Source organism: Rhodanobacter sp. B2A1Ga4 (assembly GCF_018101315.1).
GTDB lineage: Bacteria > Pseudomonadota > Gammaproteobacteria > Xanthomonadales > Rhodanobacteraceae > Rhodanobacter > Rhodanobacter thiooxydans_A.
In genome coordinates this window covers 284216-397363 of sequence record NZ_JADBJR010000003.1, presented here as the reverse complement: position 1 = coordinate 397363, position 113148 = coordinate 284216, and the positions used below count along the sequence as shown (strand labels likewise).

Here is a 113148-nt window from a genome sequence, read left to right as displayed (position 1 = left end):
GGCATCCTGCGCTCGGTGCGCTTCGGCGCGTCCGACGCACACGCCAAGGCGAACATGGTGCGCTTCAACTTCTTCAAGCAGCAGGGTGCGTTCAGCCGCGATGAAAAGACCGGCCGCTATCGCGTCGACTTCGACAAGATGACCGCGGCGATGAACGCGCTATCGGCCAAACTGCTGACCATCCAGGGCGACGGCGACTACGACGCCGCGAAACAGCTCACCGACCAGATGGGCGCCGTCGACGCCGAGCTGGCCGGCGACCTGAAGCGGCTCGACCAGGCGCACATCCCGGTCGACATCCGCTTCGAGCAGGGGCTCGACGTGCTGGGGTTGAAGCAGCCCTGAGGTGCGTGCGTCAGGTCGCCGCGTCGATCCACGCGGCGACCTCGGCCGGGTGTTCGAGGTGCAGGTGGTGGCCGCCATCGAGATGGCTGACACGGATGTTCGCCACGCACTCGGCGCGGGCCTGCATCGGTGCGCCGGGCAGGTAGGGCGTGGCCGGTTGCGCCAGCAGCAGCGCGGTGGGTGCCGTGATGCCGCGCAGCAGCGCGTGAACCTGCGTTTCGGCCAGGCGCACGGCGCTGGGGCGGGTCAGCCGCGGGTCGCTGCGCCAGCGCCAGCCGCCATCGGTTTCGGCCAGGCCACGCTCGACGATCGGCTGCGCCAGTTCGGCGGGCAGGCCGCTGGCCATGCTGCGTGCGGCGACCGCCTGGGCGACATCGCGGAATATCCGCAGTGGCTTGCGGCTGGCGCCGTGTGGCGCCAGCGCATCGCGGAAACGCTGCAGCGTGTGCGAGCCGTCGTCGCCGAGCGGGCCGAGGCCCTCGATCAGGAGCAGGCGCTCGATCCGCTCGGGCGCGGCGGTGGCGACCAGCGCGGCGATGCCCGCGCCCAGCGAGTGGCCGAGCAAGGTGTAGCGATCCAGCTGAAGCACGTCGGCGGCGGCCAGCACGGCCTGCACGTAGTCGACGTAGTGGTAGCTGGCGCCGGCGGCGGGATGGCCGGAGTGGCCGTGGCCGGGCAGGTCCAGCGCGATTACCTGCCAGCGTGTGGCCAGCAGCGGCGCCAGCCGGGCGAAGCTGCCGGCGTTGTCGAGCCAGCCGTGCAGCGCCAGCAACGGCGGCAGCGTCTCATCGCCCCAGACCTGTGCGGCCAATGGCAGGTGCGGCAGCGCGATGCGGCGCTCGGCGGGCTGCGTCACGCGGCGGCTTCCGGCCAGCCGCCCAGGTGCCGGCGCACCAGCGCGGCGAGGCTGTTCACCTGTTCGGCGCTGTCGTTCAATGCGGGGATGTAGCGCAGCGTCTCGCCGCCGGCGGCGATGAAGAAGTCGCGGTTCTGCATCGCGATCTCCTCCAGCGTCTCCAGGCAGTCCACCGCGAAGCCGGGGCAGGCCACGTCGAGCCTCTTCACGCCGTCGGCGGCCAGCTGGCGCACGGTGGCGTCGGTGTACGGCTGAAGCCAGCGTTCGCGGCCGACCCGCGACTGGAAGCTGACAACCATCTCATCCTCGCCCAGCCGCAGCCGCTCGCGCAGCAGTTGTGCGGTGCGCCGGCATTGTTCCGCGTAGGGATCGCCGAGTCGCACGTAGCGCTCGGGGATGCCGTGGAACGACAGCAGCAGTTTCTCGCCGCGGCCGTGCGCCGCCCACCAGCGCTCGATGCCGGCAGCCAGCGCGTCGATGTGGCCGGGCTCGTCGTGGTAGTCGTTGATGATGCGCAGCTCGGGCGGCCAGCGCAGTTGCTTGAAGGCGTCGGCCACCGCGTCGATCACCGAACCGGTGGAGGTGGCCGAATACTGCGGGTACAGCGGCAGCACCAGCAGCCGGCGCACGCCGTCACGCTGCAGCTGTTCGATCGTCTGTGCCACCGACGGCTCGCCGTAGCGCATCGCCAGCGCCACCCGCAGCGTGCCGGGCTGCTGCCGGTCCAGCTCGGCCTGCAGTGCCGCGGCCAGCGCTTCGCTGCCGTAACGCAGCGGCGAGCCGCGTTCGTCCCATATCCGCGCGTAGGCGTGCGCGGAACGTTTCGGCCGCACACGCAGGATCACCCCATGCAGGATCAGCCACCACAGCCAGCGCGGGTAGTCGATCACCCGCGGATCGCCGAGGAATTCGGCCAGGTACGGGCGCACCGCTTGCGCGGTCGGCGCGGTCGGCGTACCCAGGTTGACCAGCAGTACGCCAGCCTGAACGGGCTGAACGGACGCCGCACCGGAATCGTCGGCAACGCCGGTATAGTGGTTGCTGCGTGGCATCGTGACAGTCGTGGCTGCTGGAACCGTGCAGTCTGCCACAAGCCCGGCGCACCGCGTGGCGCCGCGCCCATCCCCCGAACCCGAGTGGAGCTGCCCCATGTTGAAGACATCGCTGCAACGCCTGCTGCTTGCCGGACTGGCCCTGCTGTTGCCGGCGATGGCCGTGCACGCCGAGGATCCGCCGCTGGTGCGTGCCACCAACGCCGTGCGCGTGATGAATGACATCATGCAGGCGCCGGACAAGGCGATCCCGAAGGACCTGCTGCAGAACGCCCGCGCGATCGCGGTGATCCCGGACATGCTCAAGGCCGGCTTCATCTTCGGCGGTCGCCGCGGCGAGGGGCTGATCTCGGTGAAGAGCCCGGACGGCACCTGGTCCAACCCCAGCTTCGTCACCATGACCGGTGGCAGCGTGGGCTTCCAGGTCGGCGTGTCCTCGACTGACGTGATCCTGGTGTTCCGCACCCAGCGCGGCGTGGATTCGATCGTCAACGGCAAGTTCACCCTGGGCGCCGATGCCTCCGCTGCGGCCGGCCCGGTCGGCCGCACCGCCACGGCCTCCACCGACGCGCAGATGAAGGCCGAGATCTACTCCTACTCGCGCAGCCGCGGCCTGTTCGCCGGTGTCGCACTCGACGGTTCGGTGCTGCGCATCGACTATGATGCGAACGCCGCGGTGTACGGCGCCGGCATCACGCCGCGGCGCATCTTCGAGGGTGGCGTCAGCAACGTGCCTACGCCGGTCGTCGACTTTCGCGACCGGCTCGAAGAGTACACTTCGCGCTGATACGGAAAGGCCGGTGCGCGCGGCGCGGCGGGTTTCCGGTTCCATCCGTTTTCGAGGTAATACATGAGCATCTGGCATCTGATAATCCTGCTGGTCGTGGTGGTGGTGATCTTCGGCACCGGCAAGCTGCGCAACATCGGCTCCGATCTCGGCAGCGCCATGCGGGATTTCAAGAAAGGCCTCAACGGTGACGAGGACGAGGCCAGGCGCAAGGAAGAGGCCGAGCGTCTGCGCGCCGATCCGCCGGCCAGCCCCGCCGACAAGGCGACGCAGAGTCAGCGCGACTCCAGCGACTCAAAGTAAGCCGGACGGGTTGCGGCGATGATCGAGATCAGCTTCGGCAAGCTGGTGCTGCTCGCGCTCATCGCGCTGATCGTGCTTGGCCCGGAGAAACTGCCCGGCGCCGCGCGCACTGCCGGCGCCTTGCTGCGGCGCATGCGCAGCGGCTGGGACGACGTGCGCGCCGAGGTGGAGCGCGAGCTGCAGATCGAGGAGATCAAACGCGCCGCGCGCGAGGCCGCGGCGCGGGCGGAGGCGGCGCAGGGTGAGCTGGACGCCACGCTGGCGCAGGTGCGCGACCTGCCGAACGCCGCGTCGGCGGAGCAGGGTGCGGTGACGGCTGCGCCGGTTGCCGCCGCGCCGGAAACAAGCGCCGCGGAGGCGCCTGAGCACGCCACCGGCGACCTGTTCACCGATGCCGCCGCGCCGGTGCGGGAGGAGCTTCCGCATGGCCACGCCTGAACCCGAAGTCGACCTGCAGCAGGGCCTGTTCTCGCACCTGCTGGAACTGCGTTCGCGCCTGCTCAAGGCCAGCGCCACCGTGCTGGTGGTGCTGCTGGCGCTGGTGCCGTTCGCCAACCACTTGTACACCGAGCTGGCCGCACCGCTGGTGGCGCGCCTGCCCGCCGGCGCGCACCTGATTGCCACCGAGGTGGCCAGCCCGTTCGTCACCCCGTTGAAGCTGGCGTTCTACGCGGCGCTGTTCATCAGCATGCCGATGATCCTGTACCAGCTGTGGGCCTTTGTCAGCCCGGGCCTGTACAAGCACGAGAAACGCCTGGCCCGGCCGCTGCTCGCCGCGGCGCTGGTGCTGTTCTACATGGGCTGTGCGTTCGCCTATTTCCTGGTGCTGCCGGCGGCGTTCCGCTTCCTCACCGCGATCACCCCGCAGGGGGTGGAGATGATGACCGACATCACCCACTACCTCGATTTCGTGATGCTGATGTTCTTCGCGTTCGGGCTGTGCTTCGAGGTGCCGGTGGCGGTGGTGATCCTCGCCGCGGTGGGCATCGTCGACCTGGACAAGCTGCGCAGCAGCCGGCGCTATGCCATCGTCGGCGCGTTCGCGATCGCCGCCCTCATCACGCCGCCGGACATCACCTCGATGATCATGCTGGCGGTGCCGATGTGCCTGCTCTACGAACTGGGCATGCTGGCGGTGCGCTGGCTGGTGAAGCCCGGTTCGCTGAAGCCCGACGCGGGCTGAGCGCACTCAGTACAGGTCGATCGGGTCGACATCCAGCGACCAGCGCACCTTGCGCGCCGCCGGCAGCGCGATCAGCGCCAGCTGCCATGAGCGCAGCATGCCGTGCAGCGTGCGACGGCTGCTGGCTTCCAGCAACAACTGGCCGCGATGCCGGCCCGCGCGCAGCGGCATCGGTGCGGGCATCGGTCCGGCGACCTGCCACTGGTCGTTGAGCGGCAGCGCGGCGTGCGCCGCGGCAAGGAACGCGTCGACCTGCTCGCGCTGCGGCGCCTCGGCACGCAACAGCACCTGGTGGCTGTACGGTGGCAGCTGGATCAGCTGGCGTTCGGCCAGCAGCTCGCGTGCGGCGGCGGCATAACCGTGCGCCAGCAGGCTGCGCAGCAGCGGGTGTTCCGGCTGGTGCGTCTGCAGCAGCACGCGGCCGGGCTTGCGCGCGCGGCCGGCGCGGCCGGCCACCTGCACTACCAGTTGCGCCAGCCGTTCGCCGGCGCGGAAGTCGATGCTGTGCAGGCCCTCGTCCACGCCCACGATCGCGACCAGGGTGAGGTTGGGCAGGTCGTGGCCCTTGGCCAGCATCTGCGTGCCGACCAGGATCGCCGGCTGGTCGTCGCGCAGCGTGGCCAGCAATTGCTCGAATGAATCACGGCGGCGGGTGGTCTCGCGGTCGACGCGCAGCACCGGTACTTGTGGGAACTGCGCCAGCAGCGCTTCCTCCAGTCGCTCGGTGCCCTGGCCCTGCGGCTTCAGGTCGCCGGCGCCGCACGTCGGGCAGACGGTGGGCAGGCGTTGGCGATAGTCGCAATGGTGGCAGATCAGCTGGCGCCGGCCCGCGTGCAGGGTCAGCGGGCACTCGCAGCGCGGGCAGGCCGCATGCCAGCCGCAGGCGTGGCACAGCAGCACCGGCGCGTAGCCGCGGCGGTTGCGGAACACCAGCGCCTGCTCGCCGCGCGCCACCGTCTCCGCCACGGCGCCGAGCAGCGCCGGCGACATGCCGTGCTCCAGCCGCTGCGCGCGCATGTCGATGATCTGCACCTGCGGCGGCCGCACCGCACCGGGCCGCGCGCGCAGGTGCAGGGTGCTGTAGCGGCCGGCCGCGGCATTCGCCAGCGATTCCAGCGAGGGCGTGCCCGAGCCCAGCAGCACCGGCACGCCCAGCGCGCGGGCGCGCACCAGGGCCAGGTCGCGGGCGTGGTAGCGGAAACCCTCCTGCTGCTTGTAGGCGCTGTCGTGTTCCTCGTCGACGATGATCAGCCCGGCCTGCGGCAGCGGCGTGAACACCGCCGAGCGCGTGCCCAGGATCACCCGTGCGCTGCCGGCGCGGGCGCGTAGCCAGGCGCGCGCGCGGTCGCCTTCGGACAGGTTGGAGTGCAGCACCTCGACGACCACGCCGAGGCGCTCGCGCAGGCGCCGCACGGTCTGCGGCGCCAGGCCGATCTCCGGCACCAGCAGCAGCGCCTGCTTGCCCTGTGCCAGCACCTGCTCGATCAAGGCCAGGTAGACCTCGGTCTTGCCGCTGCCGGTGACGCCGTCGAGCAGGAAAGGCTGGTAACGGCCGAGGCTGGCGTCGACGGCGGCGACCGCCTGTTGCTGCTCGTCGCTGAGTTGCGGCGCCAGCGTCGGCGGGCGCGGACGAGCGGGCGGCGGTCGTTCGCTGCGCTCGAGCAGGCCGGCGGTGGCCAGCCGGCGTGCCGCGTCGCGCCAGCCGGGCTGGCGTTCGTTCAACTCCTGTGCACTCAACGCGCCGGCCGCCAGCAAGTCCAGCAGGGCCTTGCTGCCGCCACGGCGGCTGCCGGCGTCGTGGGCGCTGTGGCCGGCGCCGGTGAGCGACCAGTATTCGTCGCCGATCGGCGGCAGTGGCTTCGCTTCGCGCAGGGCCAGCGGCAAGGCATTGGCGTAGGCCTCGCCCGGCGCGCCGAGCCAGTAGTCGGCGGCCCAGGCCAGCGTCTGCATCAGCTCGGGGTCGAGCAGCGCGTCGTCGTCGAGCGGGCGCAGCACCTGCTTCAGCCGGCTGCTGCCGACGGCAGCTTCGGCGTCGATCGCCACCACCACGCCGACCAGCTTGTGGCGGCCGAACGGCACCAGCACCCGGCTGCCCACGCCGGCCTCGCCCGCCGCGGGCGGCAGGTAGTCGAACAGGGTGGGCAGGGGTACCGGCAGGGCGACGCGAAGGACGGCGGGCATGGGCTACCTCGTGGCGGCCCAGTGTAACTGCGGCGTCCGCGAGGCCTCAGGTTTCGATAGCTGCGATATCAGGTGAATCGGGCCAGAGGAGTTGCGCGAACTTGCTGCCCGGTTATCGAGGAGTTGCAGGTAAGTCGCTATCCCCGGGAGGTTTTTGCGCTTATCCACAACGGCTGTGGATAAGTCTGTGGATGCAGCGGGGAGGGGCGGGCTCAAAGCGCGTCGTGGCGCCTTTCACGACAGTCTGACGAGGTTTTGTTCACGAAAAAAAATCCTTTTTCTTCAATAGCCTGCAAATGGCATCCGGGCGCAGTTCACATAATTCACAAGCTGGCAGCGGTTGCCTTGACAGGTTCATGACGCTGTGCAAAACCCGTCCTGCCGCCGGCCGGAAAGCGGCCTCAGTGGGCCACCCCAAGCACCAAGGCGACCATCAAGGCGAACATCAGCAGCCAGAAGTAGCACCAGCCGACGAACCAGAATTTCAGCAGGGTCATCGGCCAGCCCTGGTGATAGACACGTTTCTGCATGATCAGGAGGTAGGTCGGGATCCACAGGATCAGCGCGGCCTGCAGCCAGCCCAGCGCATAGCCGGTCCATGCCGCGTGCGGTCGCAGCCAGGTCGACAGCATGCCGGCAAGGGTGATCAGCAGCAGGCTGAGGAACATGAACGCATGGCTGTGCAGGGCCACGATCAGATGCTCCATGTACAGCCGCCGGCGGAATACGTAGAACAGCTTCAGCAGGATCGCGAAGACCGGAATCATCACGAACATGGTCGGTGGCAGTGCGCTGAACACGCCGTTGATCATCCGCTGCTTCGCCTCGGCGCTGGCCGCGGGATCGCCATGCTTGAAGGTGTCCCAGTTCTTCTGGAACTGGCGGCCAAGGGCGGTCAGGCGCGCGTTGGCCACGTCCGGCAGCCAGGCGATCCGGACCGATCCCGATTCGCCCCCGGATGCCTTGCGTTGGGTGTCGCGCGGCCTGGTGTCGCTGGCGGGTCCCACCGTCGCGGCTGCCGGCGGCGCGGCGAGCGAGGCGGCCGACATCGGTGCCGCGCCAAGTGCGGCGAGGCGCTGATTGGCTGCCTGACGCAGTTCCTGTTCGCCAACACGGGCTTGCTCCAGTACGTTCGGCGGCAACACGCCGGTGTTCCGGGCGTTCTGCAGGCCATCCAGTTCGTCCTGCAGCGCCTTGCGCACTTCGGCCGGGCTGGTGGCGGCCTCGATCGCACTGCTGTCCACACTTACCAGTGGATGGCCGTTCGCGGGGAGCTTGTCGGCGAACTGGTCGATGGCCAGGTGAAAGACGAAGAATGACAGCAGGCACAGCACGAACATCAGCCGGAACGGCGCGATGTAGCGCACCCGTCGGCCGGCGAAATATTCCAGGGTGAGGAAGCCGGGCTTCAGCAGCAGCGGCGGCAGCGTGTGCACGATGCGGCTGTCGATGTGCAGCACCGTCTCGACGGTTTCCTCGACCATGTGGTGCATCGGCTTCAGCACGCTGTGGATCGACTGCCCGCACTCATGGCAGAACTCGCCCTGCATTGCGGCGCCGCAGTTGGCGCAGTGCAATCCTTCGTGGCTGGTCAGCTGCTTCATCGCGGTTTCCGTCCGGTGCAGCGGGGGATCTTCGCACAAGGCAGCGGCCGGCCGGGCGTGACCTATGGCTCAGGTAGAATGGCCGGCCCTGGAGTCTGCTTGACCGATGAAACCTTTCCGTCCCGAGCGCGCCCATCTGCGGCACGAGGTGCGCGCTACCGTGCGCCTCGCGTTGCCGTTGATCGCCGCCCAGCTGGCGGCGGTCGGCAGCAACGTGATCGACGCGGTGCTGGCCGGCCACGTCAGTGCGCACGTGCTGGGCGCGGTGGCGGTGGGCGCCAGCATTTGGTCGCTGGCGATCGTCTGCGGCATCGGCATGATGATGGCGGTGCCGCCGTCGGTGGCGCAGCTCGACGGCGCCGGTCGCCGCGGTGAAGTGGGCGCGGTGTTCCACCAGGCGCTGTGGCTGGCGCTGGGCATGGGCGTGCTGCTGTGGTTCGCGGTGCGCCATGCCGGGCCGCTGATCGAGCTGATCGGGGTGACGGCGAGCCTGCGTCACGACGTGCAGCGTTTCCTGCTGGCGATCAGCTGGGGTGCGCCGGCGCTGACCTGCTACTTCGCGCTGCGCGGCCTGTCCGAGGGGCTGTCGCTGACCCGGCCATCGATGTATTTCAGCCTCGGCGGGCTGGTGCTGCTGGTGCCGCTGGGCTACGTGCTGATGTTCGGCAAGCTGGGCATCCCGCCGCAGGGCGCGCATGGCTGCGGCGTGGCCACCGCGATCGTGCTGTGGCTGGAGATGCTGGCATTCGGCGTCTACGTGATCTTCCGGCGCAACTACCGCGGGCTGGGCCTGTTCGAGCGCTTCGAGTGGCCGCATCTGCGCCGGATCGGCCAGCTGGTGCACATCGGCCTGCCGATGGCGGTGACCCTGCTGGCCGAGGCCGGGCTGTTCGTGGCCACCGCGCTGATCATCGCCACGCTGGGCGAGGACGTGATCGCCAGCCACCAGGTGGCGATCAACATCGCCTCGCTGTTCTTCATGATCCCGCTCGGCCTGGCGATGGCGATCACCGTGCGGGTGGGCAACGCGGTGGGCCGCGGCGACGAGCGCGGCGTGCGCTACGCCGGCTTCTGCGGGATCGGCCTGACCCTGCTTACCCAGCTGTTCTCGGCCGCCCTGATGCTGGGCCTGCCGCACTTCATCGCCTCGCTGTACACGCACGAGCCGAAGGTGATCGCGCTGGCCGCGCAGCTGATCATGCTGGCCGGGCTGTTCCAGTTTTCCGACGGCGTCCAGGTCGCGGCCAACGGCGCGTTGCGCGGCTTGAAGGACACCCGCGTGCCGATGGCGATCACCTTGTTCTCGTACTGGGTGGTGGGCATGCCGGTGGGCTGGTGGCTGGCCTTCCACCACGGCATGGGCGCACGCGGGATGTGGATCGGCCTGATCGCGGGCCTGTCCGTGGCGGCGGTCATGCTGTTCACCCGTTTCTGGCGCAGCGCGTGGAAACAGCGCTGGCGCCGCCACCTGCCGATGACCGCACCGGCCTGACCGGCTACGCTGGCCCCGACGCTTCCGGATACCTGCCTACATGACGCTGCCACCACCGCTACTACCCCGCCGCCACGGTTTCTGGGCCTTCCTGCGTACGCTCGGACGCGGCATCAACCTGCTGCGGCTGGTGATCCTCAACCTGGTGTTCTTCGGCGTGCTGGCCGTGCTGCTGTTGCTGCTGACCGCCGGTATCGTCGGCAGCCGGATGGAGCGTGCGGTGCAGGACGACAGCGTGCTGGTGATCAAGCCGCAGGGCCAGCTGGTCGAGCAGTACAGCGTCGAACCGTTGCAGCGCGCACTGGCCGGCCTGTCCGGCGAGCAGCCGAAGCAGGTGCAGCTGCGCGACCTGGTCGATGCGATCGACGCCGCGGCCAAGGACAAGCGGATCAGCCGCATCCTGCTGCTGCCGGACGAGCTGCAGGGCGGCGGCTTTGCCGCGCTGCGCGAGGTCGGCGCGGCGCTGGACCGCTTCCGCGCGGCGGGCAAGCCGGTGGTCGCGTGGGCGGTGAACCTGGACCAGGGCCAGTACTACCTGGCCGCGCATGCCGACCGTCTGCTGGTCGACCCGCAGGGCGGCGTGATGCTCACCGGGCTGGCCAACTACCGGCTGTTCTACAAGGACCTGCTGGACAAGCTCGGCGTCGACGTGCACCTGTTCCGCGTCGGCGAGTTCAAGAGCGCGGCCGAGCCGTACATCCTCGACCACGCCTCGGCCGAGGCAAAGCAGGCCGACAGCTACTGGATGGGCGGCCTGTGGGACGGCTACCTCGCCGAAGTGGCGCAACTGCGCAAGCTGGACCCGGCGGTGCTGCGCGACGACGTCGACAACCTGCCGCAGCACATCGCCAGCACCCAGGGCAACCTGGCGCAGCTGGCGCTGGGCCAGCACCTGGTCGACGGCCTGGCCACCCGCGCCGAGCTGATCGCGATGATGCGCAGGGAAGGCGTGCCGGCCGACAAGAAAGGCCACAGTTTCCGCCAGGTCGACTTCGCCCGTTACGCGGCCGGCGTGCAGCATGCCGACAATGCGTTCGCGCCGGGCGTGGCGATCGTGGTGGCCGAGGGCGAGATTGCCGGCGGCAAGCGCGCGGCCGGTTCGGTTGGCGGCGAATCCACCGCGGCGCTGATCCGCGAGGCGCGCGAGGACCGCAAGACGAAGGCGCTGGTGCTGCGGGTGAACTCGCCCGGCGGCGAGGTGTACGCGGCCGAGCAGATCCGCCGCGAGATCGAACTGACCCGCAGCGCGGGCATCCCGGTGGTGGTGTCGATGGGCGACGTGGCGGCCAGCGGCGGCTACTGGATCGCGATGAACGCGAACCGGATCTATGCCGAGCCGAACACCATCACCGGCTCGATCGGCATCTTCGGCATGTACTACACGGTGCCGAACACGCTGGCCAAGCTCGGCATCCAGAGCGACGGCGTCGGCACCGGGCCGATGGCCGGCGCGTTCGACATCAGCCGCCCGCTCGATCCGAAGGTCGGCACGGTGATCCAGGCGATCATCGACAAGGGCTACCGCGACTTCGTCGGCAACGTGGCCAAGGCGCGCGGCAAGAGCTACGAGGCGATCGACGCGATCGCGCAGGGCAGGGTGTGGACCGGCCAGCAGGCGCTCGAGCGCGGCCTGGTCGACCAGCTCGGCGGGCTGCAGGCCGCCGTCGCCGATGCGGCCGCCCTGGCCAAGCTGGGCCAGGGCTACCCGGTGCGCTACGTGGAGGCGCCGCTGGGCGGCTTCGAGCGCTTCCTGATTGGCCTCAACCAGGGCGCCGGCGTGCACCTGCTGCGGTCGTGGGGCGTGCGCCTGCCGAGCTGGTTCGCTCAACTGCCGGCGCTGGCGCCGGAACTGCAGCTGTTGCGCAACGCGAAGGCCGGCACACCGAACATCTACGCGGACTGTCTGTGCAGCCCGCGCTGAGCCGGTAGCGCCTACTGCGATTGCGCCTCGATCTGCTTGCGCTGTTCCTCGGCCTGCTTGTCGACCGTCTTCTGCACGTCCCTGGCGCGCTGCTCGTCGGCCTTCAGCGCGTCGAACGGCGTGGCGGTGTCGGCTGCCGCCGACTTGGCCTGGGGCTCCGGCGGCTTGCTGGAGCAGGCGCCGAGGGCAAGGATGCAGAGCAGGAGCGGCAGCGGCTTCATGGCAGTTCTCGCGCGGGATCGACCCGCCGAGTGTCCCGCCATGCCCCGCCGCAGGCAAGGCGCCGCCTAGGCGTGGCGTGATCGACGCTTTAAGCTGCGCCCATGAACAGCCGCCTCGATGCCTGGCAACTGCACAGCCACACCGCCCTGGTCACCGGCGCCAGCAAGGGCATCGGCTACGCCACCGCGCGCGAGCTGGCCGGCCTCGGCGCCAACCTGTTGCTGGTGGCGCGCGACGAGGATCATCTCGAACAGGTACGGGTGGAGCTGGCCGATGAATTCGCCGACGTCGAGGTGCTGGCGTTTGGCGCGGACCTGGTCGAGGCGGAGGATCGCCTGGCGGTGTTCGACTGGATCGCCGACCTCGGCGCACCGGTGTCGCTGCTGGTCAACAACGCCGGCGGCAACCAGCCCGGCGCCACGCTGGACTATCGTGAGGACGATTACCGCGCGATCTTCGAGCAGAACCTGTTCTCCGCCTTCGAGATGTGCCGGCTGGCGCATCCGCAGCTGGTGCAGCATGCCAACGCGGCGATCGTCAACGTGGGTTCGGTCTCCGGCATCACCCACGTGCGCACCGGCGCGCCGTACGGCATGAGCAAGGCGGCACTGCACCAGCTCAGCCGCAACCTGGCGGCCGAATGGGCGGTGGACGGCATCCGCGTCAACGCGGTGGCGCCGTGGTACATCCGCACCCAGCGTACCGACCCGGCGCTGGCCGACGCCGACTACCTGGACGAGGTGCTCGAGCGCACCCCGCTCAAGCGCATCGGCGAGCCGGAGGAGGTGGCTGCCGCGATCGCCTTCCTGTGCCTGCCGGCGGCCAGCTACATCACCGGCCAGGTGCTGGCGGTGGACGGCGGCTTCCTCAATTACGGGTTCTGAACAGGCGTCAGAACTCGGCGACGTGTTCCTCGGCGGCAAAACCCAGCGTCACGGCACCTTCGCCCACGTTGACCATGCCGGTGATGCTCATCGGTGCTTCCATCAATTCGACGCCGCATTCCTCGCAGGCCTGGCGCAGCTCGATATAGCCGGGCAGGTGCGACAGCACGGCGAGGTCGCCGCCGTAGCTGACGCAGACCACCGGCACCAGCAGGCCGGCGCGTACCCGCTGCGCGGCGTAGTTGAACAGCACCTCGGCACCATGCTCGAAGCCGCGCACCTTGCCGACCGGGCCGGTTTCGCCGCGGAAGCAGCGCAGCAGCGGCTTGATGTCCAGCGCCGTGCCGACCATCGCACTGAGCAGGCTGACACTGCGATCACCCCGCTTCTTGATGCGGTTGCGCAGGTGGATCAGGTCGCGCGGCAGCATGTAGCCGTAACTGTTGTTGGCGATATGGGTGAGGCGTTCGCGGATCGTGGCGGGCGGCACATCGGCGGCGATCAGCCGTGCCGCTTCGTAAATGGCCGGCGCGGTTCCCGCGAAGACATTGCGGGTGTCGACGACACGCATCATGAACGGGCCGGGGATGGCCGCCTGTTCGCGCACCTGGCGATAGCTCTTGAGGATCGCGAAGCTGGCGCGGTTCACATGTTCGTTGATCGGGCTGCGGGTGGCGGTGATGGTCAGGCAGAACACGCAATCCTGCTCCAGCACGAGTTTTTCGAGGAACAGCTTCTGCACCTCCTCCACCGGGCACGGTTCGGTTTCCGCCGAGTGGCTGCGGCTGCCGAGCCGGCGGTCGATGAAGCGCTGGAGCTCTTCCGGCCGGCGGTCATCCATGAAGGTTTCACTATCCACCTTCACGGTGATCGGCATGATCGAGACGTTGTTCTTCCGCAGGAACTCCTGCGACAAGTCGCAGGATGCATCAATGGCCAGGCCCATTCGCATCACGTTTCCCCCCGTCATGAATGGCAAATCGAACATAACATGCAAAGAGGGACTGTGGCGTCAACCGAAAGTTGCCTGGAGCGAAGCGCCCGGGCAGCCAGTGGGCCGTCCCGCCCGCGACGAACAGCCACTAACATGCAGTGACTACAGACATGGCATCCAGCTGGCGTGGCGTCGCCGGTAACGCGCACGAGTACCATCCCCCATGAAAAGCAAACAGGAAATCGTCTCCAACTGGCTGCCGCGCTATACCGGCACGCCGCTCGAACAATTCGGCGAGCACATCCTGCTGACCAACTTCGGCCACTACGTGGAGCTGTTCGCGCAGTGGCACGGTGTGGAAGTGCAGGGCCGCGACCGGCCGATGCCGAACGCCACCGCCGACGGCATCACCCTGATCAACTTCGGCATGGGCAGCCCCAATGCGGCCACCATGATGGACCTGCTCGGTGCGATCGAGCCGAAGGCGGCGCTGTTCCTGGGCAAGTGCGGCGGCGTGAAGAAGAAGAACCAGCTGGGTGACCTGGTGCTGCCGATCGCGGCGATCCGCGGCGAAGGCACCAGCAACGATTACCTGCCGCCGGAAGTGCCGGCGTTGCCGGCGTTCCAGCTGCAGCGCGCCGTCTCCACCATGATCCGCGACCTCGGCCACGATTACTGGACCGGCACGGTGTACACCACCAACCGGCGCGTGTGGGAACACGACGAGACCTTCAAGGCCTACCTGCGGCGCACCCGCTGCATGGCGGTGGACATGGAAACCGCCACGATCTTCGCCGCCGGCTTCGCCAACCGGATCCCCTGCGGCGCGCTGCTGCTGGTATCGGACCAGCCGATGATCCCGGAAGGCGTGAAGACCGAAGCCAGCGACCGCGCCATCACCTCGCGCTTCGTCGAGGCCCACATCAAGATCGGCATCGAGGCGCTCAAATTGGTGCGCCGCAACGGGCGCAGCGTGAAGCACCTGCGCTTCGAGGCGGACGGGGAGACAGAATAGCCGCGCTCCAGCGGCAAGATCGGCTGGCGGAGGCCGGTCTGCCCCTCCGGTAAGCCAGGCAGCGGCTTGCCAAAACAGCCTGAATCAACCCCGGGCGCAAGTTCATGCAGTATAAAATTTGTTGACAGTATGTAAATGAGGCGTGATAAATAGGCATCAGACCGGACCGGCTGCATCAAGTTCCATGACAGGATTGGCTCTGCCTCGCGCTACCGGGGCAGGGCACTGGCAGTCATGAAAAGGCAGAGATGTGCTGCGTGTCACACGACGTTGTTGCCTGTCGCGGTATCGACCCGGATCGGGAGTTCCGTGAGTCTGAGGTTCATGGGTTTGGGAAGGTTAAGGCCGAGGTTGAGGTTTTGGGCAGGGATTTTCCGGTCCGGGGCAGCAGCCCATCGGAATGTTTTTAATTATTCGGAGGGTGTTTTCATGAAACTTGGGGTCAAGAAACTTTCTTCGGCAGTCCGCCTGGGTCTTTCGCTGGGTGCTGTCATTGCCATGGGTGCGTCAACCACGGCCTTCGCGCAGGATACGACTACGCAGGACACGGCCAGTCAGGCCAACCAGGACAAGGCAAAAACGCTGCAGACCGTCGTGGTCACCGGCTCGCACATCCGCCGCGTGGACCTGGAAACGTCCAACCCGGTCGTGACCATTGACGCCGCGCAGATCAAGGCCACCGGCAAGCTGACGCTGGGCGACATCGTGCAGCAGCTGCCGGCGGTGACCGGCGGCAACATCAACCCGCAGGTCAACAACAGCGGCGGCACCGGCGGCAGCAGCATCGGCTTGCGCGGCTTGGGCAGCCAGCGCACCCTGATCCTGATCGACGGCAAGCGCATCATCAACGGCGATCCGAACTCGATCCCGGCCGACATGATCGAGCGCATCGAAGTGCTAACCGATGGCGCCTCCTCGGTGTATGGCTCCGACGCCATCGGCGGCGTGGTCAACTTCATCCTGAAGAAGGACTACCAGGGCGCGCAGTTCACGGTGAACTACGGTCAGTCCGGCCATGCTGACGGTCGCACGAAGGGTTACACCTTCACGTTCGGCCAGACGTCCGACAAGGGCAGCATCATGGGCGGCGTCGACTACAACAAGACGGAAGCCGTGGAGGCCAAGAACCGCGACTTCTCCAAGAACGCGGTGTCGATCTACGGCAGCAGCCAGACCCCGATCTACAGCTATATCGGTGGCTCCAGCTTCCCGGCCTACGGGCGCATCCAGTTGCCGACCCAGTATCGGGGCACCGGCCCGGGACAGTACAACTGCAAGAACGTGGCGCTGAATCCGGGTGCCAGCGGCCAGAACATCGCCACTGACTACCACTGCTTCACCAATGCCGACAAGTACAACTACGCGACGGTCAACCTGATCCAGACCCCGCAGGAGCGCACCAGCCTGTGGCTGAAGGGCACCTACAACCTGGGCGACCACGTCCAGGCCTACATGGACGCGTACCACAACAAGACCAGCTCGGGCTTCCAGCTCGCCCCGGCGCTGCTGGGCTCGATCTACGGCGCGGTGATCTCGGCCAACAGCTACTACAACCCGTTCGGCCAGGAGTATTCGGGGTCCGGTCTGGACTACCGTGCGCGCCTGGTGTCCGCCGGCAATCGCGCGGCCAACTACGGCACCACCACCGACCAGATCCACACCGGTTTCAAGGGTGACTTCAACCTGCTGAACCACGACTGGAACTGGGACGTGGGCATGAGTTACGGCCACTTCTCGCAGCAGACCATCACCCGCGGTCTGCCCAACCAGGACAAGATCAACGCGGACCTGGGTCCGTCGCATCTGGATGCCACCACCGGCAAGGTGGTTTGCGATTCGGGGGCGGCCGGCTGCACGCCGTTCAACCCGTTCAACCTGTTCGACCCCAACTCGGTCGCCGCCCTGCAGGCGGCAGCCGTGCCGGCGATCAGCAACAACTTCGCGATCGAGCGGGTCTACTCGGCCGATGTCAACGGCGGCCTGTTCGACCTGCCGGCCGGCACCGTGCAGCTGGCCGCGGGCGCTTCCTACCGCAAGGAATACACCCGCTCGGAAATCGATCCGCTGCTGCTGATCGATCCGGCCACCGGCAACTGCACCCTGGGCAGCCAGTGCAGCTCGCCGCTGCGTGGCGGCTACAACGTGAAGGAGGCCTACGCCGAGGTGTTCGTGCCGGTGTTGACCGATCTGCCCTTCGCACAGTCGCTGAACGTCACCATCGGTGACCGCTACTCGAAGTACAGCACCTTCGGCAGCACCAACAACACCAAGTTCGCGGTGGAATACAAGCCGATCGCCGACCTGCTGCTGCGTGGCACGGTGTCCGAGGTGTTCCGTGCGCCGACCATCGGCAACGTCTTCGGCGCGCCGATCAGCGACGCACCGAAGCTCAGCAGCGACCCCTGCGACGGCATCACCACCGCCAATCCGGCCTGCGTGGGCGTGCCGACCGATGGCAGCTTCGTGAACCAGGACGTGGCGCTCGGCCAGCAGATCAAGGGCATTTCCTCCGGCTCGAAGTACGCCGGGTTCCCGCTGGGGCCGGAGAAGGGCAAGTCGTTCGACGTCGGCTTCGTCTACTCGCCGAGCTACGTGCCGGGTCTGTCGTTCAGTGCCGACGTATGGCACATGTACCTGAAGGACACGATCTCCTCGATCGGCGCGCAGACCGTGCTCGACCTCTGCTATGCCGGCATCAGCCAGTACTGCCCGCTGATCACCCGCTTCCCGGCCGGCAGCGCCAACCCCGGCCAGATCGCGCAGATCGTCGAGCCGACCGGCAACCTGGGTCGCACGGACGTGGGCGGTGTCGACTTCTCGGCTCGCTACAAGCTGCCGGAATTCTCGTTCGGCAAGTTCGTGGTGGGCCTGGATGGGACCTACATGTCGCGCTATGACCAGCAGACCGCGCCGGGCACCAGTGCCAACACGGTGTTCCACGACGCTGGCCACTTCATGCCGTTCGGCTCCAGCCAGGCGTCGACCTGCCCGAGCGGTGGCGGCGTGTGCCTGTTCCCGCGCTGGCGCGGCAGCGGCTTCGCGAACTGGAACCTGGGCGACTGGAGTGCTTCCTGGCGCATGCGCTACATCGGCGCGTTCCGCAACGGCTCGAAGAGCCTGTCGCAGGACACGAACCCGGTGCAGGGTCTGCCGGGCGTGGTGCTCAAGTACGGCGCGACGATCTACAACGACGTGTCGGTCGGCTACAACTTCGAGCCGCTCAACACCCGTATCGATCTGGGCGTGAACAACCTGTTCGACAAGCAGCCGCCGTTCCTGTACGCCAACAATACGCTCAATGCCAACACCGATCCGAGCGACTTCGACCTGCAGGGCCGCTACTACTGGGCTCGCGTGACGGTGTCGTTCTGATTGACTGGAAAGCACTGAGTAGCTGAAGCTGACGAGCCGCGCGGGTTACCCGCGCGGCTTTTTCTTTTGGATAGTTGCCCACTCGTGATCAACGACATTCTCAGCGCCCTGCAATCCGGCCGGCCGGCCGAGGCGGAGCGCCTTTCCCGAGCCGCCCTGGCCGAGCGCCCCGACGATCCGGACCTTGCCTTGTTTCTGGCGATCGGCCTGCAGCAGCAGGGCCGTTTGGCCGAGGCGCTGGAGGTTTACGCGGCCTTGGCGCAGAAGCACCCCGACGACTCGCTGCACTGGGGCAATTACGCGACCGCGCTGCGTGAGGCGGGGCGCATACAGGAAGCCGAGGACGCCTACCTGCGTTCGATCGCACTGGCGCCGGACAATGAGGAGCAGCTGACCAACCTGGGCCTGCTGCAGCTCGAACGAAAGGATTATCCGGTCGCCCGCGACACGCTGCTGCGCGCCCTTGCGCTGGATCCCGCGTCGCCGGCGGTGCGCATCCATGCCGCGCGCGCCTGTTCGGCCTGCCGCGACTCGCGCGCGGAGGAGCTGCTCCGTCCCTGGCGCGACTGGACTTCGCTGGACGATCCGCTGCAGCTGGAACTCGCCGACCTGCAACTCGTGCTCGGCGAGGCGAACATCGCGCGCGTGCTGCTGGAGGAACTGCTTGCGCGCACGCCAGGTCATCTCCCGGCACGCCTGCTGCTGGCGGCCGTCTACGAACGTGTCAACGACCTCGACGGCAGCGCGGCCCTGCTTGATCAGGTGGAGCGCAATCATCCGGTACTGGATGTCGAGGCGCAGCTGGAGATCGTCCACCAGCGCGCGAAGCTTGCGTTGCGATGCGGGCAAACCGAACAGGCGCGGCGGCTGCTTGAGCAAGCCGGACCGCGCACACCCGACGATTATGCGCATTTCTTCTCCCTGGCCGAGGCCTGCGACAAGCTGCGCGATTACCCGGGCGCGGCCGCTGCGCTGCACGAGGCGCATGCGCGACAGATCGAGGAGCTGAAGCACAACGCGCCGCGTCGCTTCGATCCCGGTGCACCGGTGCTTCCGGCGGCGGTGGAGCGCATCGGTGTCGAGGAATTCCGGCGCTGGCCCGCGCTGCAGGGTCCGGACAGCGCGAACTCGCCCGTGTTCATCGTGGGCTTCCCGCGCTCGGGAACCACGCTGCTGGAGTTGATGCTCGACGCCCATCCGGCGCTGCAGTCGATGGACGAGCGGCCGTTCTTCACCATCCTTTCCGACCAGCTTGCCGATCACGGCGTCGTGGTGCCGCAGGATCTGCACAAGCTCGACCAGCACGCCTGCGACGAGTTGCGCAAAGGTTACGTGAGCCTGGTCTGCTCGAAGATCCAGCGGCGCTGGAGTGCGCAGCTGGTCGACAAGAATCCGCTGAACATGCTGTGGCTGCCGCTGATCTACCGGCTGTTCCCCGATGCGAAGTTCATCCTCGCGCTGCGTCACCCGTGCGACGTGCTGGTCAGCAACTACATGCAGAATTTTCGTGCGGCCGTGCTGGCGGTGGCGTGCGCCTCGATGGAGAAGCTGGCGACCGCCTACGTGACGGCGATGGAGTGCTGGCTGCACGACGTGGCGCTGTTTCAGCCGAACGTGTTCGTTTCCCGCTACGAGGACCTGGTGGCCGACCCGGCGGCGCAGACGCGGCGCATCGCCGACTTCCTCGGACTGGAAGACGCCACGCCGCTGCTGCATTTCGATCGCCACGCGCGCGACAAGGGCTTCATCGCCACGCCGAGCTACGCGCAGGTCACCCAGCCGGTGAACCGCAAGGGCCTCGATCGCTGGAAGCGCTATCGCGAGGCGCTGGCCCCGGCGCTGCCGATCCTCGACCCGATGCTCCGGCACTGGGGCTATTCGGTTGCGGATGCGGACGAGCCTGCCGGCGCCTGATCGTCAGTCGGCCGGAATCCGCGCGAGTTCAGGCAGCAGCGCGGCATAGGCGCGCCAGCGCTGCACCGATCGGGTGTGCACAGGTTGCCGTGCCTGCCACAGGCTGGCCGTGTTGATGGCGCGTTCCTGCCCGGGCGCTGCGGGCTTCGCGGCATCGGGCAGTCCGAGCCAGTCGGCCAGCGCGTCGACGCAGCCGTCCGGATCGCCGACGAGGTCTTCGTAACGCACTTCGCGCACGGCAGCCGGATACCGCCGCTGCCAGTGCGCCATCAGCCGCCGTGTGCCGTGGATGACGGCAGCCATGTCGGCGAAATCGCAGGCAAAGTCCTGCGTACCCGGATGGAACGATTGCATCCACAGCGAGAGCGCCGTGTCCCGGGCGTTGCGGCGGCAGTGGATCACCCGCGCCTGCGGAAACAGCGCGAGGATCAGATCCACGTGCATGTAGTTGTGCGGCTGCTTGTCGATGTACCAGCGCGCGGGGGCATCGTCCTGCACCAGCTGGGCTGCGTAGGCCGCGGCCGCCGCCGGCATCTGCGCGGCGCGTTCGCGATCCGACGCCATGGCGTCCAGGCGCGCCGCCAGTGTCGGCAGCCAGGGCAGCTCCCCGCGATGCCGCACCGCCGGGTGCCGGGCCAGCTGTTCGGCCAGCAGTGTGCTGCCGGACCTCGGCATGCCCACGATGAAGATGGGCGTCCAGCTGCGGTCTCCATTCGGCTGGACGGGTGGTGCCGGTCGCGCCAGCCGCATCTCCACGCTGCGCCGCCAGGGCTTGCGGTTCCAGGGCTGCCGTTCGCGTGCGATGTGGTTGGCCTCGGCCCAGGCGGCAACGGCGCGGGCGTGTTCGCCGAGATCATCGCAGGCTTTGCCCAGTGCGAAGAGCAGGCCACTGCGGGCATGCGGGCTCAGGTCGTGGCGAGCCAGCTGCTGTTCGAACAGCGCAATATCCGGATGTTGCCGGTCACGGTACCGCTGCAGGCCGGCCAGGCCGAGCGGGACGTGCCATTCCAGCGCCAGCGGACTGCCGGCCAGCGCCGCCTGCTGATGGTGGCGGGCCTCGTCGAAGCGTCCCAGTTGCGAGGCGAGCGCGCCTGCGTGCGCGTGCAGGCGGGGATCGTCGAGGCCGTTGGCGAAGGCGTCCACGCACAGCTGCAGCGCCTCCGCCTGGCGACCACAATCGTCGAGCAGCTCCACCGCGGTGATCCGCTGCTCCACGCTGGCGGTGCCTGCAGTGCATGCGCCGGCCAGCACGTCGCCTGCGGCCACCATCCGGCCCTGGTCGCGCAGCAGGCGTGCCAGCACGAAGGCGGCCGGCAGATGGCCCGGCGTACGCTGCAGGATCCCCCGCAGGCGCCGCTCGGCGCCGGGTCGATCGCCTTGCTGGATCGCGATGCCGGCGAGTGCCAGCGCCAGCTCGTCGGAGTCGGGATGCGCGGCGACGGCCGCTTCCAGCGTGCTCGCTGCCGCCGCCACGTCGCCGCGCAAGACCTGTGCCTGCGCGGCTTGCAGCGCTAGCTGCTCATTCGGAATTACAGGCGTGGTCGGAGTCATCAGCGCTTGCGCGGGCGCGCTCAGGCCTGCCAGGGCGGCAGGCCCAGCGCGGCGCGCAGCGGATCGAGCAGGGTGCCATAGCGCGTGCTGTGCGTGGTGTCGCTGCGCAGCGGCTGGCGTACCTGGTCGGCGCTGGGCGAGCGCACCTCGCGGGCGGTTTCGTGGAAGCGCAGGCACGCGGCGTCGAACGGCAGGTCGCAGAAGGCCAGCAAGGCACGGATGCGGGCTTCCGGATCGACCAGCAGCGCTTCGTAGTCATGCGTCATCACGGCGTGGGGATGACGGCTGACGAGCCGCTGCAGACTGCGGTCGCAGTCGCGCCAGAAACTGGCCAGGTCGCCGAAGTCGCGGGTGTATTCGTTGTTGTCCAGGCGCTGGCGATAGCAGGAGAAGCAGGTTTCCAGTGCGTCGCGACGACAGCCGACGATACGTGCGCCCGGCAGCATGGCGCGGATCGCTTCGGCATAGATCCAGTTGCTCGGCAGCTTGTCGGTGAAGCGTGGACGCCGCTTGCGCCAGTGCGCCGTGCGTTCGAGGTAGCGGCGACCGAGCCGCGACCAGTCGGCCGGTTGCATGTGCGGTACCCAGCGCGGGAACGGCTGCCCGCGCCGACGCGACTCCTCGGCCAGTACCTGCGGCAGGTCGGGCAGCTCGCCGGTGCCTTCCACTTCCGGGTGCGAGGCAAGGATCTGCTCGGTGAGCGTGGAGCCGGATCGCGGCAGGCCGACGATGAAGATCACCTCGCGTCCGAGGGTGGGGTCGTCCGCTCCAGCCGGAGGCGGGTCGAAGGCTGCCGCCAGCGCGTCGATCGCCGTTGAGTAGCCGGCGGCGTTCCACTGCTGGCGCTGCCGCGCGATGGTGTTCGCCGTGGCGATCGCCTGCAGCGATTCGGCATGTCGCCCCTGGTCGTCCAGTGCGCGCGCCAGCGCGAACCCGATCGCGATGCGGTCGTCGTCGGTGGCGCGCGGCACCCGCAGGGCGGTGCGCATGGCGGCGATGTCGGCCTCGCTCATGCGGGTGGTCTTGAGGTCGGCCAGTCCCCACCATGCCATGCCGGCCCACGGTCGTTCGGCCAGCACGCGGCGGTATTCGGCGGCGGCGTCGGCTGGCTGTCCGCGCATGCGCAGCATGTCCGCCCGCAGCGCACGTGCGTCGGTGGCGTGCGGATCCAGTTCCACCGCGGTGCGCAGGGCGGCTTCGGCTTCGTCGTTGCGCACGCTGCGGGTCAGCATGACGCCGAGGTTGTACCAGGCCAGCGCCATCTCCGGCTGCAGCCGGCAGGCGGCCTGCAGCGCATCGATGGCGCCGTCGTATTCGCCGGCCTGGCCGAGCAGGGTGGCCAGCGTGTTGAGGTAGACCGGATCGTCCGGCTGGCGGGCGAGCGCCGCCCGCATCAGGGCAATGGCCTCCTGGTGGCGCCCCTGCATGCCCAGGATGCCGGCGTGCAGGCGCTGCACTTCGGGGTGATCGGGCTGGCTGGCGAGCAGCGGCGCCATGCGTGCGGTCGCGACATCGAGACGGCCGTCGTCGAGCGCCCGCGCGACGGCGGAGACGGCCCGTGTCAGGTCAGGGGTGAGGCCATGCAGTCGTGCCGACATCCGGGCTCCGTTGATGTGTGGTGGGCGCGACAGCGCCGCGAACGACTATTATGCCTGCCTGACCACGGTCCGCTTCGTCGCGGGTGGTGGCGGCATGACACAACCCGCGGAGCACCATCGATGAGCGTTCCATCCCTGCCGGAGCCTGCATCATTGCGGGAGACCGTTCGCATGCAACTGCAGCGCGGGCAGATGGCGGCGGCAGAATCCTCTTATCGGCAACTGCTCGAGCACGAGCCCGATGACGCCGATGCGCTGATCTTCCTGGCCGACCGCGAGCTGGCCCAGCGCAACGCGCCGCAGGCCCAGTTGCTGCTGAGCCGGGCCGAGCGGGCGCACCCCGACCATCCCGGCGTGGCCCATCAACTGGGCAGCGTGTACCTCGCCACCGGCGATTTCGAAGCGGCCGCCAGCCACCTGCAGCGGGCCCTGTCGCTGGCGCCGCGCATGTTCCTGGCGCGTTTGCGGCTGGGTATCGCCCTCGAGCAACTGGACCGGTCGGACGAGGCGTTGACCGCCTACTTCATGGCGGTGCGCGGTGCGCAGGAGCAGGGTCGCTGGCTCAGTGACGCGACCACCGCGCCCGGTCTGCGCGATCTGGTGAAGTACGCCATGAGTTACGCCAATGCCGGGCGCAGGCGCCTGTTCGATGCGGCGCTGGAGCCGCTGCGCGAGCGCTATGGGCGCTCCGAGCTGGGCCGGGTGGATCGCGCGCTGGCCATCCATCTCGGGTTGGAGCCGATGCCGTCGATCGATCCGCGCCAGCGTCCGCTGTTCCTCTATTTTCCCGACATACCCAGCCAGCCGTTCTATCCGCGCGAGCGTTTTCCCTGGCACGAGACGCTGGAGGCGGCTGCCGCGGTGGTGCGCGCAGAGCTGCTGGCCGTGCTGGCGGGCGAACAGCCGCTGGAATCCTTCCTCGGCGTGGACGACCCCACACTGGCGCAATCGATGCTGCGTGGATCGGATGGGCACGCCGCCGCATGGGATGCCTACTTCTTCCATCGCCACGGCGACCGCTACGAGGATCATTGCGTCGCCTGCCCGCGCACCAGTGCCCTGCTGGATGCGGTGCCGCTGGTGCGCATCCGCGACCATGCGCCGGAAGCGCTGTTTTCGGTACTGCGCCCGGGCACCCATATCCTGCCGCACCGCGGCGTGACCAATACCCGCCTGGTCACCCACCTGCCGCTGATCGTGCCGTCCGACTGTGCGCTGCGCGTGGGCGGGCAGGTCCACTCCTGGCGTGAGGGGAGTTGCGTCACCTTCGACGACACCTTCGAGCACGAGGCCTGGAACCGCAGCCCGTTCACCCGCGTGGTGCTGATCCTGGACAGCTGGAACCCCGACCTGACCGAGGCGGAGCGGGCGGCGGTTACCGATCTGGTCGAGGCCATCGGCGATTTCAACGCGTCCTGCGAGCTGCCCGCCGATCCCGCGTAATCGGCGTCGCATCGGCTGCAGCGAAAACGGCGCCCCGGGGCGCCGTTTTCCTGTGTCAGCCGGGTAAGCTGCCGCTCAGTAGCGCGGCACGCTGGAATCCACCTCGCTGGCCCACGCGTCCATGCCGCCTTCCACGTTGTGCAGGTTGCTGAAGCCGTGTGCGGCGAAGCGTTCGGCCATGGCGCGGCTGGACATGCCGTGGTGGCAGATGAAGGCCAGCGCGGTGTCCTTCGGCAGGCTGGCCAGGCTCTCGTAGCCTTCCTCTTCCAGCACCCGGGCTTGCGCCAGCGGCGCGGCCTGGGCGCGGCCGGCGGCGGGGCGCACGTCGATCAGGGTGATGTCGTTGGCGGCCAGCCGCTGCTGCAGCTGCTGCACGCTGAGCGACTTGATCTCGACGGCGCCGGGGAACTTCAGGCTCAGGCCCTCGCCCTGCACGGTGGAAACCCAGTCGATCACGACGCCCTTGGCGCGCTGGGCGCTGGCCGGGTCGAAGTGGATCTCCAGCCCGTTCGCCATCGCCACGATGTCGTGCTCGCCGGCCGGTGCCAGTTGGAAGCCGGCGCTGTGGTCGGGGCCGATCTCCAGGTGCAGCGCCACGCCCTGCGCGTTTGCGGTGCCCTGGCGGATCGCCTCGGCGGCGGCGTCGGTGATGGTGATTTCCGGCGGTGTGCGGTCCGGTGCGGCGACGCCGAACAGCTGGTGTAGTTCGCCGCTGCCGTACATCTGGCGGATGATGTCGGCGCCGCCGACCAGTTCGCCTTCCACGTACAGCTGCGGGATGGTCGGCCATTCGCCGTAGGCCTTGATGCCCTCGCGGATCTCCGGATCGTCCAGCACGTTGACCGTGTGGTATTCGGGCAGCAATTCATTGAGCGTGTTGGTGGCCGCGGCGGAGAAGCCGCACATCGGCTGCTGGCGGTTGCCCTTCATGAACAGCACCACGCGGTGGTCCTTGAGCAGGGTTTCGATACGTTCGCGGGTGGTGGCGTCGAGGGACATGGGGAACTCCGGGGAAGAAGGCCAATGATACGCCGTCCGATATGCGGGAGGCCCGCCGACCTTCAAGCCCGCCCGCTTCAGGCTGCGCGGTGCAGTTCCCCCAGGTCGTGCCGGCGCGTGCCCAGCGGCGCCAGCGCCCGTACCGCGGCGGGCGAGGGCCACACCAGTTCGCGGCTGGCGCGGCCCAGCGCGGTGGCCTGCTCGCTCCAGTGGATCAGTTCCATCGCGCCGGTGTGATCCTCGACCAGCGCGGTGCAATGCTCGACCCAGTCGCCGTCGTTGAGGTAGATCACGCCGTCCAGCTCGCGCACGTGGCCGAAGTGGATGTGCCCGCAGATATGCCCGTCGAAGCCGCGTTCGCGCGCGTCGGCGGCCACGCGCTGCTCGTACGCGCGGATGTACGTCAGCGCCCTGCCGATGTGCGACTTGAGGATGATCGACAGCGGCAGATAGGGCAGCCGCAGCCGTCGCCGCAGCCTATACAGACCGCGATTGCTCCAGCAGATGAGTCGATGCATCGCCTCGCCGAGCTGCAGCATCCAGCGGCGGCCGACCTGCTCGGGATCGAATTCGTCACCGTGGCTGACCCGGTAGCGGCGACCGTCGGCGCCCATGTGCACCGCGTCCAGCGCGATGCGCACGCCACCGAAGTTCTGTCCGTGCAGTCCGCGCATCGGCGCGTCGTGGTTGCCGGGAATGTAGACCACCTCGACGCCGCGGCGCGCCAGTTCCAGCACTTCGGCGATCACCGCGCTGTGTTCGGCATGCCACCAGTGGCGTCGGGACAGCGCCTCCAGGTCGACGATGTCGCCGACCAGGTAGAGCTTCTCGCAGCGCAGCTGGCGCAGGAAGTCGAGCAGGTAGGCGGCCTTGCAGTCCGGCGTGCCCAGATGCACATCGGAGATGAAGGCGCTGCGGCAATGGAAGCTGGTCATGGCACGGTCCCCGCTGGTGGCCCGGGGCGCCAGTGTGCGATCGCCACGTCACCGTGCGATGGCGGACAGGTTGCAGCGCGGTTGCGGTGAATTTCTAGGTGCGCAGCGCGGCGTGGACTGACGGTTCGATCGCCGCCGCCCACAAGGCGTACTGCGCCGCCGAGGGATGCAGGCCGTCGTCGGCGAGCAGCTCGGGATGCTGGCGCGAGATGCCGGTGATGTCGACGAAACGGATGCCCGCGCGGCTGCTCGCGTCGCTGGCGATCGCGTTGTAGCTGTCCAGCTCGGCGGCGATCAGCCTGTGGTCGCGGCCCTGCTCCCGGGCGAAGCGGGTGACGCCCCAGTCGGGGATCGACACCACCACCACGCGCGCGGCACGTGCGCCGGCCAGCGTGATCGCGCGTGCCAGCAGGCTGGTGAACTCGTTGCGGTAGTCGTCGGCCGGGCGGCCGCGGTACTGGTTGTTCACACCGATCTGCAGCGTCACCAGGTCGTACGGCGGCGCCAGCGGCGCGGCGTCCATGCCCTGTGCCAGTTCGTCGGTGGTCCAGCCGGTGACGGCGACGATCTGCGGCTCGTCGATCGGCGTGCCGGCCTGGCGCAGGCGCTGCGCCAGCACGGCCGGCCAGCGCTCGTGCGCGGCCACCGCCTCGCCGATGGTGTAGGAGTCGCCCAGGGCGAGCCAGCTCGGCACGGCTTGGCTCAGGCTACTGCAGTGGCGGATGGCGACTGCTCGCGTGCCATCCGCGCCAGTACCCGCTCGATCCGCACGAACACCTCGCGCAGTTGCGCCGGCGGCGGCAGCAGGGTCAGCCGGAAGTGACGGCTGCGCGGCACGTTGAAGCTGCTGCCGGGCACCACCAGCACCGATTCCTCCTCCAGCAGGCGCAACGCGAAGGCCTCGTCGTCGAAGCTGGCGAGGCGGTCGGCCCGCACCTGCGGGAACGCGTACAGCGCGCCATCCGGGACCACCAGTTCCAGGTAGTCGCTGGCGGCGACGCCTTCCAGCACGACCCGGCGCGCCTCGTGCAGGCGTCCGCCGGGGGCGGTCAGTGCGCCGATCGTCGGCGCATCCTGCAGCGCCGGCAGCACCGCCCACTGCGCGGTGACGTTCGCGCACAGGCGCAACGCGGCCAGCAGCTGCAGCGCATCGCGATAGGCCGCGCTGCGCGCGGGGTCGCCGGACAGGCTCACCCAGCCGATCCGGTAACCGCAGGCGCGATGCACCTTGGACAGGCCGCCGAAGCTGAGGCAGGGCACCTCGCCGGCCACGTCGGCCAGCGGCTGGAAGCTGGCGCCGTCGTACAGGATCTCGTCGTAGATCTCGTCGGACAGCAACAGCAGGCGGTGCCTTGCCGCGATCGTCACCAGCCGTTCCAGCAGCGCGCGCGGATAGACCGCGCCGGTGGGGTTGTTCGGGTTGATCAGCACCAGCGCGCGGGTGCGCGGGGTGATCAGCGCCTCGATCTCGTCGGGGTCGGGCAGGTGGCCGTGGCGGGCGAGGCAGCGGTAGTAGCGTGGCTGGCCGCCGTTGAGGATGGTGGCGGCGCTCCACAACGGGTAGTCGGGGCTGGGCAGCAGCACCTCGTCGCCGGCCTGCAGCAAGGCGCGCAGCGACAGGTCGATCAGCTCGCTGACGCCGTTGCCGATGAAGATGCGCTCGGCATCGACGCCCCGGGCACCGCGCGCGCGCTGCTGTGCGGCGATCGCCTCGCGGGCGAGTTCCAGGCCCTGTTCGTGGCCGTAGGCCTCGCTCTCGTGCAGGTGGCCGGCGATCGCCTCGCGCAGGTGTGCCGGCACTGCGAAACCGTAGCGGCCGGGATTGCCGATGTTGAGCTTGATGATGTCGAGGCCGGCAGCCTCCAGCTCGCGTGCGCGTCGGGTCAGCGCGCCGCGGATTTCGTAGCGCACGTCCGCCAGGTGCGCACTGGGTGTGATCGAGGCCAACGCCGGTGTCCTTTGCATGTTGGAGGTGAGATCGACAGGCGGCCACGCCGCCGGTGGCTTGATCCTAGCAGCGTGGTGCAGTGCAGCGCGAGCACCATTTGGGCCGCTTCCCGGTTCATCGTCGGGCAATCTCCGGGCAGGGCATAATCGCCGCACCGTGCTGACCGATCTTCCCCATGAGTGATCCCGAAACGATCGAACGCCTGCGCCGCATCGGCTGGCGCGGCGATGCGCTGCCCGGCGCCGGCCTGCGTCTGGCACGGGTAGTGGCCCAGCACCGCGCCGGCTACGAGCTGCACGACGGCGAAACACTGTTCGGCGCGCAGCCGGACGGGCGTTTCCTCAAGCGCGGCCTTGACCCTGCCGCGCGGCCGGTGGTCGGCGACTTCGTCGAGGTCGCAACCGGCCACCCCCCACATATCGTCAACGTGCTGCCACGGCGCACCGTGCTGTCGCGCGCGGCCGCCGGCGAGCGCTACGAGCGCCAGCTGATCGCCACCAACATCGACTACGTGCTGGTGCTGACCGGACTGGATGGCGACTTCAACCCGGCGCGGATCGAGCGCTATCTGTCGCTGACCGAGGATTCCGGCGCACGGCCGGTGGTGCTGCTGAGCAAGCTGGATACACGCGAGGACGCTGCGGCGCAGCTCGACGCCTTGCGCGCACGATTGCCCGCGGGCACGCCGATCCATGCGCTGAACGGCAAGGACCCGGCCAGCGTGGCGTCCCTGGCGGCCTACCTGCAGCCGGGCGACAGTGCGGTGCTGGTCGGCTCTTCCGGCGCCGGCAAATCCACGCTGACCAACACCCTGCTCGGCACGGCGCGCATGGCCACCGCCGAAGTGCGCAGTCATGACAGCCGCGGCCGCCACACCACCACCCATCGCGCCCTGCTGCAGCTGCCCTCGGGCGGCTGTCTGATCGACACCCCCGGCATGCGCGAGCTGAAGCTGACCGGGGAGGAGAACCTGGACCTGTTCGCCGACATCGAGGTGCTGGCCGAGCAATGCCGTTTCGCCGACTGCGGCCACGGCAGCGAGCCCGGTTGCGCGGTGCAGGTGGCGCTGGACAGCGGCGAGCTGGCGCCCGGGCGCTGGCGCAATTTCCTCAAGCTGCACGACGAGCGCGAGGAGCAGGCGGCGACGCTGGAGGCGCGCCTGCGCCGCCAACGGGGCGGCCGGCCGATCGCACGGCCGCACGGCCATCGCGGGCAGCGCGAGCGGGAGTGAGCCGGCTCGCGGACGACGCGCACCAAAGCATCTAGTATCGCGGCATTGTCGTAGCGGAGCGCAGGCATGCGTCGGTTGTCTTTCTCCTATCCCGGTCAGCGTGCGGGCACCGCTTCGTCACGCGGAGCCGGGAGATGAATATGCCGGACGGCAGCATCGCGCCCGAGCTGCGGCACTACGCCGCACTCGACCAGCGCCTGCTGGCGGCGGTGCGTGGCATCCGCATCCTGCCCACGGTGGCGTGGCCGGCGTCGCTGGAAAGCCGCATGATCGAGGCCTACGACAAGGGCCGCTTCGCCTTGCCGGAGGTGAGCTACACGCGGCCGGACCTGTCCGCGGCGCGCGCCGAGCTGGCGGCGATCGAGGCAGCCGTGGGCGAGGGTGCGCAGGTCGACCCGCTGGGCGACTATCTGCGCCGCACCGCCGAATCCTGGCGCATCGCCGCCGAGATGCTGGAGTCGGTCGGCAGCGCCGGCGTCACTGCGCCGTCGATCGCGCTGTATGGACGGCCGGACGACATCATCCCCGGCAGCCAGCGCAGCAACCTCGATGCGGCGCGCTACTTCGTCGAGCTGTCCGACGAACTGGGCGCGGACCTGCTGGCCGACGACAGCTGCGTGGACGTGCCGGCCGACGTGCTGCGCGGCGACCTGGCCGCCACCCTGGACGACTTCTTCGGCGCCGGTACCATCAATGTCGAGGTCGATCCCGAGCTGACCGCGAAGGCGGCCGCCGGCGCCACCCGCATCCGCCTGCGCGGCGGTGCCAGCTTCAGCGAATACGACCGTCACCAGCTGCTGGCGCACGAGGCGTTCGTGCATTCGCTGACCGCACTGAACGGCCGCCGGCAACCGCTGCTGGCCTCGCTGGCGCGCACTTCTCCGCGGGTCACCGCCACCCAGGAAGGTCTGGCGGTGTTCGCCGAGCTGATGTCCGGCGCGATCGACATCACCCGGCTCAAGCGCATCAGCCTGCGCATCCTGGCGATCGACATGGCGCTGGGCGGCGCCGACTTCGTCGAGGTGTTCAAGTACTTCAGCGCCTGCGGCCAGAGCACGGCGGACAGTTTCCACTCGGCCCAGCGCGTGTTCCGCGGCGTGCCGCTGGGTGGCGGTGCGGCATTCGCCAAGGACAATGTGTACCTCTCCGGCCTGCTCACCGTGCACACGTTTTTCCGCTGGGCGCTGAAGAAACGCCGGATGGACCTGCTGCGCCACCTGTTCGCCGGCAAGCTGACCCTGCATGACGTGATCGCGCTGCAGCCGCACTTCGCCTCCGGCGCGATCCTGCCGCCGCACTGGCTGCCGCCGTGGATGCAGCATGTGCACGGACTGGCCGGCAAGCTGGCGTTCTCGGTCTTCATCAACGGCATCCACATGAACCGGGTGCAGGGCGACGAACTGCTGGCGAGTGTCTAGGGCCGCCGTTCCGGGCCGGCGCAGGCCGCCCCGGTGCTAACATCACGGGATGTCGTCCGCTACGGCCGACGACTTCCCTTCATCGACCAAATGCACCTCATGAGCCTCCCCGAAGAACTGCGCCTTGCTGCCCTCGAGTACCACCGCCTGCCGCGCCCCGGCAAGATCAAGGTCACCCCGACCACCTCGCTGCTGACCCAGCGCGACCTGTCGCTGGCCTATTCGCCCGGCGTCGCCGCGGCCTGCGACGCGATCGTCGAGGATCCGACCACGGCGGCCGAATACACCGCGCGTTCCAACCTGGTCGCGGTGATCACCAACGGCACCGCTGTGCTGGGCCTGGGCAACATCGGGCCGCTGGCGGCCAAGCCGGTGATGGAAGGCAAGGGCGTGCTGTTCCAGAAGTTCGCCGGCATCGACGTGTTCGACATCGAGATCGCCGAGAACGACCCGGACAAGCTGGTCGACATCATCGCCAGCCTGGAGCCGACCTTCGGCGGCATCAACCTGGAGGACATCAAGGCGCCCGAGTGTTTCATCGTCGAGCGCAAGCTGCGCGAGCGGATGAAGATCCCGGTATTCCACGACGACCAGCACGGCACCTCGATCATCGTCGGTGCGGCGCTGCTCAACGCGCTGATCGTGGTCGGCAAGAAGATCGGGGACATCCGCGTGGCCACCACCGGCGCCGGCGCGGCGGGCATCTCCTGCCTGGACATGCTGGTGGCGCTGGGCGTGAAGCCCGAGCACATCCTGGCGTTCGACCGCCATGGCGTGATCCACACCGAACGCACCGACCTGGACCCCGACAAGCAGCGCTACGCGCGCGACACGAAGGCGCGCACGCTGGCCGAGATCGTCGAGGGCGCGGACGTGTTCCTCGGCCTGTCCGCCGGCGGCATCCTGAAGCCGGAGATGGTCGCCACCATGGCCGCGCGGCCGATCATCTTCGCGCTGGCCAACCCGAACCCGGAGATCACCCCGGAAGAGGCCAAGGCGGTGCGGCCGGACTGCATCATGGCCACCGGCCGCTCGGACTACCCGAACCAGGTCAACAACGCGCTGTGCTTCCCCTACCTGTTCCGCGGCGCGCTGGACGTGGGCGCCACGGTGATCAACGAGCCGATGAAGATCGCCTGCGTCAAGGCGATCGCCGCGCTGGCGCGGCGCGAGTCGTCCGATGTCAGCGCGCGCGCCTATGGCGGCAAGCCGCCCAGCTTCGGCGCGGACTACCTGATCCCGCAGCCGTTCGACCCGCGCCTGCTGATCCAGCTGCCGCCGGCGGTGGCGCGGGCGGCGATGGAGTCGGGCGTGGCGACGCGGCCGATCGCGGATTTCGCCGCGTACAACGACCAGCTGACCAGCTTCGTGTTCCGCACCGGGCTGCTGATGAAGCCGGTGTTCGAGCGGGCCAAGTCCGCACCGTGCCGGCTGGTCTACGCCGAGGGTGAGGAAGAGACCGTGCTGCGCGCGGTGCAGGTGGTGGTCGACGAAGGCCTGGTGCGGCCCATCCTGATCGGCCGTCCGGAAGTGATCGAGAAGCGCATCAAGCGCGCCGGCCTGCGCATCCGTCCGGGCGTGGACATCGAGATCTGCAACATCAACTCCGACCCGCGCTTCGACGACTACTGGCGGCACTACCACCGGCTGATGGAACGCCGCGGGGTGACCCCGTCGATGGCCAAGGCGGTGGTGCGTTCGCGTCCCACCGCGATCGCCGCGCTGATGGTCGAGCGTGGCGAGGCGGACGCGATGATCTGCGGCCTGGTCGGGCAGTACCAGGGCAAGCTGCGCTACATCCGCGACATCATCGGGCTGGATGCCGGCGTGGTCGAACCGTCGGCGATGGCCGCGGTGTCCACCGACAAGGGCACCTTCTTCTACCTCGACACCCACGTGCAGGACGATCCCTGCCCGGAACAGATCGCCGAGGCGACCCTGCAGGCGGCGATCCGGCTGAAGCTGTTCGGCATCGTGCCGAAGATCGCGCTGCTGTCCGGCGGCAACTTCGGCAGCCGCGACACCTGCGGTGCCAAGAAGATGCGCAAGGCGCTGGAACTGATCCGCGCCCGCGCGCCGCGGCTGGAGGTGGAGGGCGAGATGCAGGCCGACGTGGCGCTGGTGCCCTCGCTGCGCGAGAAGCTGTTCCCCAACTCGCGGCTGGAGGGCAAGGCGAACGTGTTCGTGTTCCCCAACCTGGACGCGGCCAACATCGCCTACAACATGACCCGCATGCTCTCCGACGGCGTGGTGATCGGGCCGATCCTGATGGGCGTGGCCAAGCCGGCGCACATCCTGATGCCGCAATCGACCGTGCGCCGGGTGGTGAACATGAGCGCGGTGGCCTGCGTCGAGGCGCAGATCCGCGCGCAGAACCGCCAGTCCGGCTGAGCGTTCCGGCCACCCGCGCCGGGGTGGCCGATCCGGCGCCGGCAACCCGCTTGCCGTGCGCCGCCGCATGGAGCCTGCATTGGCGGCCCTCCGGGCCAGCGGCTAGACTTGGACAATGATCCCGCCGTCATCCCCCGGCGGCGGGGTATCCCCCTCAAAGCATGGGCGCTGCAACGGCGCTGCGGAGAATCTTCATGGATCAGCTCGACGACATCCTCAACCAGGACATCGACCCTACTGAAACCCGGGAGTGGATCGACTCGCTCGACGCGGTGATCCATCACGACGGCACCGAGCGCGCGCATTTCCTGCTGGAGCAGATGGTCGACACCACCCGCCGCTCGGGTGGCCACCTGCCGTTCGATCCCACCACCGCCTACGTCAACACCATCGCGCCGGCGAACGAGGCGAAGAGCCCGGGCGACGCGGCGATGGAGTGGCGCATCCGCTCGCTGATCCGCTGGAACGCGATGGCGATGGTGGTGCGCACCAACCGCAAGCCCGGTTCGCTGGGTGGCCACATCGCCAGCTTCGCCTCCAGCGCCACGCTCTACGACGTGGGCTTCAACCACTTCTGGCGCGCGCCCAGCGCGGAGCACCCCGGCGACCTGATCGGCTACCAGGGCCACATCAGCCCCGGCATCTACGCGCGCTCCTTCATCGAGGGCCGCATCAGCGAAGACCGGCTCGACCTGTTCCGCGCCGACGTGATCGGCGGCGAGCGCTCGCTCACCTCCTACCCGCACCCGTGGCTGATGCCCGACTACTGGCAGATGCCCACGGTGTCGATGGGCCTGGGCCCGATCCAGGCGATCTACCAGGCGCAGTTCTTCCGCTACCTGGAAAACCGCGGCCTGATTCCCAAGTCCGACCGCAAGGTGTGGTGCTTCCTCGGCGACGGCGAGGTGGACGAGCCCGAGTCGCTGGGCGCCATCGCGCTGGCTGGCCGCGAGGGGCTGGACAACCTGATCTTCGTGATCAACTGCAACCTGCAGCGCCTGGACGGCCCGGTGCGCGGCAACGGCAAGATCATCCAGGAACTCGAGGGCGTGTTCCGCGGCGCCGGCTGGAACGCGATCAAGGTGATCTGGGGCAGCTACTGGGATCCGCTGCTGGCGCGCGACAAGGACGGCATCCTGCGCAAGCTGATGATGGAAACCGTCGACGGCGAGTACCAGGCGTGCAAGGCGTTCGGCGGCGCGTACACGCGCGAGCACTTCTTCGGCAAGTACCCGCAGACGCGCGAGATGGTCGCCAACCTCAGCGACGACGACATCTGGCGCCTCAACCGCGGCGGTCACGACCCGCACAAGGTCTACGCCGCCTACCACGCCGCGGTGAACACCAAGGGCATGCCCACGGTGATCCTGGCCAAGACGGTGAAGGGTTACGGCATGGGCATCGGCTCGGGCGAGGCGGAGAACCCCACCCACCAGCAGAAGAAGATGACCGGCGATGCGGTGCGCCATTTCCGCGACCGCTTCCAGATCCCGATCAGCGACGACAAGCTCGACAGCGTGCCCTACTACCACCCCGGTGCGAATTCGCCCGAGGTGGAATACATGCAGGAGCGCCGCCGCGCGCTGGGCGGCTTCCTGCCGCAGCGCCGCCGCCGCACCGACGTGCCGTGCAAGGCGCCGGAGCTGTCTGCCTTCGCGCAGATCACCGCCGGCACCGGCGAGCGCGAGATCTCCAACACCATGGCGCTGGTTCGCGGCATGAACCTCTTGCTGCGCGACAAGCAGCTCGGCCCGCGCGTGGTGCCGATCGTGGCCGACGAGGCACGCACCTTCGGCATGGAGGGCATGTTCCGCCAGATCGGCATCTACGCGCCGTTCGGCCAGAAGTACCGCCCGCAGGACGCCGACCAGCTGCTGTACTACCGCGAGGCGCAGGACGGCCAGGTGCTGCAGGAAGGCATTTCCGAGGCCGGCGGCGTGTCGGCGTGGATCGCCGCGGCCACCAGCTACTCGGTGTCCAACCAGCCGATGCTGCCGTTCTTCATTTACTACTCGTTCTTCGGCTTCCGCCGCGTGGGCGACCTGATCTGGGCCGCCGGCGACCAGCGCGCGCGCGGCTTCCTGATCGGCGCCACCGCCGGTGCCAGCTTCCCGGGCGAAGGCCTGCAGCACTCCGACTGCGCCTCGCAGCTGATGGCCGGCACCGTACCCAACTGCCGCGCCTACGACCCCACCTTCTCCTACGAGGTGGCGGTGCTGCTGCATCGCGGCGTGCAGGAGATGTACGAGGAGCAGCAGGACGTCTTCTACTACATCACCACCACCAACGAGAACTACACCCACCCGGACATGCCCGAGGACTGCTACGACGGCATCGTCAAGGGCATGTACCTGTTCCGGGATTCGGGAGCCGGCGCCGCCAAGGGCAAGGGCAAGAACGGCGCGCCGCGCGTGCAGTTGATGGCCGCGGGCGGTTCCGTGCTCGAGGCGGTCGCCGCCGCCGAGCTGCTGGATGCCGACTTCGGCGTGAAGGCCGACGTGTGGTCCTGCCCCAGCTTCAGCGAACTGTCGCGCGACGGCTTCGACTGCGAACGCTGGAATCGCCTGCACCCGGAAGCCAAGGCACCGCGCGTGCCGCACGTGGCGCAGTGCCTGGCCGACCATGACGGCCCGGTGATCGCCGCCAGCGAGTACGTGCGCGGCGTGGTCGATCAGGTGCGTGCGTTCGTGCCCGACGGGCGCTCCTTCACCGCGCTGGGTGCCGACGGCTACGGCCGCTCGGACACCCGCGAGCACCTGCGCGAGTTCTTCGAGATCAGCCGCTACTGGATTGCCCATGCCGCGCTGGCTGCGCTGGCGAAGGAAGGCAAGGTCAACGCCAAGGATGTGGCGCGCGCGATCCGCGAGTACAAGCTCGACCCGGACAAGCCGAACCCGCTGACCGTGTGAGCGATCGGGGCTCGGCGTCAAGGTCAGGGAAAGCCGCCGCGAGGCGGCTTTCCTTTGCGGCTATTCCGACAGCGCGTGCTGGATCGCTTCCAGCCCGTGGCCGCGCGTCTCGATGCCGCTGCGCGCCAGCAGCCAGGCGGCGGCGATCATCGGCAGCGCGATCAGCAACGCGGACAGCATGAAGTGCTCGAACAGGCCGGCCACGCCGATCAGCGCGCCGAGGATGCCGCCGAACTTCGAGCCGCCGGCGATCAGCCCCGCGCCGGTGCTGCGCAGGTGCACCGGGTAGATCTCCGCCGCGTACGGGATCAGCGTGGCGATCACGCCGCTGATGCTCAGCAGCAGGGCCACCGTGCCGGCGATGGTCAGCGTCGTCGAGCGCAGGTTGGCCAGCGCGATCGCGAAGAAGAACAGCAGCGACAGCGCGGTCAGTCCGATGAACAGCACCAGGGTGCGGATGCTGCTCCAGCGCTGGTAGAACCACACCACCAGGACGATGCCGGGCAGCGCCAGGATCGCCGAGCGCGCCAGCAGCGCGGCGCTGGCCTGCGCGTCGATGCCCAGGCTGACCAGGTTGGCCGGCAGCCACAGCAGGAAGCCGAAATTGGCCAGCCCCCAGGCCACCGCGCACACCATCAGCCCCCAGCTGATCGCCGCATGCCTTCCGCGCAGCAGCTGGCGCATGCCGACGCGGGCGGAGGCATGCGGATCGGTCCGCACCGCTTCGCCCGCGGGGTGGACCGGCGGAACCGCCGGTGCCGTCGTGCCCGAGAACCGCTGCAGCACCGCGCGCGCCTGATCCTCCAGGCCGGCCAGCGCGAGGAAGCGCGGCGATTCGGGAATGTAATGGTTGAGCAGGATGATCAGCGCGCCGGTGGGCAGGTTGAGCAGCCACAGCGCGCGCCAGCCGAAGTCGGGTTCGACCAGGGTCGCGGCGCCGGAGGCGAGCAGGTAGCCGGCCGAGGTGCCGACGCCGCCCAGCGCCACCAGCAGCCAGCCGCGGTGCCGGGTCGGGATGGTCTCCGCCATCAGGGTGAAGGTGATCGGCAGCATGCCGCCGGCGGCGGCGCCCATCATGAAGCACATCACCAGGTTCCAGCCGAACGCCGGCATCGCGCCGCAGATCGAGGTGCCCATGAACATCAGCGCCGACAGCAGGATCGTCGCGCGGCGGCCGAACAGGTCGCCGAGGCGACCCCACACCACCGAGCCGATCACGGTGCCGGTCAGCGCCGACAGCGCCAGCAGGCCGGCGGTGGAGGCGCCGATACCGTATTCCGTCGAGACGCCCGGCATCACGAAACCGATCGTGGCCGGCTTCATCACGTCCACCGCCAGCGCGATGGTCAGCACGGTCACCAGCTTCCAGTGCTCGCGGTTGAGCGGCACGTGGTCGGCGGCGTGGAACGGCAGCGGGTCGCGGTCGGGATGCAGCGTGCGGCGCATCTGTTCCAGCCGCGGCATCAGGCCGTAACCGGCAAGCAGTACGCCAAGCGGCACCAATGCCATGCCGACGAGCATGGCGTTGTCCATCGGCATGCCGGCGAGCTGGTAATGCATCGGCGCGGCCATCGCCAGCATCGGCAGGTGCGCCAGCACGCCGGCGACCACCGCAGCGCAGCCGAGCCAGAACGCCGCGGGGTGGTGGAAGGTGAGATCTTTCGAGCGCATGGATCGGCCGGATGGGCGTGCAGGGATCCAGCTTAGCAGCGGCAATCATGGCGTGCGCCGGCGGGGCGGCACGGAGCGTGACCGTACCATGCCCGTTTGGACGGCCAAACAAAACCCGCCGATGGCGGGTCTCGTGGGTGTGTTGGTGCGGCTTGTTGCCGGTGCCGGGTCAGTCGTCGTCGCGGCGGAACGCCTGGCGCAGCAGCAGGAACGCGCCGATGGTGCCGGCGACGATCGCCACGGTCGCCGCCGGATGGCGGTTCACCTGGCGCCGCAACCGGCGATAGTGGTAGTTCGCCTCGTCGGCGAAGTCCTCGGCCGCCCGGCTCAGCTGCCGGCCGTAGGAGCCGCGCCCGCCGAAGCGTTCGTGGATGCGGCGGCGGCCGCGTTCGAGCAGATCCTGCGCACTGCTGCTGGCGCCGTCGGCGTAGTAGCGGGCACGCTCGGTGACATGCTCGGCGGTATCGTGGAGCCGGTGCTCGATATCGTGTTTGCGCATGGGAGTTCTCCTTCGCGTCTGGCCTTGCAGGCTGCCAGCGGTGTCGTGAGCGGGGCGTAAACAGCGGCAGCCTGCGCGCGCTTGCGTTCAGCCAAGCCGGTACTCGCCGCCACGCTGCAGCGCGCGCTGGTACGCCGGCCGGGCATGCATGCGCTGCAGGAAGGCGGACAGCTGCGGATAGCCGGCGTCCAGTCCGTCGCGGGTGGCGAACGCTTCCAGCGGGAAGCTGAGCTGGATGTCGGCGACGCTGAACGCATCGCCGCCGAACCATTCGCTGTCGCCCAGTTCGCCTTCCAGATAATCCAGGTGCAGCTTCAGTTGCGGGTCGACGAAGTTGCGCAGCACCTTGCGCGCTATGCCGCGTGCCACCGGCTTCACGAAGAACGGCGCCGGGGCGTGCTCGACCCGGTTGAATACCAGCTTCAGCAGCAGCGGCGGCATCGCCGAGCCTTCGGCGTAGTGCAGCCAGTAGTTGCAGCGCAGCCGTTGCGGCGTGCCGTGCGCGGGAATCAGCGTGCCGGCCGCGTAGCGGTCGGCCAGGTATTCGATGATCGCGCCGGACTCGGCCAGGGTCAGCTCGCCGTCGGTGATCACCGGTGATTTGCCCAGCGGATGCACCGCGCGCAGTTCGGCGGGTGCCAGCATGGTTTTCGGGTCGCGCTGGTAGCGTTTGATCTCGTACGGCAGGCCGAGTTCTTCGAGCAGCCACAGGATGCGCTGCGAGCGCGAGTTGTTCAGATGATGGACGATGATCATGGGCTGTTCCATGGCGCTTGGTTTGCGGAAGGACTCGGCGGGCGATGTGCTGTCCCGAATCCTGCGGGCTCCCGCCAGGAGGAGGATTCAGTAGATCTCGCCGACGCAGCAGCGCAGGCTGCCGCCGGCCTTCTCGATCTCGTCCAGTTCCACCGTGCCGATCGCGAAGCCGTAGCCGGCCAGCGCTTCGCGCTGCTCGTCGGTGAGCGCGGCGGCGGCGCAGGCGCTCATCCACACGCAGCCGTCGGACAGGGTGATCGCGTTGCCGGCGAAGGCCTGCTTCTGCGCCGGGGTCAGCCAGATCGCGCGATCGCCGCAGGCATGGGCGATCGCCTGCGCTGCGGCCGGGTCGCGGAAGCCGTCGGCGGCGATGATCGCCGCGCGGCTGGCCAGCAGCGCCAGCACCACGTTGGTGTGGTACTCGGTCTCGGCCAGCTCGAAACAGAACGTCAGGCGCAGGCCGAACGCCTTGTGCATCGCCTCGGCGCCGGCCAGGTCGCAGCGCTCGCTGAGGCCGCAGTAACCGACGCCGCGGGCGCGGTCGATGACCAGCGAGCCGGTCAGCTCGGCGACCAGGTCGTCGCAGCCGGACAGGTCGATCTCGTCGTAGCCCAGCACCTCGCCGAAGAACGCCCGGATGTCGGCGCGTTCGGCCTCGCGCCGGCGCACCGGGTGGCGCATGCGGCCGACGATCAGCCGCCCCGGCGCGGTGGCGAACACGTTGTTCGGAAACACCGCATCTGGCGTCGCTGGGTCGCCGGGGAAGGTGATCACCGGCACGTCCGCGCGCAGCGCCTGCGCCAGCGCGCCATGCTGGGCCAGCGCCCTGAGCGGGTCGACCGCCAGGCTCGTGTCCATGTAGCGGTTGTCGCGCGCCGATTCCTCCGCCAGGGCGAATTCGGCCGGCGCCACCAGGAATGCCGCCCGTGCAGTCGCCGCGGCTTCCGGCAGCGGCGCCAGCGTGGCAAATGCTTCGAGGAATTCGGTCGGCGAAGTGGCGATCATGGCGCGGCTTCCTGCGTTGGTGGACATCGGAAATGCCCTCGCAGCATATCCGCTGCCGGTTCGGCCCGCGCAGCGGCTTCCCGGTGAGCTTGCCGACGATGGCAGGTGGCGAACCCCGGGGCAGCCCGGTGCCTCCGTTCAGCTGGCGGACGGGTAAATTGACGCGCGCTTGCCATCTTGCCGACCAGGCTGGCGGCCGATCCCATCTTGCGAGGCAAGTCCCATGGGCAGAGCGGCGGAACGTGTCTACACCGACCCGGCCAGCATCCGGCAGCTCGAATCGCTGGTCCGGGAATTGCCGGCCAATGGCCATGTCGTGCTGCTGCTCAAGGACGGCAGCAGCTGCGACGGCGTGGTCGTCACGCGACCGAACGTGCAGTTGTTTCGCGATGCCGACGAGCACGAAGGAATCAATGCCACGGTGAAACTGGAACGCCCCGACGTGCCGGCGTGGAGTCGGCAGGTCTGGCTCGACCAGATCGCGCGGGTCGAACACGTCGATTCGATCATGGCGAGCGAAAACTGAGCGGGCGAAGCGTTCGACGTGCGCGAGCCCGGTATGTGCCGGACGCGCGACCGCGGACTTCGGGTTCAGGCCAGGTCGTCGGCCAGTCGCGGCGGAAGTGACCGTTGGCCGGGCCGCTGTGACGAATCGCGGCGGGCAGGGGCGAGCCGCGGGACGAGTTGCGTAGAATCCGCCGCATGACCACGACCCGTGGCTACACCTTCTACCAGCGCTGGCGGCGGCCGCTCGAAGTGACCGCCTGGCTGCTGTTCATCGCGTTGAACGCGATCTTTAACAGCATCGACTCGCGCATCGACCATGCCGGTCGCGTGGCGGCGTGGGAGCCGTGGGTGTGGGAATGGAGCAGCGCGCTGGTGATACTGGCGCTGTTGCCGGCGGTGATCGCCGTGGAGCGGCGCTGGCCGATCCGTCTCGACAGCTGGCGGCGCAACCTGCCGCTGCACGTGCTGGCCAGCGTGCCATTCAGCCTGATCCACGTCGGCGGCATGATCGCGTTGCGCACGCTGGCCTATGCCGTCAGCGGCGGGCACTACCGGTTCGGGCCGTGGTGGTTCAATTTCGGCTACGAATACCTCAAGGACATCCGCACCTATTTCGTGATCGTCGGCACGCTGGTGCTGTACCGGCTGTGGTGGCTGCGCCAGCAGGGCGAGGCGAAACTGCTGGCCGCGCCGGACGAGGGTGCGCCGGTGGAACCGGTGGAGCGCCCCGAGCGCTTGCTGGTGCGCAAGCTGGGCAAGGAGTTCCTGCTCAACGCCAGCGAGATCGAGTGGCTGCAGGCCTCGGGCAACTACGTGAACCTGCACGTGCGCGGGCGCGACTATCCGCTGCGCGCGACCATGGCCGGGATCGAGGAGCGGCTCGACCCGGCGCGCTTCGTGCGGGTGCACCGCAGCCATTTCGTCAACCTCGATTACCTGGTCGAGATCGAACCGCTGGAAAGCGGCGACGCACGCCTGCAGATGCGCGACGGCGCGAAGATTCCCTGCAGCCGGCGCTACCGCGCCGCGCTGCGCGAGCGTTTCGGCCAGGCGGACTGAACCGGTGCGGTTGCGTGGTGACCGCGGATCGTTCCAAGCTAGCGGCTTGTTCCCGTCAGGCAGGTCGCCGATGAATCGTATTTTTCTCCGCTACGCCGTGATGGCCTTTTGCGCCACCTGGCTGCTCGCCGGCTGCTCGCCGCAGGGCAGCGCGCCGGCGCCGACCGCAGAGCAGCAGCAGGCCCAGGCGCAGGCGGCCGACGCGGCGCGCAACCTCGACACCTACCGCCAGCTGCTGCGCATCGGCAACGACGAGATGGCGGTGTCGATGGGCAAGGACATCGTCAAGCGTTTCCCCGACAGCGACGCCGCGATGGAAGTGCAGAAGACCCTGCCGGCGATCGAGCAGCGTTACACCGCGGCCAGCGAGAAGAGCCGGCTGGCCGGGCTGTGGCTGTACCAGGTGGCGCCGATGGCCGGCGGCACGCAGTCCACCGCCACCATCGAGAACAGCCTGCCGGCCGGCGGCGAGCGCGTGCGGCTGGTGTTGCGCCGGCACACCGCGTGGGGCCAGAGCGTGTTCCTGTACGGCAGCAAGCCCGGCTTCGTCTGCCGCGGCAATTGCACCCTCGCTGCCACGGTCGACGGCAAGCCGGTGCGGATCAAGGCCTTCGCGCCGTCCACCGGCGAGCCGGCGCTGATGATCCGCGACGACAACGGCTTCATCGCGATGCTGCGCAAGGCGAAGAAGATCAGCATGGACGTCACCCTGGTCGACGGCGAGAAGAAGCAGACGCTGGTCTACGAGGTGGGCGGTTTCGACCCGGCGAAGTGGGTTCCGGTGGGCAAGGGCGGCAAGAAGTAGCCGGTCTGCGCTGGATGGCGTCAACCGAAACGGCGCCCATGCGTCTGGACAGGCAGAGTCTCCATCGAGGACCGCATCATGTCCAAGCCACTCCTCATCGTTGCCGGTGCGCTGATGCTGGGCCTGTCGTGCGTCGGCTGCTCCAGCGTGCCGTACGCCCAGCGCATGAGCGAGCGCCAGGCCGCCTACGCCGCCGCGGCCGGCGCGCCGGTGCGCAGCTTCCGCTTCTTCAGCCTGTACTCGTGGGAGCCGCTCAGCGACACCGAGCTGGCCGTCTACACGCAGCCGAACAAGGCCTGGCTGCTGGACCTCGGCGGCTGCCAGGAGCTGTGCTTCGTCAACAGCATCGGGCTTACCTCCAACCTCGACCAGGTGATGGTAGGCTTCGACAAGGTCCTCACCGGACGGCACAACTTTCCCTGCACCATCACGCAGATCCGCCCGATCGACGTGAAAAGCCTGAAGCTCGCGCAGCAGCAGCAGCGGCAGATCGAGAGCGCGGCGCGCAACGCGGGCAAGCCTGCCGCAGCGCAATGAGGGTCAGTGCAGGAACAGCTTCTCGGTGATCTTCGCCAGCGGCTTTTCCAGCGCGTTCTGCAGGCGCGGCGGCAGGTCCAGCGGCTTGAGCAGCATCTTCACCGTCATCGCCGCCGGGATGTTCCGGCGCAGCAGGCCCTGGGCGCGGTCGCTGATGCGGCGGAACTCGGCTTCGTTGTCCTGGTGCTGCGGGTAGCACTGGTTGAACACGTGGCGCAGCGCGATGTCGCTGTCCTCGTTCTTGATCTCGTTGACCCGGCGCAGCAGCGCGCGGAACACCTGGTAGCGACCGAAGCCCTCGCGCTCGCGGTAAAGTCGGTAGTGCTGGTAGAAATACTTGAAGTGGCGGACTTCGTCGCTCTTGATGTGGTTGGTCAGCTGCTTCAGCACAGGCTCGTCGGTGATCTCGTTGAGCGCGCGGTACAGGCTGGCGGTACCGGTTTCCACCACGCAGCGCGCGGCCAGTTCCAGTCCGCGGCAGGATTCCAGCTGCTCGGCGGTGCACACCGCGCCGTACGCGTTCCAGAACGCGGCGAAGCCCTTGTCCCAGTCGAACTCCGGCCAGACCTTCCTGACATAGGCGGCCAGCGCGCGGCCATGCTGCAGCTCTTCCTGCTCCCAATGCTGGCTGAGCCAGGTCCCCAGTTCCTCGTCGCCGGCGAAATGGTCGACCAGATTGCGCGCGTACAGGTCCGAGCCGCTCTCCACGAAGGACGAGCTGCACAGCAGGAAGAACAGATCCTCGTCATGGCGCACGCGGGCGAGCTCGATGCGCTCGAGGTCGATGCTTTCCAGGGTCCAGGGCAGGGCGGTGGATGGATTCAAGGCGAATGTCCCCGTGCGGCGATGGCGGCGGCCAGTGGCCGTTCGTAGATGACGGCAAGATGACACAGGATACGGCCTGGTCGCGGCGGCGGATTAACGCCGGCCGACTTAGCGCACCACGGTCACCGGCACGTGAGCGCGCGCCAGCACGTTGCCGGACACCGAACCGAGCAGCCAGCGCGCCAGCGCGCCGCGTTCGGTATGGCCGATCACGAGGTGATCCACCTGGTGCTGGTCGATCTGGCTCAACAGCACATCACCGGGACTGCCATAGACCAGCTCGACGTCGACCAGGGTTGCCGCATCCGGCACGATCGCCGTCAACTCATCCAGCAGTTCCTGCACGCGCCGGGTGCCGGAGTCGGCCATCATCAGCGCCGCGGCATCGGCACCGCCTTCCGTCACCTGCAGCACCGACACCACGCGTACCCGCCCGGCGCAGGCGCGAGCCAGGTCGATCGCGAACAGGAACGCGCGACGGGACGCGTCAGAGCCGTCGTAACCGACCAGTGAATACTTGACCATGGTGCTCCTTCGCTTTGCCGGCATCGTCGTGCCGAGTCTATGCAGGGTGCCCGCCGTGCCACAACCTCCGGGCGATGCCGTGCCTGCCGGCGGCAGTCTGCGCGGTGCTTCGTCAGCAGGACATCAAGGCAGAAACCTGAACGGGCAGTCATGCTTCTGCACGCGAATGTCACGCTGTCCTGCACAACCTCCTCTCACCCGCTGCGGCTGCCATCCTGCATCCGCGGCGCATGACGAACCACCCGCGGAAAGCGGAAGGAGACGACGATGATCAAGCGTACATTTGGAATGGCTGCCCTGGTAGTTGCCTGCGCTGGCGCCATGACCGTGCTGCCGTCTGGCAACGCGCAGGCTGCCGAAGCATCGGTGAAATGCGACCTCGTCTACAGCCTGTCCGGCTGGTCGCTGATCTACAAGCATGCCGAAGGCAGCGGCACGGTCACCTGCGACAACGGCCAGCGCGCCAACGTGAAGATCGCCGTGGTTGGCGGCGGCCTCACTGCCGGCAAGTACCACATCGACAATGGCAAGGGCGAGATCAGCAAGGTGCATGGCATCGCCGACGTCTACGGCGACTATGCGCAGGCCGGGGCCGAGGCCGGCGTGGTGAAGAGCGGCACCGTGCAGGTGCTGACCAAGGGCACTACCTCGCTGGCGCTGGCCGGTTCCGGCGAAGGCGTCAACCTGGGCATCTCGGTGGGCAAGTTCACCATCAGCGAGCGCTGATGCCGAGGCACGCATGAAGAAGGAGGGCGCCGCAGGCGCCCTCCTTCTTGGGGACGCGTAAACTGTGGCGGCTGCTTCCAGTTTCTCCCTTCCCCGAACCGGAGTCCGTCATGCGCCGTCTTTCCCGCTTGCTCGTGCTGACCCTGCTGTGTGCCCTGGCCATCCCGGCATTTGCCGCCACCCCGCAAGTCGGCGACAGCGCTCCGGCGTTCCGCCTGCAGGACCAGAACGGCCACTGGCGCACGCCGGCCGATTTCCACGGCCACTGGCTGGTGATGTATTTCTACCCGAAGGATTTCACCCCCGGCTGCACCACCGAGGTATGCACCTTCCGCGATGACATCGCGAAGCTGCGTCAGGCCGGTGCCGAGGTGATCGGGGTGAGCCTGGACGACGTGAAGTCGCACGCCGAATTCGCTGCGAAGTACCACGTGCCGTTCCCGCTGCTGGCCGACGCCGACCGCAGCGTGGCCACTGCCTACGGTGTGCTTGCCTCGCACATCGGCATGCACTACGCCAAACGCACCACCTTCCTGATTGATCCGCAGGGCAGGGTGGCCAAGGTCTACGTGGATGTCGACCCGGAAAAGAACTCGGCCCAGGTGCTGGGCGATCTCGCCGCGTTGAAGGCGGCGCCCTGATGCCGCTGGCGGTGCGCACCGACCCCGCGCCGGCGCGGGGTTTCACGGCCTGGGCGATCGGTGTGTGGATCCTGCTGCTGTTTGCCGCGCTGGGTGCCGTGCAGTATCTGCAGCATGCCGAATACTCCTATCTGGCGGCATCGCTGGTGGTCTTCGCGACCTGCGCCGGCGGCATCTTGCGCCAGGCGTGGGCACGGCCGGTGCTGCAGGTGCTGGCCGTGCTGCTGGCCGTGTGGGCGCTGGTCTCGGGCGCGCTGATGCTGCAGCAATGGGGCGACTTCGACACCGCCAGGCAGCATGCGCAGGCGCAGCCGCAACTGGGCGAGGTGGCGCTGTGGATGATCGCGCGGGCCGAGCGCACCTGGCAGGTCGGCCTGGCGCTCAAGGCCGCCGCCATCCCGCTGCTGCTGGGGCTGGCCTGGCAACTGGGCCGGCCGGCGGTGCGCGCGCAGTTCCGTCCGCGCCCACGTTGAGCGAGCAGTTCAGCGGCGGTTGCGGCAACGTCGGCTATCGCTGAGCGAGTCCATTTCCAGGGAATCTTCATGCGCCTGTCGCGATTGCCGTTCCTGTTCACCCTGCTGCTTGCTGCGCCGTGGCTGCACGCGCAGGACCTGGCGACGACCTGCCACGCCAGCAGCAGCTATGACGTCACCCTGAAACCCGGCAGCCTGCTGTTCGATCGGCCGGCGCCCGCACCGTTCCACGTCGAGCTGCGGCAGGGGGCGCTGCGCACCGACGGTGCCATCGTGAAGCTGAATGCGGAGGACGAGGACCGGCTGGCCCTGTTCGAACGCGACCTGCGCGCACTGGCGCCGCGGGTGCGCACGGTGGCGCGCAACGGCGTGGACATCGCCGCGCAGGCGCTGCGGGCAGAAGCCGACGGCATGGGCCTGGGCGCCGATACGCGGGCCGAATTCAACCGCCGGCTGGATGCGCATGCGGCCGAGTTGAAACGGCGCATCTCGGTCAGCCAGAGCACGCACGACTGGCAGGGTGACGCCGCCAACCAGGCCATGAACCAGATCGCCGGCGACCTGCTGCCGCTGCTGGCGGCCGACCTTGGCCAGCAGGCGATCAACGCGGCGCTGGCCGGCGACCTGCAGGCGGCCGCCAGCCTGCGCGATCGCGCCACCGACCTCGCCACCACGTTGCGCCCGCGCCTGCAGTCGCGCCTGCAGGTGCTGCGTCCGCAGATCGAGGCGCTGTGCCCGTCGATCCAGCGGCTCGCGGCCTTGCAGCAGGGCGTGCGCGGCAGCAACGGGCAGCCGCTGGATCTGCTGCAGGTCCAGCAGTGAGCAGGGCCTGTCGTCAGCTGACTGCCGCACGGTTGGTCGCGTGGTTAATCTCCGGCTAAGTGGGCCGGGGCCAGGATGGCGCACCGATCGACCCCGATCCGCCCGGAGGCGGCCATGCCGCGGCAGTTGCCCGTATCCACCTGCAATACCCTGATCCGGCGCAGCATCGACCTGCGCCAGCTCTATCGCCATGCCGCGGCGGCGTGCGAACCGGGCCTGCGCATGGTGCTGAACGACAACGTGCACACGCTGGACCTGTTGATCGCCGACCTGCAGGCGCAACTGCGTGACCGCGGCGACAGGCCGTGCGAGCACGGCAGCTGGCACGGCACCGTCCACCGGCATCTCGCCGGCTGGCTGGTGCGCACCGCCGCGCGCCACGACAGCGCCTGGATCCGCGTGCTGGCGCATGGCGAGAGTGCCTTGCTGCATGGCTTCGAGCAGGCCATCGCCGCCGCCCCCGCCGAGTCGGTGCTGGTGCTGCGCCGGCAATTGCCGCGTTTGCGCGGCATCCACCTGGACATGCACAGCCTGGCCGGTACCGCGCGCTATTGAACGAAAGTGGCCATGCCCGCGACCGCACATGACATCCTCGATTTCTGGTTTGCCGAAGCGGGCGCCGACCACTGGTTCGCCGCCGATGCCGCGTTCGATGCGCAGATCCGCGAGCGCTTCGGCGAAGCCGTCGAGGCTGCCGCTGACGGCCGGCTGGACGACTGGGCGGGTACGCCATCGGGCTGGCTCGCGCTGTTGATCCTGCTCGACCAGTTCCCGCGCAACCTGTACCGCCACGACCCGCGCGCCTGGGCGACCGACGCCGGCGCGCAGCGCGTGGCGCTGTCGGGGCTGGCTCGTGGTGATGACCGGCAACTGCCCGCCGTGCAGCGCGTGTTCGCCTACCTGCCGCTGGAACATGCCGAGAATCTGGCGTTGCAGCGGCGTTCGGTGGCGTTGTTCGAGGCGTTGTGCGCGGAAGTGCCGACGGCACAGCGCCAACCGTTCGAGGAATTCCTGGACTATGCTCGCCGCCACTGCGAGGTGATCGCGCGCTTCGGCCGCTTTCCCCATCGCAACGCCGCACTCGGTCGGACCGATACGCCGGAAGAAGCGCTCTACTTGGCCCAGCCGGGTGCCGGTTTCTGAGACGCGACGCGATCGGCGGTTCCGGGGTTGCAGTCAGTCCATTCCAGTCAGACCAGGGAGCAGGTCATGCGCATTCGTCTCGTCATCGCGTTGTTCGCGTTCAGTGCCGCTGTGCAGGCGTCCAGCACCCTGCGCGTGGGCAGCCAGGTGCTCACCGCCGGCGACAGCCGCGAGCGGGTGGTCGAGCTGCTGGGCAAGCCCACCTCGAAATCACACGCACGCAAGCCGCGCAGCCATGGCGGCCGTCGCGGCGGCGTGCGCGTGGTGGACAACCACCAGGGCGGCGAGCAGTGGCGCTACCGCCGCGGCGACCACGTCACCGCGGTGACCATCGTCGATGGCCGGGTCAGCGAGATCGAGGATCGCCGGCTCTGAGAGTCCGGTCCGTGCGCGTTGCCGGCGGTCGCGTTGCGTGATTGTCGATACCTCTGCGTGGCAACCTCGGATCCCGGAGTTGCCACTGGATCTACTGCTGTCCAAGCGGTTGGTTCAAGATGGTCGAGAACTCCCGAGGCGCCCCCCAAGCTGGGCGTGGGCAGGCGGAGCGCATCGCTGAAGGCGAGATTAGGTATGCCGTCGCGTAATCAGTTCTGAGCCGGCCAGACCAAACCGGAACGGACAACAACTGATTTCCGTCAATTCTTGCAAGGGAATCATGGTCATCTATAGCGCACGGCGCCACCCAAAGGGGACGGGCGTCGTCGTAACATGCCGCAGAACGTCAGCTCTATGGGTGCCAACCACAAATGCCACTGCCTAGTTGGGCCGAAGTGGAGCGCCAAGTACCCTCACCCGACGGGGCTTGGCACTCTTTCTGCTTGGATTCACGCGAAGCTGTGACGATGGTGACGTGGCCCTTGACACATGCCATAGGTGTGGTAAAGCACCAGCATCAGATGTTACTATTGCCAACTGACCTGGGAAGGCAGGCGCCCTCATATACAGGGCGCCACTTAACATCTAAAGGGGAACCAAAGCATGGTGAAGGATCCTGTGGACGCTCAGCTGAGCGAGCTTGTTCACGAGCTTTGGAGTCAGATTATTGAGTCAATCAACCACGTGGTCGAAGCTGACTCATCGTTTGGCTTCGAAAAATTTGTAGCTCTGGCTAACCCCAGTATCGACCAGATCATCGCGGCCATTCAGCTAGTTGAACCAATTGTTAGTGTCGTGCTGAACAGTTCACAGATTCAAGACGATCCAACCAGAACCATGCAATTGCTTAACTGTCAACAAGCCATACATCTGATCCGACGCACCCATGTGTCGTTGAAAAACGGCGATGAGGCTGAATATCAGGACTGCATTCGAAAACTCCGCAGCCAGAAACAGTGACCACACAGGAGACAAGCAGGAGAACCCTCATGGATACCGCAGGCCTTAAACTCAATTTGCATTCTCTCTACGCACCCAAGAGTCGTGAAGATCTGATCCTGTTGCTCGAGGAAGCATGCGCCGAATTTGCGTACATCAATGCGCATCTCGCCAAGATTATTGAGAGCGGCAAGGTGGCGGAAGCCGCGTAATATCTGGCTAGTGGTTTCAGTAAAAAGCCCCGCTTCGGCGGGGCTTTTCTTTTCAGCTCAACAGCCACCAAGTCAGCGCCGGTGGTCCCAGCACCAGCAGCCAGCGCATGCCGGGCTTGCCTTCCGTGCGGTCGTGCCAGAAGCCATCCTTCGCTAGTGTGGCCCAAGCCGTCACCATGAACACCAGCACCGCGAACGTGGCGCTCACAGAGGAAACGCCGGCGTCTGGCGGTGGTATGTCGTAGCGCTGCAGCATCATCACCCTCCGCACAGATTGCGCTTGATCTTGTTCCGCTCGTAAGACCGCGACGCTTCGGAATCGCCGCCCACGTTTGCGCCGGCCCGCACGCGGTCGCACAAGCTGGATTGGTCCATCGACTGTTCACGCACCGGGGCCCGCTGATCCACCCAGCCATTGCCCGTGAAGTGCTGTCCGCTGGCGGTGAATCCCGTCACATTCACCGGCGCCGCCTGGTTGTACGTCGACGGGCATGGGGTTTTCTGGATCCACGTGCGGCGGCCCGCGGTGCACTGGTACGCCACCGTGGGCGCAGGTGCCACCTCTCTTCCCTGGCCAGCCGTGTTCGCGTAACCGTCGGCCGGCGCCTGGCCCTGCACCACACGCTGCTGCACCACCTGCGGCTCCGTGGCCTGTGGAGATGGTGCGCGCGCCATCGACTCATCGTACTGGCGGTGCTTCAGCTGCGGCTGCTTCGGCGGGCACGGCGTGTTCTGGTACACGTTCACGCCGTTCGTTCCCTTGCAGGTGTAGATGTCGCCCGCATGCGCCCAGCCCGCGCATACCAGCAAGCCGGCGACCAACCACCATCGCATCATCCCCATCTGCTGGCTCCCTTTGCAGTCTGCGGGTAAGCCTACCCCTAAAAATCGCCAGCAGCACGCTGCTTGGCACTGCCAGCAGCAACTGCTCGACACTTTCGAATCCAGCATATGGTGTGGCATGAGGGCGGCCGATGCCGTAGCGATGGCAGTGGCGATAGCGGTGCAGTTGCAAGTGATCCTGCTAGGCTGGCTTCCGGTATTTTGCAGATGACGAGATCATGTTCGATGTTTCCGTTGCACCGGGGGCGACTCGCGCAATGTCCGCCTATACCGACCAGGCGGTGCAGCTAGGGTTGCGCCTGGCCGGCGCGCTGCTGGTATTGCTGGTCGGCATGTGGGTGGCGCGCCGGCTGGCCAATTTCGCGCAGCGCGCGCTGGGCCGGGCCAGTGTCGATTCCACGCTTGGCGGCTTCCTGCGCAACCTGATCTACGGCGTGCTGGTGGTCTTGCTGGTGGTGACCGCGCTGGGCGTGCTGGGTGTGCCGTCGGCGCCGATGGTCGCCGCGCTCGGCACCGCCGGGCTGGCGATCGGGCTGGCCCTGCAGGGTTCGCTCAGCAACCTGGCGTGGGGCGTGCTGCTGGTGGTGTTCCGGCCGTTCCGGGTCGGCGACTACGTCAGTGCCGGCGGCACCGAGGGCACCGTGCAGAGCATCAACCTGATGCATACCCAGCTGCTGCTGCCGGACAACCGCGAGGCGATCCTGCCGAACGCGAAGGTCGGCGGCGACGCCATCATCAACTACAACCGCCGGGGCACGCGGCGCTTCGAGCTGAAGTTCGGCATCGCCTATCGCGACGATGCGGAGCAGGTGATGGCCACGATCATGCAGCTGATGGCGGCGGACCCGCGCATCCTGAAGGATCCGGCTCCCGGCGTGTGGATCGAGGGCCTGAGCGGGCAGACGGTGAACCTGGTGCTGCGCGGCTGGACCCTCGGCAGCGACAACTGGGGCGCGCAGACCGACCTGCTGCACGCGATCAAGCGGCGGATCGACGCGCAACAGATCAGCGTTCCCGTGGTGCCGCGCGAAGTCACCCTGGTGCAGGGCGTGCCGAAGGCCGATTGAAGCTACTGCACCGTCACCGCGCGGCGGTTGTCGCCGGAGACCTTGTCGATCAGTTCGTTGTAGGGATCGATACCGGCCAGCGCGGGCTTGCCGTCGACGGTCACGGTGAGCGTGCTGTCACCGTCGGGCAGCAGGCGTTTTCCCAGGTACAGCGGCTTGCCGTCCTTGCCGTTGCCTGGCGGAGCGGCGAACACGCCGATCTCGATCGGGATGTCCGGCTTCGCTGCGGTTTCCTTGCCGCTGCCGTCGACGTAGACCTTGCCGGCGTGCACCTGCAGGCTCACTTCGTACTTGCCGTTCGGCAGCTTCTTCGCGGTGGCGCCGGTGAGGCGGTTGTCGAACAAGGTGATCTTCCAGAACAACTCGTCCAGCAGCGGCTGCCACTTCGGGTCGAGCGCCTTGCCCAGCGAGGCCATGAATTCCTGCGAAGTGGTGTACGGCGGCTGCTGGAAACCCTTGTCGAGCAGGAACTGCTTCAGCACCGCGTTCAGCATGCCTTCGCCGACGTAGTCCTGCAGCGCGTAGAACACCAGCGAACCTTTCTTGTAATGGATGTACTGCTGGTTCTCGACCTTCGCCAGCGGCTCCTCGGCCAGCTTCTCGGTGGCACGCCCAGCCAGGTAGCCGTCCAGTTCGTACTTCAGGAACTTGTGCATCTGGCCGGCGCCGTATTTCTGCTTCATCACCATCAGCGCGGAGTACTGCGCCAGCGATTCGCTGAGCATGGTCGAGCCCTGCATGTTCGCGCCGACCACCCGGTGCGCCCACCACTGGTGCGCCACTTCGTGAGCGGTGACGTAGTAGGGATAGTCGATCCGGCTCTTGTCGCGCAGGTCGGCGATGAAGCCCAGTGCCTCGGAAAACGCGATGGTGCCGGGGAAGGACTGCGCGAAGCCGTAGTAGTTGGGCACTTCGGCGATGCGCAGCTGGCGGAACTGATAGGGCGTGTAATGCGTGTCGTAGTAAGCCAGCGCGTCCCGCGCGCCCTCGATCATGCGGTCCACGTTCCAGGCGTGGGCGGGGTTGTAGTACACGGCGATGGTGGTGCCGTGGTCGTCCACGCGCTTCACCGCCCAGCGCGCCGACATCCACGCAGCGAAGTTCAGCATCGGGTGCTGCCCGCCGTCATGAAGCGTGGTGTAGTGGAAATGATGCCGGCCGCCGGCGATCCACTCCTTCTGCAGCACGCCGGGCGCCAGCGCGATCTGGTCGGCGGCGGTGGAGATCGTGGTATCGAAGTCGATCCAGTCGGCGTCGTTGCTGATGTAGGTGTTGGCGCGCGCCTTCTGGTCGCCCAGTGGAGGCATGCGCGGCACGTCCAGCGGCAGGCCGTACTTGCGGCGGTCGTTGCGGTCGACGAGCTGGTTCTGCGGCTGGTAGCCGAACTGCGGCAGCACGCCGCTGTTGAAGAACGTGCCGTTGTGGGCGAGGAACTTGCCGTCGGGTTCGTTGGTGAAACCCTTCGGCGCATAGGTGATGTCGAAGTCGAACGGCATCGACGCGCCCGGCGCCAGCGGCGTGCGCAATGTGTAGATGGCGAAGCCGATGCGCTTGTCGTCGCTCACCGTGTCGTGCGGCGCGAAGTCCAGCGAATTCACCGTGAAGTCGGGGTCGAAGTTCACGTACAGCGTGTCGATCGGCGCCGTGGTCCTGTTGAGCAGCGTGTAGTGGCCACGGATCTCCAGCCGGCGCCGGTAGGGGTGGATGTCCACCTCGGTGCGTACCGAGGTGATGCGCGGCTGCGGTGCGTCGAGGTATTTCGCGTACCGCTTCTCGTAGTCGGCGCGCTCGCGTTTTTCCGCGGTGCCGCTGCGATAGTGGTTGAGCACGTTGGTGTTGTAGTAAATCCAGAGGCCGCTGCCCGCGAAGGCCAGCAGCGCCAGCCCCAGCGTGATACGCGACGGTCCGCGGAAGCGCGTGCCTGCCTCGCGCCACCGCTCGCGCCACGACTGCCCGGTGCCGCGCACCCAGAACAGCGCCGCCAGCACCAGCAAGGCGACGGCGCAGCTAGCCCAGTAGAAGTCGAACCACAGCGTGGCCTTGAGGAAATGGCCGAAGCCGTTGAGGTCCGAATACGGCGTGGAGGGCGCGGCGGCGTAGTTGTAGAGGTTGTGCTCCCAGTGCAGCAGAGGGAAGGCGATCTGGCAGACGAACCACAGCACGGTCAGCAGATAGCCGAGGAAGCGGTTGTTGGACATCACCTGCAGGAACAGCGCCAGCACCGCCAGCAGCGCGAGCGGAATCGCCTGCAACGCCAACGTGCCCAGGTACAGGCCTGGCTCGATGTGTGTGTAACCGTGGGCCAGCTGCCAGCCGATGCCGAACACCGCACCGCAGGCGAGGAAAACCACGATCACCGCCAGCAAGGCGCCCAGCTTTGCCGCCAGCGGCACCCAGTCCCGCAGCGGGAACGCGTCGCTGACCTCGGCGCTGCGCTGCATGCGTTCGCGCCAGACCAGCTCGCCGGCGTAGAACATCACGATGACGTACAGCAGCCATTGCAGGGCACCCTGCGATATCTCCAGCACGCTGTGCGTCACCGGCCAGGTGGCGGTGCCGTAGATGCGCCCGGACAGCGCCAGGCTGAAAGCGAGGTTGACCAGGCCGAACACCAGCATCACCAGGAACGGCACGCCGCGCAGCACGCTCCAGGTATCGAACACCAGCAGGTGGCGCAGCTGGACCCATTGCGCGCGCCCGTCGCTTGCCAGCTGCGCCGCCGGCGGCGCCGGCGCGGTGGTGCCGGCGGCGTGGCGCAGGATCGGCGGCTCTGCGCGCCGCGTGCGCCGGCGCCACCGCAGGCCCTCGCGGTCGGTGCGGAACAGCGCGAACGCGGCGCCGGCAAGCACTACCGCGATGCCGGTCCACAGCAGTCGGTTGAACAGCAGCAGGCCGTCCAGCGCCGGCAACTGTCGGTTGAGCTGGTCCGCCGACCAGTAGCGGGTGACGATCTGCAGGGTGCGGTTGCCGAATGGGTCGAGGATCGCGGCCAGTGCGTGGTGGTTGACGTCCTGGGTCAGCAGCCTGGCCACCGAGAGCAACACGATGAAGGCGATCACGCCGATCAGCGTGGCCAGCAGCGAGCGGGTGGCGGTGGCGAGCAGGAACAGCCATGCCGCGATGAACAGCAGGTTCGGCAGCAGCATCACGCCGAACGCCCAGGCGTAGCCGCGCCAGTCCGGTGGCCCCAGCCGCGCCGCCTCGATCCACGGCATGCTGCCACCCGCCGCCAGCCCCAGCGCGCACAGCAGCATGATCGCCACCGTCACCAGGTAGCCCGCTGCGAAGCGCCCGCCGAGATAGGCGCGCTTGCGCACCGGCGTGGTGAACATCAGTTCGGCGGTGCCATGGTCGAAGTCGCGCAGGGCCGCGCCGGCGACGAAGACGGCCACCAGCAGCAGGCACAGCGGCGCGAGGTTGTCGAGCAGCCGCACGATCACCAGCGGCGCATTGCGCAGCACGTTGCCGCTGGCGCCGCCGACGATCACCGCGTCGGTGCTGGCGAACGCGAAGGCCAGCGCGGCGAACACCGCCGCGATGATCCAGAACAGCGGTGCCTTCAGTTGCTGGCGCAGCTCGAAGCGGAGAATTTCGGAAAACATCGGTCGTCCTCGCCGCGCGGTCAGGCGGCTTGCACCGTGGCCTGCGCGCGCAGGCGGCCGAAGTAGACGTCCTCCAGGTCGGGCGCGACGGCTTCGAAGCCTTCTTCCGGCAACGCGTCGGCCAGCACGTGCAGCAGGGTGCGGCCGCCGGCGAGGCGGATGGACAGGATGTTCATGCGGGCGCGGTAGCCGTCCAGTTCGGCCTTGTCGATCGTGCGTCGCCAGACGCGGCCATCCAGCGAGCGGATCGCCTCGGCCGGCTCGCCGCTGAGCAGCACCTGGCCCTGGCCGATGATCGCCATGCGCGAGCACAGGTCGGTGACGTCCTCCACGATGTGGGTGGACAGGATCACCACCACCCGCTCGCCGATCTCGGCCAGCAGGTTGAGGAAGCGGTTGCGTTCCTCCGGGTCGAGCCCGGCGGTGGGTTCGTCCACGATCACCAGCCGCGGGTCGCCGATCAGCGCCTGGGCGATGCCGAAGCGCTGGCGCATGCCGCCGGAGTAGGTGCCGAGCTTGCGCTTGCGCACGTCCCACAGGTTCACCTGGCGCAGCAGCGATTCCACCAGCTCGCGCCGCTCGCCCTTGGCGACGACGCCCTTGAGCACGGCAAAGTGTTCCAGCAGGGCCTCGGCCGACACCTTCGGGTAGACGCCGAATTCCTGCGGCAGGTAGCCGAGCAGGCGCCGGGTGGCCTGTTTGTCGGCCAGCAGGTCCATCCCGCCCAGCTGGATCGTGCCTGCGTCGGGGTCCTGCAGCGTGGCGATGGTACGCATCAGCGAGGACTTGCCGGCGCCGTTGGGGCCGAGCAGGCCGAACATGCCGTTGGGGATGTCCAGCGACACGCCGCGCAGCGCCCGCACGCCGTTGGCGTAGGTCTTCGACAGGTCGCGAATGGTCAGCATGGGGTGTTTTCCTGCGCCGCCATGCGGCTTGGTCATGCGGGTCAGGTTACGGGAAGGGGGCGGCCCGGTGCGTGCGCTCAAGGTCATGCATACGTATGCGCATGGTAAATGGCGCGGCGACCCCACGATCCGGGCGTACGGATCGGCCCTGCCTTCGTTATGATTGAACTCTTGTATGCGGCCGCCATCCCCGAGCGGCACGCCATCGCCGCAGGAGTCACCATGGCCGACCTCAAAGAAGCCCGCGTTCCCGATATCGGCCACGCGGACGTTCCCGTCATCGAAGTGCTGGTCAAGGCCGGCGACCGGGTGGAGAAGGAACAGAGCCTGATCACGCTGGAATCGGACAAGGCGACGATGGAAGTGCCTTCGCCGTTTGCCGGCACGGTGAAGGAAATGAAGCTGAAGGTGGGCGACGAGGTGTCCGAGGGCGCGGTGATCGCGGTCATCGAGGCCGATGGCGCAGCCGCCGAAGCGGTCGCCACCAAGCCTGCCGCAGCGGCCCCAGCCCCAGCTCCGGCAGCTCCCGCACCGGCACCGGCACCCGCCGCAGCGAAGCCCGCGCCGAGCGCCGGCCAGGGCGCGCAGCCGGGCCACGCGCCCGAGGGCGACGTGTCGCCGCAGGCGCGCCCGCCGATGGATGCCAGCATCGTGATGCCCGGCGACGCGCCGTACGCCAGCCCGGCGATCCGTGCCTTCGCACGCGAGCTGGGCGTGGATATCCAGCAGGTCAAGGGCAGCGGCCGCGGCGGTCGTATCCAGCGCGAGGACGTCAGCACCTACGTCAAGCATGCGCTCGCCTCCGGCGCACGGCCGGTGGCCGGCACCGCCGCCTCGGTGGGTGGCCTGAACCTGCTGCCGTGGCCGAAGGTCGACTTCGCCAAGTTCGGCGAGATCGAGGAGAAGCCGCTGTCGCGCATCCAGAAGATCTCCGGCGCGAACCTGGCGCGCAACTGGGCGATGATCCCGCACGTCACCCAGCACGAGGACGCCGACATCACCGAGATGGAGGCATTCCGCAAGAAGCTCGGCGAGGAAAACAAGGACCTGAAAGTTTCGCCACTGGTGTTCCAGATCAAGGCCGTGGTCGCCGCGCTGAAGCAGTTCCCGCAGTTCAACGCCTCGCTCGACGAATCCGGCGAGAAGCTGATCCTGAAGAAGTACTTCCACATCGGCATCGCGGTGGACACGCCCGACGGCCTGGTGGTGCCGGTGATCCGCGATTGCGACAAGAAGGGCCTGCTCGACCTGGCCCGCGACCTCGCCGAGATCTCGAAAAAGGCGCGCGACAAGAAGCTCGGCCCGGCGGAGATGTCGGGCGGCTGCTTCTCGATCAGCTCGCTCGGCGGCATCGGCGGCACCTACTTCACGCCGATCGTCAACGCGCCGGAAGTGGCCATCCTGGGCGTCTCCAAGTCGGTGACCAAGCCGGTGTGGAACGGCAAGGAATTCGCGCCGCGGCTGATCCTGCCGCTGTCGCTGTCGTACGACCACCGGGTGATCGACGGTGCGCTCGCCGCGCGCTTCGCCAGCTTCCTCGCCAACCAGCTCGGCGACATCCGCCGGCTGCTGCTCTGACCGGAGGCGACGACGATGGCGAACACGATCGAGATCAAGGTTCCCGACATCGGCGGCCACGACAACGTGCCGGTGATCGAGGTGCTGGTGAAAGTCGGCGACACGGTGGCGAAGGAACAGGGCCTGGTCACGCTGGAGTCGGACAAGGCGACCATGGAGATTCCTTCCAGCGCTGCCGGCGTGATCAGGGAGTTGAAGCTGAAGGTCGGCGACGAAGTTTCCGAGGGGGCGGTGATTGCGGTGCTGGAGGTTGCTGGTGAGGCTGCTGCGGCACCGGCGGAAGCCGCGAAGCCGGAAGCGCCCAAGGCCGCTGTACCGACGACGGCCGCCGTTCCGGCGGCCACCCCTCCCCAACCCTCCCCTGCCAGCAGGGGAGGGAGTGACGTGGCACCGCAGGCGGCGGCCGGCACCGGCCGCAAGGCCGACATCGAATGCAAGCTGGTCGTGCTCGGCTCCGGCCCCGGCGGCTACAGCGCCGCGTTCCGCGCCGCCGACCTCGGCGTCGACACCGTGCTGGTGGAGCGCTATGCCAGCCTCGGCGGCGTCTGCCTCAACGTGGGCTGCATCCCATCCAAGGCGCTGCTGCATGCCGCGGCGGTGATCGACGAGGCCGCGGCGATGGGCGCGCACGGCGTCACGTTCGGCGCACCGAAGATCGACATCGACAAGCTGCGCAGCTTCAAGAACAAGGTGGTCGGCCAGCTCACCGGCGGCCTTGCCGGCATGGCCAAGGCGCGCAAGGTGCGCACCGTGACGGGCACCGGCATGTTCGTGTCGCCGCACGAAATGGAAGTCCAGACGGCCGAAGGTACGAAGCTGATCCGCTTCGAGCACGCGATCATCGCCGCCGGCTCGCAGTCGGTGAAGCTGCCTGCGTTCCCGTGGGACGACGAGCGCGTGGTGGACTCCACCGGCGCGCTGGAACTGAAGGACGTGCCGAAGAACCTGCTGGTCGTCGGCGGCGGCATCATCGGCCTGGAGATGGCCACGGTGTATTCGGCGCTGGGCAGTGCGGTGACCGTGGTCGAATTCATGGACCAGCTGATTCCCGGCGCCGATGCCGACCTGATCAAGCCGCTGGCCAAGCGCCTGGGCGGCAAGCTCAAGGGCGTGCACCTGAAGACCAAGGTGGTCAGCGCCAAGGCGACCAAGAAGGGTATCGAGGTCGGCTACGAGGGCGACAGCATTCCCGAGACCACGCTGTTCGACCGCGTGCTGGTTGCGGTGGGCCGCTCGCCGAACGGCGGCAAGATCGGCGCGGACAAGGCCGGCGTGGCGGTGACCGAGCGCGGCTTCATCAATGTCGACACGCAGATGCGCACCAACGTGCCGCACATCTACGCCATCGGCGATCTGGTCGGCCAGCCGATGCTGGCGCACAAGGCCACCCACGAGGCGCATGTCGCGGCGCAGGCGGTGGCCGGACAGAAGAGCCACTTCGACGCGCGTGTGATCCCGTCGGTGGCGTACACCGATCCGGAAATTGCCTGGGTCGGCGTGACCGAGCGCGAGGCGAAGGAGAAGGGGCTGAAGGTCGGCGTGGGCAAGTTCCCGTGGGCGGCTTCGGGTCGCGCCATCGGCATCGACCGCACCGAGGGTTTCACCAAGCTGATCTTCGACGAGGAAACCCACCGCATCGTCGGCGCCGGCATCGTTGGCGTGCATGCGGGCGACCTGATCTCCGAACTGGCGTTGGCGATCGAGATGGGCAGCGAAGCCGCCGACATCGCGCTCACCATCCACCCGCATCCGACCCTGGGCGAATCGGTCGGCATGGCGGCCGAAGTCTACGAAGGCACCATCACCGACCTGTACCTGCCGAAGAAGAAGTGATCCGAGTCGCAGGGAAAAAGCCCGGAGCGATCCGGGCTTTTTTGTGGGCGGGTTTCGGGATGGACCCGCCCGCGTCTGCGTTCGGTCCGAGGCAGCTATTGTCCGGCTCCTCCTGAACGTCGATCATGGCGACATCGCCCGCAGGTTGGCGGGCCCATTGACCAGGCAGTGAGTCATCTCATGTCGAAACTTCGCGTCGCGAGCTTTGCCCTTTCCATCGATGGCTATGGCGCCGGACCGGACCAGGATCTCCAGCATCCGCTCGGCATCGGCGGCCCTGCGTTGATGGAGTGGATCTTCCACACCCGCGCATGGTCGAAGATGCACGGCGGCGACGAGGGTGAGACGGGCGTCGACAACGGCATCGTGGAGCAGGGCTTCGCCGGCATCGGCGCCTGGATTCTAGGGCGCAACATGTTCGGGCCGGTCCGCGGCCCGTGGCCGGACGACGGCTGGAAGGGCTGGTGGGGCGACGAGCCGCCGTACCACACCTCCGTCTTCGTGCTGACGCACCATCCGCGCGCACCGCTCAGGATGGCGGGAGGCACCGAGTTCCGCTTCGTCACCGAAGGTATCCACGCCGCGCTGGAGCAGGCGACCGCTGCCGCGGGTGGCCGCGATGTCCGCCTGGGCGGCGGCGTATCCACCATCCGGCAGTATCTGCGCGCGGGCCTGGTCGACGAACTGCATCTCGCCATGCGGCCGGTCCTGCTCGGCTCCGGGGAACATCTGCTGAACGGCCTCGATCTGCCTGCTCTCGGCTACGAATGCACGGGACACGTCGCGGGCGAACGTGCCACCCATGTGTTCCTGAGCAGGCGGGCGTGACCTGTCGGCCCTGCTGGCCGTGCGCCGTCGTGGGGATCGAGCGTCTGGCCGTGGCGAACGATCGGAACCGGCGATAGTGTCGACTCATTGCCGGCGGTGGAACATCCCCATCAGGACGAGGTCGATATGCCATTGAAAGTATGTCTCGCCGGTGCCACCGGTTGGGCCGGGTCCGAACTGGCGCGCGGGATTGCCGCGGCTGCCGATCTTGACTTGGTCGCCGCGGTCTCGCGCCGGCAGGCAGGGCGGTCACTGGGCGAAGTGCTGGGCGAACCGGAGCTTGCCGCGCCGGTCTTTGCCAGCGCCGCCGAGGCGCTGGCACGGCCCTGCGACGTGTTCGTCGAGTACACCCATCCGGACAGTGCCAAGGCGAACGTCCTCGCTGCGCTGGGACACGGCGCGCATGTGGTGATCGGCACCTCGGGCCTCACCGATGCGGATTACGCCGAGATCGATGCGCGGGCACGCGAGCGGCAGCGTGGCGTGCTGGCTTGCGGCAACTTCGCGCTCACCGCGGTGCTGCTGATCAAGTTCGCCGAGATGGCGGCGAAGCTGATCCCGCAGTGGGAGCTGATCGACTACGCCAGCGCGGGCAAGCCGGATGCGCCCAGCGGCACCGTGCGCGAACTGGCCACGCGCATGGGCAAGGTGCGCCAGCCGCAGTTGGAGGTGCCGCTGGAGGAAACCCGCGGCCTGCGCGAGACGCGCGGTGGCACGCTGGCCGGCAGCCAGGTGCACGCGCTGCGCCTGCCGGGTTTCGTGATCGGCGCCGAGGCGATCTTCGGCATGCCCGACCAGACGCTGACGATCCGCCACAACGCCGGCAGCAGTGCGAAGCCCTATGTGGACGGTGCGTTGCTGGCGATTCGCAAGGTGTCGGGCCTGGTCGGCCTGCACCGCGGGCTGGATGCGGTGCTGGAGCTGTAGGGCACCCTGCCACACGACTGCAGGAGTGCTCGTGGCCGTAGCAGCGCCCGCGTCTTGTGCGCAGGCGACTGCTGACTCAGTTCGCCCGTTCTTGAGCGTGCCGTTGCCATTGCCCCAGCAGCCACGACGCGCCGAGGCAGCCGGCCAGCGCCAGCAGCCAGCGAGTGGTCGGTGCATGCGGGGTCGGCAGGATCGTGACGAACGACGGCAGCCAGGCACTGCCGTACATCGCCACCACGACGCCCGTGGCGACGGCCAGGGCGGTAGCCAGCGCCAGCGCCAGCACGAATTCGAACGCGGTACCGGAGGCTGCCTGCCGAGTCGGAACAACGGCGACGCGCCTGGCCAGCTGCTGCGCGAAGTCCGCTGGCAACGCGTCCGGCAGCGGTTCACGCAGGGCGCGTGCGAGCAGCCGGTAGCGCCGGCCGCGCGCGTCGTCGCCGGCGGGGTCGAGCTGCAGGCGCTCGCGCCGCATGGCGCGTTCCTGCGCCAGCCATTCGCGCTCGTGCGCGGCGTCGTCGAAAGGAGGGATGGGATCATCGATATGCTGGTTCATGCTGCAACTCCGGTCCGCGCTTCGAGCGCGCCGCGCAGGCGCAGGCGTGAGCGGAACAAGTGGCTCTTGATGGTGCCGCTGGCCAGTCCGGTGATTCGCGCGATCTCCGGGATGCCGGTTTCTTCGAGGTAGTACAGGGTCAGCAGCGTGCGTTGCAACGGTGGCAGCTGCTCGATCGCCGCGTGCAGGTGCCGCGCGGTTTCCTCGTCGGCGCAGGCGGCTTCCAGGTCGAAGTCGTCGCCGACGTTTTCCACCAGGGCGTAGTCATCGTCGCTACCGTTGTCGATGAGCGGGATGCGCTTGTGCTGCAGGTGGCGCAAGGCGATGGTGTAGGCCACGCGGCCGATCCACGATTTCAGCGCGCTCTCGTAACGGTACTGGTGCAGGCACTGGTGCACGCGCAGGAAGGTGTCCTGGCACAGCTCGCGTGCGTCCTCGGGGTTGCGCACCATGCGCTGGATGATGTGCCAGCAGAGTCCCTGGTACTCGCGCACGAGCCGTTCGAACGCGCCCGGCCGGTTGGCCAGCACGGCGTCGACCAGTTCGCGGTCGGGGCTGCTGCGGATGTCATCCATGAGCAAGGGATACGCGCAGACGGTGGACGGTTGCAAGTGGACGGCTGCAACCGGCGCGGCGGTGGCTGTATCTAACTTTCCGACAGCCACCATCACCAGATCCACTCACCAGGAGAGCACCATGAATTTCGGCGAACTGATCCCGATCAGCCTGTTTGTCTGCATCGCCTATTCGATCAAGGTCTGCGTCGACGCCATGGTGCGCCGGCACATGGTCAACGCGGGCGGCTCGGAGGAGCTGGTGAACTCGCTGCTGCGCGACGAGGAGCAGCGCCGGCGCCATTCCTCGCTGCGCTGGGGCATCGTGCTGGTGGCGCTGGCGGCCGGTTTCGGGCTGATCCAGTGGTACGGCTGGCAGGAAGTCACCCCGGGCATGATCGCCGTGCTGGCCGGCGCGACGGGCCTGGGCAACCTGGCGTTCTTCGCGATCTCGCGGCGGATCGGCTAGATTCACCGGCGGGATACCGCCGCCATGTCGGCACGCCATGAAGTGAGCCGACCGCATGAACGAACAACTGCTGTTCAACCTGGTGGACCTGGCTGGCACGTTCGCGTTCGCGATCAGCGGCGCGACCGCGGCACGGCGCTGCAATCTCGACCTGTTCGGTATCCTGGCGGTCGCCTACATCACCGCCTGCGGCGGCGGCATCGCGCGCGACCTGTGCATCGGCGCGGTCCCGCCGGCGGGCCTCTCCGACTGGCGTTACCTGTTCACCGCGATGGTCGCCGCTTTGCTCACGATCGTGGCGTACCGGTGGGTGGAGCGGCTGACCTACCCGGTGCGTCTGTTCGACGCGATGGGGCTGGGCCTGTTTGCGGTGTACGGTGCGCACAAGGCGCTGCTGTTCGGCCACAACGCTGAAGTGGCGATCCTGCTCGGCATGATCACCGCGATCGGCGGCGGCGTGGCGCGCGACGTGTTGCTGGCGCGCGTGTCGGTGGTGCTGCAGAAGGAGATCTACGCCCTGGCCGCACTGGCCGGTGCCGCGCTGGCGGTGGTCGGCGAACACCTGCACTGGCCCGTGCTGTGGGCGACCTGGTTGCCGATCCTGCTGTGCTTCGCGTTGCGCGTCCTGTCGCTGTACCTCCACTGGAACCTGCCGCGCTTCGGCCTCGGCCGCGCCGACAGCTGACGCCTGCCCGATGGCGTGAGCTTGCGCACGTTCGCACGACGCCTGCACAAACGAAGGGGCCGGATCGCACGATCCGGCCCCTTCATGACACGGGACGCTCAGTGGTGATGATGGTGCTTGGTGTGGCCCTTGGCTGTGTGCTTGCCCTTGTTCTTGTCGTTGGCGACCGGGCTGACGGCCTTGCCGACGTTGGTGTCGTCCGCCTTCGCCTCGTTTGCGGCGGTGGACACGGCGTCGCCGTGCGAGTCGTGGTTCATCGACGCCGACGGCGGGCTCGGCGGGGTGTGGCCACCGCCATGCTGCGGTGCCGCCAGGGCGTACGACAGCGGCAGGGCGAAGGCAGCGGCGATCAGGGCGGCGGTGATGGTCTTGGTCATGGCGTAACCTCGGTTGGGTTGGACCATGCGGCGCATGGTGAAATCACGATAGGGCTGTGCAAGGACGGCAGAATGAACGGCAGATATGCGCAGGAAATTGCGTGAGAACCGCGTCACGCGGGCGGCGTGCCGGCGTCGCGCCACTCGTCCGCGGATGGCGTCAGCCCGCGCCGAACAGGTCTGCCTGCGCCTGGTAGCTGTCGCGGTCGACGAATCCGGCCAGGCCCACGCCGACCAGGCGGTAGCGGCTGTCGGCGGGGCGTTCGATTCGTTCGCGCAACGCGCAGGCGATGTCGGCCAGCTCGCTGGCGGATTGCGGGCGCAGTACCGGCGTGAGGCTGCGGGTGAGGGTATGGAAGTCCGCGGTCTTCAGTTTCAGCACCACGGTGCGCGCGACGCGGGCATGTTCGTGCTGATAGCCGGCCCACGCCTTGTCGGCGAGCCGGCGGATGTGTGGTTCGAGCTCCTCCAGCAGCAGGTCGTGCTCGAAGGTGTCTTCGGCGGAGATCTGCAGGGTGGGGCGCTCCGGCTGCACCGGGTGCTCGTCGATGCCGTGTGCCAGTTCGTGCAGGCGCCGGCCCCAACGACCGAAACGCTGCTCCAGTTCCGCCTGTGCGAATGCGCGCAGTTCGCCCACGGTGCCGATGCCGAGCACCGCCAGTTTCGCTTCCATCACCTTGCCCACGCCGGGCAGGCGGCCGACCGGCAGCGGGGTGAGGAACGCCTCGACCTGCAGCGGGCGCACCACGAACAGGCCGTCGGGCTTGCGGAAATCCGAGGCGATCTTGGCCAGGAACTTGTTCGGCGCCACGCCGGCCGATGCGGTCAGCTGCGTTTCCTCGCGGATCGCCGCGCGGATCGCCTCGGCGACAGCGGTGGCCGAGGGCAGGCCGCTCAGCGTGTGGGTGACGTCGAGGTAGGCCTCGTCCAGCGACAGCGGCTCGATCAGCTCGGTGTGCCGCGCGAAGATTTCGCGGATCTGCCGCGACACCGCTTTGTAGCGCACGAAATCCGGTGGCACGAAGATCAGCTGCGGGCATAGCCGCTCGGCACGGATCGCCGGCATCGCCGAGCGCATGCCGAACACGCGCGCCTCGTAGCTGGCCGCGCACACCACCGAACGTGCGCCGCGCCAGGCCACCGCCACCGGCTTGCCGCGCAGCGACGGGTCGTCGCGTTGCTCCACCGACGCGTAGAACGCGTCCATGTCGACGTGGAGAATCTTGCGTGGGGCGGAGGACAAGCGCGTGGCCGGACCAGTGGGGACCGGGCCATTCTAGCGAGCGGCACGCGTCGCGCCGAACCAAGGTTCAGCGACGTCGACGCCCGCGCCACTCGAACACCGCCAGCGCGGCGCTGGCCAGCACGAACGGCAATGCGGTGTAGGTCAGCCGGTAGCACAGGATCGCGGCGAGCAGGTCGGCGCGCGCCTCGGGCGGAAACGACGCCAGCATGATCGTCTCGAACACGCCCAGCCCGCCCGGTGCATGGCTGACGATGCCGGCCAGCACGGCGGCCACGTAGATCGGCAGGAAATCCACGAACGGCGGCGCGCTCGCCGCCGGCAGCAGCACGTACAGCGCGCCGAGCGCGGCCAGCATCTCCACGCCGCCGACCAGCATCTGCGCGGCGGCGATGCGTGCGCTGGGCAGCGCCAGCGTCAATCGCCCCAGCGCGAGCACGCGCGGGCGTGCCAGCCAGGCGACCAGCGCGGCCAGCAACAGCAGCAGCGCCACGCCCGGCCAGCGGCCCCAGCCCTGCGTGATCGCGGGTTGCCAGCACAGCGCGCCGGTGATCACCACCGCGAAACCCAGCCCCACGCCGAACCCGGCCAGCGCCACGATGCGCGCGATGTCGCCGGCACCCAGCCCGGCGGTGGCGTAGATGCGGTAGCGCAGCGCGGTGCCGGTGATCGCGTGGAAACCCAGCGTGTTCGAGATGCCCTGGGTGACCGCGCCGGCGAACGCGGCCAGCTTCGCCGGGATGCGGTCGCCCACCACGGTGCGCGCGGCCAGCACGTCGAACATCGCCAGCATCGTCAGGCTGAGCAGCGCCGCCCCGGCCGAACACGCGATGCGCCAACCCGGCAACTGCGACCAGGCCGCTGCCACGTCGTGCCAGCTGAGGTGGGTGACGTAGCGATGCAGCAGCCACAGCGCCAGGGCGAACGCCGCCAGCGAGCTCGACCACGACAGCAGGCGCAGCCAGCGCACGGGCGAACCGGCGGGAGCGTGCGGGTCCGCCATGCTCAGCGCGCTTCCGCCAGCGCCGCCGGCGACAGCCGGGCGGCCACGTCCCGTGCCAGTCGCTCGGCGGCGGCCGGGTGTGCGGCCAGGTGCAGGAACGGTTCGATCAGCTCCAGTTCCATCACCAGGAAACGCCCGCCGCTGACCACGCCGTCGACGCGCACGTAGGCGTGGTCGCCATGGCCGATCGCGGCCACCGCCGCCAGCGCGCGGTCGGCCGCGGCCAGGATCGTGGCATCGGGTTGCGCCGGCTCGGCGCTGCCGCCGTACTCGCCCTGCACGCGGTAGTCGCCGGCGGCCGGGCGCTTGATCACCGCATGGCTGAATGCGCCGGCGAAATACAGCAGTGACCATTCACCGTCGCTGACGATCTCCGGCACGAACGGCTGCACCAGGTAGTCGTGGCCGCGCGGCAGTTGCGCCACGGCGTCGGCGAACGCCGCGTCGCCGGCGGTGCCGCGCAGCGTGTGCCAGGCGCTGCCACTGACGCTGGGCTTGATCACCACCGGTTGCCCCGCCATCGCCGCCAGCACGTCGGGCAGCGTGGCGGCACTGGCCAGCCGAGTGGGGATGATCGCCACGCCGTGCTGCGCCAGTTCGAGCAGGTAGCGCTTGTCGCTGTTCCAGCGCAGCAGCGCGCTGTCGTTGATGGTGGGGACGCCCAGCGCATCGAGCCGGTCCAGCCAATGCAGGAACGCCGCGTGGTGCTTGAAGTAGTCCCAGATGGTGCGGATCAGCACCGCGTCGAATGCCGACCAGTCCACCGCCGGGTCGTTCCACACGCAGACCACCGGCTGGATATCCAGCCGCTGCAGCGTAGCGGCCAGGTGTGCGTCGTCAGGCTGGATCGAGGGATGGTCGGCGGAGGTGGCGACGGCGAGCCGGCGAGGAACAGCGTGCGTGGACATGGCGACACCTCCGGTAGTGGAAAGGGCGCCCTTGCACTGGAGTCGCCAGCCGAGCGTGGCGGGCATGGCCCGCTGCAGCACCCCTCGGCGGCGATGGCGCAGCGCGCGTCGCTGCGTCACCAACCGGCACAGTCTTCCGGCGCGGCCGGCGCTTGTCAATTTGCCGGCCGGCAGGGCCGCATGTCGTACGGGACTGGTCGAACCGGCGTCGACAATGGCAAGGTAGCCGGATGCTGACCGAACCCGCCAATGCCTATGCCCGCCGCCTGAACACCTGGGACGCCGCGATGATCGTCATCGGCGGCGTGATCGGGGCAGGCATCTTCCTCACCCCGGCCACGGTGGCGCGCAACACGTCGTCGGGCACGGAGGTGCTGATGCTGTGGGCGATCGGCGGCCTGCTGACCCTGGCCGGCGTGCTGTGCTACGCCGAGCTGGGCGCGCGGCGGCCGCAGGCGGGCGGCATCTACGTCTACCTGCGCGAGGCGTTCGGGCTGCTGCCGGCGTTCCTGTTCGGCTGGACCATGGCGCTGATCAACTACCCCGGCAGCGTCGCCGCGGTGGCCACCATGTTCGCCGAGTATTTCTGCACGGCGGTCGGCCTGCCGCAGCTGTACGTGAAGCCGGCGGCGGTGGGCGCGATCGTGTTCATCGTCGGCGTGAACCTGTTCGGCATCCGTGCCGGCGCGTGGATGCAGAACGTGTTCACGGTGCTGAAGCTGGCGGCGATCGCGCTGCTGGTGGTCGCCGGGCTGGTGCTGGCGCACGGCCACCTCGGTCTGGCGCCGGTGGCGGAGGCCAGCCACCCGGCGTCGCCATGGTCGTTCGTCGGCGCCTTGCTGCCTGTGCTGTTCACTTACGGCGGCTTCCACTACCTCAATGACCTCGCCGGCGAAGTGCGCGACCCGCAGCGCACGTTGCCGCGCGCGCTGGGCCTGGGCATGGCCGGCGTGGTGCTCTGCTACCTGCTGGCCAACTTCGCCTACCTGGCGGGCTTGGGTCACGCCGGCCTCGCCGCCAGCCAGGCACCGGCGGCGGACCTGATGCGCCGGCTGTTCGGTGCACACGGCGCCACCGTGATCGCGGTGGGCATCGCCTGTTCCACCTTCGGCTACTGCAGCATCGCGATCGCCGGCGGCGCGCGCGTGCTGCAGACGATGGGCGCAGACGGCGTGTTCTTCCGCGCCGCGGGCCGCGTCGATGCGCGCACGCGCGCGCCGCAGATCGCGCTGGCCCTGCTCGGCGCCTGGGCGGTGGTGCTGACCCTGTCGGGCAGCTTCAACCAGCTGCTCAACTACACCACGGTCGGCGAGTGGCTGGGCCACGTGTTCGGCATCGGCACGCTGTTCTGGTACCGCAAGCACTTCATCGACGATCCGGCGCCGTACCGGGTGCCATTCTACCCGCTGCTGCCGCTGGTCTTCGTGATCACCGTGTTCGGCGTGATCGTGGCCAGCGCGATCCACGCGCCGGGCGACGCCGGCATGAGCCTGGCGATCATCGCGCTGGGCGTGCCGGTGTACTACGGCTGGCAGCGCTGGGCGCGCCGTCAGCCGGGTTGAGGCATTACGCTCCGTAGGGCGGGCACTGCCCGCCGGCACCCGGCTTCTGGCTTCGTGATGTAGGAGCGGCGGGCGGTGCCCGCCCTACAAAGCCGATTCACGCGAGGATGCCGATGATGAAACGTCATGCATGGATCTGGCTGGGCCTGTGCGGCCTCGGCGTCTGCCACGCCACGACCGCGCCGGGCGTGGCTGACCTGACGGCGCCCGATGCCAGCGTCCGCATCAGCCTCGACCACGTGCAGCGCATCGGCGGCACCGAACGCGCCGGCGACGGCGTGGCGCAGCAGCGCTATGCGTTCCAGCCGGCGCCGCAGCCGCAGCTTGTGATCGCGCCGGCGAGCGGTGCATGGGACTGGTCGGGCCAGGGCGAGCTTCGCCTGCGCGTGCAGAATGCGATGCCGTGGGCGGTAACGCTGATGGTGGAGATCGACGGTGCGGCGGACCAGCGTCTGCAGGCGACGGTCGGTGTGCCGGTCGGCCCGGCGCAGACGCTGGTGGTTCCATTGCAGGCGACCTCGCCGCGCGGCGAAGGCATGCAGGTGGGGCCGCCGATGCCGTTCGACGACCGCGGCCAGCCGACCCTGCTGGCAACCACCGTGCAGGGCGCGCTGGACCTGCGCAAGATCGGCGCGGTCCGGCTCGGCATGCCCGCGCCGCAAGCTGCGCAGACCTTGCTGTTCGGCCGCATCGACGTGGTGCCGGGTGCGGCTACCCTGCGTGACGCGTACGCTGGCATCGTCGACCGCTACGGGCAATACATCCGCGGTCGCTGGCCGGAGAAGGTTGGTTCCGATGCCGCGCTGCGTGCGGCAGTGCAGGCGAAGCCGGCCGTGGTGCAGCGCGCCGGGCTGGATGCGTACGGCGGACGTCTGGACGTCCAGGGTCTGCACAAGACCGGCTGGTTCCACACGCAGAAGCGGGATGGCCGCTGGCACCTGGTGACACCCGACGGCCACGCGTTCTTCTCGCTCGGCGTCAACGCAGTGATCACCGATGGCGGGCGCAGCTACGTTGAGGGCCGCGAGTCCATGTTCCGCGACCTGCCGCCGGACCGCGGCGAATGGGCGGCGTTCTACGGCCATGACGACAACCGCAACCCGGAGCAGGGCGCCAGCCGCGGCATCGGCTACCACCACGGCCGCTGGTTCGATTTCTACGCGGCCAACCTGTATCGCGTCGACGGCAAGGACTGGCTGGCGGCCTGGCGCACGCGCGCGCTGCAGCGGTTGCCAGCATGGGGCTTCAACACCCTCGGCAACTGGAGCGACGACGCGCTGGGGCAGGCGCACCGCTTGCCGTACACCCGCTCGATCGACATCGGTGGCGACTATGCCAGCGTTTCGAGTGGCTACGACTACTGGGGCCGCATGCCCGACCCGTTCGACCCGCGCTTCGTGCAGGCCGCCGAGCGGGCGGTGATCAAGGCCAGCGCCGGCGTGCGCGACGATCCGTGGCTGCTCGGCTACTTCGCCGACAACGAGCTGGCCTGGGCCGGCAGCGGCCCGCAAGGCCGTTGGGGCCTGGCGCTGGGCACGCTGGCCGGCGACGCGAACAGCCCGGCCAAGCGAGCGTTCATCGCGATGCTGCGCAAGCAGTACGTCACGCCGGAAACGCTGGCCGCGGCGTGGGGCATCGCGCTCGCCTCATGGGATGCGCTCGACGCCACCGGCTTCGCCGCGCCCGCGCCGAACGAGGCACATCCGGCGATCGCGCGCGACTACAGCACGTGGCTGCGTCGCTACGCCGACACCTACTTCCGCACCGTGGCCGAAGCGATCCGCCGCCACGACCCACACCACCTGTTCCTCGGCGGCCGCTTCGCGGTGCGCACGCCCGAGGCTGTCGCTGCCTGCGCCGTGTACTGCGACGTGCTCAGCTTCAACGTCTACGCCGACCTGCCGCAGCACGGCCTCGACCTCGCCGTGCTGCATGCGCTGGACAAGCCGGTACTGATCGGTGAATTCGCCTTTGGCTCCGCCGATCGCGGCCCGTTCGGTGCGGGACCGGAGGCCGTCTGGAACGAACAACAACGCGGCGAGGCCTACGCGAAGTTCGTTGCTGCGGCAGCGAGCGATCCGAATATCGTCGGCGCGCACTGGTTCGACTACGCCGACCAGCCCGTCACTGGCCGCGTGCTCGACGGCGAGAACAGCCATTTCGGACTGGTGGGGATCACCGATATTCCGTTTGGTGGGTTTGTAGAGGCGGTGCGTGAGGCGAATCTGGGCTCCGTGCATTATTTAATCCCCCCGTCCCCTTAAAGTAGTCCCCTTAAAGTAATGGGCTGAGAGGTGGTCCATGCGATTCGCGATGGGCCCTTTTCCTATTTTTATGAGAAATGATGTTTCTGGCCCCTCTTCTCACTTTTCTCACGCAGGCATAAAGCTTTGGTCGCTTACTTGCGAGATCGGCATCTTTCCCATCGTCCCACCAATGCAATCCCGAAGGTCGAGCCAAAAACGACGATAACCGTTCCAATTAATGTGCTTACGTGGGGGTAGATGAGCAAGAAAAAGACCGCAGCCCAAACCAGCAGAAAACAGAGTTGTAGGCGACTAATCGTAGTCATATTTACAGTCTTGGAAGAGTGTGTTGATACTGAGGCAACTGAACTGGTGCATTAGCCAACGATTCAACGTAGACAACCCCAAGCAGTGCTGCCGAAAGCGGCACCAATTCAATGGTTACGCCAATAGTCTGTGCGATTCCAATACCAGCAACATCCGCAATAGGACTTGCCAACGATGGACTATCCGGTGATTGGTTCGTACTTGCAGGACACTGCCCGCCACTTGTTTGGCGCGGCTTCTCATGGACGATTTGTGATGGCTTAGTAAATATGCCGTAGGGATAGTAATCCTCTAGACCAAGCGGATCGCTGTGGCTAATTGGATTCCCACCCACATAGGCATATGTATTGAACTCGCCCGCCAACCCCAACGGATCGCTCTCCACATATCGCCCCAGCACTGGATCATAGTCCCTGAATCCATTGTTCCATAGCCCCGTTTCGAAATCAAAGGGGACGAAATCAAAGGGGACGGAGGTAATTAAATCGGTGCCGGTCTTGGTCACCTGAGAAAACCGCACGGCGATTCACACCACGCTGGGTGACGTGCCATGGAACTCCCAAGTCTGAGTGGATGTGGATCAGGCATTCCGCTCGTCGCGCTCGCGCCGCCGATGCTCCCCCTCGGCCATCGCCTTGAACCGATTCAGTGATTGCAGCCACAGCGCGTTGTGTTCGGCTTCGTGTTCGCTGCCGGCGTCGGGCACGCGGTTGAAGGGGATGCGCATCGGCGCGGCGTCGTGCGCCAGCGCGTCCTGCATGCCGCCGAAGTAGACCTTGTTGAGGCCGAACTTCGTGTTGATGCGGTCGATCACTGCATCGACATCGCGTTGTGGCGTGGCCGACGCGAACAGCGAGCCGCTGCTTTGCGTGCGCGGCACCAGGCGCATCAGGGTGACACTGACCGACAGCGGGGTGGCATTGGCTGGGCCGGGTAGCGGGCGACGGCGGTCGCTGCTGTCGAGCATGCCGCTGAGCAGATGCAGCAGTTCGCGGCTGTCGTCGGTGGGGTCGAACGCGAGGTCGCGTTCCCAGCGCTGGTCGTGGCCGATGAAGCGGATGCGCACGGCCAGAGCGCCGCCGAGCATCTCCTCGCGGCGCAGGCGCATGGCCGCCTTCACCAGCAGTTTCTTCAGCACCGCGCGGGCGCCGGCGGCGTGGCGCAGTTCCGGGCCGAGCACGTGCGAGTGGCCGATCGAGCCGCGTGCGGTGGGTGCGACGGGCAGCCATGCGCCGCGCAGCAGGCCCCACATGCGTTCGCCTTCGATGCCACCCCAGGCGCGGCGCAGCACCAGCTTCGAGGCGGCGGTGAGCTGGGCCACGCTGGTGATGCCGGCTTCGAGCAGGCGCATTTCCATCGACGGGCCGATGCCGCAAAGGTCGCGCAGCTTCAACTCGTGCAGCGCGTGTGGCAGGTCGGCCAGTTCGATCACGGTGAGGCCGTCGGGTTTCCGCATGTCCGAGGCGGTCTTGGCCAGGAAGTCGTTCGGCGCGATGCCGATCGAGCAGCGGATCGCGCCGCCGGGCGCGGCCAGCGCGATCTCGTCCTTCACCTGCTGCGCGATTACCTCGGCGACCTCGCGCCGGCGCTGGCGGCCGACCAGCTCGCAGGCGACCTCGTCGATCGAGCCGACGCGGCCGATCGGTATCGCGTGGTCGATCGCCTGCATCAGCCGGTGATGCCAGTGCACATAGCGCTCCGGCCGTGCCACGCGGATGGCGATGCCGGGGCACAGCCGTCGTGCGTCGCGCACCAGCGTGCCGGTGCCGACGCCACATGCCTTCGCTTCATAGCTGGCGGCGATCAGGCTGGTGGTTTCGGCGGCCACCGGCGCCACGCCGACCGGGCGCCCGCGCAGGCTCGGTTCCTCGTGCTGCTCGACCGAGGCGAAGTAGCTGTTGAAGTCGACGAACAGGCTGCGCAGGTTCATGGCACATCTCTCAAGCGATCCGATGGTATAGCGCGGGCGGATCTCGCTGCGGGAGACGCCGGCGCGGCCATCGGTTAGGCTGGCGCGACCGCCGGGGAGAGCGGATGGCGCGGGGCGCCGTCCGGGCGGTTTCCTTCCATTGACCAGGGGGTTGTATGGGTACTTCGATGTTGGCCGCGCTGGCTGGCATGGGCCTGTTCGCGATGCTGGTGATGATCGTGGTGGGCATCCTGCTGGCGGCGCTGATGCTGAGCGTGGCGTTCCGGCTGGTGGTCGGCTACATGCCGTCCTACCTGCGCGCAATCGGCGCGCTGGTGCTGACCTGGATCGCGGTGGCCATTGCGATGGTGGTGGTGGGCATGGTCTCGCACGGCAGCACGGGCGGGTTGCTGTCGCTGGTGGTGCAGTTCCTGGTCGGCGCCGCCGTGGTGAACTACCTGTTGCTGGCGCAGAACGGCAGCCAGATCGGCTACGGCAAGGCGTGCATGGTGCAGCTGGTCTACAGCGTGATCGGCATCGTGCTGGGGGTGATCATCTTCGGCATCATGCTGGTGTTCTTCGGCAGCATGCTGGCGCACGCGTGAGTTGCGCGCGGGGCGGGCAGCCCGCCCCGCGCGTCTTCATCATGGATCTCAGGCCAGGCTGGTGGCGACGCCGAAGCTGATCGCCATGATCACAGCCACCGCCATGCAGGCGCTGCCGGGGCGGATGCGGCGGGCGTCGATGCGCGGCACCAGCCGCCACAGCAGCACGCTGCCGATCAGCATGTCCAGCACCAGCATCCAGCGCAGCAGGCCGGAGCTCAGCAGCGCGCCATAGGGCGGATGCAGGTGGCCTTCGTAGGCGGCCACACCGACGACCAGCAGCAGGCCGAGCAGGGTCCACAGCAGGCAGGCGAGGTAGATGCGGTTGAACACCACCGCGCAACGCTCGGCCCAGCGCAAGACGGACCAGCCGAGCAGGGCGAACACCAGCGCAGCCATGCTGCTGTACAGCACCCACCACAGCAGGCTGCTGATCACGGTAAGCAGGGTGGTCATGTGACTTGCTTGAATCCCAGTTTGCGCAGCAGCTTGGCCATCAGCCAGGCCGGGCCGATCAGCAGGTAGGAAAGATCGGTGAGGAAACTCGGCTTGCGCCCCTCGAACTTGTGCCCGATGAACTGGCCGATCCAGGCGACCACGAACACGCCGACCGCGAGCCAGCACAGCTGCGCGGCGCCGAGCTGCCCATACAGGAAGTTGGTGAGCAGGCCGAGCAGGGCGAACACGAGCAGCAGGCCGACCGCCAGCCGGTGCGAGCGCTTCCAGTACCAGTAGAACGCCAGCACCATCACCAGCACCGCCCAGGAACCGGGGCGCAATTGGCTGACGGGTACCGGGATGGTCCACAGCAAGGCGATCACCGACCACACGATCGGCGGCACGCAGAACCAGTGGAACACCTGGTTGGTCGGGTTTTGATGGTCGCCGCTGTAACTGTCGAGCCAGTCCTGCATGGTACGCATGGGCGTTCCCCCTCGATGGAACCTTCAGTCGAGCCGGATACCGGCCAGCCGCTGCAGCGCCTCGGCGTACTTGGCGGCGGTGCGTGCGATCACCTCGTCCGGGATCACCGGACCGGGCGCGGTCTTGTTCCAGTGCTGCGTCTCCAGCCAGTCGCGCACGAACTGCTTGTCGTAGCTGGGCGGGCTGATGCCCACGCGGTATTCGTCAGCCGGCCAGAAGCGCGAGGAGTCCGGGGTCAGCATCTCGTCCATCACGTACAGCTTGCCGTCCGCGTCGGTGCCGAACTCGAACTTGGTGTCGGCGATGATGATGCCGCGCTCGGCCGCATAGGCGGCTGCCCAGCGGTAGATCGCCAGCGTGGCGTCGCGCACCTGGTTGGCCAGGTCGGCGCCGACCGCGTCGACCACCGCATCGAAGCTGACGTTCTGGTCGTGGTCGCCCACCGCGGCCTTGGTCGACGGCGTGAAGATCGGCGCGGGCAACTGCTGCGCCTGCTTGAGGCCGGCGGGCAGCGCGATGCCGCACAGCGAACCGGTGGCCTGGTAATCCTTCCAGCCGGAACCGATCAGGTAGCCGCGGGCGATCGCTTCCACCGGCACCGGCTTCAGCCGCCGCGTCACCACCGCGCGCTTCTCGTACAGCTTGAGGTCGGTGCCGGGCGGCAGCACCTCGGCCAGCGGCACGTCGAGCAGGTGGTTAGGTACCAGGTGCGCGGTCTTGCCGAACCAGAAGTTGGAGATCTGGGTGAGCATCTCGCCCTTGCCGGGGATCGGGTTCGGCATCACCACGTCGAACGCCGACAGCCGGTCGGTGGCGACCATCAGCAGCCGATCGTCGGACAACGCGTAGACATCGCGCACCTTGCCGCGGTGGATCAGCTCAAGGCCGGGCAGGTTCGATTGCGGCAGGGTGGTGGGCACGGCGGCGGGTTCCACGTGGCGGGGAAGCGCCCATTCTAGCCGCTGCTGCCGCGGCGCCGGAAACGCCATCCTGGGGAATCCGGGGGCGCTGCTAGAATTGGCGGCCTGTGGCCCCCATTGGTTGCCGATGCGAACCTTATTGACCGCGGCGCTGTGCCTGCTCGCCGCCCTCCCGCTCCGTGCGCAGACTCCGACGCCGCCGACCCGGCTGGGCCTGTGTGCGGCCTGCCACGGCGCCAGCGGCCACGCCGGCATGCCCGGCGTGCCGCACTTGGCCGGCCAGCGGCTGGACTACCTGCGCGACGCGCTGAAGCAATACCGCGACGGCCGCCGCAACATCCCGGTGATGCGCGCTGCGATCGGCCCGGTCAGCGACGCCGAACTCGACGCGCTGGCGCGCTGGTACAGCGCGCAGCCACCCCAGGGGAACCCATGAGCTACACCTACACGCTGTGGTTCGCTTTCTTCGGCCTGCTCATCGGCCACCTGCCCGGCGCCATCACCGGCGCGGTGCTGGGCTTCATCTTCGACAACATGCGCTACAGCCAGCGCAAGCACGCCACGCCGGAAGCCGGCGGCTTCGTCGGCCCGCTGTTCACCCTGCTCGGTGCGGTGGCGAAGTCGGACGGCCGCGTGTCGGAGCAGGAAATCGCGGTTGCCGAGCGCCTGATGACGCGGATGAACCTGGGTGCTGAGCAGCGCAAGCAGGCGGTGGTCAGCTTCAACGTCGGCAAGCAGCCGGAGTTCGACGTCACCCAGACCATCACCGCGCTGCGCAACTGGGTCGGCCTGCGCCGCGACCACGCGTTCCCGGTGCTCGACGTGGTGATCGAGACCGTGCTGGCCGAGGGCAACCCGCCGCCGGAGAAGATGTCGATCCTGCGCCAGCTGGCGTTCGCGCTGCGCATCAGCGACATGGAGCTGATGGCGCTGATGGCGATGAAGGGCTACGCGTGGAACGCCGGTCCCGGCGGTTCGCGCGGTCACGCTTACGGCACCGGCGGTGGCTACGTGCCGCCGCAGCGCGCGCCGCAGGGGCCGGACCCGTACGCAGTACTCGGCATCGACCGCAACGCCGACGACCGCGCGGTGAAGCGCGCCTATCGCAAGCTGATCTCCGAACACCACCCCGACCGCCTCGGCGACCTGCCCGACGACATGCGCAAGCGTGCCGAAGCGCGCGCCAGCGAGATCAATGCCGCGTATGACCGGATCAAGGAACAACGCGGCTTTAAATAGACGAGATGCGCTCCCTCCCCTGCAAGGCAGGGGAGGGTTGGGGTGGGGTCGCTCTTGATCTTCGCGTCAAAAGCGCGCCCCACCCAACCTCCCCCTGCTGCGCAGGGGGAGGAGCCAGAAGGCAATGTCGTGGCAGACTTTGCACTCCGCACTTACCCCTCATTCCGGCAACTACCATGCCCAAACAATCTCCTGTCATCGCCCCGTCCATCCTGGCCGCTGATTTCGCCCGACTCGGTGAGGACACCGCCGCTGCGCTCGCCGCCGGCGCCGATTGGGTGCACTTCGACGTGATGGACAACCATTACGTGCCGAACCTCACGATCGGCCCGATGGTGCTGCAGGCGCTGCGCAAGTACGGCATCACCGCGCCGATCGACGTGCACCTGATGGTCAAGCCGGTCGACCGCATCGTGCCGGACTTCGCCAAGGCCGGCGCCAGCCTGATCAGCTTCCATCCGGAAGCGAGCGAGCACATCGACCGCACGCTGGGCCTGATCAGGGAATCGGGCTGCCAGGCCGGGCTGGTGTTCAACCCGGCCACGCCGCTGGATTACCTCGATTACGTGATGGACAAGCTCGACCTGATCCTGATCATGTCGGTGAACCCGGGTTTTGGCGGGCAGAAGTTCATTCCCGGCGCGCTGGAGAAACTGCACCAGGCGCGGGCGCGCATCGACGCCAGTGGCCGTGCGATCCGGCTGGAGATCGACGGCGGCGTCACCGCGCAGAACATCGGCGCGATCGCCGCGGCCGGTGCCGACACCTTCGTGGCCGGCTCGGCGATCTTCCACGCGCCGGATTACCGCGCCGAGATCGCCGCCATGCGCCAGGCGATCGCTTGAGCATTCCCGCCGCCTTGCAGCGTGCGGTTGTCAAATCGCGCGCATAAAAATCCCGACGCAGTGAGCGACTGCGTCGGGATAAACGTCGTCGGAGACGTGAGAGGAAACACCATTGATTGGTGTGCCGGCACGACTGCTTCACAGAGAGGGGGAACCGTCGTGCCGGCACGTTCCACGGCAAGAGGAACGGTACCAATCAACAATACTGACCGGGGTGATCGGGTTTGGTTCCCGGGAGATTTCTGAACGGCTGAGGCCGCAGTCCTGTCCCGTGCGGGGTCAAAAAAATCCCCTCGCGGGGAGGGGACAAGGAACCACCATGGGGGACGGAATACGGGTCGTGGAACGGCTACAGGGGTTGCCAGTCGGGATCGGTCTGCTCTTGCCCCGCATCCGGCACGATTCCCTTCGCGCCGGATGCACCGCCGTCTTCCACGGAGAAGGGATCGAACAAGGACGGCTCGAAACAGGACTTGAACATGGCGTTCGCCTCACAGGCTGAGCAGTACGCCGAGCAGCAGGGCGCCCCATGCCAGCATCACGCGCAGCGGCTCGAAATCGTGCAGCTCGGCGTTGGGATCGCGTTCGGCGGATTCGATCTGCGGCATGGGTGAACTTCCTGCGGGTGGCTTGATGCACATCAAACCGCCGGCGTGGGCGTTGGCGCCGGCACAATCGGGCCGCGCGGCTGCCGGCATGTGGCGAAACGCGGGCAAGTGCAGCACATGGCTTGCGTACGCGCGGCCCACATAGCACGCTGCGCGCACCACCACAGGGAGCGCGCCATGGGCCGCAGCATTGCCATCGTCGAGGACGAACCGCTGATCCGCGCCAACTACGTCGAGGCGCTGAACCGCTTCGGCTACGACGCGCGCGGCTACGGCTCGCGCCAGGAAGCGTCCAGCGCGTTCGCGATGCGCCTGCCTGAACTGGTGATCATCGACATCGGCCTGGGCGACGAGCCGGAGGGCGGCTTCGACCTGTGTCGCGAACTGCGCGCGAAGTCGGCCACGCTGCCGCTGATCTTCCTCACCGCGCGCGACTCGGATTTCGACGTGATTTCCGGCCTGCGCCTGGGCGCCGACGACTACCTCAGCAAGGACACCAGCCTGCACCAGCTGGCCGCGCGCATCGCGGCGCTGTTCCGCCGGATCGAGTCGCTGAAGGTACCGGCGTCCAGCGAGACGGTGATCGAGCACGGCCCGCTGAAGCTGGAATCCGAGCGCATGCGGATCAGCTGGAACGGCGAGGAAATTCCGCTCACCGTCACCGAGTTCTGGATGGTGCACACGCTGATCCGCTTCCCCGGCCACGTGAAGAACCGCGACCAGCTGATGCGCGAGGCGGAACTGGTGGTGGACGACGCCACCATCACTTCGCACATCAAGCGCATCCGCAAGAAGTTCATCGCGGTGGCGCCGGAGTTCGATGCGATCGAGACCGTGCATGGCGTCGGCTACCGGTGGAAACCGTGAGCCGGCGCCTCTGGCTGGCGCTCGCGCTGTGTGCGTTCGCCACGCTGGCGCCGGCCACAGGCAAGGACGACGACGTGCTGGCGCGCGGCGCCCGTGACGGCAACGCGCCGGCCTGGGCGATCAGTGCCGCCACGCCGGCCGGCTGGACACGTGACTGCTGCACCTATGCGCGCGCGATCGGCGTCAACGCCGTGCTGTACCAAGGCGAGTGGAGCGGCAAGCCGCAGAGGGTGATGGTGCTCAACGTGTGGCCGCGCCAACTGGCCACGCTGGCCGACGAGGTGCAGGCCGATCGCAAGCGCTACCTGCAGCACGACCCGGCCGGCAAGGTGTCCGGCTTCGCCGTGCGGCATCCGGCCATGCCGTGCGAGGCCTCGGTCTACCAGGGCAGCGACCACGTCGACGACGTGCTGGTGTTCTGCGATCCGGGCAAGGCCAGCGGCGTGCGGCTGAGCTGGTCGATGGCGTTCGACGACGCCGACCCGTCGCGCCGCGCGCTGCTCGACGACTTCATGCGCGTGGTGGTGGCCTCGCGCTGGATGAAGGACGCCGCACCGCCACCCGCGCCCGCTCACTGACCGATCGCTACGATGACCCTGCGCCGCAAACTGCTGCTGGTCGCGCTGTGCACGCTGGCGCTGCCGGTCGCCGGCTGGCTGTACGTGCGGCAGATGGAAACGCTGCTGCGCGAAGGCCAGGCGCAGGCGCTGCTGGCATCGGCAAACGCGGTGGCGCGCAGCCTGGTGGTGACCGGCGCGGTGACGCCGGCGTCGGGCCGGGGCTGGTACGTGCAGCAGGCGTCATCACCGATCACCGTCGACGGCTACGGCGACGACTGGGCGCCGCTGACGCCGTGGAGCCAGTCGCTGGGCGCGCACGGCAAACTGTTGCTGGCCGCGGATGACGATGGGCTGTACCTGTACGCCGACGTGCGCGACACCCGGCGCACGCGCGCCGACGCCGACGATGCCAACGCGCTGGCCGCCGACCACCTGATTCTCGTGCTGGGCAACGCGGCCGGCCGGCGCCGTTACCTGCTGGCCAGCGCGGCACCCGGCCCGCTGATGGCGCGGCCGCTCGATCCCCCGGTGGAAGGCCTGCCGGAGCTGATCGCCGCGCAGTGGCAGGAGGACGGCAGCGGCTATCGGGTCGAGCTGCGCCTGCCGCGCAGCCTGCCACTGCGCGCGCTGGGCGTCGGCGTGTACGACGCCAGCGAGGGTGGCGACCGACTGGCTGCCGATACGCGCCCGCTGCTCAGCTACTCGGAACAGCTTGCCGGCGAACTGGCGCAGCTGGTGCCGGACCGCGTGCAGGCGCGCGTGCTGGCGCCGCAGGGCTGGTTGCTGGCACGCAGCGGCCGCCTGAACACGATGCCCGGCAGCGACGGCCAGCCGGGCTGGTTCGCCGCGTTGGTCTACCGCTCGTTGCTGGCGACCCGGCTGGAGGATGCAAACCTGTGGGCGCAGGACGTGCCGCGGCTGGATACCCGCGAAGTGGCAGCGGCCGGCGCCGGCAAGCCGGTAGCCGTGTGGCGCAGTGGCGAGGAGCGCGGCAGCGTAGTGCTGGCTGCCGCGGTGCCGATCGAACATGCCGGCCAGGTCGACGGCGTGCTGTTGCTGGAACAGGCCAGCCGCACGGTGCCGCTGCTGGCCAACCGGGCGCTGTTCGGCCTGCTGCTGACCAGCTTCGGCGTGCTGCTGGTGGCCGGCGGCATCCTGCTGCTGTTCGCCACCCGGCTCAGCCTGCGGCTGGGCCGCCTGCGCAACGCGGCCGAGCGCGCGCAACTCAACGATGGACGTCTGGACGGCTTGTTCGAGCAGGGAAAATTCCCGATGACCGACGCGCCGGACGAGATCGGCGACCTGGCGCGCAGCTTCGAGCGGCTGTTCGAGGTGGTCGGCAGCTACACCGATTACCTGCGCACGCTGGCCTCGAAGCTCTCGCACGAGCTCAACACGCCGCTGGCGATCGTGAAGTCGTCGTTGGACAACCTCGAGCATGCTGCGCTGCCGGCCGAGGCGCAGCCGTACCTGGCGCGCGCCCGCGACGGCGTGGCGCGGCTGGGCGCACTGGTGCGCGCGATGAGCGAGTCGAGCCGGATGGAGCGCGCGATCGCCGCAGCCGAACCGGAGGACGTCGACCTGCGCGAGGTGGTGCGCGGCTGCGCCGACGCCTACCGCCCGCTGATCGGCGCGCGCCGGCTCGACTGCACGCTGCCCGATGCGCCACTGCATTTGCACTGCGCACCCGAGCTGGTCGCGCAGGCGCTGGACAAGCTGCTCGACAACGCGCTGTCGTTCACCCCACCCGATGGCTGGCTGCGCCTCGCGCTGCGCGCCACGCCCGAAGGCGCCGAGATCGAGCTGGCCAACCAGGGCCCGCTGCTGCCTGCGGCGATGCAGGGCCGCCTGTTCGATTCGCTGGTCAGCCTGCGCGACAAGGCCACCCCCGGCGACGCCCCGCACCTGGGCCTGGGCCTGTACGTGGTGCGCCTGGTCGCCGAACGCCACGGCGGCGTGGCCAGCGCGCGCAACCTCGACGACGGTAGTGGTGTGGCGTTCTCGCTGCAGCTGCACGGCATGCCGCGGCAACGACTGGCCTGACTGCGCGACGGATGTTCGCCAGGCTGTCGGCGGCATCGCCGCATTTGTGGCCGAGTGGCCATAAAAAAAGGAGGCGACATGATGTCGCCTCCTTTCGATTACGCTGTTTGCCCGTCTCAGAACTTGTAGTTCAACCGCGCGAAGAACGTGCGGCCATACCAGTCGTACTGCGAGGCGTTGATCGGCGTATTGCCGTATACGGAGCCGGCACTGGGCGAAAGCAGGTCGGGTGCCTTGTCGAACAGGTTGCGCACACCGAGCATCGCGCCCCAGTTGCCCTTGTCATACGCCACCGACACGCTGTGGTAGAAGCGCCAGCCAGCCTTGATGTCGCGTACCGCGCCCTGGTAACCCTGATAGGTAAAGACGTTTTTCAGGTCCTTGTTCGAGGTGGTGCTGACGTACTGGCCCTGCCAGTTGTAGGTCCAGTCGCCGCGCTTGAGGCTCAGATTGGAGATGCCGACAGTCTTGGGGCGGCCGACATAGCCGATCTGGTCCGAAGTGGTGAAGCCACTGGCTGATGCGGAGTCGAACAGCTGGTAGGTGTCTTCCATGGTGTACGTCACTTGCGCGCCCGCCAATACCTTGCCGAACGAGAAGTCGTTGCTGTAGTCCACCTGCAGGTCGTAGCCGCGGGTGCGCTCGCGGTTGATGTTGACGTAGACGCTGTGGATGTCCGTGATCATGTTCGGGTGAGCAGGATCGGTCGGACTGTTGCGGTTGAGCTGCGTGCAGAAGCTGTTCGGATAGACCGCCGAACCGTAGCAGCCGAAGGCGATGTCGTAGGCGTCGAGCTGGGTGATTTCGCCGTGGACGTCATAGTCGAAGTAGTCCAGCGCCACGTTCAAGTTGGCGAAGGTCGGCGTCCAGACGATACCCACGCTCTTGGCACGGGAGGTCTCGGGCTTCAGGAAGCCCTTGCCGCCGCCGGAGTAGATCGTGGCCGACGAGCTGCCGCTTGCCGCGTAGTCCGCGGGGATGCCGGCTGCCGCGCAATTGGCGCGCAGGAAGTCGTTGTTGCTGTCGCCCCACAGGATGCACGGGTCGATGCCGGCCTGCGACAGGAAGCCGGTCTGATTGCCCAGGTACAGCTCATAGAGGCCCGGGGCGCGGTAGGAGGTACCCAAGGTGCCTCGTGCACGCAGGGTGGGCACGATCTGCCAGTTCAGACCGGCCTTCCAGACGTTGTCGGTGCCCGGCACGGTCGCATACTGGAAGGCGCGACCGGACAGGTTGACCGACAGCGACTCGAAGCCCGGCTTGCCCTTCAGCAGCGGCACGTCGATCTCGGAGTAGATTTCCTTGACGTTGTCGGTACCGCGGGTCACCTGAGCGGAACTGGAACCCCACAGGCCGCCATTCTTGGAAATCTCGGGCGGCTGGTCGTTGATGGCGTAGTGGCGGTACTCGGCACCGAAGGCGGAGGCGACATCGCCTGCCGGCAGAGTGAACAGGTTGCCGGTCACCACGGCATTGACGGTGGCCTGCGTGTAGATCGTGTTGCCCTTGGTCCAGACCCCAACGGCGTTGACCAGGTCGTTCATGCGCTGGCCGCTCAGGAAGCCGGGATCGAAGTAATCGACCGGTGGTGTATCAAGTTCGTTGGCCGGGTTGGTCAGGTCACCGCTGCGGGTGGCGTCGATGGCCAGGGTGCGGTAGTCGCCACTGGAGCGGCTGTAGCCGGCATTGACTTCCCACGACCAGCTGTCGGTCCGCTCGAACAGACCACTCAGCTTGCTGGTGCCGTAGAAATAGTCGACCGTGACCTTCTGGTCGGACGGGAAGGGCATGATTGTCTGGTAGTAACGCCCGTCGGACTGGTTCTGGACGACCGGGAAGAATTGGCGATAGCGGTGCGCCTTGGTTTCACGCTGGTTGTACAGCCACTGGGTATCCCAGTTCACGCTGCCGAGGCTGAAGTTGCTGGCGGCGTATACGGTGGCGCGCTGGCGCTGGTTGATGACTTCGGCACTGTTGAAGAACGGGAAGTTCAGCACGTCCTCGTAGTAGGCCTGCGGCGAGTTGGCGTAGGTCTTGGTGGGGTACGGGCGTGGGCGGTAGCCGGGGAACGGGCCGACAGTGCTGCCATCCTTCGTGGGCACGTAGCGAACCCGCGCCGAGTTGAAGTAGTCGATGATGGTATTGGCATACAGGTTGTTGCAGCCTGCCAGATCGGAGCCCTCCAGGATGGAGTGATCCGCGCGGTCGATGCGTTTGCCGTCCTTGCCCCAGACGCGGTCCTGGTTGCAGCGGAAGTAGCTGCGGTCGCCATAGGTGAGCGACTCGAGCTTGTCGACCTGCGCCGCGGCAACGATGTGCCCCTTGCTGAAATTCCAGCCGGTGCCGAACGAAGCGGAATACTGCTCGCCGCCGCCGTGTGCCGGCGTGCTGGCGGAGAAGCTCACTTGCGGGCGATCGATGCTCTTCTTGGTGATCAGGTTGACTACGCCGGCGAGAGCGTCGGAGCCGTAGATCGAGGACGAGCCGTCCTTGACCAGCTCGATGCGCGACAGGATTACTTGCGGGATGACGTTGAGGTCGAAGGCGCCGACCTGGCCGCGGGTGCCGGCGGGGCCGGGACGCTGGCCATCGAGAAGGACGAGGGTGCGGTTGGCACCCAGACCGCGCAGCGAAACTGTCTGCACGCCGGTGCCGCCTTCCACGACGAAGCCGCCAAACTGGTTGTTGACCTGCGTGGAGCCGGCGACGGCGGCCGTAGTCTGCAGGAAGTCGGCGGTGTCGAACTGGCCCGCGGCGAGATTGTTCTCGATCTCGATCACTTGCACCGGCGAGGTCGTCTCGTACTCCGGACGCTTCAGCAGCGAGCCGGTGACCGAGACTGTTTCGAGCTGTTTGGCCTTGTCGGTGTTTTTGGTCTTGTCGGCGCTGCCGGTCGATTGGTTGGTGGGCGTGGTGGCGGGCGACTGATCCTGCGCGAAGGCCGGCATGACCTGCAGTGCGGCGATCACGGCGATGGCCAGCGGCAGACGCTGGAATCCACGTTGGACGTACTTCTTGGACATGTAGTGTTCACTCCCCTTGAGCACTGAATGCAAAATATTACGGCTGCGTTACACTACCGTTCAGCGAATGTATCCGGCCATATGCGAATACGCAAGATCATGCGTATTGCTTGCAAATCGCTATTGCTTGCGCGCCAGGCCGCAGTCTTTTTCGAGGTAGTTTGCGATCAGGTTGAGGGTTTCCCGCTGCTGGCGCGGGTACCACGGCATGCTGTGCTGCTGGTCGGCGATCAGGTGGAACTGGGCCGGGACGGTGCCATTGACGGCCTTGTAGAAATCGCGGGCGTGCCAGGACGGCGTGCGTACGTCGCGGTCGCCGACGAACAGCATGATGGGCAAGTCGGCCCTGGCGGTGTTTTGCATCGGATCCATGCCCTTGACGGTCTTGCCTTGCAGGATGCGCTGCAGGCGGTTGTCACTCCACGAAGTGCCCAGGCGTCCCAGGTTCGCCACCGGCGCACCGGCGATGGCGCATTTGAAGGGCGTGGGGTTGCGCACCGAGGCCGCCACCGCGGCAAAGCCGCCGTAGGAGTAGCCGAAGATGGCGATGCGATCCTTGGCCGCCATGCCCTGGGAAACCAGCCAGGCAGCGCCATCGTCGTTGTCGTCGGACATCTTCAGGCCCCACTGCTGGTCGCCGGCAAGCCACAGGTCGCGGCCCAGTCCTGCGGAGCCGCGGTATTGCGGGCGCAGTACGGCAAAGCCGCGCGAGGTGAGCAGCGGCACCCAGCCCGGAGCGTCCCAGCCCATGTAGTCGCGTGCCCAGGGGCCGCCATGGGGCATGACGACGGCAGACGCCGGGGCATCGCCTGGCTTCCAGCCAGCCGGCAAGTCGAGGATCGCGGGGATCTCGCGTCCGTCGCGTGCCTTGTAGCTTACCCAGCGCTCTTCGCCCGTCAGGCCGCTTGCTATCCCGGGGCGCTGACTGCCCAGGTTCACGATCTTCTTGTCCAGGATGAGGTGATAGGCGGGTGGCGCGTCGGCGCTCTGGGTGCTGAACAGCACCGTGGAGAGGTCGTCGGTGTAATCGGAAATCACGGCTTGCCGGTCAGGGAATGCCTGATTGATGCTCGCCTGGATCGCCTTCAGTGCCGGATCGACGTAGGTGGTCTGGCGATAGGGGCCGTCGATGACGAAGCCCACAACCTGATTGAAGTTGCTGGGGCGCGTGCTGAACAGCAAGCCGCCGATGGAGTAGCTCTGATCGGCAACGACAGGCTCCGGGTCGTATTTGTGCTGCACCGGGTCGTACAGGCGCGCCTGCACCTTGTCCGAGAATTGGTCGGTGAGCACGTAGTACTTGCCGGTAGCATCGTCGATGCCTGCAACGTTCACCGTGTAGCGGTCGGAGAGCCTGGTGGTCAGGGGCGTCTGCTGCTCCAGCTGCCCGGTCCTGGCGTTCAACAGGTACACCCGCTGCTGGTAGTCGTCTCCTGTCGGTACGATCTCCGACTTGGCCAGCACTTTGCCCGTGCGCGAGTCGAACAAGGCCGGTGTGGTGCGCGTGCCGCCGCGGAACAGCAGTTCCGTTTCCTTGGTCTTGAGATTGTAGAGGTAATAGTCGGAGGTCAGGCTGATTTCGCTCAGCTGCCGGATGATGACCCGGTCGGGGTCCAGCGGCAGCGTGTTAACCAACGACGCGGTACCGCTCAGTTCCAGGCAGCGCTGGGTCCGCTGGCTGACGCCGACCTTGCGCACGTCACTGGCGAAGGCCTCGTCGAACTGCTTCTGGTCGTCGCCGGTCAGGTAGGCCTTGGTCATGAAGGTCTTGGTGGCGCCGGTTGCCTTGCCTTCGCCGCAGCCGCCAAGATCGCCCGTCCACTCCTGGCGCGCCACCGTGAGAATCTTGCCGGCCTTGAGCGCATAGACGGAGATGAACTTCATGTGATCGCCGGAGGGCGTGACCACCTTGGGGCCGGCAGACAGCGAATGCATGTCCCAGGTGGCCAGCGCCGTCTCGTCCGCGTTCCGCGGCGAAGGAATCAGGGCGACCAGATGCCTGCCGTCCGGGCTCATGGACACCGACTGCAATGCCGGCAGGCGCGCCAGTGCCTCGATCGGTATGGTCTGGGTCGCCTGGCTCGGAATGGGTGCCAGGGCAATCCCCAGCGTGCTGGCAAGCAGAGTCCTGTAGAACATGTTCCGCATATCGTCGATACCTCATCCTTGGACCCATGGGCCCCGGCCATGGCGCATGAACCTGCTGGCAGGGAATCGAATGAAATTACGAAAATAGCAGAAAATGCGATAACTGAAGATGCAAAAATGCGTTGCAGGCCTGGCGGCTGCATCGACGGCCACAAGTGCTCAAATGCCAGCCGGGGGAAGGCTCACGGCTGCAGTGGGGTTCCCGGCGATGATTTTCGATTCCTGTTGCAGCAGCCCCTACAATGACCGCTTTTTATTGGGCTACCTGGATGCCGCCGTGATCTCCCGAGACGAATTCGACGCGCTGGTGGCACAGGGCCACACCCGCATCCCGCTGGTGCGCGAGGTGTTCTCCGACCTCGACACGCCGCTGTCGGTGTACCTGAAGCTGGCCGATGGCCCGTACACCTTCCTGTTCGAATCGGTCGAGGGCGGCGCCACCTGGGGGCGCTATTCGATCATCGGGCTGCCGGCGAAGCGGGTGTTCCGCCTGCGCGGGCATGAGCTGGAGGTGGAGGATTCCGGCGAGGTGATCGAGCGCCGGCACCTGGACGATCCATTGGCCGAAATCGAAAGCCTGCGCGCGCAGTACGACGTGCCGCGGCTGCCGCAGCTGCCCGCGTTCTCGGGCGGCCTGGTCGGCTACTTCGGCTTCGAGACGATCGGCTACATCGAGCCGCGCCTGGCGCAGTGGGATCGCGCCGACGAGCTGGGCACGCCCGACGTGCTGCTGATGCTGGCCGAGGAAGTGGCGGTGTTCGACAACCTCAAGGGCCGCCTGTACCTGATCGTGCACGCCGACCCCGCTCAGCCGCAGGCGTATGCCGAGGCGCAGCGCCGGCTAGACGCGCTGGTCTACCGGCTGCGCCAGGGCGGCGCATCGTACCCGCAGTTGACCCAGTCGATCGCACTGGACGAGGGCGATTTCAAGTCCTCGTTCACGAAGGACGAATTCGAGGCGATGGTGGAGAAGGCGAAGGAATACATCCGTGCCGGCGACATCTTCCAGGTGGTGCCGTCGCAGCGCCTCAGCGTCGGCTTCAACGCGCGTCCGGTGGACGTGTACCGCGCACTGCGCGCGCTGAATCCGTCGCCTTACATGTACTTCGTCGACCTCGGCGAAACGCAGATCGTGGGTTCCTCGCCGGAGATCCTGGCGCGCCTCAAGGACGGCAAGGTGGTGGTGCGCCCGCTGGCCGGCACGCGCAAGCGCGGCGCCACGGAAGCAGAAGACCAGGCGCTGGAAGCTGAATTGCTGGCCGATCCGAAGGAGCGCGCCGAACACGTGATGCTGATCGACCTGGGCCGCAACGACCTGGGCCGGATCAGCGAGACCGGCAGCGTGGAAGTGAGCGACTCGTTCGCGGTCGAGCGCTACTCGCACGTGATGCACATCGTGTCGCAGGTACAGGGCACGGTGCGCGAAGGGCTCAGCTACATGGACGTGCTGAAGGCCACCTTCCCGGCCGGCACGCTCTCGGGCGCGCCGAAGGTGCGCGCGCTGGAGATCATCCAGGAACTGGAACCGTACAAGCGCAATATCTACGGTGGCGCGATCGGCTGGATCGGCTGGTGGGGCGACGCCGACACCGCCATCGCGATCCGCACCGCGGTGATCCACGGCGGCCGCCTGCATGTGCAGGCCGGTGCCGGCATCGTCTACGACTCCGACCCCGCGGCCGAGTGGGAGGAGACGATGAACAAGGGCCGCGCGCTGTTCCGCGCGGTGGCGCAGGCGGCGAAGGGGCTGTAGCCACCGCATCGCAGCGTCTTGCCAAAGCCATCGTCAGGCAGCACGACCGGACGGATCCAGCGTTGGCGAGCAGGCGCCGGCACGCCGCCAGCTGGCGCAATTTCTTGCAGGGTTTCGCCGCGACTTGGTACGTTATATCGTTGCGTTTCCGATCTTCTGGCCAAGATGCGCCCGCATGAATAACCCGTGGTTCGAGTGCTGGCCTGGGCCGTCGAAACGATGGCTGCGGTGATCGGGCGAGTGTTGCCGGTGCTGCGCGCGACGCGCCCGCCGATGCGGCATCTGCTTGCCGCCGTCGCCGCGTTGTCGATCGCCGGTTGCGCGGTGGGTCCGGATTTCCACCGGCCGGCCGCCCCGGATGTCAGCAGCCTGACCGCCAGCCCGTTGCCGGCCACGACCAGCAGCGCGAGCGTCGCCGGAGGGCAGGCCCAGCACTTCGTTTCCGGTGGGGACATTCCTGCGCAGTGGTGGACGTTGTTCCATTCGCCCGCGCTCAACGCGCTGATCGAGCAGGCGTTGGCGCACAATCCCGACCTGAAGGCCGCGCAGGCGGCGTTGACGGTGGCGCACGAGAATACCCGGGCGCAACGTGGTGCCTACTACCCAGCCGTCGACGGCGGCTTCTCGGCCACCCGCCAGATGCAATCGCAGCAGGTCGCGCCCGGGCCGAACTATCCGGTGGTGCCCCAGGAATATCTGTACAGCTTCTTCACTCCGCAGCTCAGCATTTCGTATGCGCCGGACGTGTTCGGCCTGAACCGGCGCACGGTGGAGTCGCTGAAGGCGCAGGAACAGTCCGTGCGGTTCCAGATGATCGCCGCCCGCATCACGCTGAGTACCAACGTGGTGGCCGCGGCCGTGCAGCAGGCTTCGTTGCGCGCGCAGATCGCCGCGACCCGCGACTTGATCGCGATCAACACGAAGATGGTCGGCATCCTGCGCTACCAGCTGAGCAAGGGTTATGCCGGCCGGCTCGATCTTGCCGCGCAGGAATCACAGCTGGCCCAGCTGCAGGCCACGCTGCCGCCGTTGCTGACCCAGCTGGATCAGCAGAACAACCTGCTGGCGGTTCTGGCCGGGCGGTTGCCCAGCGAGGCGCCGGCGCAGGCATTCGACCTGGCCAGCCTGCACCTGCCGCAGCAACTGCCGTTGAGCCTGCCATCAAGCCTGGTGGCACAGCGTCCGGACGTGCGCCAGGCCGAGGCGAATATGCACGCGGCCAGCGCCAATATCGGCGTGGCCATCGCGAATCGGTTGCCGAATATTTCGTTGACCGCGAACGCGGGCAGCACCGCGGTGGCGATGGACCAGGTATTCAAGGCCGGCACGGGCTTCTGGGGCATCGGTGCCGATATCGCCGCGCCGATTTTTCACGGCGGCAGCCTGCTGCACCAGGAGCGCGCCGCCAAGGCGGCCTATGTGGAATCGGCCGAGCAATACCGCGGCACGGTGCTGACCGCGTTCCAGAACGTGGCCGATACGCTGGCCGCGCTGCAGCACGACGCCGAGGGCCTGCAGGCCGCGGCCACGGCCGCGGATGCCGCCAGACTCACGCTCGATCTGTCGCAGCGTCAGTACTGGGATGGCTACGCCAGCTACCTGACGTTGCTGAGTGCGGAACAGGGTTACCAGCAATCGCGCATTGCACTGGTGCAGGCGCAGGCGAGCCGCTATGCCGACACGGCGGCGTTGTTCCAGGCGCTGGGCGGCGGTTGGTGGCACGACACCAGGGCCGAAGGCGGGACCGCCGCTGCCGCTTCGCCCACCTCAAACCATGCCGCTGCATTCCGGGATAGCGATGAAAAGTAAATTGCCTTCGGTGGCGCCGTCGACGCCGCGAACGACGGCCATACTGCTGCCGGTCTTCGCGCTGGCGGCAGGGATAGCCCTCGCCGGATGCTCGTCGAAGGCCGATCCGCAGGCCGCCGCCGCCGACAAGCCACAGAACGTGACGCTGACGTCGGCGCAGCGTGAGCACATCCAGCTACTCACCCTTGCGCGCAGCAGCTTCCACCGCGGCATCGAGACCAGCGGCGTGGTGGATTTCGACCACGACCGCGCGACCCAGGTGCTGGCGCCGTTCTCCGGGCCGGTGACCGAGGTGCTGGTAAACCAGGGCGAAAAAGTCAAACAGGGCCAGCCGCTGGCGCGGGTGGATTCCCCCGACTTCGCGGCGGCGGCCAGTGCCTATCGCAAGGCGCTCGCTGCGGCGCAGGCTGCCGATCAGGTGGCTGCCAGGGATCGCGACCTGTTCGCGCACCAGGCGGTCTCGCAGCGCGAACATGCGCAGGCGCAATCCGATGCCATCGGTGCGGACGCCGATCGCGATGCCGCGCTGCAGGCGCTGCTGGCCCTGCATGTCGATCAGCCGACCATCGCGGCGATCCGCGAGGGCAGGCCGGTGGCGCGCGGTCAGGGCGTGATCCGCGCGCCGATCGCCGGCACCGTGGTCGAGAAGTCGATCGCGCCCGGGCAGTTGCTGGCGGCGGGTTCGACCCCCTGTTTCACCCTCGCCGACACCTCGACGATGTGGGTGATGGCGCAGCTGTTCGGTGACGAGCCGGCGGTGGTGCGGAATGGTGACGTGGCCACGGTCGACACCGCGGCGGGTGGCGCGAAGATCCACGGCAAGGTCACCAATGTCGGTGCGGTGGTCGACCCGGATACGCGCTCGGTCGGCGCGCGCGTGCTGGTCGACAACCCGGACGGCACGCTGCGGCGGCAGATGTACGTGCGCGTGCAGATCCAGTCGAGCGAGGCGCAGCAGGGGTTGCTGGTGCCGGTGTCGGCGGTGCTGCGCGACGACGAGAACCTGCCGTTCGTGTATGTGGTCGCGGCCGACGGTAGCTACGCGCAGCACGCGGTGACGCTGGGCGCGCGCGTCGATGATCGCTTCGTGATTCCCGAGGGCCTCCACGCCGGCGACAAGGTGGTGGTGGACGGCGCGATCTTCCTGCGCTTCATCCAGACCCAATGAGCGAGCAAACGCCACCCGAGGGAACGTCGCCGCGCCCGACGTCGCTGATCAACCGTATCGTCGCGTTCGCGCTGCAGCAACGCATGCTGATGGTGCTGCTGGCGCTGGGCCTGGCGGCGGCCGGCGTGTGGGCCTACCACACGCTGCCGATGGACGCGTACCCGAACCTGTCGCCGCCGATGGTGGACATCGTCACGCAGTGGCCCGGTCATTCCGCCGAGGAAGTGGAACGGTTGATCACGGTGCCGGTGGAGCTGGGACTGAACGCCATTCCCGGGCTGGTCACCAAGCGCTCCATTTCGCTGTATGGCCTGTCCGACGTCACCCTGACCTTCGCCGACGGCACCGACCCCTACTTCGCGCGCCAGCGCGTCTACAACCGCCTGCCCGGCATCACGCTGCCCGATGGCGTGGCGCCGTCGATGTCGCCGATGTCGCCGCCGTCCGGACTGGTCTATCGCTACGTGCTGCAGAGCACCGATCGCTCGCCGATGGAGCTGAAGACGCTCAACGACTGGGTAGTCGCGCCGCAGTACCGCTCGGTGCCCGGGGTGGCTGACGATTCCGGGTTCGGTGGGGGCACCATGCAGTACCAGGTGCTGCTCGATCCGATGAAGATCGCCGCGCTCGGCATGACGGTGGCGCAGGTCGAGGCGGCGCTGGCCGCCAACAACAGCAATGCCGGTGGCGGCTTCTATTCGCAGGGCGGGCAGTTCTTCTACGTGCGCGGGCTGGGCCGGCTCGAAACGGTGCAGGACATCGGCAACGTGGTGCTGGCGGTGCACGACGGCACGCCGATCCTGGTCAGGAACGTCGGCACGGTGGAGATCGGCATCGCGCCACGGCTGGGTGAGTTCGGCTACATGAACCAGGACGATGCGGTGGAAGGCGTGATCCTGGCGCTGACCGGATCGAAGACCGAGAACGTGCTGCAGCGGGTCGAGGCGAAGACGAAGGAGCTCAACAGCGAGATCCTGCCCAGGGACGTGAAGGTCCACCCGTTCTACGACCTCACCAACCTGATCCAGCAGACCAAGGGCGTGGTGATGCACAACCTGCTGCTGGGCATGCTGCTGGTGATCGCGGTGCTGATCTTCTTCCTGTACGACGTGCGTGCCGGCCTGATCGTGGCCGTGACGATCCCGCTGGCGCTGTTGTTTGCCTTCGTCTGCCTGGACCTGAAGAACGCGTCGGCCAACCTGCTGTCGATCGGCGCGGTGGATTTCGGCATCCTGGTCGATGGCGCGATCTTCATGGTCGAGAACATCTACCGCGAACTGGCCGCGCGGCAGGGCACCGAGTTCAACATCCGCGAAGTCATCCAGAGCGCCGCCTCGGAAGTCGACCGCCCGCTGGTCTACGCGGTGGCGGTGATCGTGGCCAGCTTCCTGCCGATCTACGTGCTCAGCGGGCCGTCCGGCACGCTGTTCAAGCCGATGGCCGACACCATGATCTTCGCCCTGGTCGGCTCGCTGCTGGTCACGCTGACCCTGCTGCCGGTGCTGTGCGCGCTGCTCATGCGCCGCGGTGTGCGCGAACGGCGCAACGCGATCTACGAGAAGTTCAAGGCGTGGTACGTGCGTGCGCTCGGGCGCTTCGAGCGCCATGCGTGGCGGGTGACCGCGGCGTCGGCGCTGTTGCTGGTGCTGGCGCTGGTGATGATGCGCGGCATCGGCGCCGAGTTCATGCCGCACCTGGACGAAGGCTCGCTGTGGGTGCGTGCCACCATGCCGTACACCATTTCCTTCAAGGAAGCGTCGAAGATCTCGCCGCAGATACGCGAGATCCTGCGCTCGTTCCCCGTGGTCACCACGGTCACTTCGGAATTGGGCAGGCCCGACGACGGCACCGATTCCACCGGTTTCTTCAACGACGAGTTCTTCGTCGGCCTGAAGCCGTACTCGCAGTGGGACGGCAAGTACCGCACCAAACAGGACCTGATCGACGCGATCAACAGGAAGCTCGAGGTATTTCCCGGCATCCAGTTCAACTACTCGCAGCCCGCCGAGGACGCCGTGGACGAGGCCGAGACCGGCCTGAAGAGCGCGCTGGCGGTGAAGATCTACGGACCTGACCTGCACGTGCTGCAGGCCAAGGGCAAGGCGATCAAGCAGGTGATGGGGAAGGTGCGCGGCATCACCGACCTGACCCTGGTGCACGAACTCGGCCAGCCGAACCTGGCGATCAAGATCGATCGCGCGAAGATCGCCCGCTACGGGATCAATGTCGACGATATCAACAAGCTGATCGAGGCGGCGATCGGTGGCGACGTCGCCACCGAAGTGGCGCAGGGCGAAAAGCAGTTCGACCTGCTGGTGCGCCTCGCACCGCAGTATCGCGACAACCCGCAGCAGATCGGCGAGATCCCGGTCGCCACGCCGGGTGGCCAGCAAATTCCACTGAAGGAGCTGGCCGACATCAGCGTCGCCAACGGCGCGTCCTTCATCTACCGCGAGAACGGTTCGCGCTACATCGGTGTGCAGTTCTCGGTGAGCGGGCGCGACCTGGCCGGTGCGGTGAACGATGCGATCACGCAAGTCGCCCGCGACGTGAAACTGCCGCACGGCTATCGGCTGGAGTGGGGTGGCGAGTACCAGGAGTACACCGCCTCGCGGGCGCAGATGAACGTGATCCTGCCGCTCACGCTGCTGCTGATCTTCGGCCTGTTGTTCGTGCTTTACGGCAACTTCAAGTTCCCGTTCATCACCGTGGTTGGCGTGCTGCTGTCCGCGCCGTTCGGCGCGATCCTGGCGATGTGGCTCACCGGCACGCCGTTCTCGGTGTCATCGGGCATCGGCTTCATCGTGCTGTTCGGTGTCTCGGTGCTGACCGGCGTGGTCTACATTTCCTGCGTCAATGAACTGCGCCTGGGCGGCATGCAGATCGGCAAGGCGGTGCACGAGGCGGCGGTACTGCGCCTGCGTCCGATCACGATGACCGCACTGGTGGCGGCGTTGGGCCTGTTGCCGGCGGCGATCGCCAGCGGCGTGGGCACCGACTCGCAGCGCCCGTTCGCGCTGGTGATCGTGGCCGGCATGCTGTCGCGACTGCTGATCGGCATGTTCCTGATGCCGGCGCTGTATGCGCTGGTGGCGCGACCGGCGGATCGGTTGCAGGTGTAGTAGATGGCGCTGGGTGGCCCGGCGCCGCTTGCTCAGCCGCCGCCTTCGGATTCGATCTGCTGCACGAGGTTGCCGAGGATGCGCAGGTCCTGCGCGTCGAGCTGGTCACCGTCCATGCCGCGGAAGTGGTGGTGGAAGGCACGCACCGCCGCGGCGCGATCATCCAGTGGATAGCCGATGACGGCCAGCGCCATCCACGGGTCGAAGCCGGCGGGCGGGTCGACCAGTACGCCCTGTGGCCAACGCCCGAAACCTGCGGCAGCCAGTTGCGGCCAGGGGAACAGCGGACCGGGATCGTCCTTGCGCGCGGGCGCGAAATCCTCATGGCCGACGATCTGCGTGCGCGGGATATGCAGGCGTTCGGTGAGGTCGGCGAGCAGGCGCAGCAGGCTGTCGATCTGCGCTGGCGCGAACGGCGTCGCGCCGTCGTTGTCCAGCTCGATGCCGATCGAGGCGGAGTTGATGTCGGTGATCGTGCCCCAGTGCCCCGGGCCGCCATGCCAGGCGCGCAACTGGTCGGACACCAGCTGGTAGATGTGGCCATCGGCGCCGATCAGGTAATGCGAGCTCACCGGGCCGCCGCTGTTCTTCGTGCGCAGGGTATCCAGGCTTTCCTGCACCGAATGCTGGTTGGTGTAGTGCAGCACGATCAGCACCGGCCGGCGGATGTCGTGGTTCGGCGACGGCACCCAGGTCGCCAGTGGGTTGCGCGGCGGCAGCGGGGCGCAGGCGGCGAGCAGCGCAACCAGCGTGAGCACGGTCGCGCGGCGCAGCAGGCGGTTCGACATAAGCGGACGTCTCATCAGGCTCACTGCAGGTAGGGTTGGGCGATCGCCAGCGCGGTGCGGTAAGGTTCCGGCTCGTTGCGGTTGCTGAGCAGGATCACGGTAAGGTGCTGCTGCGGCCAGCGCACGATCACGTTGCGGAAGCCGATGCTCTCGCCGGAATGCCACACGGTGTCGCCGGTGATGCGCCAGCCGTAGCCGTAGCTGGCCTCGTACGGCTCGCCGGTGACCTTCACGTGCGGGCTGAAGGCGAGCTTGCGCGAAGCGTCGCTGAGCAGCCGGTTGTCGTACAGCGCGGCGTCCCACTTCGCCAGGTCGTCGATCGAGGAATAGATGCCGCCGTCGCCGCGGGTCGCGCTGGTGACGCTCTGGTCGGTGCGCGTCCAGCGGCCGTTCTCCTCGCTGTAGCCGTAGGCGCGATCAGCCACGTCGGGGCCGCCGCGCTCATACAGCAGCGTGTGGTCCATGTGCAGCGGCCGGAAGATGCGCTGCTGCAGGTACAGCGGCAGGCTGATGCCGGAAGCGCGCTCCACCACCAGGCCGAGCAGCACGTAGCCCGAGTTGCTGTAGCGGTACGTGGTGCCCGGCGCGAAGTAGGTTTTCGAGGTGGCGGACAGCAGGCGCAGCACGTCGTTGTCGCTGACCTGCGCGGTGGTGCCGGGCGGGATCAGGTCTTCGTAGTCGACCAGGCCACCGGTGTGCGTGAGCAGCTGGCGCAGGGTGACCGTGGCCGTCGTTTCCGGCAGCGAAGGCAGCCAGCGGCGCACCGGATCGTCGAGGTTGAGCCGGCCGTTCTCGGCCAGCAGCAGGATCGCCGCAGCGGTGAACTGCTTGCTCACCGAGGCGAGCCGATAGTTGCTGGCCGGCGTGGCCTTGTCTTCTTTTTCGAGGTTGGCCAGGCCGTAGCTGCGGCGGACGATCGGCTTGCCGTCCTTGAGTACCAGCAGCGAGGCCCCGGGGACGTCGCCGGCGTAGCGCTGCATCAGCGCGTCGATCGGGTCGACCGGCCTGGTGTCGCTGGCACAGCCGCCGAGCAGCAAGGTCAGTGCAAGACCGGCGAGCAGTTTTCGCATGGCAGATTCCCCCTGGATTTTACGCGGTGCCGTCATTGCACCGGCACGTCGTAGAGCGTGTGCGGCGTCGGCTCCGGCACCAGCGTGTAATGCCACCATTCCATCGGATAGTTGCGGAAGCCCTCGCGCTGCATCGCATCGCGCAACAGCAGGCGGTTCGCGTGTTGCGACGCGGTGACGTCGGGCGCATCGGTGTGCGCGCGCACGTCGAAAAAGTCGAAGTCGGTGCCCATGTCCAGCGGCTCGCAGCGCGTGCCGTCGGCGGCGCAGCGTTCCAGCGTGAGGTCGATGGTGGCGCCGCGGCTGTGGCCGGAGACGGGTGCGATGTAATCGCCGAGCAATTTCGACTTGTCCAGCGTGGGGTAGTGCTGCGGCTTGGTGCGCTGGTCGGCCAGGTCGTGCGCCCAGCGCACGAAGTGCGCCACCGCGCGGGCGGGGCGATAGCAGTCCCAGATCTTCAGGCGCAGCTGCCGCGCGCGCAGTTCGCGCTCGACCCGCGCCAGCGCTTCGGCGACCGGACGCAGCAGCAGGCACTTCGGCGCCAGGTAGCCGTCCACCGGCGTGCCCACGAAGTTGTCGTGGCCGGCGTACCTGATGTCCTCGGCGATGTCCGGCACCAGCGTGCGGATATCGACCAGGTTCGCCGCGGCGGCGGTCTTCGCCGGCGACAGCGCCAGGGGCTGGTCTGCAAGGCTGGCGGTGGACCAGCCGATGGCCGCGAGCAGTGCGATGGCGGCGAGCGGGCGGCGCATCAGCGGCAACTCCCGACACGCTGGAAATCGAGGTCTTCGTAATCGGAGCTGAAGTCGCCCAGCGGATCGAGCTTGGCCATGCGCAGGCCGATCGGCTGGCCGCCGGAGGCCGCCTGGAAATCCAGCCACGCGTCGAGGTCGGCCGAGTCGTCCCAGTGCACCAGGTAGCGGCTGCCCAGGCGCATCACGGTGCCGGCCAGCGTCGGCGACTTAGCGGCGGCGAAATGCATCGCCCCATCGCGCGGGCACAGCATGACGTCGCCGAACCACGGGTCGCGATACTGCCCGCTCCAGCGTGCCAGTTCGGCGGCGCTGGCCGGCTGCTGGCGCGAAGTGTCAATGGCGGACGCTGCCGCGGGCTTCTGTTTCGCCCGCTGCTCCAGCGCGTCGGCATACCAGTCCACGCCGCGATGGTCGCCCGGGGCGGTGAAGTGTTTCATCAGAACCTCGCCGAGCACGGTGCGCGCGTCGCCGGCGTCGCCGTTGATCATGAACACGAAGCCGCTGTCGCGATCCGGCAGCAGGGCCAGCATCGAGTACATGCCGTTCAACGTGCCGGTGTGCCACACGCTCCACTGGCCGTCGGCGTCGGCCATGCGCCAGCCGTAGCCGTAGGCCATCACGTGGGTGTGGTCCCAGGCGCGGCGTTGCGCGGAGACAGGGATCAGCATGTGCGGCGCCTGCAGCACGTCGCGCTGCACCGGCGACAGCCACTGCAGCTGCGCGTGCGTGGGCGCCAGCCAGTTGCGCGCCCAGCTCAGCATGTCGGTGAGGTCGCAGCGGATGCCGCCGGCCGCCGCGGAGGTGATCGCGGGGATTGCCGCGGCCTCGGGCATCGCGACGTTGCGCTCGCCCTCGCGACGGTGCGGCGCGGCCACGTCGCCGACCTCATCGCGGTTCCATGCACCGACCTGGCAGCGGTCCAGCCCCAGCGGCGCGAACACCTCGCGGCGCATCAGCGTTTCGTACGGTGCGCCGCCTGCGGCGGCGGCCACTTCGCCGGCGACCACGTAGAGCAGGTTGTCGTACTGGTACTGCGAGCGGAAACTGTAGCCGGGCTTGATGAAGGCCAGGCCGTGGATGATGTCGGCGCGGGTGAACGTGTTCGGCTCCGGCCACAACATCAGGTCGCCGCCGCCCTCGGGCAGGCCGCTGGAGTGAGTGAGCAGGTCGGCCACGCGCATGTTCGCGGTGACCCACGGGTCGTTCATGCGGAACTGCGGCAGGTACTTCGTCACCGGGTCGTCCCAGCGCAGCTTGCCCTGGTCGACCAGCCGGCCGAGCAGGGCGGTGGTCATCGCCTTGCTGTTTGAGGCGATCTTGAACAGCGTGCGCGGGGTGACTGGCTGGCCCGAGCCGGCGACGGTCTCGCCGGCGGTGCGGGTGTAGACGACCTGACCGTTTTCGACCACGCCGACAGCGATGCCGGGAAGGTGGTAGCGGGCAACGACGGCGTCGACGATTTTGTCGTAAGCGCGGCTGGCGGATTGGGCGGCGGCGACCGGTGGTGCGAGCAGGAGCAGAAAAGCAAGAGCACCCCATCCCAACCCTCCCCTGCGTTGCAGGGGAGGGAGCAGGGCGTCGGTGCCTCGCTCCTGACTCCTCCCCCTGCTTGCAGGGGGAGCTTGGGAGGGGGTGGCTCGAGCGTGCGGAGAAGCACCGTTCTCGGACTCTCCCCTGCGTTGCAGGGGAGAGGGAGCGTCGACCCCTTGTTGCTCAGTGTTGCGCATGGCGCTCGACCTCGCCCCATACGCGCAGCAGGTTTCCGCCCCACAGCTTGGCGATGTCGGCGTCGCTGAAGCCGGCCTTGCGCAGCGCGGCGGTGACGTTGCGGGTTTCGCTGGCGTCCTTCCAGCCGGTGATGCCGCCACCGCCGTCGAAGTCGGAGGCGAGGCCGACGTGGTCGATGCCGGCGACTTTCACCATGTGCCGGATCTGCTTCACGTAGTCGTCCAGCGTGGCCAGCGGGTATTTCTTCTGGATCTCGGCCATGCCCGCTTCCATCTCCGGCCGGTAGTCGTCGTTGTCGCTGTCGTATGCCTTTTCGCCGGCCTGTTTGGCGATGGCTTCCTGCAGTTTCCTTTCAGCCGCTTCGCGGCCCGGGTCCTTCTTCAGGAATTCCTTGTAGGCGACGGCGTCGATCACGCCGCCCTTGGCGGCGATCGCGCGCAACAGGTCGTCGGGCAGGTTGCGCGGGTGGTCGAGCACGGCGCGTGCGCCGGAGTGCGAGGCGTAGATCGGCGTCGTGGAAACCTTGAGCGCATCGCGCACGCAGTGGTCCGAGGCGTGTGAGATGTCGACCAGCATGCCGAGCTGGTTGGCGCGCTTCACCACGGTGCGGCCGAAGTCGCTCATGCCGGTGTCGCCGGCGCTGTTCATCGCCGGCTCGCCGTGTTCGGTATCCGGCAGCGAGCTGGTGCACAGGTCGTTGTTGCCGACGTGGACCAGGCCGACCGAACGCGCGCCGCGGTCGAACGCGGCGTCGAGGCGGCGGAGGTCGTGGCCGAGCGAGTAGGCGTTCTCGATCTCGATGGTGGCCGAGAGCAGGCCCGCCTTGCGGTTGGCCATCAGTTGTTCGGGTGTGGTGGCCAGGCGGATGCGGTCGGGATACATCATCAGCATGCGGCCGATGCCGTCGTACTTCTGGCTGGCCTGTTGCACCGCCTTGGCGTAGCCGGCGGCGTCGAGCGCGTGCTGCGGCACCCAGACCACGAAGAACGCCGCGTTGAGGCCGCCGCGTTCCATCTTGCCCAGGTCGACCAGCAGGCGGCTGTCGTGCCCCACGTCGAAGCGCGGCTCGCTCATGTAGTTGAACGGGATGTCGACGTGGGTGTCGATGGTGACCGGCGGGTCCTGCTGCGCCTGCGCGGGTGACGCAGTGGCGAAGCCCAGGGCGGCGAGGATGGCGAGGAGGGCAGTCGTGTTCATGGCGTTTCCCAGTTCCGGGCCGGCTGTTCGCCGGCGATCATTTCCTCGAAGTGCTGGCGGCGGCGCACCACGGCATAACGGCCCCGCTGCAACAGTACCTCGGCGGCCAGCGGTCGCGAGTTGTAGGTGGAGGCCATCGACGTACCGTACGCGCCGGTGGCCTTGATCAGCAACAGGTCGCCGGCCGCGCATTCGGGCAGTTCGCGGGCGCGGGCGAAGGTGTCGCCGGTCTCGCAGACCGGGCCGACGATGTCGTAGGTGGTCGTCGGGCGCGACTCGTCCGCTACCGGCACGATGTCGTGCCAGGCGTCGTACAGGCTGGGCCGTTGCAGGTCGTTCATCGCCGCATCGAGCACCAGGAAGCTGCGCTCGATGCCGGGCTTGACGCGGATCACCCGGGTCAGCAGTACGCCCGCCTCGGCGACCAGATAGCGGCCCGGTTCCAGCAGCAGCTTGCCGCGGTAATCGGCCAACGCCTCGCGGATCACGCCCACGTAATCGGCCGCGGCCACCGGTCGGTCCACGCCGGCGCGATAGCACACGCCCAGTCCGCCGCCGACGTCGATGCTGTTGACCGGATGGCCGGCCTGTTCGAGTTCGCGCCAGAACGCGGCGACCCGCTGCAGCGCCAGCCGAAACGGTTCGACGCTGAGGATCTGCGAGCCGATGTGCACGTGCAGGCCGTCGAGCTGCACATGGCCCAGTTGCTTGCGATCGGCGAACCAGCGGCGCGCCTCGTCGATGCTGACGCCGAACTTGTTCTCGGACCTGCCGGTGGAGATTTTCGCGTGGGTCTGCGCATCCACGTCGGGGTTGATGCGTACCGCGGCGCGTGCCGTCACATCCTGTGCCTTGGCGACGCGCTGCAGGGTGTGCAGCTCGTCCAGCGATTCGACGTTGAAGCGCAGGATGCCGACGTTGAGCGCGCCGGCGATCTCGTCGGCGCTCTTGCCCACGCCGGAGAACACGATGCGTTCGGCCGGCATGCCGGCGTGCAGTGCACGGCGCAGCTCGCCCACCGAGACGATGTCGGCGCCGACGCCGGCGTTTGCCATCAACTGCAGGATGGCGAGGTTGGGATTGGCCTTCACCGCGAAGCAGATGGTGGCGTCGAGGCCAGTCAGCGCGGCCTGGAGTTCGCCGATGCGCCGGTGGATCGCGCTGGCGGAGTAGGCATGAAAGGGGGTGGCGATGCGTTCGGCCAGTTGCCGCAGGTTGACGCCGTCGAACATGCCAGGGGCACCGTCCGCTTCCCGGGCGGTTTCCTGCACGGTCGGGCGGTTCGTCGTCTGCGTGGACATGGATTCGCTATCAGTGGTTGGTGTGATGATGCCGGAAAAAAGAGCGGCCCGGCAGTTGCACGGGCCGCGATCAGGGGAGGGCGATCAGAAGTTGACGGACATGGTCAGCTGGGTGAACCGCGGCGACTGGAAGCCCAGTGGCTGGCGGAACGTGTCGCTGGTGGAGTTGGAGATGGACGTCTGCAGGTCCTGGTCCACCGCCGTGGTGTGCTTCTGGTTGAGCAGGTTGTAGACGGCCAGCTTGATCCGGAACTCGCCGCCGTTGAACGGCTGGATGTAGCTGATGCCGGTGTTGAGCGTGAAGGTCCATGGCAGGCGGCCGTACTTGCCGCGCGGCGAGCGCTCGTAGACACGGTTCTCGGATACCGGCGAGTCGCAGTTCTGCACGCAGATGAAGTAGCTGTGGTAGTTGGTGGCGTCGTAGGGGTTGCCCACGCCGAAGCCGGTGATCGGGCCGCCGGAGACGGCGTTCACGTCGGCGCCCAGCTGCCAGTGCGGGGTGAGTGCATAGGTGCCGCGCAGCTTGAACTGATGCCGGCGATCGTTCGGCAGGTAGCCGTCGCCGCCCAGGTTCACCCACGGATCGTCGAAGTTCTCGGTGCGGCCGGTGTCGTCGAAGTCGGTATCCGAATTGACCGGGCCTTCCGCGTTGCCGCGGTTCCACGACATCGTGTACGAGGCGTTCATCGCCCACTTCTCGTCCCACGCGCGGTTCAGCTGCAGCTCGACGGCGGCATAGGTGCGCTTGGGCTTCACCCAGCCGCGCTGGCCCAGGTAGTTGCCGCTGGCGTCGTACATCGCCCAGCCTTCCTTGGAGGTGTCCACGGTGAGGTAGCCGTCAGGGGTGCCATCGCAGTTGGTGTCTCCCCACACGGTGACCTTCTTGCCCGGGTTGGCCATCACCCAGCCGATGTAGCCGTTCTCGCCGCACTGCGCGGTGGCGCTGATCTCCATGTCGTCGATCGCGTTGTGCAGGCGCCGGTAGGTGGCGCTGACGCCCCACGACCACTGCGAGGTGATCAGCTGCTGGAAGCCCAGGATCGCCTCGTCCTGGTAGACCGGGTCCATGTTCTTGTCGACCTCGGAACGCAGGTCGCCCACGGTGCCGTCACCCTGGGAATTGTCGACCGCGCCGATCTGCGGGCCAAGCTTCGGGATTGCGTACTGCACGCCGTTGAGGGTCTGGTAATTCCAGCCGTCGAACGCGTAGTAGGTGCGCTCGTCGAGCAGGCCGCCGGCCTGCTTGATGTTGATCACGTTGGCCACCGGCAGGAAATAGCGGCCGAGGTTGCCAAACAGCTTGGTGCTGCCGTCGCCCTTCATGTCCCAGGAGAAGCCCAGCCGTGGCGCGATCTGCCGGCTCATCTTGATGTAGCTGCGGCCGGCGGCGTCCTGGTTGTCGAAGCTGTCGTTGCGCACGCCGGCGTTGAGCACCAGGTTCGGCGCTACCTGCCAGCTGTCCTCGATGTAGTACGCGGCATTCTTGGTGGTGAAGGTGCCGGCGATCTCGTAACGCCGCGCGCGCACGTAGGCGTCGTAGCCGGCCGGCACCACGCCGCCGTTGGAAATGGTGGAGCCGGCGCTGGCGGCGTACAGGTTGTAGTAGTACGCGCCCGGCCCGGCGTAGTGACGGCTGTAGTCGGAGGTGTCGTTCTCGTGGTCGTAGCCGAAGCGCAGCAGGTGGTCGCCCAGCGTCCACTCGAAGTCGGCACGCGCCTGCTTGCGGGTGTCGTTGCGCTTGTACACGGTGGAGCTGCTGGTGCAGCCCAACTGCACGCCCGGATCATGGATCGCCCTGAACGCGTTGTTCGCCGAGATGTAGTTGCAGTCGATGTCCAGCTGCGAGCGGGTGAATGCCTCGCGCTCGTTGCGGCCGTACATCAGCTTCATCGACAGATCGTTGGTGAGGTAGCTGGTCCAGGTCAGCGCCCAGTTCTTGCCGCCGGTGTCGCTGAAGACCTTGTTGGTGCGCGTGCCGAGGGTGCTGGTGTTGTAGTCGTAGCTGTAGACGTCGCCGGTGTTCTTGTTCTTGTCGGAGAACGCCATCAGCTGCAGCACGTTGCTGTCGGTGACGTTCCAGTCGATGGTGGTGCCCCAGAAGCCGGTGTCCGAGTTGTTGGAGGTCAGCGTGGTGCCGGCGTTGTTGGTGTTGCGCGGGCTGCTGCCACGGGCCTCGTACATGGCGAAGATGAACAGCTTGTCCTTGACGATCGGGCCGGAGGCCCAGACGTTCGTCTTCACCAGCGAGTCCTGGTCGCGACTGGCGGTGAGGTAGCGATGGCCGCTGGCGTCGTAGTGGTCGTCAGCCCGCGAATGCCAGTTGCCGGGCTCCAGGGTGATCTCCATGCCGCCCTTGAATTCGTTGGAGCCCGAACGCGCCACGGCGTTGACCACGCCGCCGGTGGTGCGGCCGAATTCGACCGAGTAGCCACCGGTCTTGACCTGGAACTGGTCGTAGAACGCGAACGGCGCCTCGGAGAAGCCGTTGCGGTTGTAGAAGTCGGTGACGTTGAGGCCGTTGACGTAGAACGCGTTCTCGGCGATCGAGGAGCCGCCGAAGGAGATGCCGCCGAAGCCGGCGTTGCCCTTGACCACGCCCGGCGCCAGCAGCGCCACCGAGGTGACGTTCTGGTCCACCGGCAGGCGCACCAGGTCGGCGCGCGAGACGATGGTGGCCGACTCGGTGGAACTCACGTCGATCACCGGCAGCACTGAGCCGGTGACGTTGATCGCGCCCAGGCTGGTTGCGTTCGTCGCGCCCAAGTCCACCGTGGTGGTGGTGCCCAGCGCCACGGTGACGTTGCGCGTCGAACCCACCGGCTGGCCGCTGCTGCTGGCGTTGATGGTGTACTGGCCCACCGGCAGGAACGGGAAGCGGTAGTTGCCGTCGCTGTCGGCGGTGATCGTGCGGGTCAGGCCGGTGGCCGGATTGGTCACCACCACGGTGGCGCCGGCCTGGGTGCGGCCGGCCACCGAGCCGTCGTTGTTGGCCGCGTACGCCTGCGGGCCGCCGAAGGCGGCGAGCGCCAGTCCGAGCGCCGTGCCGAGCACGGTCCTGCGCAATGTCCGGGTGTTGCTCATGTTCCCCATCTCCCCATCGACGCCGTCGATGCCATGTTTATGAAAAGCTGCCGGTTAGTTGCTGCCGCGTCCCTGCGCCGCTGGCAGGACCTGCCAGTCGAAGTCGTAATCCAGTTGATCGAAATAGAGGTTGCCGCCGCGCCATTCGGCTTCGCCGCGTTGCGAGTCCACGTCGTCGGAGCGGAACTGCCGTTTGGACGGCTGGAAGCGGCGGCCGTAGTCGTCGTTGAAGGCGATGCGCCAGTTGTCGAGGCCGCCCAGGTAGAACCATTCCAGCGCCTTGTCGTCGGAAGGCGCCGGATGCAAGCGGCCGGTGGTGACGTCCATCGGCACCCAGCCGTACGGCGGCAGGTACAGGTAGCCCCAGTCGTGGATGTTGCTGTAGCGGCTGCCGTCGTCCGAATAGACCATGCCGGACTGCCAGCGCGCGGGGATGCCGTTCAAACGCAGCAGCGTCATCAGCAGCAGGGTCTGCTGGCCGCAGTCGGCGTGGCCGGCGTGCAGCGCGTAGTCGCTGATGTTGGAGATCGTCGAGTATTCGCGCGCACCGGCCCAGGGGATCTGGTCGACCGCGGCGAACAGCTTCTGCGCGATGCGGTACGGGTTCTTCTCCGCACCCACGACCTTGCGCGAGAACGCGCGCATCGCGTCGGTGAATACGATGTGCGGCGCGCGCTCGGCCACGAACGGGGCCAGTGCCGGCGTGATCTTCTCCGCCGTGACCTTGTCCGGGTCGATCGCGTGGTACTGCGCGAGCAGGGTCAGCTCGTAGGTGACCGAGAACACCGTCTTTTGCCCGGCCACAGCGGGCTTCTCCAGATAGACCGTGCGCTGCGGCGCCGACGCGGGCGCGATCTGGTGTGTCGACGGCACGCTGGCCACGTAGCGGATGTCTTCCTGCTGGCCCGGCACCGCCTGCGGATACGGAATCCACGCGCGCACGGTTTCGCCGGCGGGCACCGCGTCGGCATTGACGGTGAGCGTCTGCGTCATGCGCAGGCGCTGCGGCAGCACGCTGCTCTTGTGTTCGGCCAGTGCGGCCCGGTAGATCGCGCGCTGGTGGTCGTTCAGCGCTTCCATCGGGCCGTCGGTGATCGGTGTCTGCACCGCGCGCCGCGCCACCGCTTCGGGGCTGAGCCGGAACAGGTTGCCGGGCGAGCGCTTGAAGTACAGCGTGCGGCCGTCGATGAGCTGGTGTTCGAACAGGCCGGCCGCGTTCCACTTGGCGAACTCGGCGTCGGTGAGGTCGGGGATCTGCTTGCGCACGCGCGCCTTGACGTCGTCGGCGCTCAAGGTGAAGTCGAGCAGGATGCGGCGCATCCGTTCGCGCTGGAACGTGAGCGCACTGCGCGTGTCGGCGGACAGGCCGGGCTGCGCCAGGGCGCTGCTGATCGCCGCGTCGGCCGCCTTGAAGTGACCGGCATCGATCTGGGCGATGATGGGGGTGACGGCGTTGCCGCCGGTGCCGGTGCCGGCGAAGGCAGACGAGGCGAGCAGCAACAGGGCGAGCAGGGACACGGCGACGCGCAAGCCACGTGCATGGCGGCGTACTTTGGGTGCGACAGGTAGCAACGTATCCATCGACAAACGTCCCCGCAACGAATCCCCTGAAACCGCTGTGTAACACGCTTGCAAATGCCGGTCAATAATTTATGCTTCGATCAAAGTCGACAAGAATCAGCTATTCCTTGATGGTGGAAACCAGCCAGCCTGCGAATACCCGCGAACGATCCACGAGGGGATGCATGTGATCCACACGGTCTGGCCCTATCTGGCGCTGATGTTGCTGGTCGCTGGCTTGTTTCCGGCGATGGAACGCCGCTTCGGCTGGAAGGTGTTCTCGGTGCTGCCGCCGATCGTGCTGACCTATCTGTTCGTCACCGCGCTGGCGGTGTCCGGGCTGTGGCAGGTCAACGCGGAGATCAAGGCGGCGCAGTCGATGCTGGTCTCGCGCATGGTGCCGGCGCTGCTGTTCCTGCTGATGATCAACTGCGACCTGCGCGCGATCTGGCGGCTCGGCCCGCGGGTTCTCGGCGTATTCGCCTGCACCTCGCTGAGCCTGTTCGTGGCCTTCATCGGCACCTACCTGCTTTACCGCCACTGGCTGCCCGGCAACGACTGGCAGCCGCTGGCCGCGCTCTCCGGCAGCTGGGTGGGCGGCAGCGCGAACATGATCGCGGTGAAGCAGGCGATCGGCATGTCCGACACCTATCTGGCGATGTCGCTGCTGACCGATGCGCTGGGTTATTCGATGTGGGTGGTGGTGCTGTTCTCGGTGGCGCGGCTGGCGCCGGCGTTCAATCGCTGGACCCGGGCGGCATCCAGCGGCGACATCCCGCTGGCGCCGGTGAAGACCAGGGCGCCGACCACCTACGACAGCGTGCTGCTGTGGCTGGGCATGGCGCTGGCGGTGGCGGCGCTGTCGGGCTGGCTGGCCGGCTGGCTGCCGGTATCCGGCATGGTCAGCGCCACCACCTGGACCATCCTGCTGGCCACCGGCTTCGGCCTGCTGGTGGCGCACACGCCGCTGGCGGAGTTTCCCGGCGCCAGCACGATCTCCAGCGCGATGCTGATCAGCGTGGTGGCAGTGCTGGCCTCGCAGAGCAATTTCCAGGGGATCGCCGCGGCGCCGCTGTACCTGCTGTGCGGCGTCACCATCATCGCGATCCACGCGGTATTGCTGGTCGGCTTCGCCAAGCTGTTCCGCTTCGACCTGTACCTGTGCGGCATCTCCTCGCTGGCGCATATTGGCGGCGTGGCGGCCACACCGATCCTGGCGGCCAGCTATTCGGCCGCGCTGGTACCGGTCGGTATCCTGCTGGCCCTGCTCGGTTACATCCTGGGCACCGGCTTCGGCCTGCTGGTGGCGACGATCCTGTCCACGCTGGCGGGTGCGTGATGCGGTTTCAACATAGGAACAAGACGATGCGAATCCCCCTGCTTGCCGCCACCGCGCTCGCGCTCGCCTTCGCCGGCGCATCGCTGCAGGCGCGCGAGGCGAACGATGCGTTGACCGTGCCGCCGTCCGGCGTGCTCGGCGTCGGCGAGGCGCAGCTCACGCCCGCGTTCTGGATCGGCCTGCAGGCCCAGCCCGATCGGGTGATCCTCGACCGCACGGCGATCGAGGCGCAGAACGCGAAGCTGCTGCAGCTCGACCCGTCGATGCACGACCTGCGCGCGTTGCCAAAGACCTTGAGCCGCGAGCAGGTCACTGGCTGGATCACGGCGTTGTCCGGGCGGCCGGAGCGCCCGCTGTTCGACGTCGACGGCCAGCCGGTGCCGGCCGCCACGCTGGACGCCGTGGTCGCCAACCGTGCGCTCGACGCGATTCCCGCGCAACAGCCCACGCGCTACGGCCTGGTGGTGCGTCGCGCCGCGCTGCGCACGTTCCCTACCGCGCTGCGCGTATTCAGCGAGAAGGGCGACACCGACATCGACCGCTTCCAGGAAACGGCCGAGTTCCCCGGCACGCCGGTGGCGGTCGTGCATGCCAGCGCCGACGGCCAGTGGCTGTTCGTGGTCAGTCCGCGCTACGCCGCCTGGACTGAGAAAGAGAACGTGGCTGAAGGCAACGCCGCGCAAGTGTTCGGCTACGCTGGCAAGACCCCGTACCGGGTGATCACCGGCGCGGTGGAGCGCACGGTGTTCACCCGCGAGCAGCCCGCGGTATCGCAGCTGCAGCTGGACATGGGCACGCGCGTGCCGCTGGCGACCGACCTGCCACCGGACCAGCCGGTCAACGGCCAGACGCCATACACCTCGCACGTACTCGAGCTGCCGCTGCGCAAGGCCGACGGCACGCTCGGCTTCACTCCGGCGCTGCTGCAGAAGAACACTGATACCGCCGCCGACTACCTGCCGTTGACCCGCGCCAACATCATCCGCCAGGCCTTCAAGTTCCTCGGCGAGCGCTACGGCTGGGGCCACGCCTACGATGGCCGCGACTGCTCGGGCTTTGTCTCCGACGTGTACCGCAGCATGGGCGTCGAGATGCCGCGCAACACCAGCAAGCAGGCGATCAGCCCGGCACTGGAGCATCGCGCGTTCACCGCGAAGGACAGCCGCGAGGAACGCATCAAGGCGGCACAGGCGTTGCAGGTGGGCGACCTGGTCTACATCCCCGGCCACGTGATGATGGTGATCGGCCGCCTGCACGGCCAGCCTTACGTGATCCACGACACCACCGGCATGAGCTACCGCAAGGCCGACGGCAGCAAGGCACGGATCAAGCTCAACGCGGTGTCGGTGACGCCGCTGCTGCCGCTGCTGTTCAACGACAAGCAAAGCTATGTCGATCGCATGACCAGCATCGTGCGCATCCGCCCCTGAGCGCGCCTGCATCAAGAAGAAACAGGACACAGATTCCATGAAGGTTTGCCCATGAAAATCACCGACATCCAGTTCGGCATGCTGCGGGTGCCGCTGAAGACCCCGTTCAAGACGGCGCTGCGCACGGTCAACACGGTGGAGGACATCGTGGTGATGGTGCACACCGACTCGGGCCAGGTCGGCTACGGCGAGGCGCCCGCCACCGCGGTGATCACCGGCGACACCCACGGCTCGATCATTGACGCGATCCGCCACTACATCTCGCCCCGGCTGATCGGCCAGGACATCGCCGACCTCAACCACCTTACCCAGCTGATCCAGTCCTCGATGGAGAAGAACACCAGCGCCAAGGCGGCGGTGGAGATCGCGGTGTACGACCTGTGGGGCCAGCTCTACGGCGCGCCGCTGTACAAACTCTTGGGCGGCGGCGACCCGGTGATCACCACCGACATCACCATCAGCGTCGACTACATCGACAAGATGGTGGCCGACTCGGTCAGCGCGGTGGAACGCGGCTTCGAGTCGCTGAAGATCAAGGTGGGCAAGGACATCGGCGTCGACATCGAGCGGGTCAAGGCGATCTACGCCGCGGTGGAAGGCCGTGCGCTGCTGCGGCTGGACGCGAACCAGGGCTGGACCGCCAAGCAGGCGGTGTACGCGCTGCAGACGCTGGAGGACGCCGGCATCAAGCTGGAGCTGATCGAGCAGCCGGTGAAGGCGCGCGACCTGGCCGGCATGCGCTACGTCACCGAACGCGTGCACACGCCGGTGATGGCCGACGAGAGCGTGTTCGGCCCGATGGAGGTGATCGAGCTGATCCGCCTGCGCGCGGCCGACATCATCAACATCAAGCTGATGAAGACCGGCGGCATCTCCAACGCGATCCGCATCGCCGACATCGCCGGCATGCACGGCATCGAGTGCATGATCGGCTGCATGCTGGAAACCTCGATCAGCGTGGCCGCGGCGGTGCACGTGGCGGTGGCCAAATCCAACGTGATCACCAAGGTCGACCTGGACGGCCCGTCGCTGTGCCAGTTCAATCCGGTCGACGGTGGGGTAATCTTCAACGAGTCGGAAATCTCGGTGACGGACGCCCCCGGACTGGGCATCCGCGAGATCCGCGGATTGGAGAGGATCGAAGCCTGATGTCGCCGCTGGTCAAAATCCGTTCGGAACGCGACCAGATGTCGGCAGTGGAGCGGCGCATCGCCGACTTCATCCTGGAGAACGCGCAACTGCTGCGCGACTACTCCTCGCAGCAGCTGGCCAATGCGCTGGGGATCAGCCAGTCCAGCGTGGTCAAGTTCACCCAGAAGCTGGGCTTCAAGGGTTATCCGGACCTGAAGTATTCGGTCGGCGAGGCGATCGCCCGCGCCGACAACGGCGACACGCCGCAGGTCGCGACGGCGAGCGGCGGCGAGGGCGGCGGCGCGTCCGCCGGCAACCTGTGGCGGCGCAAGTCCGAAGCCGAGGAGGCGACCCGGCTGATCAACCCGCCGGAAACCCTCCACGCCGTGGCGGGTGCGATCGAGCAGGCCGGCCGCGCCGGCAAGGTGTTCATCATCGGACTGGGTGAGGACGACATCCACGCGCGCGGCTTCGCGCTGAAGCTGTCGCTGTTGGGCATCCTCACCGTGCACAACTTCGACACCGCGCGGATGACCGCGAACGTTTCCGCGGCCAGCGCCGGCGACGTGCTGCTGGTGTTTTCCGAACACGGCAACCATCCGGCGCTGTGCAAGATCGCCCGCTACTTCCGCGAGCGCCGCGGCCAGGTGATCACGGTGACGCGGCACACCGCCAACCCGCTGCGCGCGCTAGCCGACCTCTGCCTGGTGGTGTCGGCGCACGACGAGCTGCCGTACATCCAGCCGCTGCTGTACCAGTCGGCGCTGCAGCACCTGCTCGACAGCGTATTCGTGCAACTGTGCGAGGACCACGACGATCGCCACGCGCAGCTGCTGGCCAACCTCGACCGCATCCAGCTGATGCTGGAGCCGTAGGGGCCGGGAATCGGGAATAGATATTTGGGAATCGCAGTAGCCCGCTTGCGGGCGATGCTTTTGAGCCGGGATTCGGGACTCGGGATTCGCAGAAGCACCACCCGCAAGCGGGCTCATGTTGCGTGATGAAGAATTGCCGGATGAAAAGCTGATGACTGTTCACCGCCGCACCCTTGCCTTGCTGGCATTTGCCGCCACGCTCACCGGCGCCGCGCATGCCGCCGCCGCGGAGGCACCCTGGCAGAACGCCCGCCAGATGATCGTGGTCACCACCGCCGGCTGGAACACCGACCACGGCGAGCTGCACGGCTTCGAGCGCCACGGCGATGCCTGGCGGGAAGTCATCGCGCCCGCACCGGTGACCATCGGCAAGAACGGCGCCGGCTGGGGTCTGGGCCTGAACGCGCCGCAGCATGACGGGCCGCTCAAGCGCGAGGGCGACAACCGCAGCCCGGCCGGCGTGTTCCGCATCGGCGAAGCGTTCGGCTACGCCGCGCACGCGGCCACCGCGCTGCCGTACCGTGCGCTCGCCGCCACCGACTGGTGCATGGACGTCAGCGGCACGGCGCAGTACAACCGCATCGTCGACGCGAACGTGGTCGGCGCCGACGCCGTAAAGGGTTCCACCGAACCGATGCGGCGCGACCTGCACGCGAACGGCGACCAGCGCTACCGGCTCGGCTTCGTGATCGAGCACAACGCGCAGGCGGCGCCGCAGGGCGGCAGCTGCATCTTCGCGCATCTGTGGAAATCGCCCGCCGACGCCACCGCCGGTTGCACCGCGATGACGCCGGCGCTGATGCAGCGGCTGCTGGCCTGGCTGAAGCCGCAGGATCATCCGGTGTTCGTGCTGCTGCCGCAGGGCGAGTACGAGCGGTTGCGCGCGGACTGGCGGTTGCCGACGCTCGCCACCGCGGAGGCTGCGCGGTGAGTGCCACCAGTCGGGTGCTGACCGGGCTGGCCGCCGGCGCATTGATCGGTTTGCTGCTGGCCCACTGGAACGAGTCGGTGGCATTGCAGGTGGCGAACGTGGCGCAGCCGATCGGCAAGCTGTGGCTGAACGCGCTGCAGATGACCGTGGTGCCGCTGGTGCTGGCGCTGGTGGTGGTGGGCGTCAACACCGCCACCGACGCGGCCGCCTCGGGCCGCATCGCACGCCGCGCGATCGTGGTGTTCATCGTGGTGCTGACCGGCGGCGCGGTGTTCGCGGCGCTGGCCGCGCCGCTGGTGTTTTCGTTGTTCCCGCACAATCCGGCACTTATCACCGCGCTCGATCACGCCAGCGTGCCCGCGGCGGCGCAGGCGGCGCCGAACTGGATCGACACACTGGTGGCGATCGTGCCGAACAACGCGATCATGGCCGCGGCCCAGAGCGCGATGCTGCCGCTGGTGGTGTTCGCGCTGTTCCTCGGCTTCGCGCTGACCCGGATCGCGCCGGCGCGGCGCGCGCTGCTGATGGAATTCTTCCAGGCGGTCGCGGATGCGATGATCGTGATCGTGCGCTGGGTGCTGTGGATCGCGCCGCTGGGCGTGTTCGCGCTGATCCTTTCCGTGTGCGCGCGCTCGGGCCTGGGCATGCTCAGCGCGCTGGGCGTGTACGTGCTGGTCGAGTGCCTGCTGTATCTGTCGGTCACTGTGATGATGCTGCCGCTGGCGGTGGTGTTCGGCGGCGAGAAGCTGCGCCGTTTTGCGCTGGCGCTGGTGCCGGCGCAGGTGGTGGCGATCAGCACGCAGTCCTCGCTGGCCTCGCTGCCGGCGATGCTGGAAAGCGCCGACCGCCGGCTCGGCTACCCGCAGCAGGTGGCCGCGCTGGTGCTGCCGATGGCGGT

The 113148-nt window shown here is 67.8% G+C and carries 99 protein-coding genes and 1 riboswitch (2 of these 100 only partly in view); of the genes, 55 read left to right on the top strand and 44 right to left on the bottom strand.

Annotated features, from left to right (window positions below):
* On the top strand, positions 1–345 hold the end of the coding sequence (locus tag IMW82_RS12680) for a Zn-dependent hydrolase (protein ID WP_211004703.1). It extends 1365 nt beyond the left edge of the window; the window shows 345 of its 1710 coding nt (coding positions 1366–1710); the start codon falls outside the window, past its left edge; the stop codon is at positions 343–345.
* A gap of 10 nt (positions 346–355) precedes the next feature.
* Here IMW82_RS12680 and IMW82_RS12675 read toward each other — a convergent pair whose 3' ends face one another.
* Positions 356–1201 carry an alpha/beta hydrolase gene (locus IMW82_RS12675; protein ID WP_211004702.1) on the bottom strand — a complete coding sequence of 282 codons (846 nt, stop codon included), beginning with the start codon at positions 1199–1201 and terminating at the stop codon, positions 356–358.
* Positions 1198–2253 carry a ferrochelatase gene (gene hemH, locus IMW82_RS12670; RefSeq protein WP_211004701.1) on the bottom strand — a complete coding sequence of 352 codons (1056 nt, stop codon included), beginning with the start codon at positions 2251–2253 and terminating at the stop codon, positions 1198–1200. The genes IMW82_RS12675 and hemH overlap by 4 nt, the downstream gene beginning before the upstream one ends.
* Before the next feature lie 97 nt (positions 2254–2350).
* Here hemH and IMW82_RS12665 point away from each other — a divergent pair, with 97 nt between their 5' ends.
* From IMW82_RS12665 to tatC, 4 genes are all read left to right on the top strand, one after another.
* On the top strand, positions 2351–3040 hold the full coding sequence (locus IMW82_RS12665; RefSeq protein WP_211004700.1) for a lipid-binding SYLF domain-containing protein: 690 nt from the start codon (positions 2351–2353) through the stop codon (positions 3038–3040).
* Positions 3041–3103: 63 nt separating this feature from the next.
* Positions 3104–3343: a twin-arginine translocase TatA/TatE family subunit gene (tatA, locus tag IMW82_RS12660; protein WP_211004699.1), complete on the top strand. Its 240-nt coding sequence runs from the start codon at positions 3104–3106 to the stop codon at positions 3341–3343.
* Positions 3344–3361: 18 nt separating this feature from the next.
* Positions 3362–3781 carry a Sec-independent protein translocase protein TatB gene (gene tatB, locus IMW82_RS12655; RefSeq protein ID WP_211004698.1) on the top strand — a complete coding sequence of 140 codons (420 nt, stop codon included), beginning with the start codon at positions 3362–3364 and terminating at the stop codon, positions 3779–3781.
* The gene (gene tatC / locus IMW82_RS12650) at positions 3768–4526 is read left to right on the top strand and encodes a twin-arginine translocase subunit TatC (RefSeq protein WP_211004697.1); all 759 of its coding nucleotides are present in this window, start codon (positions 3768–3770) and stop codon (positions 4524–4526) included. The genes tatB and tatC overlap by 14 nt, the downstream gene beginning before the upstream one ends.
* 6 nt (positions 4527–4532) lie before the next feature.
* On the opposite strand, the gene IMW82_RS12645 is transcribed toward tatC, so the two are convergent.
* Positions 4533–6707, bottom strand: a complete 2175-nt coding sequence (locus IMW82_RS12645; RefSeq protein WP_211004696.1) for a primosomal protein N' — start codon at positions 6705–6707, stop codon at positions 4533–4535.
* A gap of 401 nt (positions 6708–7108) precedes the next feature.
* Positions 7109–8311 carry a DUF3667 domain-containing protein gene (locus tag IMW82_RS12640; RefSeq protein WP_211004695.1) on the bottom strand — a complete coding sequence of 401 codons (1203 nt, stop codon included), beginning with the start codon at positions 8309–8311 and terminating at the stop codon, positions 7109–7111.
* Between the two features lie 106 nt (positions 8312–8417).
* On the opposite strand from IMW82_RS12640, the gene IMW82_RS12635 reads away from it, so the two are divergent.
* Both IMW82_RS12635 and sppA read left to right on the top strand, forming a co-directional pair.
* On the top strand, positions 8418–9803 hold the full coding sequence (locus tag IMW82_RS12635) for an MATE family efflux transporter (protein ID WP_108470580.1): 1386 nt from the start codon (positions 8418–8420) through the stop codon (positions 9801–9803).
* A 40-nt stretch (positions 9804–9843) separates the two neighbouring features.
* Entirely contained in the window at positions 9844–11724 is a 1881-nt protein-coding gene (gene sppA, locus IMW82_RS12630) for a signal peptide peptidase SppA (protein WP_211004694.1), read from the top strand.
* 11 nt (positions 11725–11735) lie between these two features.
* On the opposite strand, the gene IMW82_RS12625 is transcribed toward sppA, so the two are convergent.
* Positions 11736–11945, bottom strand: coding sequence for a hypothetical protein (locus IMW82_RS12625; protein ID WP_211004693.1), 210 nt, complete (start codon positions 11943–11945; stop codon positions 11736–11738).
* 102 nt (positions 11946–12047) lie between these two features.
* On the opposite strand from IMW82_RS12625, the gene IMW82_RS12620 reads away from it, so the two are divergent.
* Entirely contained in the window at positions 12048–12830 is a 783-nt protein-coding gene (locus IMW82_RS12620; RefSeq protein WP_211004692.1) for an SDR family oxidoreductase, read from the top strand.
* Between the two features lie 7 nt (positions 12831–12837).
* Here the strand turns inward: IMW82_RS12620 and IMW82_RS12615 are convergent, their stop codons facing one another.
* Positions 12838–13776: a DegV family protein gene (locus IMW82_RS12615; protein WP_211004691.1), complete on the bottom strand. Its 939-nt coding sequence runs from the start codon at positions 13774–13776 to the stop codon at positions 12838–12840.
* Between the two features lie 211 nt (positions 13777–13987).
* Here IMW82_RS12615 and IMW82_RS12610 point away from each other — a divergent pair, with 211 nt between their 5' ends.
* The 3 genes from IMW82_RS12610 to IMW82_RS12600 all read left to right on the top strand — a co-directional run bounded on the left by IMW82_RS12610 (position 13988) and on the right by IMW82_RS12600 (position 20065).
* Positions 13988–14779 carry an AMP nucleosidase gene (locus IMW82_RS12610; protein WP_108470585.1) on the top strand — a complete coding sequence of 264 codons (792 nt, stop codon included), beginning with the start codon at positions 13988–13990 and terminating at the stop codon, positions 14777–14779.
* 498 nt (positions 14780–15277) lie between these two features.
* Complete coding sequence (locus IMW82_RS12605) at positions 15278–18151, top strand: TonB-dependent receptor plug domain-containing protein (protein WP_244754302.1); 2874 nt, start codon at positions 15278–15280, stop codon at positions 18149–18151.
* Positions 18152–18235: 84 nt separating this feature from the next.
* Positions 18236–20065, top strand: a complete 1830-nt coding sequence (locus tag IMW82_RS12600) for a sulfotransferase (protein ID WP_211004689.1) — start codon at positions 18236–18238, stop codon at positions 20063–20065.
* A gap of 3 nt (positions 20066–20068) precedes the next feature.
* On the opposite strand, the gene IMW82_RS12595 is transcribed toward IMW82_RS12600, so the two are convergent.
* Both IMW82_RS12595 and IMW82_RS12590 read right to left on the bottom strand, forming a co-directional pair.
* Positions 20069–21616: a sulfotransferase gene (locus IMW82_RS12595; RefSeq protein WP_211004688.1), complete on the bottom strand. Its 1548-nt coding sequence runs from the start codon at positions 21614–21616 to the stop codon at positions 20069–20071.
* A gap of 20 nt (positions 21617–21636) precedes the next feature.
* Complete coding sequence (locus tag IMW82_RS12590) at positions 21637–23214, bottom strand: tetratricopeptide repeat-containing sulfotransferase family protein (RefSeq protein WP_211004687.1); 1578 nt, start codon at positions 23212–23214, stop codon at positions 21637–21639.
* 171 nt (positions 23215–23385) lie between these two features.
* On the opposite strand from IMW82_RS12590, the gene IMW82_RS12585 reads away from it, so the two are divergent.
* A complete protein-coding gene (locus IMW82_RS12585) occupies positions 23386–24657 on the top strand; it encodes an aspartyl/asparaginyl beta-hydroxylase domain-containing protein (RefSeq protein ID WP_211004686.1) in 1272 nt (423 codons plus the stop codon).
* Between the two features lie 75 nt (positions 24658–24732).
* Here the strand turns inward: IMW82_RS12585 and grxD are convergent, their stop codons facing one another.
* The 4 genes from grxD to IMW82_RS12565 all read right to left on the bottom strand — a co-directional run bounded on the left by grxD (position 24733) and on the right by IMW82_RS12565 (position 28538).
* The gene (gene grxD / locus IMW82_RS12580) at positions 24733–25656 is read right to left on the bottom strand and encodes a Grx4 family monothiol glutaredoxin (RefSeq protein WP_211004685.1); all 924 of its coding nucleotides are present in this window, start codon (positions 25654–25656) and stop codon (positions 24733–24735) included.
* Between the two features lie 77 nt (positions 25657–25733).
* Positions 25734–26591, bottom strand: a complete 858-nt coding sequence (locus tag IMW82_RS12575) for a UDP-2,3-diacylglucosamine diphosphatase (RefSeq protein ID WP_211004684.1) — start codon at positions 26589–26591, stop codon at positions 25734–25736.
* Positions 26592–26685: 94 nt separating this feature from the next.
* Positions 26686–27285, bottom strand: a complete 600-nt coding sequence (locus IMW82_RS12570) for a GDSL-type esterase/lipase family protein (RefSeq protein ID WP_211004683.1) — start codon at positions 27283–27285, stop codon at positions 26686–26688.
* 8 nt (positions 27286–27293) lie between these two features.
* On the bottom strand, positions 27294–28538 hold the full coding sequence (locus IMW82_RS12565; RefSeq protein WP_211004682.1) for an aminotransferase class I/II-fold pyridoxal phosphate-dependent enzyme: 1245 nt from the start codon (positions 28536–28538) through the stop codon (positions 27294–27296).
* Positions 28539–28714: 176 nt separating this feature from the next.
* Between IMW82_RS12565 and rsgA the strand changes: the two genes are divergently transcribed.
* From rsgA to aceE, 4 genes are all read left to right on the top strand, one after another.
* A complete protein-coding gene (rsgA, locus tag IMW82_RS12560) occupies positions 28715–29770 on the top strand; it encodes a ribosome small subunit-dependent GTPase A (RefSeq protein ID WP_211004681.1) in 1056 nt (351 codons plus the stop codon).
* A gap of 134 nt (positions 29771–29904) precedes the next feature.
* Positions 29905–31188, top strand: a complete 1284-nt coding sequence (locus IMW82_RS12555; protein ID WP_211004680.1) for a flavohemoglobin expression-modulating QEGLA motif protein — start codon at positions 29905–29907, stop codon at positions 31186–31188.
* Between the two features lie 99 nt (positions 31189–31287).
* Positions 31288–33579, top strand: a complete 2292-nt coding sequence (locus IMW82_RS12550) for an NADP-dependent malic enzyme (RefSeq protein ID WP_211004679.1) — start codon at positions 31288–31290, stop codon at positions 33577–33579.
* A gap of 194 nt (positions 33580–33773) precedes the next feature.
* Positions 33774–36488, top strand: a complete 2715-nt coding sequence (aceE, locus tag IMW82_RS12545; protein ID WP_211004678.1) for a pyruvate dehydrogenase (acetyl-transferring), homodimeric type — start codon at positions 33774–33776, stop codon at positions 36486–36488.
* 60 nt (positions 36489–36548) lie between these two features.
* Here the strand turns inward: aceE and IMW82_RS12540 are convergent, their stop codons facing one another.
* The 4 genes from IMW82_RS12540 to IMW82_RS12525 all read right to left on the bottom strand — a co-directional run bounded on the left by IMW82_RS12540 (position 36549) and on the right by IMW82_RS12525 (position 40419).
* Positions 36549–38159 (bottom strand): MFS transporter, encoded by a 1611-nt coding sequence (locus IMW82_RS12540; protein ID WP_211004677.1) that lies wholly within the window; start codon positions 38157–38159, stop codon positions 36549–36551.
* Positions 38160–38328: 169 nt separating this feature from the next.
* Complete coding sequence (locus tag IMW82_RS12535; RefSeq protein WP_211004676.1) at positions 38329–38658, bottom strand: hypothetical protein; 330 nt, start codon at positions 38656–38658, stop codon at positions 38329–38331.
* Between the two features lie 87 nt (positions 38659–38745).
* Positions 38746–39414 carry a glutathione S-transferase gene (locus tag IMW82_RS12530; RefSeq protein WP_211004675.1) on the bottom strand — a complete coding sequence of 223 codons (669 nt, stop codon included), beginning with the start codon at positions 39412–39414 and terminating at the stop codon, positions 38746–38748.
* A gap of 87 nt (positions 39415–39501) precedes the next feature.
* Complete coding sequence (locus tag IMW82_RS12525; protein WP_211004674.1) at positions 39502–40419, bottom strand: arginine deiminase-related protein; 918 nt, start codon at positions 40417–40419, stop codon at positions 39502–39504.
* Between the two features lie 223 nt (positions 40420–40642).
* Between IMW82_RS12525 and IMW82_RS12520 the strand changes: the two genes are divergently transcribed.
* The 4 genes from IMW82_RS12520 to IMW82_RS12505 all read left to right on the top strand — a co-directional run bounded on the left by IMW82_RS12520 (position 40643) and on the right by IMW82_RS12505 (position 43327).
* Positions 40643–40945, top strand: coding sequence for a DUF3247 family protein (locus IMW82_RS12520; protein WP_211004673.1), 303 nt, complete (start codon positions 40643–40645; stop codon positions 40943–40945).
* Positions 40946–41121: 176 nt separating this feature from the next.
* The gene (locus IMW82_RS12515) at positions 41122–41985 is read left to right on the top strand and encodes a LytTR family DNA-binding domain-containing protein (protein ID WP_211004672.1); all 864 of its coding nucleotides are present in this window, start codon (positions 41122–41124) and stop codon (positions 41983–41985) included.
* 70 nt (positions 41986–42055) lie between these two features.
* Positions 42056–42790 (top strand): hypothetical protein, encoded by a 735-nt coding sequence (locus tag IMW82_RS12510; protein ID WP_211004671.1) that lies wholly within the window; start codon positions 42056–42058, stop codon positions 42788–42790.
* A gap of 78 nt (positions 42791–42868) precedes the next feature.
* Positions 42869–43327 (top strand): DUF6491 family protein, encoded by a 459-nt coding sequence (locus IMW82_RS12505; protein WP_211004670.1) that lies wholly within the window; start codon positions 42869–42871, stop codon positions 43325–43327.
* 3 nt (positions 43328–43330) lie between these two features.
* Here IMW82_RS12505 and IMW82_RS12500 read toward each other — a convergent pair whose 3' ends face one another.
* Both IMW82_RS12500 and IMW82_RS12495 read right to left on the bottom strand, forming a co-directional pair.
* Positions 43331–44152 (bottom strand): ferritin-like domain-containing protein, encoded by an 822-nt coding sequence (locus IMW82_RS12500; protein ID WP_211004669.1) that lies wholly within the window; start codon positions 44150–44152, stop codon positions 43331–43333.
* A 108-nt stretch (positions 44153–44260) separates the two neighbouring features.
* Complete coding sequence (locus tag IMW82_RS12495) at positions 44261–44677, bottom strand: universal stress protein (RefSeq protein ID WP_108470606.1); 417 nt, start codon at positions 44675–44677, stop codon at positions 44261–44263.
* A 267-nt stretch (positions 44678–44944) separates the two neighbouring features.
* Here IMW82_RS12495 and IMW82_RS12490 point away from each other — a divergent pair, with 267 nt between their 5' ends.
* The 9 genes from IMW82_RS12490 (at position 44945) to IMW82_RS12450 (ending at position 50008) form a co-directional block, all read left to right on the top strand.
* Positions 44945–45403: a hypothetical protein gene (locus tag IMW82_RS12490; protein ID WP_108470607.1), complete on the top strand. Its 459-nt coding sequence runs from the start codon at positions 44945–44947 to the stop codon at positions 45401–45403.
* Positions 45404–45513: 110 nt separating this feature from the next.
* Positions 45514–46044 (top strand): peroxiredoxin, encoded by a 531-nt coding sequence (locus IMW82_RS12485; RefSeq protein ID WP_108470608.1) that lies wholly within the window; start codon positions 45514–45516, stop codon positions 46042–46044.
* A complete protein-coding gene (locus tag IMW82_RS12480; RefSeq protein WP_211004668.1) occupies positions 46044–46517 on the top strand; it encodes a hypothetical protein in 474 nt (157 codons plus the stop codon). Before IMW82_RS12485 ends, IMW82_RS12480 begins: the two co-directional genes overlap by 1 nt.
* Positions 46518–46586: 69 nt before the next feature.
* Positions 46587–47339 (top strand): DUF2884 family protein, encoded by a 753-nt coding sequence (locus tag IMW82_RS12475; protein ID WP_211004667.1) that lies wholly within the window; start codon positions 46587–46589, stop codon positions 47337–47339.
* A gap of 114 nt (positions 47340–47453) precedes the next feature.
* A complete protein-coding gene (locus IMW82_RS12470; RefSeq protein ID WP_108470611.1) occupies positions 47454–47894 on the top strand; it encodes a DUF2383 domain-containing protein in 441 nt (146 codons plus the stop codon).
* A gap of 12 nt (positions 47895–47906) precedes the next feature.
* Complete coding sequence (locus tag IMW82_RS12465) at positions 47907–48482, top strand: DUF924 family protein (protein ID WP_211004666.1); 576 nt, start codon at positions 47907–47909, stop codon at positions 48480–48482.
* A gap of 66 nt (positions 48483–48548) precedes the next feature.
* Positions 48549–48857 carry a DUF2845 domain-containing protein gene (locus IMW82_RS12460; RefSeq protein WP_211004665.1) on the top strand — a complete coding sequence of 103 codons (309 nt, stop codon included), beginning with the start codon at positions 48549–48551 and terminating at the stop codon, positions 48855–48857.
* 603 nt (positions 48858–49460) lie between these two features.
* Positions 49461–49817, top strand: a complete 357-nt coding sequence (locus IMW82_RS12455) for a hypothetical protein (protein ID WP_211004664.1) — start codon at positions 49461–49463, stop codon at positions 49815–49817.
* Positions 49818–49846: 29 nt separating this feature from the next.
* Positions 49847–50008 (top strand): hypothetical protein, encoded by a 162-nt coding sequence (locus IMW82_RS12450; protein ID WP_211004663.1) that lies wholly within the window; start codon positions 49847–49849, stop codon positions 50006–50008.
* Between the two features lie 52 nt (positions 50009–50060).
* Here IMW82_RS12450 and IMW82_RS12445 read toward each other — a convergent pair whose 3' ends face one another.
* Positions 50061–50267 (bottom strand): hypothetical protein, encoded by a 207-nt coding sequence (locus IMW82_RS12445; RefSeq protein WP_211004662.1) that lies wholly within the window; start codon positions 50265–50267, stop codon positions 50061–50063.
* On the bottom strand, positions 50267–50842 hold the full coding sequence (locus IMW82_RS12440; RefSeq protein WP_244754314.1) for a DUF4124 domain-containing protein: 576 nt from the start codon (positions 50840–50842) through the stop codon (positions 50267–50269). Before IMW82_RS12440 ends, IMW82_RS12445 begins: the two co-directional genes overlap by 1 nt.
* 227 nt (positions 50843–51069) lie before the next feature.
* Here IMW82_RS12440 and IMW82_RS12435 point away from each other — a divergent pair, with 227 nt between their 5' ends.
* The gene (locus IMW82_RS12435) at positions 51070–51918 is read left to right on the top strand and encodes a mechanosensitive ion channel domain-containing protein (RefSeq protein WP_211004660.1); all 849 of its coding nucleotides are present in this window, start codon (positions 51070–51072) and stop codon (positions 51916–51918) included.
* A gap of 2 nt (positions 51919–51920) precedes the next feature.
* Here the strand turns inward: IMW82_RS12435 and IMW82_RS12430 are convergent, their stop codons facing one another.
* Both IMW82_RS12430 and IMW82_RS12425 read right to left on the bottom strand, forming a co-directional pair.
* Positions 51921–55520 carry a M1 family aminopeptidase gene (locus IMW82_RS12430; RefSeq protein ID WP_211004659.1) on the bottom strand — a complete coding sequence of 1200 codons (3600 nt, stop codon included), beginning with the start codon at positions 55518–55520 and terminating at the stop codon, positions 51921–51923.
* A gap of 20 nt (positions 55521–55540) precedes the next feature.
* Positions 55541–56425 (bottom strand): ABC transporter ATP-binding protein, encoded by an 885-nt coding sequence (locus IMW82_RS12425; RefSeq protein WP_211004658.1) that lies wholly within the window; start codon positions 56423–56425, stop codon positions 55541–55543.
* Between the two features lie 108 nt (positions 56426–56533).
* On the opposite strand from IMW82_RS12425, the gene aceF reads away from it, so the two are divergent.
* From aceF to dapB, 4 genes are all read left to right on the top strand, one after another.
* Positions 56534–58003, top strand: coding sequence for a dihydrolipoyllysine-residue acetyltransferase (aceF, locus tag IMW82_RS12420; RefSeq protein ID WP_345777132.1), 1470 nt, complete (start codon positions 56534–56536; stop codon positions 58001–58003).
* 15 nt (positions 58004–58018) lie between these two features.
* Positions 58019–59836: a dihydrolipoyl dehydrogenase gene (gene lpdA, locus IMW82_RS12415; RefSeq protein WP_211004656.1), complete on the top strand. Its 1818-nt coding sequence runs from the start codon at positions 58019–58021 to the stop codon at positions 59834–59836.
* A gap of 180 nt (positions 59837–60016) precedes the next feature.
* Positions 60017–60664 (top strand): dihydrofolate reductase family protein, encoded by a 648-nt coding sequence (locus IMW82_RS12410; RefSeq protein WP_211004655.1) that lies wholly within the window; start codon positions 60017–60019, stop codon positions 60662–60664.
* 126 nt (positions 60665–60790) lie between these two features.
* Positions 60791–61591: a 4-hydroxy-tetrahydrodipicolinate reductase gene (gene dapB, locus IMW82_RS12405; protein ID WP_211004654.1), complete on the top strand. Its 801-nt coding sequence runs from the start codon at positions 60791–60793 to the stop codon at positions 61589–61591.
* Positions 61592–61667: 76 nt separating this feature from the next.
* Here the strand turns inward: dapB and IMW82_RS12400 are convergent, their stop codons facing one another.
* Both IMW82_RS12400 and IMW82_RS12395 read right to left on the bottom strand, forming a co-directional pair.
* Entirely contained in the window at positions 61668–62147 is a 480-nt protein-coding gene (locus tag IMW82_RS12400; protein WP_211004653.1) for a hypothetical protein, read from the bottom strand.
* A complete protein-coding gene (locus tag IMW82_RS12395; protein ID WP_108470619.1) occupies positions 62144–62722 on the bottom strand; it encodes a sigma-70 family RNA polymerase sigma factor in 579 nt (192 codons plus the stop codon). Before IMW82_RS12395 ends, IMW82_RS12400 begins: the two co-directional genes overlap by 4 nt.
* A 121-nt stretch (positions 62723–62843) precedes the next feature.
* Between IMW82_RS12395 and IMW82_RS12390 the strand changes: the two genes are divergently transcribed.
* Positions 62844–63170, top strand: coding sequence for a DUF6249 domain-containing protein (locus tag IMW82_RS12390; RefSeq protein ID WP_108470620.1), 327 nt, complete (start codon positions 62844–62846; stop codon positions 63168–63170).
* A gap of 55 nt (positions 63171–63225) precedes the next feature.
* Entirely contained in the window at positions 63226–63855 is a 630-nt protein-coding gene (locus IMW82_RS12385) for a trimeric intracellular cation channel family protein (RefSeq protein ID WP_108470621.1), read from the top strand.
* A 98-nt stretch (positions 63856–63953) separates the two neighbouring features.
* Here the strand turns inward: IMW82_RS12385 and IMW82_RS12380 are convergent, their stop codons facing one another.
* From IMW82_RS12380 to IMW82_RS12365, 4 genes are all read right to left on the bottom strand, one after another.
* The gene (locus tag IMW82_RS12380) at positions 63954–64232 is read right to left on the bottom strand and encodes a hypothetical protein (protein WP_108470622.1); all 279 of its coding nucleotides are present in this window, start codon (positions 64230–64232) and stop codon (positions 63954–63956) included.
* Positions 64233–64392: 160 nt separating this feature from the next.
* Positions 64393–65475 carry a DNA polymerase IV gene (gene dinB / locus IMW82_RS12375; protein ID WP_211004652.1) on the bottom strand — a complete coding sequence of 361 codons (1083 nt, stop codon included), beginning with the start codon at positions 65473–65475 and terminating at the stop codon, positions 64393–64395.
* Positions 65476–65542: 67 nt separating this feature from the next.
* Positions 65543–66478, bottom strand: a complete 936-nt coding sequence (locus IMW82_RS12370; protein ID WP_211004651.1) for a YbhN family protein — start codon at positions 66476–66478, stop codon at positions 65543–65545.
* Between the two features lie 2 nt (positions 66479–66480).
* Positions 66481–67386 (bottom strand): hypothetical protein, encoded by a 906-nt coding sequence (locus IMW82_RS12365; RefSeq protein ID WP_211004650.1) that lies wholly within the window; start codon positions 67384–67386, stop codon positions 66481–66483.
* A gap of 16 nt (positions 67387–67402) precedes the next feature.
* A riboswitch (S-adenosyl-L-homocysteine riboswitch) is annotated at positions 67403–67478 on the bottom strand.
* A 138-nt stretch (positions 67479–67616) separates the two neighbouring features.
* On the opposite strand from IMW82_RS12365, the gene IMW82_RS12360 reads away from it, so the two are divergent.
* Entirely contained in the window at positions 67617–68948 is a 1332-nt protein-coding gene (locus IMW82_RS12360; RefSeq protein WP_211004649.1) for an amino acid permease, read from the top strand.
* A 116-nt stretch (positions 68949–69064) separates the two neighbouring features.
* Entirely contained in the window at positions 69065–71212 is a 2148-nt protein-coding gene (locus tag IMW82_RS12355) for a beta-agarase (protein ID WP_211004766.1), read from the top strand.
* Between the two features lie 310 nt (positions 71213–71522).
* Here IMW82_RS12355 and IMW82_RS12350 read toward each other — a convergent pair whose 3' ends face one another.
* Positions 71523–72026 (bottom strand): RHS repeat-associated core domain-containing protein, encoded by a 504-nt coding sequence (locus tag IMW82_RS12350; RefSeq protein WP_345777131.1) that lies wholly within the window; start codon positions 72024–72026, stop codon positions 71523–71525.
* A gap of 75 nt (positions 72027–72101) precedes the next feature.
* Positions 72102–73451, bottom strand: a complete 1350-nt coding sequence (locus tag IMW82_RS12345) for a hypothetical protein (protein WP_211004648.1) — start codon at positions 73449–73451, stop codon at positions 72102–72104.
* 155 nt (positions 73452–73606) lie between these two features.
* Here IMW82_RS12345 and IMW82_RS12340 point away from each other — a divergent pair, with 155 nt between their 5' ends.
* Positions 73607–74035: a hypothetical protein gene (locus IMW82_RS12340; RefSeq protein ID WP_108470628.1), complete on the top strand. Its 429-nt coding sequence runs from the start codon at positions 73607–73609 to the stop codon at positions 74033–74035.
* A 48-nt stretch (positions 74036–74083) separates the two neighbouring features.
* Here IMW82_RS12340 and IMW82_RS12335 read toward each other — a convergent pair whose 3' ends face one another.
* Genes IMW82_RS12335 through IMW82_RS12325 form a run of 3 tightly spaced genes read right to left on the bottom strand, consistent with a single transcriptional unit; the run spans position 74084 to position 75879 of the window.
* Positions 74084–74491, bottom strand: a complete 408-nt coding sequence (locus IMW82_RS12335; RefSeq protein ID WP_211004647.1) for a hypothetical protein — start codon at positions 74489–74491, stop codon at positions 74084–74086.
* Positions 74488–74958, bottom strand: a complete 471-nt coding sequence (locus tag IMW82_RS12330; RefSeq protein WP_211004646.1) for an Mpo1-like protein — start codon at positions 74956–74958, stop codon at positions 74488–74490. Before IMW82_RS12330 ends, IMW82_RS12335 begins: the two co-directional genes overlap by 4 nt.
* Positions 74959–74982: 24 nt before the next feature.
* On the bottom strand, positions 74983–75879 hold the full coding sequence (locus IMW82_RS12325) for a phosphoribosylaminoimidazolesuccinocarboxamide synthase (protein ID WP_211004645.1): 897 nt from the start codon (positions 75877–75879) through the stop codon (positions 74983–74985).
* Positions 75880–76006: 127 nt separating this feature from the next.
* On the opposite strand from IMW82_RS12325, the gene IMW82_RS12320 reads away from it, so the two are divergent.
* The 3 genes from IMW82_RS12320 (at position 76007) to rpe (ending at position 77963) form a co-directional block, all read left to right on the top strand.
* Entirely contained in the window at positions 76007–76315 is a 309-nt protein-coding gene (locus IMW82_RS12320; protein WP_108470631.1) for a c-type cytochrome, read from the top strand.
* Positions 76312–77118 carry a co-chaperone DjlA gene (gene djlA, locus IMW82_RS12315; protein ID WP_211004644.1) on the top strand — a complete coding sequence of 269 codons (807 nt, stop codon included), beginning with the start codon at positions 76312–76314 and terminating at the stop codon, positions 77116–77118. The genes IMW82_RS12320 and djlA overlap by 4 nt, the downstream gene beginning before the upstream one ends.
* 176 nt (positions 77119–77294) lie before the next feature.
* Positions 77295–77963: a ribulose-phosphate 3-epimerase gene (rpe, locus tag IMW82_RS12310; RefSeq protein WP_211004643.1), complete on the top strand. Its 669-nt coding sequence runs from the start codon at positions 77295–77297 to the stop codon at positions 77961–77963.
* Between the two features lie 349 nt (positions 77964–78312).
* On the opposite strand, the gene IMW82_RS17930 is transcribed toward rpe, so the two are convergent.
* On the bottom strand, positions 78313–78444 hold the full coding sequence (locus tag IMW82_RS17930; protein ID WP_280518362.1) for a hypothetical protein: 132 nt from the start codon (positions 78442–78444) through the stop codon (positions 78313–78315).
* 304 nt (positions 78445–78748) lie between these two features.
* Here IMW82_RS17930 and pdsR point away from each other — a divergent pair, with 304 nt between their 5' ends.
* From pdsR to IMW82_RS12295, 3 genes are read left to right on the top strand one after another with little or no spacing between them, the layout of a single operon-like run.
* The gene (pdsR, locus tag IMW82_RS12305) at positions 78749–79438 is read left to right on the top strand and encodes a proteobacterial dedicated sortase system response regulator (protein WP_108470634.1); all 690 of its coding nucleotides are present in this window, start codon (positions 78749–78751) and stop codon (positions 79436–79438) included.
* Positions 79435–80016 carry a hypothetical protein gene (locus IMW82_RS12300; protein ID WP_211004642.1) on the top strand — a complete coding sequence of 194 codons (582 nt, stop codon included), beginning with the start codon at positions 79435–79437 and terminating at the stop codon, positions 80014–80016. The genes pdsR and IMW82_RS12300 overlap by 4 nt, the downstream gene beginning before the upstream one ends.
* A 12-nt stretch (positions 80017–80028) precedes the next feature.
* Positions 80029–82041, top strand: a complete 2013-nt coding sequence (locus IMW82_RS12295; protein ID WP_211004641.1) for an ATP-binding protein — start codon at positions 80029–80031, stop codon at positions 82039–82041.
* A 116-nt stretch (positions 82042–82157) separates the two neighbouring features.
* Here the strand turns inward: IMW82_RS12295 and IMW82_RS12290 are convergent, their stop codons facing one another.
* Together IMW82_RS12290 and IMW82_RS12285 are read right to left on the bottom strand one after the other, a co-directional pair.
* Positions 82158–85064, bottom strand: coding sequence for a TonB-dependent receptor (locus IMW82_RS12290; RefSeq protein ID WP_211004640.1), 2907 nt, complete (start codon positions 85062–85064; stop codon positions 82158–82160).
* Positions 85065–85184: 120 nt separating this feature from the next.
* Positions 85185–87203, bottom strand: coding sequence for a prolyl oligopeptidase family serine peptidase (locus IMW82_RS12285; RefSeq protein ID WP_244754299.1), 2019 nt, complete (start codon positions 87201–87203; stop codon positions 85185–85187).
* A 286-nt stretch (positions 87204–87489) separates the two neighbouring features.
* Here IMW82_RS12285 and trpE point away from each other — a divergent pair, with 286 nt between their 5' ends.
* The 4 genes from trpE (at position 87490) to IMW82_RS12265 (ending at position 95064) form a co-directional block, all read left to right on the top strand.
* Entirely contained in the window at positions 87490–88965 is a 1476-nt protein-coding gene (gene trpE, locus IMW82_RS12280) for an anthranilate synthase component I (protein ID WP_211004638.1), read from the top strand.
* 273 nt (positions 88966–89238) lie between these two features.
* Positions 89239–90774: an efflux transporter outer membrane subunit gene (locus IMW82_RS12275; protein ID WP_244754310.1), complete on the top strand. Its 1536-nt coding sequence runs from the start codon at positions 89239–89241 to the stop codon at positions 90772–90774.
* Positions 90764–91942: an efflux RND transporter periplasmic adaptor subunit gene (locus tag IMW82_RS12270; protein ID WP_211004637.1), complete on the top strand. Its 1179-nt coding sequence runs from the start codon at positions 90764–90766 to the stop codon at positions 91940–91942. Before IMW82_RS12275 ends, IMW82_RS12270 begins: the two co-directional genes overlap by 11 nt.
* On the top strand, positions 91939–95064 hold the full coding sequence (locus IMW82_RS12265; protein WP_211200213.1) for a CusA/CzcA family heavy metal efflux RND transporter: 3126 nt from the start codon (positions 91939–91941) through the stop codon (positions 95062–95064). The genes IMW82_RS12270 and IMW82_RS12265 overlap by 4 nt, the downstream gene beginning before the upstream one ends.
* A 32-nt stretch (positions 95065–95096) precedes the next feature.
* Here the strand turns inward: IMW82_RS12265 and IMW82_RS12260 are convergent, their stop codons facing one another.
* From IMW82_RS12260 to IMW82_RS12225, 8 genes are all read right to left on the bottom strand, one after another.
* Positions 95097–95867 (bottom strand): N-acetylmuramoyl-L-alanine amidase, encoded by a 771-nt coding sequence (locus IMW82_RS12260; protein WP_211004636.1) that lies wholly within the window; start codon positions 95865–95867, stop codon positions 95097–95099.
* A 5-nt stretch (positions 95868–95872) separates the two neighbouring features.
* A complete protein-coding gene (locus IMW82_RS12255; protein ID WP_211004635.1) occupies positions 95873–96922 on the bottom strand; it encodes a serine hydrolase domain-containing protein in 1050 nt (349 codons plus the stop codon).
* A gap of 32 nt (positions 96923–96954) precedes the next feature.
* Complete coding sequence (locus IMW82_RS12250) at positions 96955–97674, bottom strand: M15 family metallopeptidase (protein WP_211004634.1); 720 nt, start codon at positions 97672–97674, stop codon at positions 96955–96957.
* Entirely contained in the window at positions 97674–99221 is a 1548-nt protein-coding gene (locus IMW82_RS12245; protein WP_211004633.1) for a serine hydrolase, read from the bottom strand. The genes IMW82_RS12250 and IMW82_RS12245 overlap by 1 nt, the downstream gene beginning before the upstream one ends.
* Positions 99222–99390: 169 nt before the next feature.
* The gene (locus tag IMW82_RS12240) at positions 99391–100602 is read right to left on the bottom strand and encodes a dipeptidase (protein ID WP_211004632.1); all 1212 of its coding nucleotides are present in this window, start codon (positions 100600–100602) and stop codon (positions 99391–99393) included.
* Positions 100599–101903 (bottom strand): diaminopimelate decarboxylase, encoded by a 1305-nt coding sequence (gene lysA, locus IMW82_RS12235; RefSeq protein WP_211004631.1) that lies wholly within the window; start codon positions 101901–101903, stop codon positions 100599–100601. Before lysA ends, IMW82_RS12240 begins: the two co-directional genes overlap by 4 nt.
* A gap of 84 nt (positions 101904–101987) precedes the next feature.
* Positions 101988–104984 (bottom strand): carboxypeptidase regulatory-like domain-containing protein, encoded by a 2997-nt coding sequence (locus IMW82_RS12230; RefSeq protein WP_211004630.1) that lies wholly within the window; start codon positions 104982–104984, stop codon positions 101988–101990.
* Between the two features lie 54 nt (positions 104985–105038).
* Positions 105039–106565, bottom strand: a complete 1527-nt coding sequence (locus IMW82_RS12225; protein WP_211004629.1) for a transglutaminase domain-containing protein — start codon at positions 106563–106565, stop codon at positions 105039–105041.
* Positions 106566–106725: 160 nt separating this feature from the next.
* Here IMW82_RS12225 and IMW82_RS12220 point away from each other — a divergent pair, with 160 nt between their 5' ends.
* From IMW82_RS12220 to IMW82_RS12195, 6 genes are all read left to right on the top strand, one after another.
* Entirely contained in the window at positions 106726–107883 is a 1158-nt protein-coding gene (locus tag IMW82_RS12220; RefSeq protein WP_211004628.1) for a DUF819 family protein, read from the top strand.
* 26 nt (positions 107884–107909) lie between these two features.
* Positions 107910–109313, top strand: coding sequence for an SH3 domain-containing protein (locus tag IMW82_RS12215; RefSeq protein ID WP_211004627.1), 1404 nt, complete (start codon positions 107910–107912; stop codon positions 109311–109313).
* Positions 109314–109364: 51 nt separating this feature from the next.
* Positions 109365–110462: a dipeptide epimerase gene (locus IMW82_RS12210; protein WP_108470649.1), complete on the top strand. Its 1098-nt coding sequence runs from the start codon at positions 109365–109367 to the stop codon at positions 110460–110462.
* Positions 110462–111319 carry a MurR/RpiR family transcriptional regulator gene (locus IMW82_RS12205; RefSeq protein WP_108470650.1) on the top strand — a complete coding sequence of 286 codons (858 nt, stop codon included), beginning with the start codon at positions 110462–110464 and terminating at the stop codon, positions 111317–111319. Before IMW82_RS12210 ends, IMW82_RS12205 begins: the two co-directional genes overlap by 1 nt.
* Before the next feature lie 151 nt (positions 111320–111470).
* A complete protein-coding gene (locus IMW82_RS12200; protein ID WP_244754297.1) occupies positions 111471–112250 on the top strand; it encodes a L,D-transpeptidase family protein in 780 nt (259 codons plus the stop codon).
* Positions 112247–113148: the 5' portion of a cation:dicarboxylase symporter family transporter gene (locus IMW82_RS12195; RefSeq protein WP_211004625.1), read on the top strand. Its footprint extends 334 nt past the window's final position; the window shows 902 of its 1236 coding nt (coding positions 1–902); it begins with the start codon at positions 112247–112249; its stop codon lies off the right edge, out of view. Before IMW82_RS12200 ends, IMW82_RS12195 begins: the two co-directional genes overlap by 4 nt.

Excerpts from the sequence above, each read along its gene's own strand:
- IMW82_RS12385 (WP_108470621.1), top strand. The coding sequence starts at position 63,226 with ATGAACGAACAACTGCTGTTCAACCTGGTGGACCTGGCTGGCACGTTC.
- IMW82_RS12230 (WP_211004630.1), bottom strand. The coding sequence starts at position 104,984 with ATGAGCAACACCCGGACATTGCGCAGGACCGTGCTCGGCACGGCGCTC.
- IMW82_RS12260 (WP_211004636.1), bottom strand. The coding sequence starts at position 95,867 with ATGAGACGTCCGCTTATGTCGAACCGCCTGCTGCGCCGCGCGACCGTG.
- IMW82_RS12240 (WP_211004632.1), bottom strand. The coding sequence starts at position 100,602 with ATGAACACGACTGCCCTCCTCGCCATCCTCGCCGCCCTGGGCTTCGCC.
- IMW82_RS12380 (WP_108470622.1), bottom strand. The coding sequence starts at position 64,232 with ATGACCAAGACCATCACCGCCGCCCTGATCGCCGCTGCCTTCGCCCTG.
- IMW82_RS12330 (WP_211004646.1), bottom strand. The coding sequence starts at position 74,958 with ATGCGTACCATGCAGGACTGGCTCGACAGTTACAGCGGCGACCATCAA.
- IMW82_RS12440 (WP_244754314.1), bottom strand. The coding sequence starts at position 50,842 with ATGCGATGGTGGTTGGTCGCCGGCTTGCTGGTATGCGCGGGCTGGGCG.
- IMW82_RS12605 (WP_244754302.1), top strand. The coding sequence starts at position 15,278 with ATGGGTGCGTCAACCACGGCCTTCGCGCAGGATACGACTACGCAGGAC.
- IMW82_RS12445 (WP_211004662.1), bottom strand. The coding sequence starts at position 50,267 with ATGATGCTGCAGCGCTACGACATACCACCGCCAGACGCCGGCGTTTCC.
- IMW82_RS12290 (WP_211004640.1), bottom strand. The coding sequence starts at position 85,064 with ATGTCCAAGAAGTACGTCCAACGTGGATTCCAGCGTCTGCCGCTGGCC.
- IMW82_RS12645 (WP_211004696.1), bottom strand. The coding sequence starts at position 6,707 with ATGCCCGCCGTCCTTCGCGTCGCCCTGCCGGTACCCCTGCCCACCCTG.
- IMW82_RS12270 (WP_211004637.1), top strand. The coding sequence starts at position 90,764 with ATGAAAAGTAAATTGCCTTCGGTGGCGCCGTCGACGCCGCGAACGACG.
- hemH (WP_211004701.1), bottom strand. The coding sequence starts at position 2,253 with ATGCCACGCAGCAACCACTATACCGGCGTTGCCGACGATTCCGGTGCG.
- IMW82_RS12665 (WP_211004700.1), top strand. The coding sequence starts at position 2,351 with ATGTTGAAGACATCGCTGCAACGCCTGCTGCTTGCCGGACTGGCCCTG.
- IMW82_RS12430 (WP_211004659.1), bottom strand. The coding sequence starts at position 55,520 with ATGTTTTCCGAAATTCTCCGCTTCGAGCTGCGCCAGCAACTGAAGGCA.
- IMW82_RS12410 (WP_211004655.1), top strand. The coding sequence starts at position 60,017 with ATGTCGAAACTTCGCGTCGCGAGCTTTGCCCTTTCCATCGATGGCTAT.
- IMW82_RS12585 (WP_211004686.1), top strand. The coding sequence starts at position 23,386 with ATGCAACTGCAGCGCGGGCAGATGGCGGCGGCAGAATCCTCTTATCGG.
- IMW82_RS12205 (WP_108470650.1), top strand. The coding sequence starts at position 110,462 with ATGTCGCCGCTGGTCAAAATCCGTTCGGAACGCGACCAGATGTCGGCA.
- IMW82_RS12525 (WP_211004674.1), bottom strand. The coding sequence starts at position 40,419 with ATGATCGCCACTTCGCCGACCGAATTCCTCGAAGCATTTGCCACGCTG.
- IMW82_RS12475 (WP_211004667.1), top strand. The coding sequence starts at position 46,587 with ATGCGCCTGTCGCGATTGCCGTTCCTGTTCACCCTGCTGCTTGCTGCG.
- IMW82_RS12200 (WP_244754297.1), top strand. The coding sequence starts at position 111,471 with ATGACTGTTCACCGCCGCACCCTTGCCTTGCTGGCATTTGCCGCCACG.
- djlA (WP_211004644.1), top strand. The coding sequence starts at position 76,312 with ATGAGCTACACCTACACGCTGTGGTTCGCTTTCTTCGGCCTGCTCATC.
- IMW82_RS12595 (WP_211004688.1), bottom strand. The coding sequence starts at position 21,616 with ATGACTCCGACCACGCCTGTAATTCCGAATGAGCAGCTAGCGCTGCAA.
- IMW82_RS12470 (WP_108470611.1), top strand. The coding sequence starts at position 47,454 with ATGCCGCGGCAGTTGCCCGTATCCACCTGCAATACCCTGATCCGGCGC.
- grxD (WP_211004685.1), bottom strand. The coding sequence starts at position 25,656 with ATGTCCCTCGACGCCACCACCCGCGAACGTATCGAAACCCTGCTCAAG.
- IMW82_RS12485 (WP_108470608.1), top strand. The coding sequence starts at position 45,514 with ATGCGCCGTCTTTCCCGCTTGCTCGTGCTGACCCTGCTGTGTGCCCTG.
- IMW82_RS12210 (WP_108470649.1), top strand. The coding sequence starts at position 109,365 with ATGAAAATCACCGACATCCAGTTCGGCATGCTGCGGGTGCCGCTGAAG.
- IMW82_RS12575 (WP_211004684.1), bottom strand. The coding sequence starts at position 26,591 with ATGACCAGCTTCCATTGCCGCAGCGCCTTCATCTCCGATGTGCATCTG.
- rsgA (WP_211004681.1), top strand. The coding sequence starts at position 28,715 with ATGAGTGATCCCGAAACGATCGAACGCCTGCGCCGCATCGGCTGGCGC.
- IMW82_RS12455 (WP_211004664.1), top strand. The coding sequence starts at position 49,461 with ATGGTGAAGGATCCTGTGGACGCTCAGCTGAGCGAGCTTGTTCACGAG.
- IMW82_RS12335 (WP_211004647.1), bottom strand. The coding sequence starts at position 74,491 with ATGACCACCCTGCTTACCGTGATCAGCAGCCTGCTGTGGTGGGTGCTG.
- IMW82_RS12365 (WP_211004650.1), bottom strand. The coding sequence starts at position 67,386 with ATGTCCACGCACGCTGTTCCTCGCCGGCTCGCCGTCGCCACCTCCGCC.
- IMW82_RS12615 (WP_211004691.1), bottom strand. The coding sequence starts at position 13,776 with ATGGGCCTGGCCATTGATGCATCCTGCGACTTGTCGCAGGAGTTCCTG.
- IMW82_RS12355 (WP_211004766.1), top strand. The coding sequence starts at position 69,065 with ATGAAACGTCATGCATGGATCTGGCTGGGCCTGTGCGGCCTCGGCGTC.
- aceF (WP_345777132.1), top strand. The coding sequence starts at position 56,534 with ATGGCGCGGCGACCCCACGATCCGGGCGTACGGATCGGCCCTGCCTTC.
- IMW82_RS12490 (WP_108470607.1), top strand. The coding sequence starts at position 44,945 with ATGATCAAGCGTACATTTGGAATGGCTGCCCTGGTAGTTGCCTGCGCT.
- IMW82_RS12515 (WP_211004672.1), top strand. The coding sequence starts at position 41,122 with ATGACCACGACCCGTGGCTACACCTTCTACCAGCGCTGGCGGCGGCCG.
- IMW82_RS12425 (WP_211004658.1), bottom strand. The coding sequence starts at position 56,425 with ATGCTGACCATTCGCGACCTGTCGAAGACCTACGCCAACGGCGTGCGG.
- IMW82_RS12360 (WP_211004649.1), top strand. The coding sequence starts at position 67,617 with ATGCTGACCGAACCCGCCAATGCCTATGCCCGCCGCCTGAACACCTGG.
- IMW82_RS12225 (WP_211004629.1), bottom strand. The coding sequence starts at position 106,565 with ATGGATACGTTGCTACCTGTCGCACCCAAAGTACGCCGCCATGCACGT.
- IMW82_RS12610 (WP_108470585.1), top strand. The coding sequence starts at position 13,988 with ATGAAAAGCAAACAGGAAATCGTCTCCAACTGGCTGCCGCGCTATACC.
- IMW82_RS12215 (WP_211004627.1), top strand. The coding sequence starts at position 107,910 with ATGCGAATCCCCCTGCTTGCCGCCACCGCGCTCGCGCTCGCCTTCGCC.
- aceE (WP_211004678.1), top strand. The coding sequence starts at position 33,774 with ATGGATCAGCTCGACGACATCCTCAACCAGGACATCGACCCTACTGAA.
- IMW82_RS12620 (WP_211004692.1), top strand. The coding sequence starts at position 12,048 with ATGAACAGCCGCCTCGATGCCTGGCAACTGCACAGCCACACCGCCCTG.
- IMW82_RS12265 (WP_211200213.1), top strand. The coding sequence starts at position 91,939 with ATGAGCGAGCAAACGCCACCCGAGGGAACGTCGCCGCGCCCGACGTCG.
- tatA (WP_211004699.1), top strand. The coding sequence starts at position 3,104 with ATGAGCATCTGGCATCTGATAATCCTGCTGGTCGTGGTGGTGGTGATC.
- IMW82_RS12460 (WP_211004665.1), top strand. The coding sequence starts at position 48,549 with ATGCGCATTCGTCTCGTCATCGCGTTGTTCGCGTTCAGTGCCGCTGTG.
- IMW82_RS12295 (WP_211004641.1), top strand. The coding sequence starts at position 80,029 with ATGACCCTGCGCCGCAAACTGCTGCTGGTCGCGCTGTGCACGCTGGCG.
- IMW82_RS12635 (WP_108470580.1), top strand. The coding sequence starts at position 8,418 with ATGAAACCTTTCCGTCCCGAGCGCGCCCATCTGCGGCACGAGGTGCGC.
- rpe (WP_211004643.1), top strand. The coding sequence starts at position 77,295 with ATGCCCAAACAATCTCCTGTCATCGCCCCGTCCATCCTGGCCGCTGAT.
- lpdA (WP_211004656.1), top strand. The coding sequence starts at position 58,019 with ATGGCGAACACGATCGAGATCAAGGTTCCCGACATCGGCGGCCACGAC.
- tatB (WP_211004698.1), top strand. The coding sequence starts at position 3,362 with ATGATCGAGATCAGCTTCGGCAAGCTGGTGCTGCTCGCGCTCATCGCG.
- lysA (WP_211004631.1), bottom strand. The coding sequence starts at position 101,903 with ATGTCCACGCAGACGACGAACCGCCCGACCGTGCAGGAAACCGCCCGG.
- IMW82_RS12285 (WP_244754299.1), bottom strand. The coding sequence starts at position 87,203 with ATGTTCTACAGGACTCTGCTTGCCAGCACGCTGGGGATTGCCCTGGCA.
- IMW82_RS12550 (WP_211004679.1), top strand. The coding sequence starts at position 31,288 with ATGAGCCTCCCCGAAGAACTGCGCCTTGCTGCCCTCGAGTACCACCGC.
- IMW82_RS12320 (WP_108470631.1), top strand. The coding sequence starts at position 76,007 with ATGCGAACCTTATTGACCGCGGCGCTGTGCCTGCTCGCCGCCCTCCCG.
- IMW82_RS12540 (WP_211004677.1), bottom strand. The coding sequence starts at position 38,159 with ATGCGCTCGAAAGATCTCACCTTCCACCACCCCGCGGCGTTCTGGCTC.
- IMW82_RS12480 (WP_211004668.1), top strand. The coding sequence starts at position 46,044 with ATGCCGCTGGCGGTGCGCACCGACCCCGCGCCGGCGCGGGGTTTCACG.
- IMW82_RS12465 (WP_211004666.1), top strand. The coding sequence starts at position 47,907 with ATGCCCGCGACCGCACATGACATCCTCGATTTCTGGTTTGCCGAAGCG.
- IMW82_RS17930 (WP_280518362.1), bottom strand. The coding sequence starts at position 78,444 with ATGTTCAAGTCCTGTTTCGAGCCGTCCTTGTTCGATCCCTTCTCCGTG.
- IMW82_RS12395 (WP_108470619.1), bottom strand. The coding sequence starts at position 62,722 with ATGGATGACATCCGCAGCAGCCCCGACCGCGAACTGGTCGACGCCGTG.
- IMW82_RS12220 (WP_211004628.1), top strand. The coding sequence starts at position 106,726 with ATGCATGTGATCCACACGGTCTGGCCCTATCTGGCGCTGATGTTGCTG.
- IMW82_RS12535 (WP_211004676.1), bottom strand. The coding sequence starts at position 38,658 with ATGCGCAAACACGATATCGAGCACCGGCTCCACGATACCGCCGAGCAT.
- IMW82_RS12495 (WP_108470606.1), bottom strand. The coding sequence starts at position 44,677 with ATGGTCAAGTATTCACTGGTCGGTTACGACGGCTCTGACGCGTCCCGT.
- IMW82_RS12370 (WP_211004651.1), bottom strand. The coding sequence starts at position 66,478 with ATGGCGGACCCGCACGCTCCCGCCGGTTCGCCCGTGCGCTGGCTGCGC.
- IMW82_RS12520 (WP_211004673.1), top strand. The coding sequence starts at position 40,643 with ATGGGCAGAGCGGCGGAACGTGTCTACACCGACCCGGCCAGCATCCGG.
- IMW82_RS12435 (WP_211004660.1), top strand. The coding sequence starts at position 51,070 with ATGTTCGATGTTTCCGTTGCACCGGGGGCGACTCGCGCAATGTCCGCC.
- IMW82_RS12640 (WP_211004695.1), bottom strand. The coding sequence starts at position 8,311 with ATGAAGCAGCTGACCAGCCACGAAGGATTGCACTGCGCCAACTGCGGC.
- IMW82_RS12255 (WP_211004635.1), bottom strand. The coding sequence starts at position 96,922 with ATGCGAAAACTGCTCGCCGGTCTTGCACTGACCTTGCTGCTCGGCGGC.
- IMW82_RS12400 (WP_211004653.1), bottom strand. The coding sequence starts at position 62,147 with ATGAACCAGCATATCGATGATCCCATCCCTCCTTTCGACGACGCCGCG.
- IMW82_RS12625 (WP_211004693.1), bottom strand. The coding sequence starts at position 11,945 with ATGAAGCCGCTGCCGCTCCTGCTCTGCATCCTTGCCCTCGGCGCCTGC.
- IMW82_RS12250 (WP_211004634.1), bottom strand. The coding sequence starts at position 97,674 with ATGCGCCGCCCGCTCGCCGCCATCGCACTGCTCGCGGCCATCGGCTGG.
- IMW82_RS12510 (WP_211004671.1), top strand. The coding sequence starts at position 42,056 with ATGAATCGTATTTTTCTCCGCTACGCCGTGATGGCCTTTTGCGCCACC.
- IMW82_RS12530 (WP_211004675.1), bottom strand. The coding sequence starts at position 39,414 with ATGATCATCGTCCATCATCTGAACAACTCGCGCTCGCAGCGCATCCTG.
- pdsR (WP_108470634.1), top strand. The coding sequence starts at position 78,749 with ATGGGCCGCAGCATTGCCATCGTCGAGGACGAACCGCTGATCCGCGCC.
- IMW82_RS12340 (WP_108470628.1), top strand. The coding sequence starts at position 73,607 with ATGGGTACTTCGATGTTGGCCGCGCTGGCTGGCATGGGCCTGTTCGCG.
- IMW82_RS12450 (WP_211004663.1), top strand. The coding sequence starts at position 49,847 with ATGGATACCGCAGGCCTTAAACTCAATTTGCATTCTCTCTACGCACCC.
- IMW82_RS12390 (WP_108470620.1), top strand. The coding sequence starts at position 62,844 with ATGAATTTCGGCGAACTGATCCCGATCAGCCTGTTTGTCTGCATCGCC.
- IMW82_RS12505 (WP_211004670.1), top strand. The coding sequence starts at position 42,869 with ATGTCCAAGCCACTCCTCATCGTTGCCGGTGCGCTGATGCTGGGCCTG.
- dapB (WP_211004654.1), top strand. The coding sequence starts at position 60,791 with ATGCCATTGAAAGTATGTCTCGCCGGTGCCACCGGTTGGGCCGGGTCC.
- IMW82_RS12275 (WP_244754310.1), top strand. The coding sequence starts at position 89,239 with ATGCGGCATCTGCTTGCCGCCGTCGCCGCGTTGTCGATCGCCGGTTGC.
- IMW82_RS12555 (WP_211004680.1), top strand. The coding sequence starts at position 29,905 with ATGAATATGCCGGACGGCAGCATCGCGCCCGAGCTGCGGCACTACGCC.
- IMW82_RS12345 (WP_211004648.1), bottom strand. The coding sequence starts at position 73,451 with ATGAACCTGCGCAGCCTGTTCGTCGACTTCAACAGCTACTTCGCCTCG.
- IMW82_RS12590 (WP_211004687.1), bottom strand. The coding sequence starts at position 23,214 with ATGTCGGCACGACTGCATGGCCTCACCCCTGACCTGACACGGGCCGTC.
- tatC (WP_211004697.1), top strand. The coding sequence starts at position 3,768 with ATGGCCACGCCTGAACCCGAAGTCGACCTGCAGCAGGGCCTGTTCTCG.
- sppA (WP_211004694.1), top strand. The coding sequence starts at position 9,844 with ATGACGCTGCCACCACCGCTACTACCCCGCCGCCACGGTTTCTGGGCC.